General features: G+C 41.1%; 116 protein-coding genes (2 of these 116 running past the window's edge). 115 read left to right on the top strand and 1 reads right to left on the bottom strand.

Annotated elements, in window-relative coordinates; genetic code table 11:
* The 4 genes in view from ACQKFO_RS06985 to pyrE are tightly spaced (each overlapping or abutting the next) and all read left to right on the top strand, a layout consistent with a single transcriptional unit that may run on beyond the window.
* Window positions 1-179, top strand: partial view of a dihydroorotate dehydrogenase electron transfer subunit gene (locus ACQKFO_RS06985; protein ID WP_427597597.1) — the final stretch only. 595 nt of this gene lie to the left of the window's left edge; only the last 179 of its 774 coding nucleotides appear in the window; the start codon falls outside the window, past its left edge; the stop codon is at window positions 177-179.
* The gene (locus tag ACQKFO_RS06980; protein ID WP_427597596.1) at window positions 176-1,117 is read left to right on the top strand and encodes a dihydroorotate dehydrogenase; all 942 of its coding nucleotides are present in this window, start codon (window positions 176-178) and stop codon (window positions 1,115-1,117) included. Before ACQKFO_RS06985 ends, ACQKFO_RS06980 begins: the two co-directional genes overlap by 4 nt.
* On the top strand, window positions 1,089-1,796 hold the full coding sequence (pyrF, locus tag ACQKFO_RS06975; RefSeq protein WP_427597595.1) for an orotidine-5'-phosphate decarboxylase: 708 nt from the start codon (window positions 1,089-1,091) through the stop codon (window positions 1,794-1,796). The genes ACQKFO_RS06980 and pyrF overlap by 29 nt, the downstream gene beginning before the upstream one ends.
* A complete protein-coding gene (pyrE, locus tag ACQKFO_RS06970; protein WP_427597593.1) occupies window positions 1,797-2,420 on the top strand; it encodes an orotate phosphoribosyltransferase in 624 nt (207 codons plus the stop codon).
* Between the two features lie 102 nt (window positions 2,421-2,522).
* On the opposite strand, the gene ACQKFO_RS06965 is transcribed toward pyrE, so the two are convergent.
* Window positions 2,523-4,226, bottom strand: a complete 1,704-nt coding sequence (locus tag ACQKFO_RS06965; protein ID WP_427597591.1) for an Rqc2 family fibronectin-binding protein — start codon at window positions 4,224-4,226, stop codon at window positions 2,523-2,525.
* Between the two features lie 212 nt (window positions 4,227-4,438).
* On the opposite strand from ACQKFO_RS06965, the gene ACQKFO_RS06960 reads away from it, so the two are divergent.
* The 111 genes from ACQKFO_RS06960 to ACQKFO_RS06410 form a co-directional block, all read left to right on the top strand.
* Window positions 4,439-7,120 carry a cation-translocating P-type ATPase gene (locus ACQKFO_RS06960; protein ID WP_427597590.1) on the top strand — a complete coding sequence of 894 codons (2,682 nt, stop codon included), beginning with the start codon at window positions 4,439-4,441 and terminating at the stop codon, window positions 7,118-7,120.
* A 124-nt stretch (window positions 7,121-7,244) separates the two neighbouring features.
* Window positions 7,245-8,120, top strand: a complete 876-nt coding sequence (locus ACQKFO_RS06955; RefSeq protein WP_427597812.1) for a YicC/YloC family endoribonuclease — start codon at window positions 7,245-7,247, stop codon at window positions 8,118-8,120.
* A 56-nt stretch (window positions 8,121-8,176) separates the two neighbouring features.
* Window positions 8,177-8,449, top strand: a complete 273-nt coding sequence (gene remA, locus ACQKFO_RS06950) for an extracellular matrix/biofilm regulator RemA (protein WP_044337446.1) — start codon at window positions 8,177-8,179, stop codon at window positions 8,447-8,449.
* Complete coding sequence (gmk, locus tag ACQKFO_RS06945) at window positions 8,450-9,064, top strand: guanylate kinase (RefSeq protein WP_427597589.1); 615 nt, start codon at window positions 8,450-8,452, stop codon at window positions 9,062-9,064.
* Window positions 9,065-9,286 carry a DNA-directed RNA polymerase subunit omega gene (gene rpoZ / locus ACQKFO_RS06940; protein WP_113968268.1) on the top strand — a complete coding sequence of 74 codons (222 nt, stop codon included), beginning with the start codon at window positions 9,065-9,067 and terminating at the stop codon, window positions 9,284-9,286.
* A gap of 137 nt (window positions 9,287-9,423) precedes the next feature.
* The gene (gene coaBC, locus ACQKFO_RS06935) at window positions 9,424-10,653 is read left to right on the top strand and encodes a bifunctional phosphopantothenoylcysteine decarboxylase/phosphopantothenate--cysteine ligase CoaBC (protein WP_427597588.1); all 1,230 of its coding nucleotides are present in this window, start codon (window positions 9,424-9,426) and stop codon (window positions 10,651-10,653) included.
* Complete coding sequence (gene priA / locus ACQKFO_RS06930) at window positions 10,640-13,063, top strand: primosomal protein N' (protein WP_427597587.1); 2,424 nt, start codon at window positions 10,640-10,642, stop codon at window positions 13,061-13,063. Before coaBC ends, priA begins: the two co-directional genes overlap by 14 nt.
* A gap of 32 nt (window positions 13,064-13,095) precedes the next feature.
* Window positions 13,096-13,578, top strand: a complete 483-nt coding sequence (gene def, locus ACQKFO_RS06925; protein ID WP_427597586.1) for a peptide deformylase — start codon at window positions 13,096-13,098, stop codon at window positions 13,576-13,578.
* On the top strand, window positions 13,578-14,531 hold the full coding sequence (fmt, locus tag ACQKFO_RS06920; RefSeq protein ID WP_427597585.1) for a methionyl-tRNA formyltransferase: 954 nt from the start codon (window positions 13,578-13,580) through the stop codon (window positions 14,529-14,531). The genes def and fmt overlap by 1 nt, the downstream gene beginning before the upstream one ends.
* Complete coding sequence (gene rsmB / locus ACQKFO_RS06915) at window positions 14,524-15,858, top strand: 16S rRNA (cytosine(967)-C(5))-methyltransferase RsmB (protein WP_427597584.1); 1,335 nt, start codon at window positions 14,524-14,526, stop codon at window positions 15,856-15,858. Before fmt ends, rsmB begins: the two co-directional genes overlap by 8 nt.
* Before the next feature lie 317 nt (window positions 15,859-16,175).
* Window positions 16,176-16,925 (top strand): Stp1/IreP family PP2C-type Ser/Thr phosphatase, encoded by a 750-nt coding sequence (locus ACQKFO_RS06910; protein ID WP_427597583.1) that lies wholly within the window; start codon window positions 16,176-16,178, stop codon window positions 16,923-16,925.
* 4 nt (window positions 16,926-16,929) lie between these two features.
* Complete coding sequence (gene pknB, locus ACQKFO_RS06905) at window positions 16,930-18,954, top strand: Stk1 family PASTA domain-containing Ser/Thr kinase (RefSeq protein ID WP_427597582.1); 2,025 nt, start codon at window positions 16,930-16,932, stop codon at window positions 18,952-18,954.
* A 141-nt stretch (window positions 18,955-19,095) separates the two neighbouring features.
* Window positions 19,096-19,977, top strand: a complete 882-nt coding sequence (gene rsgA, locus ACQKFO_RS06900; protein WP_427597580.1) for a ribosome small subunit-dependent GTPase A — start codon at window positions 19,096-19,098, stop codon at window positions 19,975-19,977.
* Between the two features lie 2 nt (window positions 19,978-19,979).
* Complete coding sequence (gene rpe / locus ACQKFO_RS06895; protein WP_427597579.1) at window positions 19,980-20,630, top strand: ribulose-phosphate 3-epimerase; 651 nt, start codon at window positions 19,980-19,982, stop codon at window positions 20,628-20,630.
* 59 nt (window positions 20,631-20,689) lie between these two features.
* Window positions 20,690-21,337: a thiamine diphosphokinase gene (locus ACQKFO_RS06890; protein ID WP_427597577.1), complete on the top strand. Its 648-nt coding sequence runs from the start codon at window positions 20,690-20,692 to the stop codon at window positions 21,335-21,337.
* Window positions 21,338-21,450: 113 nt separating this feature from the next.
* A complete protein-coding gene (gene spoVM / locus ACQKFO_RS06885) occupies window positions 21,451-21,531 on the top strand; it encodes a stage V sporulation protein SpoVM (protein WP_032088878.1) in 81 nt (26 codons plus the stop codon).
* 468 nt (window positions 21,532-21,999) lie between these two features.
* A complete protein-coding gene (gene rpmB, locus ACQKFO_RS06880) occupies window positions 22,000-22,188 on the top strand; it encodes a 50S ribosomal protein L28 (RefSeq protein WP_034755741.1) in 189 nt (62 codons plus the stop codon).
* A gap of 320 nt (window positions 22,189-22,508) precedes the next feature.
* On the top strand, window positions 22,509-22,871 hold the full coding sequence (locus tag ACQKFO_RS06875) for an Asp23/Gls24 family envelope stress response protein (RefSeq protein WP_034755738.1): 363 nt from the start codon (window positions 22,509-22,511) through the stop codon (window positions 22,869-22,871).
* 15 nt (window positions 22,872-22,886) lie between these two features.
* A complete protein-coding gene (locus ACQKFO_RS06870) occupies window positions 22,887-24,551 on the top strand; it encodes a DAK2 domain-containing protein (protein ID WP_427597575.1) in 1,665 nt (554 codons plus the stop codon).
* 97 nt (window positions 24,552-24,648) lie between these two features.
* Window positions 24,649-25,311, top strand: coding sequence for an L-serine ammonia-lyase, iron-sulfur-dependent subunit beta (gene sdaAB, locus ACQKFO_RS06865; RefSeq protein ID WP_427597574.1), 663 nt, complete (start codon window positions 24,649-24,651; stop codon window positions 25,309-25,311).
* 49 nt (window positions 25,312-25,360) lie between these two features.
* Window positions 25,361-26,254, top strand: coding sequence for an L-serine ammonia-lyase, iron-sulfur-dependent, subunit alpha (gene sdaAA, locus ACQKFO_RS06860; protein WP_427597573.1), 894 nt, complete (start codon window positions 25,361-25,363; stop codon window positions 26,252-26,254).
* Complete coding sequence (gene recG, locus ACQKFO_RS06855) at window positions 26,241-28,292, top strand: ATP-dependent DNA helicase RecG (protein WP_427597572.1); 2,052 nt, start codon at window positions 26,241-26,243, stop codon at window positions 28,290-28,292. The genes sdaAA and recG overlap by 14 nt, the downstream gene beginning before the upstream one ends.
* A 92-nt stretch (window positions 28,293-28,384) precedes the next feature.
* On the top strand, window positions 28,385-28,966 hold the full coding sequence (gene fapR, locus ACQKFO_RS06850) for a transcription factor FapR (protein WP_148968708.1): 582 nt from the start codon (window positions 28,385-28,387) through the stop codon (window positions 28,964-28,966).
* On the top strand, window positions 28,967-29,956 hold the full coding sequence (gene plsX, locus ACQKFO_RS06845) for a phosphate acyltransferase PlsX (RefSeq protein ID WP_427597571.1): 990 nt from the start codon (window positions 28,967-28,969) through the stop codon (window positions 29,954-29,956). It begins immediately after the preceding gene.
* A gap of 1 nt (window position 29,957) precedes the next feature.
* A complete protein-coding gene (gene fabD, locus ACQKFO_RS06840; protein WP_427597569.1) occupies window positions 29,958-30,902 on the top strand; it encodes an ACP S-malonyltransferase in 945 nt (314 codons plus the stop codon).
* Window positions 30,903-31,646 (top strand): 3-oxoacyl-[acyl-carrier-protein] reductase, encoded by a 744-nt coding sequence (gene fabG, locus ACQKFO_RS06835; protein WP_427597568.1) that lies wholly within the window; start codon window positions 30,903-30,905, stop codon window positions 31,644-31,646.
* A 93-nt stretch (window positions 31,647-31,739) separates the two neighbouring features.
* Window positions 31,740-31,973 carry an acyl carrier protein gene (acpP, locus tag ACQKFO_RS06830; protein ID WP_113968250.1) on the top strand — a complete coding sequence of 78 codons (234 nt, stop codon included), beginning with the start codon at window positions 31,740-31,742 and terminating at the stop codon, window positions 31,971-31,973.
* A gap of 193 nt (window positions 31,974-32,166) precedes the next feature.
* Window positions 32,167-32,913, top strand: coding sequence for a ribonuclease III (rnc, locus tag ACQKFO_RS06825; protein WP_427597567.1), 747 nt, complete (start codon window positions 32,167-32,169; stop codon window positions 32,911-32,913).
* 11 nt (window positions 32,914-32,924) lie between these two features.
* A complete protein-coding gene (gene smc / locus ACQKFO_RS06820; RefSeq protein ID WP_427597566.1) occupies window positions 32,925-36,491 on the top strand; it encodes a chromosome segregation protein SMC in 3,567 nt (1,188 codons plus the stop codon).
* Between the two features lie 18 nt (window positions 36,492-36,509).
* The gene (ftsY, locus tag ACQKFO_RS06815) at window positions 36,510-37,499 is read left to right on the top strand and encodes a signal recognition particle-docking protein FtsY (protein WP_427597564.1); all 990 of its coding nucleotides are present in this window, start codon (window positions 36,510-36,512) and stop codon (window positions 37,497-37,499) included.
* A 183-nt stretch (window positions 37,500-37,682) separates the two neighbouring features.
* Complete coding sequence (locus ACQKFO_RS06810) at window positions 37,683-38,015, top strand: putative DNA-binding protein (protein WP_427597562.1); 333 nt, start codon at window positions 37,683-37,685, stop codon at window positions 38,013-38,015.
* A gap of 12 nt (window positions 38,016-38,027) precedes the next feature.
* Entirely contained in the window at window positions 38,028-39,371 is a 1,344-nt protein-coding gene (ffh, locus tag ACQKFO_RS06805) for a signal recognition particle protein (RefSeq protein ID WP_427597561.1), read from the top strand.
* Between the two features lie 118 nt (window positions 39,372-39,489).
* On the top strand, window positions 39,490-39,762 hold the full coding sequence (gene rpsP / locus ACQKFO_RS06800; RefSeq protein ID WP_032088859.1) for a 30S ribosomal protein S16: 273 nt from the start codon (window positions 39,490-39,492) through the stop codon (window positions 39,760-39,762).
* A gap of 12 nt (window positions 39,763-39,774) precedes the next feature.
* Window positions 39,775-40,008 carry a KH domain-containing protein gene (locus tag ACQKFO_RS06795; protein WP_113968243.1) on the top strand — a complete coding sequence of 78 codons (234 nt, stop codon included), beginning with the start codon at window positions 39,775-39,777 and terminating at the stop codon, window positions 40,006-40,008.
* A gap of 239 nt (window positions 40,009-40,247) precedes the next feature.
* Window positions 40,248-40,634, top strand: coding sequence for a YlqD family protein (locus ACQKFO_RS06790; RefSeq protein ID WP_427597560.1), 387 nt, complete (start codon window positions 40,248-40,250; stop codon window positions 40,632-40,634).
* Window positions 40,635-40,651: 17 nt separating this feature from the next.
* Entirely contained in the window at window positions 40,652-41,170 is a 519-nt protein-coding gene (rimM, locus tag ACQKFO_RS06785; protein WP_148968718.1) for a ribosome maturation factor RimM, read from the top strand.
* On the top strand, window positions 41,170-41,904 hold the full coding sequence (gene trmD, locus ACQKFO_RS06780; protein ID WP_427597811.1) for a tRNA (guanosine(37)-N1)-methyltransferase TrmD: 735 nt from the start codon (window positions 41,170-41,172) through the stop codon (window positions 41,902-41,904). The genes rimM and trmD overlap by 1 nt, the downstream gene beginning before the upstream one ends.
* Before the next feature lie 136 nt (window positions 41,905-42,040).
* Window positions 42,041-42,385 carry a 50S ribosomal protein L19 gene (rplS, locus tag ACQKFO_RS06775; RefSeq protein ID WP_032088854.1) on the top strand — a complete coding sequence of 115 codons (345 nt, stop codon included), beginning with the start codon at window positions 42,041-42,043 and terminating at the stop codon, window positions 42,383-42,385.
* A gap of 180 nt (window positions 42,386-42,565) precedes the next feature.
* Window positions 42,566-43,105 carry a signal peptidase I gene (gene lepB / locus ACQKFO_RS06770; protein ID WP_148968720.1) on the top strand — a complete coding sequence of 180 codons (540 nt, stop codon included), beginning with the start codon at window positions 42,566-42,568 and terminating at the stop codon, window positions 43,103-43,105.
* A gap of 28 nt (window positions 43,106-43,133) precedes the next feature.
* Window positions 43,134-44,000, top strand: a complete 867-nt coding sequence (gene ylqF, locus ACQKFO_RS06765; RefSeq protein ID WP_148968721.1) for a ribosome biogenesis GTPase YlqF — start codon at window positions 43,134-43,136, stop codon at window positions 43,998-44,000.
* Window positions 44,001-44,100: 100 nt separating this feature from the next.
* Complete coding sequence (locus ACQKFO_RS06760; protein ID WP_427597810.1) at window positions 44,101-44,856, top strand: ribonuclease HII; 756 nt, start codon at window positions 44,101-44,103, stop codon at window positions 44,854-44,856.
* A gap of 67 nt (window positions 44,857-44,923) precedes the next feature.
* Window positions 44,924-46,744 (top strand): hypothetical protein, encoded by a 1,821-nt coding sequence (locus ACQKFO_RS06755; RefSeq protein ID WP_427597559.1) that lies wholly within the window; start codon window positions 44,924-44,926, stop codon window positions 46,742-46,744.
* Window positions 46,741-47,022, top strand: coding sequence for an EscU/YscU/HrcU family type III secretion system export apparatus switch protein (locus ACQKFO_RS06750; RefSeq protein ID WP_427597558.1), 282 nt, complete (start codon window positions 46,741-46,743; stop codon window positions 47,020-47,022). Before ACQKFO_RS06755 ends, ACQKFO_RS06750 begins: the two co-directional genes overlap by 4 nt.
* Before the next feature lie 253 nt (window positions 47,023-47,275).
* Window positions 47,276-48,436 carry an ADP-forming succinate--CoA ligase subunit beta gene (gene sucC, locus ACQKFO_RS06745; protein WP_427597556.1) on the top strand — a complete coding sequence of 387 codons (1,161 nt, stop codon included), beginning with the start codon at window positions 47,276-47,278 and terminating at the stop codon, window positions 48,434-48,436.
* Window positions 48,437-48,452: 16 nt separating this feature from the next.
* Complete coding sequence (gene sucD, locus ACQKFO_RS06740; RefSeq protein ID WP_044337414.1) at window positions 48,453-49,355, top strand: succinate--CoA ligase subunit alpha; 903 nt, start codon at window positions 48,453-48,455, stop codon at window positions 49,353-49,355.
* Window positions 49,356-49,442: 87 nt separating this feature from the next.
* Window positions 49,443-50,318, top strand: a complete 876-nt coding sequence (gene dprA / locus ACQKFO_RS06735; RefSeq protein WP_427597554.1) for a DNA-processing protein DprA — start codon at window positions 49,443-49,445, stop codon at window positions 50,316-50,318.
* A gap of 300 nt (window positions 50,319-50,618) precedes the next feature.
* Window positions 50,619-52,694: a type I DNA topoisomerase gene (gene topA / locus ACQKFO_RS06730; RefSeq protein WP_427597553.1), complete on the top strand. Its 2,076-nt coding sequence runs from the start codon at window positions 50,619-50,621 to the stop codon at window positions 52,692-52,694.
* A 243-nt stretch (window positions 52,695-52,937) separates the two neighbouring features.
* Window positions 52,938-54,236: an FADH(2)-oxidizing methylenetetrahydrofolate--tRNA-(uracil(54)-C(5))-methyltransferase TrmFO gene (gene trmFO / locus ACQKFO_RS06725; protein WP_427597551.1), complete on the top strand. Its 1,299-nt coding sequence runs from the start codon at window positions 52,938-52,940 to the stop codon at window positions 54,234-54,236.
* Between the two features lie 61 nt (window positions 54,237-54,297).
* Window positions 54,298-55,197: a tyrosine recombinase XerC gene (gene xerC, locus ACQKFO_RS06720; protein WP_427597549.1), complete on the top strand. Its 900-nt coding sequence runs from the start codon at window positions 54,298-54,300 to the stop codon at window positions 55,195-55,197.
* Window positions 55,198-55,216: 19 nt separating this feature from the next.
* The gene (gene hslV, locus ACQKFO_RS06715) at window positions 55,217-55,759 is read left to right on the top strand and encodes an ATP-dependent protease subunit HslV (protein ID WP_324748084.1); all 543 of its coding nucleotides are present in this window, start codon (window positions 55,217-55,219) and stop codon (window positions 55,757-55,759) included.
* 69 nt (window positions 55,760-55,828) lie between these two features.
* The gene (hslU, locus tag ACQKFO_RS06710) at window positions 55,829-57,241 is read left to right on the top strand and encodes an HslU--HslV peptidase ATPase subunit (RefSeq protein WP_427597809.1); all 1,413 of its coding nucleotides are present in this window, start codon (window positions 55,829-55,831) and stop codon (window positions 57,239-57,241) included.
* Between the two features lie 96 nt (window positions 57,242-57,337).
* Window positions 57,338-58,117, top strand: coding sequence for a GTP-sensing pleiotropic transcriptional regulator CodY (codY, locus tag ACQKFO_RS06705; RefSeq protein ID WP_148968731.1), 780 nt, complete (start codon window positions 57,338-57,340; stop codon window positions 58,115-58,117).
* A gap of 761 nt (window positions 58,118-58,878) precedes the next feature.
* The gene (gene flgB, locus ACQKFO_RS06700) at window positions 58,879-59,268 is read left to right on the top strand and encodes a flagellar basal body rod protein FlgB (protein WP_427597548.1); all 390 of its coding nucleotides are present in this window, start codon (window positions 58,879-58,881) and stop codon (window positions 59,266-59,268) included.
* A 2-nt stretch (window positions 59,269-59,270) separates the two neighbouring features.
* The gene (gene flgC, locus ACQKFO_RS06695; RefSeq protein ID WP_427597547.1) at window positions 59,271-59,732 is read left to right on the top strand and encodes a flagellar basal body rod protein FlgC; all 462 of its coding nucleotides are present in this window, start codon (window positions 59,271-59,273) and stop codon (window positions 59,730-59,732) included.
* A gap of 17 nt (window positions 59,733-59,749) precedes the next feature.
* On the top strand, window positions 59,750-60,055 hold the full coding sequence (gene fliE / locus ACQKFO_RS06690) for a flagellar hook-basal body complex protein FliE (protein WP_427597546.1): 306 nt from the start codon (window positions 59,750-59,752) through the stop codon (window positions 60,053-60,055).
* A gap of 33 nt (window positions 60,056-60,088) precedes the next feature.
* On the top strand, window positions 60,089-61,687 hold the full coding sequence (fliF, locus tag ACQKFO_RS06685) for a flagellar basal-body MS-ring/collar protein FliF (RefSeq protein ID WP_427597544.1): 1,599 nt from the start codon (window positions 60,089-60,091) through the stop codon (window positions 61,685-61,687).
* An 11-nt stretch (window positions 61,688-61,698) separates the two neighbouring features.
* On the top strand, window positions 61,699-62,712 hold the full coding sequence (gene fliG, locus ACQKFO_RS06680; RefSeq protein ID WP_427597543.1) for a flagellar motor switch protein FliG: 1,014 nt from the start codon (window positions 61,699-61,701) through the stop codon (window positions 62,710-62,712).
* Entirely contained in the window at window positions 62,705-63,481 is a 777-nt protein-coding gene (fliH, locus tag ACQKFO_RS06675) for a flagellar assembly protein FliH (RefSeq protein ID WP_427597542.1), read from the top strand. The genes fliG and fliH overlap by 8 nt, the downstream gene beginning before the upstream one ends.
* The gene (gene fliI / locus ACQKFO_RS06670) at window positions 63,478-64,797 is read left to right on the top strand and encodes a flagellar protein export ATPase FliI (protein ID WP_427597540.1); all 1,320 of its coding nucleotides are present in this window, start codon (window positions 63,478-63,480) and stop codon (window positions 64,795-64,797) included. Before fliH ends, fliI begins: the two co-directional genes overlap by 4 nt.
* A gap of 5 nt (window positions 64,798-64,802) precedes the next feature.
* Window positions 64,803-65,249 carry a flagellar export protein FliJ gene (fliJ, locus tag ACQKFO_RS06665; protein WP_427597538.1) on the top strand — a complete coding sequence of 149 codons (447 nt, stop codon included), beginning with the start codon at window positions 64,803-64,805 and terminating at the stop codon, window positions 65,247-65,249.
* Between the two features lie 4 nt (window positions 65,250-65,253).
* Window positions 65,254-65,844, top strand: coding sequence for a MotE family protein (locus ACQKFO_RS06660; RefSeq protein ID WP_427597537.1), 591 nt, complete (start codon window positions 65,254-65,256; stop codon window positions 65,842-65,844).
* 29 nt (window positions 65,845-65,873) lie between these two features.
* A complete protein-coding gene (locus ACQKFO_RS06655; RefSeq protein ID WP_427597536.1) occupies window positions 65,874-67,118 on the top strand; it encodes a flagellar hook-length control protein FliK in 1,245 nt (414 codons plus the stop codon).
* 8 nt (window positions 67,119-67,126) lie between these two features.
* Window positions 67,127-67,759, top strand: a complete 633-nt coding sequence (gene flgD / locus ACQKFO_RS06650) for a flagellar hook assembly protein FlgD (protein WP_427597535.1) — start codon at window positions 67,127-67,129, stop codon at window positions 67,757-67,759.
* Between the two features lie 12 nt (window positions 67,760-67,771).
* Window positions 67,772-68,158: a TIGR02530 family flagellar biosynthesis protein gene (locus ACQKFO_RS06645; RefSeq protein ID WP_427597534.1), complete on the top strand. Its 387-nt coding sequence runs from the start codon at window positions 67,772-67,774 to the stop codon at window positions 68,156-68,158.
* Between the two features lie 69 nt (window positions 68,159-68,227).
* Window positions 68,228-69,451, top strand: a complete 1,224-nt coding sequence (locus ACQKFO_RS06640) for a flagellar hook protein FlgE (RefSeq protein WP_427597533.1) — start codon at window positions 68,228-68,230, stop codon at window positions 69,449-69,451.
* A gap of 84 nt (window positions 69,452-69,535) precedes the next feature.
* Window positions 69,536-69,751 carry a flagellar FlbD family protein gene (locus ACQKFO_RS06635; RefSeq protein WP_427597808.1) on the top strand — a complete coding sequence of 72 codons (216 nt, stop codon included), beginning with the start codon at window positions 69,536-69,538 and terminating at the stop codon, window positions 69,749-69,751.
* Window positions 69,748-70,173, top strand: coding sequence for a flagellar basal body-associated protein FliL (gene fliL, locus ACQKFO_RS06630; protein WP_427597532.1), 426 nt, complete (start codon window positions 69,748-69,750; stop codon window positions 70,171-70,173). The genes ACQKFO_RS06635 and fliL overlap by 4 nt, the downstream gene beginning before the upstream one ends.
* A gap of 32 nt (window positions 70,174-70,205) precedes the next feature.
* The gene (fliM, locus tag ACQKFO_RS06625) at window positions 70,206-71,204 is read left to right on the top strand and encodes a flagellar motor switch protein FliM (protein ID WP_427597531.1); all 999 of its coding nucleotides are present in this window, start codon (window positions 70,206-70,208) and stop codon (window positions 71,202-71,204) included.
* Window positions 71,194-72,363 (top strand): flagellar motor switch phosphatase FliY, encoded by a 1,170-nt coding sequence (gene fliY, locus ACQKFO_RS06620; protein ID WP_427597530.1) that lies wholly within the window; start codon window positions 71,194-71,196, stop codon window positions 72,361-72,363. Before fliM ends, fliY begins: the two co-directional genes overlap by 11 nt.
* A 27-nt stretch (window positions 72,364-72,390) precedes the next feature.
* Window positions 72,391-72,753 (top strand): response regulator, encoded by a 363-nt coding sequence (locus ACQKFO_RS06615; RefSeq protein ID WP_427597529.1) that lies wholly within the window; start codon window positions 72,391-72,393, stop codon window positions 72,751-72,753.
* 24 nt (window positions 72,754-72,777) lie between these two features.
* Window positions 72,778-73,410 carry a flagellar biosynthetic protein FliO gene (locus ACQKFO_RS06610; RefSeq protein WP_427597528.1) on the top strand — a complete coding sequence of 211 codons (633 nt, stop codon included), beginning with the start codon at window positions 72,778-72,780 and terminating at the stop codon, window positions 73,408-73,410.
* Window positions 73,403-74,068, top strand: a complete 666-nt coding sequence (fliP, locus tag ACQKFO_RS06605) for a flagellar type III secretion system pore protein FliP (protein ID WP_427597527.1) — start codon at window positions 73,403-73,405, stop codon at window positions 74,066-74,068. Before ACQKFO_RS06610 ends, fliP begins: the two co-directional genes overlap by 8 nt.
* Window positions 74,069-74,082: 14 nt before the next feature.
* Entirely contained in the window at window positions 74,083-74,352 is a 270-nt protein-coding gene (fliQ, locus tag ACQKFO_RS06600; protein ID WP_044337389.1) for a flagellar biosynthesis protein FliQ, read from the top strand.
* A 4-nt stretch (window positions 74,353-74,356) separates the two neighbouring features.
* The gene (fliR, locus tag ACQKFO_RS06595) at window positions 74,357-75,133 is read left to right on the top strand and encodes a flagellar biosynthetic protein FliR (RefSeq protein ID WP_427597526.1); all 777 of its coding nucleotides are present in this window, start codon (window positions 74,357-74,359) and stop codon (window positions 75,131-75,133) included.
* A gap of 1 nt (window position 75,134) precedes the next feature.
* Window positions 75,135-76,217, top strand: coding sequence for a flagellar biosynthesis protein FlhB (flhB, locus tag ACQKFO_RS06590; protein ID WP_427597525.1), 1,083 nt, complete (start codon window positions 75,135-75,137; stop codon window positions 76,215-76,217).
* Window positions 76,218-76,235: 18 nt separating this feature from the next.
* Window positions 76,236-78,272, top strand: coding sequence for a flagellar biosynthesis protein FlhA (gene flhA / locus ACQKFO_RS06585; RefSeq protein ID WP_427597524.1), 2,037 nt, complete (start codon window positions 76,236-76,238; stop codon window positions 78,270-78,272).
* Window positions 78,269-79,426, top strand: coding sequence for a flagellar biosynthesis protein FlhF (gene flhF / locus ACQKFO_RS06580; RefSeq protein ID WP_427597523.1), 1,158 nt, complete (start codon window positions 78,269-78,271; stop codon window positions 79,424-79,426). The genes flhA and flhF overlap by 4 nt, the downstream gene beginning before the upstream one ends.
* On the top strand, window positions 79,407-80,279 hold the full coding sequence (locus ACQKFO_RS06575; protein WP_427597522.1) for a MinD/ParA family protein: 873 nt from the start codon (window positions 79,407-79,409) through the stop codon (window positions 80,277-80,279). Before flhF ends, ACQKFO_RS06575 begins: the two co-directional genes overlap by 20 nt.
* Window positions 80,276-81,349 carry a protein-glutamate methylesterase/protein-glutamine glutaminase gene (locus tag ACQKFO_RS06570; RefSeq protein WP_427597521.1) on the top strand — a complete coding sequence of 358 codons (1,074 nt, stop codon included), beginning with the start codon at window positions 80,276-80,278 and terminating at the stop codon, window positions 81,347-81,349. Before ACQKFO_RS06575 ends, ACQKFO_RS06570 begins: the two co-directional genes overlap by 4 nt.
* 15 nt (window positions 81,350-81,364) lie before the next feature.
* A complete protein-coding gene (locus ACQKFO_RS06565) occupies window positions 81,365-83,389 on the top strand; it encodes a chemotaxis protein CheW (protein WP_427597520.1) in 2,025 nt (674 codons plus the stop codon).
* 33 nt (window positions 83,390-83,422) lie between these two features.
* Window positions 83,423-83,848 carry a chemotaxis protein CheW gene (locus ACQKFO_RS06560; RefSeq protein WP_427597807.1) on the top strand — a complete coding sequence of 142 codons (426 nt, stop codon included), beginning with the start codon at window positions 83,423-83,425 and terminating at the stop codon, window positions 83,846-83,848.
* 15 nt (window positions 83,849-83,863) lie between these two features.
* A complete protein-coding gene (locus tag ACQKFO_RS06555) occupies window positions 83,864-84,499 on the top strand; it encodes a chemotaxis protein CheC (protein ID WP_427597519.1) in 636 nt (211 codons plus the stop codon).
* Window positions 84,496-84,993, top strand: a complete 498-nt coding sequence (locus ACQKFO_RS06550; protein ID WP_427597518.1) for a chemotaxis protein CheD — start codon at window positions 84,496-84,498, stop codon at window positions 84,991-84,993. The genes ACQKFO_RS06555 and ACQKFO_RS06550 overlap by 4 nt, the downstream gene beginning before the upstream one ends.
* A 109-nt stretch (window positions 84,994-85,102) precedes the next feature.
* Window positions 85,103-85,861, top strand: coding sequence for a FliA/WhiG family RNA polymerase sigma factor (locus ACQKFO_RS06545; protein WP_427597517.1), 759 nt, complete (start codon window positions 85,103-85,105; stop codon window positions 85,859-85,861).
* A gap of 137 nt (window positions 85,862-85,998) precedes the next feature.
* A complete protein-coding gene (locus ACQKFO_RS06540; RefSeq protein ID WP_427597516.1) occupies window positions 85,999-86,523 on the top strand; it encodes a DUF6115 domain-containing protein in 525 nt (174 codons plus the stop codon).
* A 158-nt stretch (window positions 86,524-86,681) separates the two neighbouring features.
* On the top strand, window positions 86,682-87,389 hold the full coding sequence (gene rpsB, locus ACQKFO_RS06535) for a 30S ribosomal protein S2 (RefSeq protein ID WP_044337376.1): 708 nt from the start codon (window positions 86,682-86,684) through the stop codon (window positions 87,387-87,389).
* 149 nt (window positions 87,390-87,538) lie between these two features.
* Window positions 87,539-88,420: a translation elongation factor Ts gene (tsf, locus tag ACQKFO_RS06530; RefSeq protein WP_427597515.1), complete on the top strand. Its 882-nt coding sequence runs from the start codon at window positions 87,539-87,541 to the stop codon at window positions 88,418-88,420.
* A gap of 82 nt (window positions 88,421-88,502) precedes the next feature.
* Entirely contained in the window at window positions 88,503-89,228 is a 726-nt protein-coding gene (gene pyrH / locus ACQKFO_RS06525) for a UMP kinase (protein WP_148968763.1), read from the top strand.
* The gene (gene frr, locus ACQKFO_RS06520; RefSeq protein ID WP_427597514.1) at window positions 89,228-89,785 is read left to right on the top strand and encodes a ribosome recycling factor; all 558 of its coding nucleotides are present in this window, start codon (window positions 89,228-89,230) and stop codon (window positions 89,783-89,785) included. The genes pyrH and frr overlap by 1 nt, the downstream gene beginning before the upstream one ends.
* 656 nt (window positions 89,786-90,441) lie before the next feature.
* Complete coding sequence (locus tag ACQKFO_RS06515; RefSeq protein WP_427597512.1) at window positions 90,442-91,233, top strand: isoprenyl transferase; 792 nt, start codon at window positions 90,442-90,444, stop codon at window positions 91,231-91,233.
* Window positions 91,233-92,018 (top strand): phosphatidate cytidylyltransferase, encoded by a 786-nt coding sequence (locus tag ACQKFO_RS06510; protein ID WP_148968766.1) that lies wholly within the window; start codon window positions 91,233-91,235, stop codon window positions 92,016-92,018. Before ACQKFO_RS06515 ends, ACQKFO_RS06510 begins: the two co-directional genes overlap by 1 nt.
* Before the next feature lie 34 nt (window positions 92,019-92,052).
* Window positions 92,053-93,195: a 1-deoxy-D-xylulose-5-phosphate reductoisomerase gene (dxr, locus tag ACQKFO_RS06505; RefSeq protein ID WP_427597806.1), complete on the top strand. Its 1,143-nt coding sequence runs from the start codon at window positions 92,053-92,055 to the stop codon at window positions 93,193-93,195.
* A 117-nt stretch (window positions 93,196-93,312) separates the two neighbouring features.
* Window positions 93,313-94,569, top strand: a complete 1,257-nt coding sequence (gene rseP / locus ACQKFO_RS06500; RefSeq protein WP_427597511.1) for an RIP metalloprotease RseP — start codon at window positions 93,313-93,315, stop codon at window positions 94,567-94,569.
* 147 nt (window positions 94,570-94,716) lie between these two features.
* Window positions 94,717-96,426 carry a proline--tRNA ligase gene (locus ACQKFO_RS06495; RefSeq protein WP_427597510.1) on the top strand — a complete coding sequence of 570 codons (1,710 nt, stop codon included), beginning with the start codon at window positions 94,717-94,719 and terminating at the stop codon, window positions 96,424-96,426.
* Window positions 96,427-96,519: 93 nt separating this feature from the next.
* On the top strand, window positions 96,520-100,839 hold the full coding sequence (locus ACQKFO_RS06490; RefSeq protein ID WP_427597509.1) for a PolC-type DNA polymerase III: 4,320 nt from the start codon (window positions 96,520-96,522) through the stop codon (window positions 100,837-100,839).
* Between the two features lie 186 nt (window positions 100,840-101,025).
* The gene (gene rimP / locus ACQKFO_RS06485; RefSeq protein ID WP_427597508.1) at window positions 101,026-101,496 is read left to right on the top strand and encodes a ribosome maturation factor RimP; all 471 of its coding nucleotides are present in this window, start codon (window positions 101,026-101,028) and stop codon (window positions 101,494-101,496) included.
* Window positions 101,497-101,531: 35 nt separating this feature from the next.
* Window positions 101,532-102,665, top strand: a complete 1,134-nt coding sequence (nusA, locus tag ACQKFO_RS06480; RefSeq protein WP_044337366.1) for a transcription termination factor NusA — start codon at window positions 101,532-101,534, stop codon at window positions 102,663-102,665.
* A 12-nt stretch (window positions 102,666-102,677) separates the two neighbouring features.
* Complete coding sequence (gene rnpM / locus ACQKFO_RS06475; protein WP_113968187.1) at window positions 102,678-102,947, top strand: RNase P modulator RnpM; 270 nt, start codon at window positions 102,678-102,680, stop codon at window positions 102,945-102,947.
* A 10-nt stretch (window positions 102,948-102,957) separates the two neighbouring features.
* A complete protein-coding gene (locus ACQKFO_RS06470; protein WP_149155540.1) occupies window positions 102,958-103,275 on the top strand; it encodes a YlxQ family RNA-binding protein in 318 nt (105 codons plus the stop codon).
* Window positions 103,276-103,279: 4 nt separating this feature from the next.
* Window positions 103,280-105,451: a translation initiation factor IF-2 gene (infB, locus tag ACQKFO_RS06465; protein ID WP_427597507.1), complete on the top strand. Its 2,172-nt coding sequence runs from the start codon at window positions 103,280-103,282 to the stop codon at window positions 105,449-105,451.
* Entirely contained in the window at window positions 105,448-105,726 is a 279-nt protein-coding gene (locus tag ACQKFO_RS06460) for a DUF503 domain-containing protein (protein ID WP_149155542.1), read from the top strand. Before infB ends, ACQKFO_RS06460 begins: the two co-directional genes overlap by 4 nt.
* Window positions 105,727-105,781: 55 nt before the next feature.
* The gene (gene rbfA, locus ACQKFO_RS06455) at window positions 105,782-106,150 is read left to right on the top strand and encodes a 30S ribosome-binding factor RbfA (RefSeq protein ID WP_148968773.1); all 369 of its coding nucleotides are present in this window, start codon (window positions 105,782-105,784) and stop codon (window positions 106,148-106,150) included.
* Between the two features lie 94 nt (window positions 106,151-106,244).
* Entirely contained in the window at window positions 106,245-107,153 is a 909-nt protein-coding gene (gene truB, locus ACQKFO_RS06450; RefSeq protein ID WP_427597506.1) for a tRNA pseudouridine(55) synthase TruB, read from the top strand.
* Window positions 107,154-107,171: 18 nt separating this feature from the next.
* Entirely contained in the window at window positions 107,172-108,116 is a 945-nt protein-coding gene (ribF, locus tag ACQKFO_RS06445; protein WP_427597505.1) for a bifunctional riboflavin kinase/FAD synthetase, read from the top strand.
* Window positions 108,117-108,251: 135 nt separating this feature from the next.
* Window positions 108,252-108,521, top strand: a complete 270-nt coding sequence (gene rpsO, locus ACQKFO_RS06440; protein WP_034760125.1) for a 30S ribosomal protein S15 — start codon at window positions 108,252-108,254, stop codon at window positions 108,519-108,521.
* Window positions 108,522-108,873: 352 nt separating this feature from the next.
* On the top strand, window positions 108,874-110,997 hold the full coding sequence (gene pnp, locus ACQKFO_RS06435) for a polyribonucleotide nucleotidyltransferase (RefSeq protein WP_427597504.1): 2,124 nt from the start codon (window positions 108,874-108,876) through the stop codon (window positions 110,995-110,997).
* 191 nt (window positions 110,998-111,188) lie between these two features.
* Window positions 111,189-112,193: a polysaccharide deacetylase family protein gene (locus ACQKFO_RS06430; RefSeq protein ID WP_427597503.1), complete on the top strand. Its 1,005-nt coding sequence runs from the start codon at window positions 111,189-111,191 to the stop codon at window positions 112,191-112,193.
* A gap of 28 nt (window positions 112,194-112,221) precedes the next feature.
* On the top strand, window positions 112,222-113,463 hold the full coding sequence (locus tag ACQKFO_RS06425; RefSeq protein WP_427597502.1) for a M16 family metallopeptidase: 1,242 nt from the start codon (window positions 112,222-112,224) through the stop codon (window positions 113,461-113,463).
* A 138-nt stretch (window positions 113,464-113,601) separates the two neighbouring features.
* Window positions 113,602-113,835, top strand: coding sequence for a YlmC/YmxH family sporulation protein (locus tag ACQKFO_RS06420; RefSeq protein ID WP_113968177.1), 234 nt, complete (start codon window positions 113,602-113,604; stop codon window positions 113,833-113,835).
* Window positions 113,836-114,149: 314 nt separating this feature from the next.
* Complete coding sequence (dpaA, locus tag ACQKFO_RS06415) at window positions 114,150-115,052, top strand: dipicolinic acid synthetase subunit A (protein ID WP_427597501.1); 903 nt, start codon at window positions 114,150-114,152, stop codon at window positions 115,050-115,052.
* On the top strand, window positions 115,049-115,343 hold the 5' portion of the coding sequence (locus tag ACQKFO_RS06410) for a dipicolinate synthase subunit B (RefSeq protein ID WP_427597500.1). Its footprint extends 299 nt past the window's final position; 295 of the gene's 594 nt are visible here — the first part of the coding sequence; its start codon is at window positions 115,049-115,051; its stop codon lies beyond the right edge, outside the window. Before dpaA ends, ACQKFO_RS06410 begins: the two co-directional genes overlap by 4 nt.

Below are 115,343 nucleotides of genomic sequence, written 5' to 3'. Positions count from 1 at the left end.
CACTTCAATCCCAATTGGGTGACAGACGCGGATTCGTTTCTTTAGAAGAGCGAATGGGATGCGGAATCGGCGCTTGCTTCGCTTGTGTTTGTCACAAACAGGATGATCCACAAGGGTCAAGCTACGTGAAAGTTTGCAGTGACGGACCTGTATTTCCAGTAGGGGTGGTGCTTTTATGAAATCATTAAAAATCGAATTACCGGGATTATCATTAAAAAACCCGGTCATGCCGGCATCAGGCTGCTTTGGCTTTGGTCGTGAATACAGTCAATTCTATGATTTAAGCGAGCTCGGGGCTATCATGATCAAAGCGACGACGGAAGAAGCGCGTTTTGGAAATCCGACCCCACGCGTTGCAGAAACGAATGCAGGGATGCTCAACGCAATAGGATTACAAAATCCCGGACTCACAGGGGTGATGGAAAACGAACTTCCATGGCTCTCCAAGTACGATGTACCGATCATAGCTAATGTGGCGGGGTCTCAGATGGAGGATTACGTGGAAGTGGCAAGAGTCATCTCAACCGCCAAAAACGTTAAGGCCCTTGAATTGAATATCTCCTGTCCAAATGTAAAAACAGGGGGAATTGCCTTTGGTACCATCCCCGAAGTGGCAAAAGAATTGACCGAGAGAGTAAAAGAAGTCTCGCAGGTCCCGTTATATGTTAAGTTATCACCGAATGTCTCCAATATTGTCGACATGGCCAAGGCTGTTGAGGCAGGGGGGGCAGACGGCCTGACAATGATCAATACACTCCTTGGGATGAGGCTGGATATGAAGACAGGAAAGCCGATCCTGGCAAATAAGACAGGGGGATTGTCCGGACCAGCCATTAAACCAGTCGCGATCCGCATGATTTATGAAGTAAGTCAACAGGTGGACCTTCCGATTATCGGAATGGGGGGCATACAAACTGCTGAGGATGTGATTGAATATTTTTACGCAGGGGCAAGTGCCATCGCCGTCGGAACAGCAAACTTCGTGGATCCATTCGTGTGTCAACGGATCATTAAAGATTTACCGCCATTACTTGATGAACTGGGAGTGGAGCATATATCCCAATTGACCGGAAGGAGCTGGGGGAAACATGAATCAAAAACCGTTTATAGCTCTTGATTTCCCAACATGGGAGAAGACATCATTCTTCTTAGATCAATTTTCAGAGAGTTTAAATGTAAAAGTCGGCATGGAGCTATACCTTCAAAATGGACCGGTTATCATCGAAAAGATCTTAAATAAAAATCATCGTATTTTCCTGGACTTGAAGCTACATGACATTCCCAATACAGTATACGGCGCCATGAAGGGACTTGCCGGATTCGACCTTGACCTGATCAATGTGCATGCTGCAGGTGGCGGTATGATGATGGAAAGGGCGTTAGAGGGTTTACATGCCGGCACGCCTGCTAATCATTCACGCCCAAAATTGATTGCCGTCACTCAATTAACCTCAACAACGGAAGAACAAATGCAGGAAGAGCAACTAATACCTAAAACGATCAATGAGTCTGTCTTACATTATGCAACACTCGCAAAAATGGCTGGCCTTGATGGAGTGGTATGTTCTCCTCACGAATCCTCTCTAATAAAAGAACATTGTGGTGAAGATTTTATTCGGGTCACTCCGGGGATCAGGTTGGCAGATGATCAAAAAGGAGACCAAAAAAGAGTCACCACACCATATATGGCAAAAGAAATGGGGTCTTCCTATATTGTCGTGGGAAGAAGTATTACAGGAACGAGTAACCCGGTTGAAACATATGAACGAATCGTACATGAATGGGAGGGCCTCTAAATGAAACAAGAAATCGCCAAAAAATTATTAGACATCGAAGCCGTATTTTTAAACCCGTCGGAGCCATTTACATGGTCATCGGGAATAAAGTCCCCAATCTACTGTGATAATCGACTGACCTTATCTTATCCTGCTGTGCGGGATGAAATATCTACGGGTCTTGTCGAGATTATTAAAGATCAGTTCCCCGATGTGGAAGTCATTGCAGGGACTGCAACAGCTGGAATTCCGCATGCTGCATGGGTAAGTGAAAAACTGAACCTGCCAATGTGTTATGTTCGCTCGAAAGCGAAAGCTCACGGAAAAGGAAAGCAAATTGAAGGGAAAGCTGCTCCTGGTCAAAAAGTGGTCGTAGTTGAAGATCTCATCTCGACAGGCGGAAGCTGTATCACAGCTGTGAACGCCTTAAGAGAAGCGGGCTGCAACGTATTAGGGGTGGCTGCCATTTTCACCTACGAGTTAGAGAAAGGGAAAAGCATGCTTGAAGATCACGACATTAAAGCATATGCTCTATCCGATTACACAAGCTTATTGGATGTAGCGCTTCAAAACTCGATCATTCGGGAAGAAGAACTGGAACAATTGAAGCTTTGGAGTGAAAATCCGGAGAAATGGGGCAGTTAAGGTGGAAAGCAACTCTTTTGTGAGTTGCTTTTAGTTTTTTTATGAGGGGAAATCAAAAGCACTCCCACCCTTTTCAGACTGGAAGTGCTTCTTTAATAAATATCAATTCTTCAGCGAACGGACCAAATCCAAATCAGGTGTCACATACACCGTTTGCTGTCCTTCGTAAATGACAAAGCCGGGCTTGGCTCCTTTTGGTTTCTTTACCTGTTTGACTTCAGTGAAATCAACAGGCACCGAGCTTGATTCCCTTGCTTTACTAAAGTAGGCAGCAATTTTAGCTGCTTCCTTAATCGTCTCCTCGGAAGGGTCTGGACTCTTGATTACAACGTGGGAGCCTGGAATATCTTTCGTATGAAGCCATATATCCTCTTTACCTGCGACTTTGTTGGTTAAATAATCATTTTGTTTATTGTTTTTTCCGACCAGGATTTGTGTTCCGTCGCTGGAAGTGTAGTTTTCCAGAACAGGTTTCACATGGGCCTTTTTCTTTTTCGTTTGTTTACGGACCCTCAGGTAGCCTTCTTCTTCCAGTTCTTCTCTTATTTCTTCAACGTCTTTTGTTGAGGCCGATTCTAATTGTTGAAGTAATTGTTCTAAGTAGACAATCTCTTCGTCGGCTTTTTCAATTTGCTCATGAACGATTTTTACTGCATTCTTTGCTTTTTGATAGCGTGAAAAATAGTTTTGGGCATTTTCTGATGGAGACTTTTGCGGGTTGAGGGGGATGATGATACTTTCCCCGTTTTCATCATAATAATTTACCACGCTAACCTCAGTCATTCCTCGTTCAACCGCATATAAATTAGACGTAAGGAGTTCACCAAGCAATTGATACCGATCTGCCTGCTGGGCATCCTCCAGCGTCTTTTTTAATTTTTCAATTTTATTTACATTTTTATCCCGTTCGTTTCGGATGAAACGTTCCAAGTCGTTTCCTTGTTGCTTCACCCGGTCCCGTGCAGCCTTCTGATAGAAGAAACGGTCCAATAATTCACTTAACGAAGGAAAGCTTTGTTTCTCTCCTTTCAGATGTTCAAGATCCATCCAGTAAAACGTTTCTTTCTCGCCGCTAATGAGGGTTGGTGTAGTGTCATTAGATTTAGCATACTGAATCAATTTTAAGAATGATTCAGAAATCGTAGACTGGTTACCAATTCCTGCACGGTGAACAACCTCTTTTGCATAAAGAGGAGAAATGCCTGCAAAAGCTTGGACAATCTGCTTATCCAGTTTGCCGGAGTTAAAGTCCAGTGCTCTCAGCACATCTTCACTGGTAGCAATAAGTGGATTATTTTTATCTTGTTGAGGTGGTAAAACATACGGATGACCAGGCAAAACTGTACGGTGTGTATTCATACTTGGTGAAATATGTTTGATACTATCCAGAATCATATTTCGTTCTTTGTCAACTAGAATGATGTTACTATGGCGTCCCATTACTTCGATGATCAATTGTTTGTACGAAATATCGCCGATTTCATTTCTGCCCTTCACTTCAATTATGATCATCCGATCCAGTTCAACCTGTTTGATACCCTCTACAATATATCCTTCCAGATGCTTTCGCAGGAGCATACAGAACATGGGAGGGACAGAAGGATTTTCATAGTTTTCTTTTGTAATTTGTACCCTTGAATAACTTGGGTGGGCGGATAGTAAAACTTTATGATTTTTTCCGTTCGCCCGGATGATCATGATGATTTCATTTTTATAAGGTTGATGTATTTTGTTAATGCGTCCATTCAATAAGTTCTCATTCAATTCTTTCGTCATGCTTCTAGTAAATAATCCATCAAATGACATATATAACATCCTTTGCTTTAAACGATTTCGGTGTATTTTAAATCTGCCAGGCTTGATCTTGGTATCTCTGTATCAAATGTAACCGATTTTACCCCTCTCACAGGTAAAATGCAAAACATACGTAAATCATATCATTTTTTAGGACGAGTCTGAATAAGAATGCTAAGAGAAGGACAACTTTTCGTATCGTAGGAGGAGAGTGACATGGTTGCATGAAATTTCATGAGATGAGACAAGAGGACATAGAGCAGTCATTAAATACCAATTATCAAGAGGGTCTTTCAACGGATGACGTAGAAAAGAGACGGAAACAATTTGGGTACAATCAATTGGAGGAGGCTGAGAAGCAGTCAGCTTTGTTATTATTTTTCAGTCAATTTAAGGACTTTATGGTTCTTGTGTTATTGGCAGCCACACTCATTTCAGGATTACTGGGAGAATACATCGATGCGATTGCCATCATAGCCATTGTGTTAATAAACGGATTTTTAGGTTTTTTTCAAGAACGTAAAGCTGAGAGGTCCCTACAGGCATTAAAGGAACTTTCGGCACCTCAGGTTTCGGTGTTGAGAGATGGTAAGTGGGTGAAAGTTGTTTCTAAAGAGGTCATTATCGGTGATATCATCCGCTTTGGAAGCGGTGATCGGATCGGGGCAGATGTGCGCCTCATTGAAACGAACAATCTGGAAATAGAAGAATCTGCTTTAACAGGGGAATCTGTACCTGTCGCAAAATCGACGAACCCCGTCAATGGTGAAAATATGAGTCTCGGAGACTTAGAGAATATGGCTTTTATGGGGACGATGGTCACTAGGGGGAATGGTATTGGGGTCGTTACTTCGATCGGAATGAAGACAGCCATGGGTCAAATCGCTGATATGATTCAAAAAGCTGAAACGATGATAACCCCACTTCAAAGAAAACTTGAAGAATTAGGGAAAATACTGATATCGGTTGCCCTCGTATTAACGGCGTTGGTCGTAGGAATCGGTGTGATACAGGGTCACGATATGTACACTATGTTCTTAGCTGGGGTTTCTTTGGCAGTTGCGGCCATTCCAGAAGGTCTACCTGCTATTGTAACCGTTGCCCTTTCCCTCGGCGTTCAGCGAATGATCAAGAAGAAAGCGATCGTCCGAAAGCTGCCGGCTGTTGAAACATTAGGCTGTGCATCGGTTATTTGCTCAGATAAAACAGGAACTCTGACTCAAAATAAAATGACGGTAACACACCTCTGGAGTGGAGGCAGGACGTGGACGGTAACAGGGACCGGATATGAACCGGATGGCCAATTTTACAGCGGAGAACAGAGGGTAACACCTCACAGTGAGAATGCCCTTCAACAATTATTAACTTTTGGTATGCTATGCAATCATGCGGAACTCGTAACACGTGAAGAAAACTTTGTGGTTGATGGGGATCCTACAGAAGGGGCTCTTCTTGTGGCGGGATTGAAAGCTGGATTAAGCCGGGAATCCCTGCAGAAGAAGTTTACGATTGTCAAAGAATTCCCCTTTGATTCCACAAGAAAGATGATGAGTATCATCGTTGTCGACCAAAACGGGAAACACTTCTCTGTAACGAAAGGTGCTCCTGACGTTTTAGTCGGCAAAAGCGAATCCATCTTGTGGGAAGGAAGACTTCAATATAAATCAACTGAAATATTCCAAAAAGTTGAAGAGGCAATCAGTGAAATGTCGTCCAATGCTCTCCGGAACATTGCGATTGCTTATAAACCCCTAAATGAAAGATCCATCGAAGGGATTAAGGAAAATGACATTGAAGAAGGGGTAACCTTCATTGGCTTACAAGGTATGATTGATCCTCCCAGACCTGAAGTGAAGCAGGCAGTGAAAGAGTGTCGTGCAGCCGGGATTAAGACGGTGATGATTACAGGTGATCATATTCTAACGGCTAAAGCGATTGCCAAACAACTCGGAATCTTAAAAAACAAAGATCGCGTTCTGGATGGAAAAGCGTTGAATCAAATGGAAGTGCATGAACTGGAAGAAATCGTCGAAGAAGTTTCGGTTTTCGCACGTGTTTCTCCTGAGCATAAATTAAAAATCGTCAAAGCCCTGCAAAACAGGGGACATGTGGTGGCGATGACCGGAGATGGAGTAAATGATGCTCCGGCAATAAAATCTTCGGATATTGGAGTAGCTATGGGCATTACCGGGACAGATGTAGCCAAAGAATCTTCCTCACTTGTCCTATTGGATGATAACTTTGCAACGATAAAATCAGCAATCCAGGAAGGCAGAAACATCTATGAAAATATCAGAAAGTTTATTCGGTATCTGCTGGCATCGAATGTAGGGGAAATTCTCGTTATGCTATTTGCCATGCTCCTGGCCCTTCCACTTCCATTGGTGCCGATTCAGATTCTTTGGGTGAACCTTGTGACAGATGGGCTTCCTGCCATGGCACTTGGTCTTGATAAACCGGAAGATGATGTCATGAAGAGAAAACCAAGGCATCCAAAAGAAGGCGTGTTTGCCAGAGGATTAGGCTGGAAGGTAGTTTCAAGGGGGTTCTTAATCGGAGGTGTCACTCTACTTGCATTCATGTTGTCGTATAAGACTCACCCCGATCACTTGGCGTATGCCCAAACCGTTGCCTTTGCTACATTGGTTATGGCACAACTCATTCATGTTTTTGACTGTCGAAGTGAAGTTTCTGTCTTTTCAAGAAATCCCTTCGGAAACATGTATCTAGTGTGGGCCGTGTTATCTTCACTCGTTTTGATGCTTCTCGTGATATACATCCCATCCTTGCAGCCGATCTTCCATACAGTACCGATCGTGTTAAAGGACTGGTTCTTGATCATTGGTTTAAGCTCGGTTCCAACGTTTTTACTGGCAGGGTCATTTTTTGCAAGAAAAAAACAGTGAAATGTGGTATAATCCAAAAGGTAATAGAGAATATCCTCTATTACCTTTTTTATATAGTGAGAGTGCAAGCATGAAATCAGTTGATCTACATACGAATATCGTCAAAAGATTGGATGTGATCGTAATGGTTGTCAGTATGACAGGCTTTGGAAGAAGCAAAGTAGACTCTGAACAACATTCTGTAACGGTTGAAATGAAATCCGTAAATCACAGGTTTAGTGAATGTTTCATAAGGATGCCCCGACAATTAATGAAACTTGAGGATAAAATTAAAAAACAAGTATCCCAGTCCATTAAGAGAGGGAAAGTTGATATTTTCATCACCATTACCGGTGATGGCCTAGTACATAAAAATCTACATATTGACTGGAAGCTCATTCAAGATTATTATCAGTTAGTAAATAAAGTGAAAGAAACCTTCTCCCTAAAAGATGAACTGCAATTATCCCACCTCTTAAATAGAGAAGAGTTTGTGATGATCGAAGAAATGGAAGAGGAAAACGAAGAGCTTGAACAATTGGTGTTAAAAGCTGTAGAACAAGCGGCGAATGAACTTAGGCAAATGCGTGAAAAAGAAGGAGAGCTCCTTAAGAAAGATTTTCTAACTCATCTCAATTATTTTGAGACCAAGATTGGCGAACTTACCGATCATGCTCCTGAACTGGTCGATCAGTATAGAGAACGGTTAAGAAAAAGGATTCTTGAATACAATGAAACTTCCTTCGATGAAAGTCGTTTGCTCACTGAAGTTGCCATTTTTGCTGATAAATCGGATATTACCGAGGAACTGACGAGATTAGAAAGTCATATTCAGTACTTTCATTCCTCATTGACCGGTGAAGGACCTGTAGGCAGGAAGCTGGATTTCATGATTCAGGAAATGAACCGGGAAGTGAACACGATTGGTTCGAAAGCAAACGATTCCTTCATTGCCACGATTGTTGTGGAACTGAAATCAACACTGGAGAAGCTAAGGGAACAAGTGCAAAATGTAGAATAAGAAGTTTAGTTTCCTGTCATTCCGGCGAAACTAAACTATTGATTAGGAGGAGCGTTATGTCGATTAAGCTCATCAATATAGGATTTGGAAACATTGTTTCAGCTAACCGGATCATCTCAATTGTAAGCCCCGAATCAGCACCGATCAAACGCCTGATTCAAGATGCAAGAGACCGGGGAACACTCGTTGATGCTACATACGGAAGAAGAACAAGGGCGGTTATTATTACGGATAGCGATCACGTTATTCTTTCAGCTGTTCAACCCGAAACCGTTGCTCATCGTTTAACTGATAAAGAGGATATAGTAGAAGAAGGGCAGGGTAAATAAATGAAAGAAAAAGGATTGCTGATCGTTCTTTCCGGACCTTCAGGTGTAGGAAAAGGAACCGTTCGTAAAGCGATTTTTTCCCAAGAAGATACTAAGTTTGAATATTCCATCTCCATGACCACTCGTAACCCCCGTGAAGGAGAAGTGGATGGTGTAGATTATTTCTTTAAATCAAGAGAAGAGTTTGAAGTACTTATAGAAGAAGGCAAACTGCTGGAGTATGCAGAGTTCGTTGGAAACTATTATGGGACTCCTGTTGATTACGTTCGAGAAACCCTTGATGCAGGAAGAGATGTTTTTCTTGAAATTGAAGTACAAGGTGCACAGCAGGTCAGGGATAAATTCCCTGAAGGTTTATTTATCTTCCTGGCACCCCCTAGTCTTTCTGAACTTCAGAATCGCCTCGTAACAAGAGGAACCGAAACGGATGATTTGATCCAGGGTAGAATGAATACTGCAAGAAAAGAAATTGAAATGATGAATCTGTATGATTACATTGTTGAAAATGATCAAATAGAACATGCGGTAGGTAAGATTAAATCCATTGTTCAAGCAGAACATTGCAAACGGGAAAGAGTGCAACAACGATACTTAAATATGCTGGAGGTTGAATAAATGTTAAACCCATCCATTGATTCATTAATGAAGAAAATCGATTCGAAATATTCGTTAGTCAGTATTGCTGCTAAGAGAGCAAGAAACCTGCAAGATACCGGGGATTACCGATTGAACCAATATGAGTCTCATAAGTTTGTAGGAAAAGCTCTTGAAGAAATTCAGGCCGGTCAATTATCTATGAAAGAAAGAGATGCCAAAGCGGTTTATGCTGATGAATAAGCGTCATCATGTTTAATGAAAAACTCTAGGGGGGTTGACTCGAAAGATTTCAAGATCTTTCGGGACAACCCTATTTTCTTTTTCTATCAATATCCTTCATAATAAAGGAAGGATAAAGTGTAATGGGGGAAAGCAGAATGATCAAGGGGAAAAAAATACTGTTATGTGTATCTGGTGGAATTGCTGTATATAAAGCGGCTGCTTTAACGAGTAAGCTGGTCCAAAGCGGTGCTGATGTGAAGGTCATCATGACAGAATCAGCACGAAAATTTGTGGCTCCACTTACTTTTCAGGCATTATCCCGTCATGATGTATACTGGGATACCTTTGATGAAAAGGATTCGTCGAAGATTGCTCATATTGACTTAGCTGACTGGGCAGATCTTGTACTGGTTGCACCAGCCACTGCGAACATCATTGGGAAGCTCGCGAACGGAATTGCAGATGACATGATTTCTACAACCATTTTGGCAACGACAGCGAAAGTATGGATTGCCCCAGCCATGAATGTACATATGTATGATCACCCGGCGGTGAAGCGGAATATTGATACCCTTTTTGAGTTTGGCTACCGATTTGTCGAACCAAGTGAAGGGTATTTAGCTTGTGGATACGTTGGAAAAGGAAGATTAGAAGAACCTGAGAAAGTAGTGGAACTGGTTGATCGCTATTTTTCTAATCTTGATAGCGAAGGTAAGATGTTACAGGGGAAAAAAGTCGTCATAACTGCCGGACCGACAAGGGAAATGGTCGATCCCGTTCGTTTCTTCTCCAACCGCTCAACAGGAAAGATGGGCTACGCCCTTGCAGAGGCGGCCGTGTCTCTTGGGGCAGAGGTCGTCTTGATTTCCGGACCGTCTCAATTACCCGTTCCAAGTGGGGTTGAATTTGTCTCCGTAACAAGTGCCGAAGACATGTACAATGCTGTGCATGAAGCGTTTACAACAGCGGATATAGTTGTGAAGAGCGCTGCAGTCGCTGATTATCGTCCGAAAGAAATCTTCGAGGATAAGTTGAAGAAAAAAGATGGTAATCTAGTGATTGAATTTGAACGTACAAAGGATATATTAATGAGTCTTGGTGAGCGCAAGAAACATCAGTATCTAATCGGATTTGCGGCCGAAACAACAAACGTTAACGAGTATGCGAAAGCAAAGCTTGAGAAAAAACGGGCAAACATGATCGTTGCAAATAATGTAAAAGAAACAGGATCAGGGTTTGGAACGGACACGAACAAAGTATCGATTGTAACGAGCGATGGTGACATTCGAGAGCTGCCATTATTGTCAAAGGTAGAGGTAGCGAAAGAAATCTATAAAGAAGCGATCCAGCAGATGAAGAAGGGTGCCTCACATGAACGTAGCTAGTGTCATCGTGGATGTTCCTGCCATGCAGACGGATCGAACCTACGACTATAGTATTCCGGCTGAATGGAGGGGCAGCATCGTTCCCGGCATGAGAGTCATTGTTCCTTTTGGACCAAGGAAAATCCAAGGCTTTGTCATTGAATTAAAAGAAAAAGGCGAAGTCTCTAAACTGAAATCGATTGTTGAGCCGATGGACCTTGTACCGGTCCTGAATAAAGAACTACTAACATTGGGGAACTGGCTTACAGAGAAGACCCTTTGCTTTAAAATCTCAGCATTTCAAGCGATGCTACCGGCAGCCATGAAAGCGAAGTATGAAAAATTATTCCGACTCGAGGGGGATAAGAGTCCGGGTGAACTTCATCCTTCGCTTCAACACTTCTTTCAGAATGGAAAGGAAGTGTCCTGGAAAGCGATTGAAGAAAACGGCCTGCTCCCTCTCGTCCATAAAGAGGTAAAACAAGGTTCAGTTGAAGTGATTTACAGAGTGAAAGCGAAGGGGAATAAAAAAACGGTCCGAAAACTGTATCTAAATGTACCTGACAATGATTTAGAAGAAGTGAAGAACAGTCTGCCACCTCAAGCAAGTAAGCAGAAACAAATTATAGAATACATGAGTGACACTGCTCCTGGTGGGGACGGGATCCTTGCCGCAACCCTACTTGAAGAGTTGGCGACTACCTCATCTACCGTTAAATCGCTGGTCAATAAAGGGGTTCTGATTGAGAAAAGTGTTGAAATGTATCGTGATCCCTTTGAAAACAGGACGTTCGAGAAGACCTCACCGCTTTCATTAACGGCTCAACAGGACCAGGCGATTTGTCCTATACTGAACACCATCGATAAAGAAAATCATCACACATTCCTTCTTTACGGAGTGACAGGGAGTGGTAAAACGGAAATCTATCTTCAATCCATTCAACGGGTCTTGGAAGAAGGTAAGGAAGCGATTGTATTAGTCCCTGAAATCTCGCTTACTCCCCAAATGGTTCACAGGTTCAAGGGCCGGTTCGGAAATGATGTAGCTGTTCTCCATAGCGGTTTGTCAGTTGGTGAAAAGTATGATGAATGGAGAAAGATTCAGCGCAAGGAAGTAAAAGTGGTGGTCGGTGCCCGCTCAGCTGTTTTTGCTCCATTTGAGAATATCGGGATCATCATAATTGATGAAGAGCATGAAACAAGTTATAAGCAAGAAGAAAATCCTCGTTATCATGCCAGGGACGTAGCCATTTATAGAGGGGAATACCATCAATGCCCTGTCATTCTGGGCAGCGCCACACCCTCTTTAGAATCCTTTGCTCGAGCATCAAAAGGTGTATATGGGCTCCTCACGCTGGATAAACGGATGAATGATGGACCACTTCCTTCGGTTGATATTGTGGATATGAGAGAGGAACTTAGGAAGGGGAACCGTTCCATGTTCTCAACTGAACTTTTCGAAAAGCTTCAGGACCGAATTGAGAAAAGAGAGCAAACCGTTCTATTCCTGAATAGAAGAGGACATTCATCATTCATCATGTGCAGGGATTGCGGCTTTGTCCTTCAATGTCCAAACTGCGATATCTCTTTGACCTACCATCGCTTTTCAAACGGCATGAAATGTCATTACTGTGGCTACGAAGAAGGAGTTCCCACTACTTGCCCTGAGTGTACGAGTGAGCATATCCGTTATTTTGGGACAGGAACTCAAAAAGTAGAGGAAGAATTGACGAAGCTTATCCCCGAGGCCAGGATCATTCGCATGGATGTGGACACGACCTCGCGAAAAGGGTCACATGAAAAGCTATTGACAGCCTTTGGAGAGGGGAAAGCAGATATACTCCTCGGCACACAAATGATTGCCAAGGGTCTGGATTTTCCGAATATCACTCTCGTCGGGGTACTCAGTGCCGATACGATGCTTCATCTACCGGACTTCAGAGCTGCGGAGAAGACGTTTCAATTACTTACTCAAGTAAGCGGACGTGCAGGCAGGCATACTCTGCCGGGAGAAGTAGTGATTCAAACGTATACACCGGAGCACTATTCAATCGAGTTAGCGTCTAATCATGATTACAACCGTTTTTATCAACAGGAAATGATGATGAGGAAAATGGGCTCCTACCCTCCCTTTTACTACATCACCCTCGTCACATTAAGTCATGAAGATTTGATGAAAGTGGTGGATATTGCAGAGAAAATGACGCAATATATCCGTTCAAAGCTATCCGAAACAACGATCATTCTTGGACCCGTGGCGTCACCTATCCCCAGGATAAAGAATAGATATCGGTATCAATGTTTGATAAAATACAAGCGGGAACCAAATCTTGGTACTACGTTGAAAACAGTATTAGATCAGTATCAGCAGCAATATGCGTCTCAAGGGTTAACAATCTCCATAGATGTGAACCCTTATATGATGATGTAACTATATTTTTTATGGAAAAATGGAGGAGACTTATGGCAATACTTCCAATTGTAATGCACCCTGATCCAATCTTAGAAAAAGAATGTGAGAAGGTAACGGCATTTGATAAGAAATTAAAAAAATTATTGGCAAATATGTATGACACTATGCTTGAAGCGGATGGTGTTGGCCTGGCAGCTCCTCAAGTAGGAGTCGACCTTCAGGTGGCAGTGGTGGATATCGGGGATGATACGGGTACGATCGAGCTTATCAATCCGGAAATCATCGAGGCGGAAGGATCTCAAACCGACCTTGAAGGGTGCCTGAGCTTCCCGGGGTTATATGGGGAAGTGACCCGTCCTTATTCCGTCAAGGTCAGAACGTTTGACCGAAAAGGAAGAATGATTGAAATTCAAGCCCAGGACTTTTTAGCCAGAGCGATTCAACACGAAATTGATCATCTACACGGTGTTCTATTTACCTCAAAAGTAGAAAAATATGTGACAGAAGAAGAATTAGAAGGGTATGAAGCTTAATGACGAAAGTAATATTCATGGGAACGCCTGACTTCTCCGTTCCTGTTCTTCAATCTTTATTAGACGAAAATTATGATGTGATCGCGGTCGTGACACAGCCGGATCGCCCAGTGGGTAGAAAAAGGATTCTCACGCCTCCACCTGTAAAGGTAGCAGCTGAAAAGAATGGGATTCCAGTCTATCAACCAGAGAAAATTAAGGATGAAAATGAGTTAAACAAAGTGCTTGCATTAGAGCCTGACCTTATCGTAACGGCCGCTTTCGGACAAATTCTTCCCAACTCATTACTGGAAGCACCTCAGTATGGTTGCATCAATGTTCACGCCTCTTTACTTCCTGAACTTAGAGGGGGAGCACCCATTCATTATTCCATTCTCCAAGGAAAAGAAAAAACGGGCATCACCATTATGTATATGGTCGAAAAGCTGGATGCAGGGGATATTATTAGTCAAGTGGAAGTGGATATTGAAGAACGTGATCATGTCGGAACCCTCCACGATAAATTAAGCGTTGCAGGTGCAGCGTTACTCATTGAAACCGTGCCCAAATTATTAGCAGGGGACATAGCCCCGGTCAAACAGGATGATTCAAAAGCGACGTTTGCACGAAACATCAAACGTGAACAAGAAAAAATTGACTGGACGAAAGGTGGAGAAGAAATCTACAACCATATTAGAGGACTTCACCCGTGGCCGGTTGCATTCACCACTTTAGAAGATTCTGTGATCAAAGTTTGGTGGGGAGAAAAAGTCAGCGGAACGTCTGCTGCTGTTCCTGGAGAAATCATGAAGATTGAAGAGGATGGATTCGTTGTTTCCACAGGCACTTCAGTAGGAATAAAAATAACCGATTTACAGCCTTCGGGGAAAAAGAGAATGAGTGCAAAGGATTATCTGCGTGGAGCAGGCTCTCACCTGAAAGCAGGAATGATGTTAGGAGAAAATAATGAGTAATCGAAATAAAACCGTCCGTGAAGCAGCACTCGATGTCATTGAAGCGGTAGAAAAAAATCAATCGTATAGTAATTTATTACTCAATTCTGTGATTGAAAAAAATCAGCTGCCAAGTAAGGATATTGGGTTATTAACGGAACTGACATATGGAACCATTCAAAGAAAAATGACGTTGGATTTCTATTTAGCTCCATTTCTTAAAGGGAAGCTGGATGAGTGGGTTCGTCATCTATTGCGTTTATCCCTCTATCAGCTTGTGTATTTAGATCGAATTCCTGACCGTGCTGTTTTCTATGAAGCTGTAGAAATTGCTAAGAAGAGAGGGCATAAAGGCATTTCAGGTTTGGTGAATGGGGTCTTGCGTTCTGTACAAAGGAAAGGGCTTCCTTCCCTTGAGACTATTAAAGATCCAATCGAGCGGGTGGCCATCGAAACGAGTCATCCTTATTGGCTTGTGAAGAGATGGGAAGAGCAATTTGGCCTTGAGAAAACGAAAGAAATGTGTGAAACCAATTTAATCGCACCAAAACAAACCGCACGGGTGAACACAACCAGGATCGCTCGAGAAGAGCTCATCCAATTCTTGACGGACAATGGAAATGAAGTGAAAGAAAGCCCGATTGTTCCGGAAGCGATTCAGTCACTTCGAGGGAATCTGGCCAAAACAGATGAATATCGTAACGGTCAATTCACCATCCAGGATGAAAGCTCAATGCTTGTCTCCTATGCTTTAAAGCTTGAACTCGGGATGAAAGTGTTAGATGCATGCGCAGCCCCAGGCGGGAAAACGACTCACATAGCAGAAAAACTATCAGGAACCGGAGAAGTCCATGCATTGGACTTACACAAGCATAAGGTCAAATTAATTGACGAAAATGCCACTCGTCTTGGATTAAACAATGTAAAGACTGCAACCCTTGATAGTCGAAAAGCAGGAGAGAAGTTTGAAAAAGAAAGCTTCGATCGCATCCTGGTGGATGCCCCATGTTCTGGATTAGGTGTATTAAGAAGAAAACCGGATATTAAATATGCTAAAAAAGAATCGGATCTTCAATCACTGCAAAAGATTCAGTTGGACATCCTTTCAGCCGTTGCACCATTGTTAAAAAAAGATGGATTATTGGTTTATAGCACTTGTACTGTTGACCAAAATGAGAATGAAGGTACTGTGTCGGCTTTCTTAAGTGATCATCCAGAATTCGCTCCTCAGCCATTAGATGAACTTCCGGATTCCATCACACCGTTTATTAGAGAAAATCAATTACAAGTATTTCCTCAGGATTTTGGCGGGGATGGATTCTTTATTTCTTGCTTTAGAAAAAAATAAGTCGAAAATGCTCAAATATCGAAAGTAAAGCAGGAAAATTCACCAGAAAAGTCGTAAAAGTACAATAGCCCTTAATGAATCTTTGATTATCCATTACTTTGTAATCATATGTTTATTTTATCAACAGTGATAAAAGCTGAAAATATTCTCGCTTTTCATTATCAACCTATTCAGCTCACCATCAGGACTTATGGCAAGCTGAACGTATTTAACGAAGATAATCAAAGTGAATTCATTTTTTGAACTAAAGTTGCACCCTACTATGAGTATAAGGAGCTACTTGCAACAGGTGCCGAAGAAGAGACGAGGTGACATAAGTGAAAACTGTATATTTTACGGACAAAGGGAAAGTGCGTCAACTAAATGAAGATAGTGCTGGCGTATTCGTGAATCATCATGGCGATCATTTAGCTGTTGTAGCAGATGGAATGGGCGGTCACAGAGCTGGAGACGTTGCCAGCGAGCTTACCATCTCCATGTTAAAGGACTTATGGGAGAAAACAGAGAAATTTCACACTGCTGATGAAGCCGAAAATTGGTTAAAATCAACTATTAACGAAGTAAACAAAGAAGTATATACTTATTCTCAATCTAATCCAGAGTGTGAAGGGATGGGGACGACTCTGGTTGGAGCCATTTGTACCTCCTTGTTTGCAACCATTGTCAATATTGGTGACAGCAGAGGATATATACTGAACGAAAATGGTTTTCATCAGTTAACAGAAGACCATACACTTGTGAATGAATTAGTCAGAAGCGGTGAAATTTCAAAAGAAGATGCAGAGCATCATCCAAGAAAAAACGTGATACTTAGAGCGATAGGTACGGAAGCTTCAATTACGATGGATATTAAAACGATAATGTTTGAAGAAGAAGACGTTATTTTATTGTGTTCAGACGGTCTTTCTAATAAAGTCTCCCAAAAAGAAATGAAAGAGATATTGGTTCAGGACCACTCCCTGGAGAATAAAGGAGAGTCACTTGTTCATTTAGCCAATGAATATGGCGGTGAAGATAATATTACCGTAGTAATTGTAGAGTTTGCCGCTGAAACGGAAAGCGGGTGATAACATGATGGAAGGAAAGCGCATCAGTGGGCGTTACAGAATCATTAAACTAATCGGCGGCGGAGGAATGGCCAACGTTTATTTAGCTCACGATGTGATTTTGGATCGTGAAGTGGCTATTAAAATGCTCCGGATCGATTTTGCCAATGAAGAGGAATTCATTAAAAGATTCCAACGGGAAGCTCAATCTGCTACTAGCTTGACTCATCCTAACATTGTGAGTATATACGATGTAGGAGAAGAAGATGATTTATACTATATTGTCATGGAATATGTCCATGGTATGACCTTAAAGCAATACATACAGCAACATTCACCAGTTCATGTAGACAAAGCGATCGATATTATGAAACAGTTAACCTTAGCAATGTCTCATGCTCATCAGAATCATATTGTACACCGGGATATTAAACCCCATAATATCCTTCTTGATGAAGAAGGAAATGTGAAGATAACGGATTTCGGGATCGCGATGGCTCTTAGTGCCACTTCGATCACCCAGACCAATTCAGTCCTGGGATCGGTCCATTACCTTTCTCCTGAACAGGCGAGGGGCGGAATGGCTACGAAAAAATCTGATATTTATTCACTGGGAATCGTCATGTTTGAATTGTTAACGGGCAGATTGCCTTTCTCTGGAGAATCAGCGGTCTCGATTGCCTTAAAGCACTTGCAATCGGAAACACCATCTTTAAAAAGGTGGAATCCTGATATTCCCCAGAGCGTTGAAAATATCGTATTAAAAGCAACGGCCAAGGATCCATTCAGACGGTATGAGAGCCTGGAGGAAATGGATGAAGACCTGTTTTCGGCACTTGACCCTGATCGGATGAATGAGCCTAAATTTGCCGTTCCCCTTGATGACGAAGCAACAAAAGCGATACCTGTCATTACTGATCAAAAGGCGTATTCGAATCTTGATGATACGATTGTTCACCATCAAGCTGAAACAGACAAACTTCAAACCAAGCCGACACTTCCTGTTCAAGAGGGGAAGAAGAAAGGCAAGAAGAAAAACAAGAAAAGTGATCCTAAGAAAAAGGGTAAAAAGAAGTGGCCGATATTCATTATTAGTTTATTCTTTTTGCTCATTCTTTTAGGGATTGCTGCTGTTACTTTCGTTCCTGAACTGCTGGGGCCGAAGGAAATCCAGGTACCGGATGTGACGGATAAAGATACTACTGAAGCCGTTTCAACCATTGTATCCGAGGGGTTTGTCGTTGGAGAAACAAAAAAACAATCCCATGAATCGATTCCTGAAGGTTATGTAATCAAGACAAACCCGAAGGCAGGACGGATGGCGAATGAAGGATCGGCTATCGATATCTATGTTAGTACAGGAAAAGAAAAAGTGGAAGTCGAGGACTATGTCGGAAAGGGTTTTGAAGAAGTGTCCTCCGAACTTGAAGAAAAAGGGTTCACTGTAGAGAAAGAAGAAGAATTCAATGAATCTGAACCTGCTGGAACAATCACCGACCAGGACCCATCTCCTGGAGTAGAAGTCGTGGCAGAAGAAACGACGATTACTTTTACAGTTAGTAAGGGAACTGAGAAGTTTGATTTGGAAAGCTTGGAAGGTTTTGATCAAACTGCACTTGATAAATATGAAGCTTCGAATGAGATAAATATCATTGTACAGAGCGAAGAATTTTCAGATGAGGTTGAAGAAGGTAGAGTTATTTCTCATAAGCCGGTTGCAAGTACTCCGATTAGTAAGGGTGAGGATGTTTACGTTATTATGTCTAAGGGTCCTGAGCCACCTAAGGAACTCCCTACGAAGGAAGAAACAGTAAAGGTAACAGTTCCTTATACGAAAAATGATGGTACCCCTCAACCAGTGGAAATCCTGATTAAGGACAAGGATAGTACTTTTGAAGATAGTGAACCGGATCAGATCGATGGTATTACGAAGGATACGGAGTTCACACTTACCTTTACATTGGATGAAGGTACGGTGGGGGAATATAAAATATTAAGAGACGGTCAAGAGTATAAAACAGGCACTGTCGAGTATCCTAAAGATGAATAAATGACAATTGACAAAGGGCTGTACCCGGGTTTTTAATGAACCTGACGGGACAGTCCTCTTGTTTTCATTTATAATAGTAGTGATACATAAAACAAATGACTTAATTATTCTTTATAAAATATTCTGAATAGGAGGTTTCGAATGCCTGAAGGAAAAATCGTTAAAGCATTAAGTGGATTTTACTATGTGCTTTCAGAAGGAAGCGTTACACAATGTCGGGGCAGAGGTAATTTCCGTATAAATAAAATAACACCCCTGGTGGGTGATTATGTTGAATTTCAAGCGGAGAACAAAACGGATGGATACATCCTGAAGGTCCATGACCGTAAGAATGAGTTAGTACGTCCCCCGATTGCCAATGTCGATCAAGCGATACTGGTCTTCTCTGCAAGCGAACCGGATTTTAGTCCTGCATTACTTGACCGCTTTCTTGTGTTGGTAGAGAGTAAAGAAATAGAACCGCTTATTTGTGTAACCAAGATGGACTTACTTACATCTGATCAAACAGACAAGATTGAACGATTTGTAAAGGATTACCGCTCATTCGGTTATGAAGTCCTGATGACGTCTTCAAAAACCGAGCATGGCGTAGAGGAATTAACTCCGTATTTACGTGATAAAATTTCTGTCTTTGCAGGGCAGTCCGGAGTAGGGAAATCATCTTTGCTTAATGCCTTGAAACCTGAACTTGAATTAAAGACTGCCATGATCTCATCTCATTTAGGACGGGGGAAACATACGACACGTCACGTGGAACTGATTGATATTGAAGATGGGTTAGTAGCTGATACCCCCGGGTTTAGTTCATTGGAGTTTTCAGAGCTTGAAATTGAAGAGTTGCCTCAATGTTTCCCTGAAATGGTTGAAGTTTCAGAGGAGTGTAAATTCAGGGGCTGCCTCCATATCAATGAGCCGAAATGTGCCGTTAAAGCTGCCGTTGAAGCAGGCGAAATCCCTACTTACCGTTATGATCACTACCTAACGTTCCACAAAGAAATAAAAGATAGAAAGCCGAGGTACTAAACATGAAAATCGCACCTTCCATTCTGTCTGCAAATTTTGCAGAGTTAGGGAATGAAATTAAAGATGTTGAAAAAGGGGGAGCCGACTATATCCATGTGGATGTGATGGATGGTCACTTCGTTCCGAATATCACATTGGGTCCAATGATCGTGAAAGCCGTCAGACCGTTAACAACGTTACCACTGGATGTTCATCTTATGATTGAAAATCCAGGTCAATATATTGAAGCTTTTGCAGATGCGGGAGCTGACTATATTACCGTCCATGTAGAAGCAGATCCCCATTTGCACAGAACGATCCAGATGATCAAAAGCAAAGGGGTTAAAGCGGGAGTCGTCCTAAACCCCGGGACTCCGGCAGAAATGATCAAGCCAGTTTTGCAAGATGTCGATATGGTTCTGTTAATGACAGTGAATCCTGGATTTGGTGGTCAATCGTTTATTCCGTCTGTCGTTCCGAAGATCAAACAGATTCGTGAATGGGCGAATGAAGTAAACCCTGCACTTGAAATAGAAGTTGATGGTGGCATTAACCCTGAAACGGCAGCCATATGTGCTGAGGCAGGAGCTGATGTGTTTGTAGCTGGTTCTGCCATCTACAACCGCAGCGATCGAGGGGCGGCAATCGAAGAATTAAAGAGATCTCTTGTATAAGAGACGACAGGGCTGATCCTTTTGGGTCAGTCCATTTTTGTAGAAAAGGAGTGGAGATAATGATAATCAATATAGTAGCAGGTGGTCCAGGAAGATATATCCCTGAATTGAAGGAGTACGACGGGGAAGTAGTGAAGTGGATAGGGGTGGACCGTGGGGTTTATACACTATTGGAACAGTCCATGGAACCATGGGTAGCGTTTGGGGATTTTGATTCAGTTACCGATGAAGAATGGCATCTGATTCAAGAAAAAGTCCAGGAAGTCAATCGCTTTAAGCCTGAAAAGGATGAAACGGATCTCGAACTTGCCCTTAACTGGGCAATTGATCAGAATCCAGACAATATTAACATTTTTGGTGCGACTGGAGGACGCCTTGATCACTTCATGGGAAACCTACAATTACTCATGATGCCAAGCCTGGTTGAAAAGGATATCCATGTGGAAATCATCGATGTGCAAAATCGAATATACCTCGCTACAGCAGGGGGACATTCCGTGGAGAAAAACAAGGATTTACACTATATTTCTTTTGTTCCCGTCACCGATTTTGTTGAGGATATCACCCTCTCAGGCTTTAAATATCCATTAAAAAAACGGAATATTTTCAGAGGTTCCACACTATGTATTAGTAATGAACTTATACAATCATCTGGTACTTTTTCCTTTTCAAATGGCATATTAATGGTGATAAGAAGCAGTGATTAAAGCTTCTAAAAACCAGGCAGAAAAGAAGACGTACTTAACTGAGACTGCTTGAATAGACTGAACTGTTGTCAATCGAAACATTACGTTCTTTAGATTGTGGGGAGGGACTAAAAATGCGCTTTTATACAATTAAATTACCAAAATTCTTGGGTGGACTTGTGAGGGCGATGTTAGGAACGTTTAAAAAAGAATAAATGGTCTGTTGGAGATGGCTATTGCCATCTTCTTTTTTGTTAGCAAGCCGCCTCCGCTTTTCTATATGTCCAGCTCCGGCGGCTAGTCCCTCGAGGTCATAAGCTAAATTGACCAAAAAGGCAAAAAGCCGCCTTTCTGGTTAGTTCGCCTTATGCTTGTCGCCTCAGGGCGAGCCCCTTACGCTTTTCTGCGATGTCCAGCTCCAGGGGCTTGATGCTCGAGGTCATAAGTCAAACCTGCCAAAAAGGCAAAGAGCGCCTTTCCGGCAGGTTCGCCTTATGCTTGTCGCCTCTGGGCGAGCCGCCTCCGCTTTTCGGGGTGTAAAGTATTTTTTCTTGAAAGGTTTTAATTGTAGTATTGCATTATAGAAAGTTGTGTGATAAATTATTAAAGTATCTTTATGATAATAAGCGAAATGTGGAACTGAAATTAACTTCAGCTTCTTGTTAGTGAGGAGGGAATATATTATGGCAAAACAATGCGTAGTAACAGGCCGTAAAGCTAGCTCAGGTAACGCTCGCTCTCACGCAATGAATGCGAACAAGCGTACTTGGGGTGCAAACCTGCAAAAAGTTCGAATTCTTGTAGACGGAAAGCCTAAGAAAGTATGGGTTTCTGCAAGAGCGTTGAAATCTGGTAAAGTTGAACGCGTATAATACTTAAAACGAGAAGACGTCTAGTTTCTAGGCGTCTTTTTTCTATCTTTTGCTAAGTGGACAACGTGATCTGATAGAAACATAAAAAATCAGGGCATTTCTGGATTAAGTATCTGGAACATGAACAATCCATTCTCTAAAATACGATTATCATCACTCAGTTCACCTGAAGTATAAATGATTAATCTTTGCTTATTAAGGAAAAAATAGAGATCATGACCCAACAAATCACATAGAGATAATAGTTTAGCTTTCAAAAACAGCATACTTATAGTAAAATGTTTTTAGCCAAGCATGTAATTAAAGGGGGAAAACATTCCATGTCCATCGAATTGAAAACGCAGTACGGACAAATTGATATTACGAATGATGTCATTGCAATGATTGCTGGAGGTGCAGCGGTGGATTGCTACGGAATTGTTGGAATGGCTTCAAAGAACCAAATTAAAGACGGTTTCACAGATATCTTACGTAAGGAAAATTTCACTCGCGGAGTGATCGTTCGTCAAGATGAAGAGGAAGTACATATTGATATGTATATTATTGTGAGTTATGGTACAAAAATTTCTGAGATTGCTCATAATGTACAATCCAAGGTTAAATATACTCTTGATAAGACCGTCGGCTTGGCGGTAGATTCAGTAAATATTTTTGTGCAGGGGGTTCGTGTCACGAACCCGTAGTGAGGAGGAAGATTCGTGTCGATTACATCTTTGGAAGGAAAACGTTTTGCTGAAATGGTGATACAAGGTGCCACCCGATTATCTGCCCATGCGCAGCTGGTTGACGCGCTGAACGTTTTTCCTGTTCCTGATGGTGATACTGGAACAAATATGAATTTATCCATGACTTCTGGTGCGAAGGAAGTTCAAAACCATATTCAAGGCCATATTGGAAATGTGGCTGCCGCTCTTTCAAAAGGGCTATTGATGGGAGCAAGAGGTAACTCAGGTGTTATCTTATCCCAATTGTTCAGAGGCTTTGGTAAAGCGATTGAAGGGAAAGAATCCTTATCAAGTGCAGAATTTGCCAATGCACTTCAAACAGGTGTAGAAACGGCTTATAAAGCGGTAATGAAACCTGTTGAAGGAACGATTCTAACGGTTGCGAAAGATGCTGCCAGAAAAGGTGTTTCTGTAGCTGAAACAGAAAATGATTTCGTAAAGCTAATGCAGGCAATCGTCGATGAGGCACAGGCTTCGTTAAATCGTACACCTGATTTACTTCCTGTTCTAAAGGAAGTGGGAGTGGTTGATAGTGGTGGTCAAGGACTACTATTCGTATATGAAGGATTTTTAGCTGAGCTAAAGGGAGAAAAGGTTTCCAATCAAGCTTCGTTACCGTCCATGAATGATCTCGTGAGTGCTGAGCATCATAAAACAGCTCAGGATTTCATGAGTACGGAGGATATTGAGTTTGGCTATTGCACTGAATTCATGGTTAGATTTGAACAAGACAAACAATCATTTGACGAAGAAGATTTCCGGCAGGATTTAAGCGGATTCGGTGATTCCCTGCTTGTCATAAGTGACGATGAATTAGCTAAAGTACATATCCATTCTGAACAACCGGGTGATGTATTGACGTATGGTCATAAATACGGAAGTCTCATCAATATCAAGATTGAAAACATGAGACAACAGCACAGCAGCATCGTTGGTGAAACAAAGCCGGTGAATTCTCAAACTCCTGCTGCACCAAAAGAAGTTGACTTTGCCATTGTTACGGTTGCTATGGGTGAAGGGATTTCCGAGTTATTCAAAAGCATCGGTGCTACCGCTGTGATTGAAGGTGGTCAAACGATGAATCCAAGTACGGAGGATATCGTAAAAGCTGTTGAAGAAGTGAATGCGAAGAAAGTCATTATCATGCCAAATAATAAAAATATTATTATGGCAGCAGATCAAGCGGCAGAAGTTCTTGAAATGGAAGTAGCCGTTGTCCCAACGAAGACAGTGCCTCAAGGAATGGCTGCATTACTTGCTTTTAATCCATCAGCCTCTGTTGAAGACAACAAGCAGTTAATGACTGAAGCTTCAAAGCAGGTCAAAACGGGTCAAATCACGTTTGCTGTAAGAGATACGAATATTGACGGTGTTGCGATCGCTAAAGATGACTTTATGGGAATCGCAGAAGGTAAGATTGTTATTTCTGATCATGACCGTCAAAAGTCGGCGCAAAGCTTATTAGAGAAAATGCTAGATGAAGACTCCGAAATTTTAACCATTCTATATGGTGAAGATGTAACAGAAGAGGACGTGCATTCATTAAAAGAGTATGTAGAAGAGCATTATGAAGATGTAGAAGTGGAAGTTCATAATGGTAAACAACCACTTTACTCCTATATATTCTCAGTTGAATAAGGAATAAAGGAAGGGGGGCAGCTCTATATGGAGTTTGTCCCCTTCAATTATGTTAGAATGGTTATATAGTTAGGATGTTAAGTGAGGGGGAAAAGTCATGAAATACAAAAGTGTATTTGATATTATCGGTCCTGTTATGATTGGTCCATCAAGCTCACATACGGCTGGTGCTGCCAGAATAGGAAGAGTGGCGAGAAACCTGTTTCGCAGGGAACCGAAATGGGCGACGATATCCTTTTATGGATCATTTGCAAAAACGTACAAGGGTCATGGAACAGACGTTGCCATTGTAGGTGGAATCCTCGATTATGATACATATGATGAACGAATTATCGAATCAATCAATGTAGCAAGGCAAAAGGGAATAAAGATCAAGTTTCAAGAGGAAGATGCCATTACGGATCATCCGAATACTGCTCGTATCCGGATGGGCGATGACAAAGGAGAAATCGAATTAGTGGGTATCTCCATTGGTGGAGGAAAAGTTGAAATTATCGAACTTAACGGATTTGAACTCAAACTGTCAGGTCATCATCCTGCTATACTGGTCGTTCATGACGACCGCTTTGGGGCGATTGCATCTGTATCCAATGTCATTGCCAAACATCAATTGAACATCGGTCATATGGATGTTTCGCGTAAAGAAAAGGGTCAGATGGCATTGATGACAATAGAAGTGGATCAGCCGATTGATGAAGCTGTCATCAATGAACTGACGTCTCTGCCCAATATTACTCAAGTTACCCGGATTTCCGATTAATCAATTACTATAATGATAGCGTTTACATTCAGGCGAGGAGGTCATTTTTATGTTTCGAAATGTAGCAGAGTTAGTAGAACTAGCTGAAAGTCAAAATAAGAAAATTTCTGATATTATGATTGAACAGGAAATAGAATTTACAGGTAAATCCTTTGAAGAAGTCTACAGTCAAATGGAGAGAAATCTTGAAGTGATGGAACAGGCTGTAGCCAGAGGGCTGGAAGGTGTGAAATCACATTCAGGTTTAACAGGCGGGGATGCTGTGCTTTTACAAAAGTATATTGAAAAAGGCAACTCACTTTGTGGGGACACCATCCTGGATGCAGTAAGTAAAGCGGTAGCAACCAATGAAGTGAATGCTGCAATGGGGACGATATGTGCGACGCCAACTGCAGGGTCTGCAGGAGTTGTTCCGGGAACATTGTTCGCTGTTAAAAATAAGCTGAATCCTACTAAAGATGAAATGATCCGCTTCTTGTTTGCGTCTGGAGCGTTTGGGTTTGTTGTAGCGAATAACGCTTCCATCTCAGGTGCAGCGGGTGGATGTCAGGCTGAGGTTGGATCTGCGAGTGGGATGGCAGCAGCAGCAATAGTTGAGATGGCCGGGGGAACACCCAGCCAATCGGCTGAAGCCATGGCGATTACCTTAAAGAATATGTTAGGGCTTGTGTGTGACCCGGTTGCGGGACTCGTTGAGGTACCCTGTGTGAAGCGGAATGCAATGGGAGCGGCCAATGCGATGGTTGCAGCGGATATGGCACTTGCAGGCATAACGAGTCGTATTCCGTGTGATGAAGTGATTGACGCCATGTACAAAATCGGTCAAACAATGCCGGTGGCTCTCCGTGAGACGGCTCAAGGAGGATTGGCTGCCACCCCTACAGGCAGGGAGCTTGAAGCGAAAATCTTTGGGGTTTCCCTGAATAAACGTGAAGACTCATAATGAAGGACTAACGATCCAGGACATCAAGGGGATTGGTGAAGAAACAGCTGTACAGCTGAATGCAATGGGGGTTTATTCTGTTCTGGATTTGTTAGAATACCTGCCTTACAGGTACGAGGATTACAGGCTTCGAGATTTGGAGGAAGTCGCCCATGATGAGCGTGTCACAGTGGAAGGGAAGGTCCATTCAGAACCTGCATTAATGTATTATGGGAGGAAAAAATCCCGTTTAACCCTGCGGATTTTGGTTGGGAGGAATTTAATTCAGGCCGTATTTTTTAATCAGCCGTATTTAAAGAAGAAAATAAACCTTCACGATACGGTGACAGTGACAGGGAAATGGGATAAAAATAGGCAAATCATAACGGTTCAGTATTTTCAGTCTGGCCCCCACGGGAAACAGGGGGACTTTGAACCTGTTTATTCATTAAAAGGCTCTATTAAAAATAACACACTTAGAAAATTCATTAAAAAGGCTTTTCAGGACTACAGTTATTTGCTGACGGAGAACCTGCCTCATCATCTAATGGAGAAATATAAGCTGGCAAGTCGAAACGATGCTCTTTATCATCTTCATTTTCCAGATTCAACTGAAGACATGAAGCAGGCAAGAAGACGCTTTGTTTATGAAGAGTTTTTGTTGTTTCAACTGAAAATGCAGGCACTTAGGAAATTTGAAAAAGAACATTCGTCTGGAGTGCAGCAGCATTATGATTTAGATAAGGTCAAAGCGTTTGTTGACTCTTTGCCGTTTCCTTTAACTGATGCACAAAAGCGTGTGGTAAATGAAATTTCAGCAGATATGAAGTCCCCTTATCGCATGAACCGCCTTTTACAGGGCGATGTTGGTTCCGGGAAGACAGTCGTATCGGCAATTGCATTATACTCCAGTGTAACCGCAGGATATCAAGGGGCTTTAATGGTTCCTACAGAAATTCTGGCAGAACAGCACGCAAACTCTCTGAGTGAATTGTTGGAACCTGTGGGCCTTTCTGTTGCCCTGTTAACAAGCTCGGTAAAAGGAAAAAGAAGAAGGCTGTTATTAGAAAAATTAAAAGACGGAGAAATTGATATCCTTATTGGAACACATGCGCTTATTCAGGAGGATGTTCAATTTAAGCATTTAGGACTCGTTGTTACCGATGAACAGCATCGCTTTGGGGTGAATCAAAGACGTGTACTCAGAGAAAAAGGGGAAAGTCCTGATGTATTGTTTATGACAGCGACTCCGATTCCACGGACGCTTGCCATTACGGTGTTTGGTGAAATGGATGTAAGTATAATCGACCAAATGCCAGCAGGAAGAAAGGCGATTGAAACTTATTGGGCTAAAGCGGATATGCTATCAAGGGTGCTTTCGTTCATGGACAAGGAGTTAGACCAAGGCAGGCAGGCCTATGTGATATGTCCCCTGATTGAAGAGTCGGACAAACTGGATGTTCAAAATGCAATAGATGTTTACAATCAATTGCTGCTTTACTTTGAAGGACGTTACAACGTCGGATTGATGCATGGAAGGCTTCACCCCGATGAAAAGGATGAAGTGATGAGGGAATTTAGTGCAAATCATCTTCAAGTACTTGTATCCACAACAGTAGTTGAAGTAGGTGTGAATGTTCCAAACGCTACTTTCATGCTGATTTATGATGCCGAGCGCTTTGGGTTGTCTCAGCTTCATCAATTAAGGGGAAGGGTTGGACGCGGCGAACATCAATCCTATTGCATTCTTCTTGCCGAACCGAAAACCGAGGTTGGAAAAGAACGAATGAAGATCATGACTGAAACCAATGATGGGTTTGTTCTTAGTGAAAAAGATCTTGAACTAAGGGGTCCGGGGGATTTCTTTGGAAGAAAGCAGAGTGGACTACCTGAGTTTAAAGTGGCAGATATGGTGCATGACTACCGTGCGTTGGAAGTTGCGAGAGATGATGCTGCAGGCTTAATTCAATCCGATCAGTTTTGGAAGGATCCCGAATATGAACCTCTCAGGAAGTGTTTATCCGCTTCGGGCATATTAGAGGGTGAAAAGCTAGACTAGACAGGCAGATTGTGAGATTCTTTCTTGCAATCTGCTTTTTTTGATTATATACTACTATTAGTACCTAGTACTAATACTGGACGGTGTTGAAATTGAGACTTTCAAAGAAGGAAAGACAGGGAAACCTTACGGACACAATAAAGGAAAATCCTTTCATAACAGATGAAGAATTAGCTGAACGTTTTCGAGTAAGTGTGCAGACAATCAGGTTGGATCGTATGGAATTATCGATCCCTGAACTTCGTGAACGTATTAAATATGTCGCAGAGAAATCATTTGAAGATGAAGTGAAATCATTACCTATTGAAGAAATTATTGGAGAGATTATTGATATAGAGTTAGATCAGAGTGCGATTTCCATATTTGACGTGAAACAAGAGCATGTTTTCGTTCGGAATGGGATAGCGAGGGGGCATCATTTATTTGCTCAAGCGAATTCTCTCGCTGTTGCCGTAATTAATGATGATCTAGCGTTAACAGCAAAGTCAACGATCCGATTTACCCGACCTGTAAAGGAAGGTGAGCGTGTTGTTGCGAAAGCGAAAGTGATACATATGAAAGATCAAAAGGATCGAACAACTGTAGAAGTTCAAAGTGTAGTCGGTGGCGAACTCGTTTTCACAGGTGAATTTGAGATGTATCGCTCTAAAAAATCTGCAAAGGATGAGGCGTAGATGAAGTTAGCCGTAGATGCAATGGGCGGAGATCATGCTCCTAAAGAAATAGTTCTTGGTGTAAAACGGGCATTAAGTGAATTTAATGATATAGAAGTGATTTTATACGGAGATGAAAATCAGATCAAACAGTACATCACACCAGTTGATCGATTGACAATCGTTCATACGGATGAAGTGATCGAGGCGACAGACGAACCTGTAAGAGCCGTCAAACGCAAGAAGAATGCATCGATGGTTCTGATGGCACAATCGGTCAATAATGGAGAAGCGGATGCGTGTATTTCTGCAGGGAATACAGGTGCCCTTATGACAGCTGGATTGTTCATTGTAGGCAGAATTGATGGAATTGAACGACCTGCCTTGGCACCTACGCTTCCGACATTGGATGGCAAGGGGTTTCTTATGCTCGATTTAGGTGCAAATGTCGATGCCAAGCCTGAACACCTGTTGCAATATGCCATCATGGGGAGTATATATGCCGAGAAAGTAAGAGGTATCAACAATCCTCGCGTAGGTTTATTGAACATCGGTACCGAAGAAAAAAAGGGGAACGAATTAACCAAGAGGACATTCCAATTATTGAAAGAGGCTCCTATTCATTTTATTGGAAATGTAGAGTCCAGAGACTTACTTGAAGGTCCTGCGGATGTCGTCGTAACCGACGGGTTCACCGGGAATATGGTATTGAAGACGATTGAGGGAACGGCTCTTTCTGTTTTCTCTATGCTTAAAAAGACATTCACAGCTTCAACAAAAAATAAATTGGCTGCAGGATTAGTGAAAAATGATTTAAAGCAAATGAAAAATATGCTCGATTATACAGAGTATGGGGGCGCGGGCTTATTCGGTCTGAAGGCACCGGTGATTAAAGCCCATGGCTCTTCAAATGAAGTTGCCCTATATAATGCCATGAGACAAGCCAGGGAAATGGTGAAACACAAAGTCTCCAATACGATTAAAGATGCTATCAAGGGGAGTGAAGAATAACATGAGTAAAATTGCGTTCATTTTTCCCGGACAAGGTTCTCAAACTGTAGGAATGGGAAAAGAATTAGCTGACAAATATCCTGAAGTACAAGCATATTTCACTAAAGCGGATGAAAGATTGGAATCGGAATTAACAAGTGTTATATTTGATGGACCGCAAGAAGAGCTTACTCAAACGACAAATGCTCAGCCAGCTCTATTAACAACGAGCATCGCGATTTTGGATCGTTTAAGAACAGAAGGCATTACAGCAGATTATACGGCCGGACATAGTTTAGGTGAATATTCCGCACTGGTAGCTGCTGGTGCTCTTCGCTTTGAAGATGCGGTGTATGCTGTTCGTAAAAGAGGGGAATTCATGGAAGAAGCGGTTCCAAGTGGAGAAGGCACGATGGCTGCTGTTCTGGGTATGGCAAGAGAGCCGCTAAAAGAGGTTACAGATCTTGTAACTGAAGAGGGGCATCCAGTAGGGCTTGCGAACTTAAATTGTCCTGGTCAAATTGTGATTTCAGGTACGGTGAAAGGAGTGGAACTTGCTTCTGAGAAAGCCAAAGAAGCTGGAGCGAAAAGGGTCATCCCACTTCAAGTAAGTGGTCCATTCCATTCCCAATTAATGAAACCTGCTGCAGATCAGTTTGTTTCGATTTTGGATTCTATTACGATTGAAGATGCAGCTGTACCGGTCATCGCGAATGTGACGGCAGAACCTGTGACCAATCGCGAAGAAATCAAGCGTTTATTAATCGAACAATTATACTCACCTGTTCAATGGGAAGATACTGTCGAGAAATTGCTTGAATTAGATGTGGATACGTTCATTGAAGTTGGACCTGGTAAAGTACTTTCAGGTCTAGTGAAGAAAGTGAATAGACGGGTGAAAACGTATGCTGTTCAAGATGAAGCATCGTTGGTACAAACCATCCAAGCGTTAAAGGAGGAAGCGTAAATGAATTTAGAAGGTAAAGTTGCCCTTGTAACGGGAGCATCCCGGGGAATCGGAAGGGAAATTGCTCTTGAGCTTGCCCGTGAAGGCTGTAATGTAGCCGTTAACTATTCTGGCAGTGAAGCGAAGGCTAATGAAGTCGTCGATGAGATTAAAGGTTTAGGCAGGGAAGCCATTGCCATACAATGTAATGTATCAGATAGTGATGCTGTTCAGGAAATGGTGAAGGAAACGATTGGCCAGTTCGGTTCAGTGGACATTCTTGTTAATAATGCTGGGATCACGAAAGATAATTTATTAATGAGAATGAAAGAAGCAGAATGGGATGATGTCATCAACATCAATCTTAAAGGCGTCTTCCTTTGCACCAAGGCCGTTACACGCCAAATGATGAAGCAAAGAAGCGGTCGAATCATCAATATTTCCTCGATTGTCGGTGTGAGTGGAAACCCTGGACAGGCAAACTATGTGGCAGCCAAATCTGGTGTGATCGGATTAACGAAAACAACAGCCAAAGAATTGGCACCCCGAGGCATCACGGTAAATGCAATCGCTCCAGGTTTCATTTCCACGGATATGACGGATCAGCTTCCGGAAGATGTACGTAATGAAATGTTAAAGCAAATTCCTTTAAGCCGCTTTGGTGATCCTCAGGATATTGCGAAGGTAGTAACGTTCGTTGCATCTGAATCAGCTTCTTATATGACAGGGCAAACGCTCCATATAGATGGTGGAATGGTCATGTAACGTCAAAAAATAATAAATTATTAATTGTTTTCGTGGATACTCTTTTCATTAGAGGTCAAAATGCTCTATAATACTTGAGGGGAGGTGACAAAAATGGCAGAAGTATTAGATCGTGTAACAAAAATTATCGTAGATCGTTTAGGTGTGGATGAATCTCAAGTAACTCTTGAAGCTTCTTTCAAAGAAGATCTAGGAGCTGACTCCCTTGATGTAGTTGAGCTGGTTATGGAACTTGAAGATGAATTTGACATGGAAATCTCTGACGATGATGCTGAAAAAATCGGCACAGTAGGTGATGCTGTGAACTACATAAAAGCAAAAGCTTAATCGTTAGATTGAATTAAAAGATAAGCGATCGCTGATCTTTCATTCAAAACCATTCAAAACTTGGTAGAGGTCTCACTTCTACCAAGTTTATTTGTGTTCTAACATGTGCAAGAAACTTTTGCGTAATTGCTTTTTTTAGCATAAACTTGATTAGTAGAAAAAAGAGAACATATAGAGCAAGGTGGAGTGCCTTATGCGGAAGCAAAGTAGAAACAAAGGAATATCCAGACATAAAAATGATAGTAAGTTTAAAACGTTTCAAGATGAAATCGGTATTCAATTTACTGATGAAAAACTACTTAAACAAGCTTTTACTCATTCATCCTATGTGAATGAGCATCGTCGTAAGCCTTATGAAGACAACGAACGCTTAGAATTTCTTGGGGATGCCGTTTTGGAATTAACCGTTTCTCAATTTCTTTTCAAGAAGTATCCAATGATGAGTGAGGGTGAACTTACGAAATTAAGGGCAGCCATAGTATGTGAGCCATCCCTGGTTAAGTTCTCGATTGAAATGAATTTCGGTGAACTCATCTTACTTGGTAAAGGTGAAGAAATGACGGGCGGGCGGGAAAGACCAGCATTACTCGCAGATGTCTTCGAGGCGTTTATCGGAGCGGTATATTTGGATCAAGGGTTAGAAAAAGTGATATCAATCCTTGAAAAAGTTGTCTATCCAAAAATCAACGTCGGTGCTTTTTCTCATGTGATGGATTATAAGAGTCAGTTACAAGAGCTGGTCCAACGAGGCAGTGCAGGGATGATTGAATACAGCATCCTTGAAGAAAGCGGGCCTGCCCATAACCGGCAGTTTATTTCCCGAGTCAGTTTAAATGATGAAGAATTAGGCATTGGAAAAGGCCGATCTAAGAAGGAAGCTGAACAACAAGCCGCACAGAAGGCACTTGAGAAGCTAAAACAAAAGCTAGACGCTAAATAGGGGGAAAGAAGATGTTCCTCAAACAACTAGAAGTAATGGGGTTTAAATCTTTTGCAGAAAGAATATCCGTGGAGTTTGTCCCGGGTGTTACAGCTGTTGTGGGACCAAACGGCAGTGGGAAGAGCAATATTATAGACGCGATTCGCTGGGTACTCGGTGAGCAATCGGCCAAAAGTCTGCGCGGATCAAAAATGGAAGATGTTATATTTGCCGGGAGTGATTCTAGAAAAGCCCTTAACATAGCAGAGGTAACCCTTGTCTTGGATAATGAAGACGGTACCCTTCCGATCGATTATAGTGAAATCAGTGTTACAAGACGAGTGTATCGCTCTGGAGATAGTGAGTATTTGCTTAATAAGCAACCTTGCCGATTGAAGGACATCATTGAGTTGTTTATGGATTCAGGCTTAGGGAAAGAAGCGTTCTCCATCATCAGTCAGGGAAAAGTGGAGGAAATCCTGAATAGTAAGCCTGAAGAACGAAGAACCATTTTTGAAGAGGCAGCCGGGGTATTAAAGTATAAAACACGCAAGAAAAAGGCGGAAAATAAGTTATTTGAAACACAGGAAAATCTTAATCGTGTGAATGACATTCTCCATGAGTTAGAAGGGCAGGTAGAACCCCTTAAAATTCAAGCTTCGATGGCTCGTGATTATTTGGAGAAAAAAGAAGAGTTGGAGAAGTTCGAAGTCGCATTGACGGTCTATGATATTGAGGATTTACATAAGCAGTGGGAAAGGCTTAGTGAAGAATTTGAACATCATGGAAAAGAAGAACTGGCACTTTCCACGCGAATACAAAAAAAAGAAGCTGTTCTGACCCAAACCCGTGATAAAATTGCAGCTCTTGATGAGTCGATTTCAAATCTTCAGGAAGTGCTCTTGGCTACAAGTGAAGAATTGGAGAAACTTGAAGGTAGGAAGCAAGTATTAGTGGAACGGAAGAAAAATTCGTCTTCCAACGAAACTCAATTAAAACAGTCGATAGAAGAAGCAGAAGAACAAATTCAACAGCTGACTTCTGAAAAAGAAAAAGCAGAAATGGAATTCAAGACTATCGATTCAGACGTTAAGGAACTAAAAGGGCTGCTCATAACGAAACAAAATCAGTTTAAGCATTACAATGAAAATATTGAAGATGTAATAGAATCTTTCAAAAGTGATTACATTGAAAAGCTGAATCAGCAGGCGTCAGCAAAAAATGAAATTCAGTACCTTGAGCAGCAGCTGGAGCAGCAATCCAATCGAAGCGGCCGATTAGAAGCAGAAAATGAAAAGTACGTGATTCAGCGTGATGAATTGCATCTGAGTCACAAAGAACTTTCGAAAGTGCTTCAGGAGCAAAAAGAGGTAATCGATGAGCACATATTCTTCTATCGTGAGGAACAGCAAAAGCTAGAGTCGGTGAAGGCAAAATATGAAAAGCAAGAAAAAACCCTCTATCAAGCTTTCCAATTCCTGCAACAGGCGAAATCCCGGAAGGAAATGCTTGAGGAAATGGAGGAAGACTATACAGGTTTCTTCCAGGGTGTTAAAGAAGTCCTTAAGGAACGTGACGGTCAGTTAACCGGTATTCAAGGAGCGGTTGCGGAACTGATAACCGTACCTAAATCATATGAAACAGCTATGGATACAGCTTTGGCAGCCTCCATGCAGCATATCGTGGTTGATACTGAAGAAGATGGCCGAAAAGCCATTGCTTACTTAAAGAAAAACCAATACGGCCGTGCTACTTTCTTACCGATGAACGTGATTAAAGGGAAATCGATACCCGATAGTCAAAAAAATATGCTGAAGGGTCATTCTTCCTTTATAGGAGTTGGAACCGATCTCTTGAATTATGATCAGCGCTTCCAAATGGTGATTTCGAACCTGGTTGGAAATGTGATCATCACGAAGGATTTAAAGGGAGCAAATGAAATCGCCAAGCTTATACAATATCGCTACCGTCTAGTAACCCTGGACGGAGATGTGGTGAACCCCGGTGGGTCCATGTCCGGTGGTACGGTGAAGCAGAAGAAAAATTCGCTTCTCTCCAGGAAAGGTGAGCTTGAAGAAATGAAAGAAAAGCTTTCCACGATGGAAAGCCAGACTGAACAGCTTCAATCTCAAGTGAAATCACTGAAAGAAGAAAGCAGCTTCAGAGAGAAGAAGCTGGAGGAAATGAGAGTTAAGGGAGAGCGTTTGCGACTCAAGGAGCAAGAGCTTCTATCAAAGCTTCGTGAAAATGAATTATCCCAGCAGAATCTGGATGAAAGGCTTTCACTGTATGATTTAGAAAAAAAAGACTTTACGTCGGTAAAAGAGAAGCATGATTCCAGAACGGAAGAATTAAGAGCGTCTCTGGATGAAATAGGAGAAGATATTACAAGGCTCGATCAAAAGATTAGCGAGCTTACTCTCCAAAAGAATAGTGAACGAACGTCCAAGGATGCTTTATTGAATGAAATCAGTGATATAAAAGCAAATCTGGCCGCACGAAACGAGCAATTGGTTAACAGTCGTAATCAATTAATTCGTGTGCAGGAAACGATTGTCGATACAAACAAGCGAAAGGCGACTTTACAAGATGATTTGGAGTGGCTGCAGACTGAAATGAAGGATAATTTTTCAGGAGAAGAGCAGCTTGGGAAGAAGGCTGAAGAGTGTTCGATTCAAAAATCAGAAACTTCAAATTTGATTTCTATACGACGGGAAGAGCGCTTGAATCTTCAACATGCGGTTGAAGACGAGGAGCTCGAGTTGAAAGAATTAAAGCGTCAGCATAAAGGGTTGGTAGGAGCTTTAAGGGACGAGGAAGTGAAAATCAATCGTCTGGATGTTGAACTGGAAAATCGTCTTGATCATTTACGTGATGAGTATATGCTTTCGTTTGAAGCTGCTAAGTCAGACTACCCCTTAACGATTGAGGTCGAAGAAGCGAGAAAGAAAGTGAAACTTGTGAAATTGGCCTTGGAAGAACTAGGGACCGTTAATCTAGGTGCCATTGATGAATATGAACGAGTGAAGGAAAGATACGAGTTTTTAGTAGAGCAGAAAAATGATCTGACGGAGGCGAAGGACACTCTTTACTTGGTCATAAATGAGATGGACACAGAAATGATCAAACGCTTTGATCAAACCTTCACGGCTATTCAAGTGGAATTTGAAGGGGTATTCAGAGCGTTGTTTGGAGGTGGGAGAGCGCAGTTGAAGCTTACTGACCCTTCTGATCTTCTTCATACGGGGGTTGATATAGTAGCACAGCCTCCAGGGAAGAAGCTGCAGAACCTTGGGCTGATGTCCGGGGGGGAACGAGCCTTAACTGCTATTGCCCTGCTATTTTCAATCCTCAAGATCAGACCTGTACCATTCTGTATACTAGATGAAGTAGAGGCAGCTCTTGATGAAGCAAACGTACAGAGGTTCAGTCAATATTTAAAGAAATTCAGCGATGACACACAATTCATCGTCATTACCCATCGTAAAGGAACAATGGAAGAAGCTCACGTGTTGTATGGTGTAACGATGCAGGAATCCGGTGTGTCCAAATTAGTATCAGTCAGACTTCAAGAAACGAAGGAATTGTTAGAAACTTAATGAGTGGGGTGTGAAAGGTTGAGTTTTTTTAAGAAGCTTAAAGATAAATTTACACAATCGAGTGACAACGTATCAGAGAAATTTAAAGATGGACTAAGTAAAACGAGAAATAACTTTACAACAAAGGTCAATGACCTGGTTGCGAGATACCGCAAAGTGGATGAAGAATTCTTCGAAGAGCTGGAAGAAATCCTAATCGGAGCGGATGTTGGATTTGACACGGTCATGGAACTGATTGACGAACTAAAACTTGAAGTGAAGCGAAAGAATATTCAAGACACTGAAGATGTTCAATCAGTCATTTCAGAGAAGCTTGTTGAAATCTACCAAGGAGATCGTGATGAGGACAGCAGCCTGAACATTCAAGATAATCAGCTGACGGTTTTGCTGTTTGTCGGAGTGAACGGTGTCGGAAAGACGACGACCATTGGAAAGATGGCTCATATGTTCAAGGAACAAGGCAGGAATGTGGTACTTGCGGCAGGTGATACGTTCCGTGCAGGCGCAATCGAACAGCTTGAAGTATGGGGTGAGCGTGTAGGAGTTCCAGTCATTAAACAAGCTGCAGGAAGCGACCCGGCAGCGGTTATGTTTGATGCAGTTCAATCAGCAAAAGCCAAAAAAGCGGATATTCTTATTTGTGATACAGCAGGAAGATTACAAAATAAAGTGAATTTGATGAAAGAGCTTGAAAAAGTGAAGCGGGTGATCGAAAGAGAAGTTCCAGGAGCTCCTCATGAAGTATTACTCGTACTCGACGCGACCACAGGTCAAAATGCCATGGTACAAGCGAAAACCTTTAAAGAAGCAACAAATGTCTCAGGGATCGTCCTGACGAAGCTGGATGGTACAGCGAAGGGTGGTATTGTCCTTGCAATCAGAAACGAGCTCGAAATCCCTGTGAAATATGTAGGTCTGGGAGAAAAAATGGACGACCTCCAGCCGTTCGATGCTGAAAAATATGTATACGGCTTATTCTCAAACCTGGTCGATAATGAAGAAGAATAGATTTTAGAATCGGTAGGGTAGCCTGATGGAAGACTTTAAGAAGTCGTCTTGCAGGTTACTCTTCTTTTGTGTGGAGAGTTGGAGATTTTCTCTATGGAAAATCCATAAGTATCCTTGACAAACACCCGTAAACACTGTATTCTTCATATGTAAAGGTTTTTCACTTAACAAGGAGGGATATCCGTGCTGGAGAAAACGACCAGAATGAATTATCTCTACGATTTTTATCAATCTTTGTTAACTCCTAAGCAGAGAAGCTATATGTCCCTTTATTATCTGGATGATTTCTCTTTAGGGGAAATTGCTGAAGAGTATAATGTTAGTCGACAAGCAGTGTATGATAACATTAAACGAACAGAGGCCATGATCGAGGAGTACGAAGAAAAGCTTTTATTATTTAAAAAATTTCAAGAACGCAACGAGATTCTTGATCAACTCAGACAAAAAATAGGAGAATCATCAATCGATTCTTCCCATTGTTTAAAACTCATTGATGATCTTGAAATATTGGATTAGGAGGCGGCATGAATGGCATTTGAAGGATTAGCCGACCGACTGCAAGGTACAATACAAAAAATCCGTGGAAAAGGAAAGATTTCAGAAGCGGATGTTAAAGAGATGATGCGTGAAGTTCGTCTTGCTCTTTTGGAAGCAGACGTTAATTTTAAAGTGGTGAAGCAATTCGTCAAGAAAGTAAGTGAACGGGCTGTCGGACAAGAAGTCATGAAGAGCCTTACACCGGGACAACAGGTCATTAAAGTTGTCCAGGAAGAGCTTACAAATTTGATGGGTGGCGAACAAAGTCAGATTGCCGTCGCTAAACGTCCTCCAACTGTCATTATGATGGTTGGTTTACAAGGTGCAGGTAAAACGACGACCACTGGAAAGCTTGCAAACCTGCTTCGAAAGAAACATAACCGCAAACCACTATTGGTGGCTGCTGATATTTACCGTCCCGCTGCCATCAAGCAGTTAGAAACCATCGGGAAGCAATTAAGCTTACCTGTGTTTTCACTGGGAGATCAGGTGAGTCCTGTTGAGATTGCGAAAAAGGCCATCGAAAAGGCAAAAGAAGAACATCACGATTATGTTCTGATTGATACAGCAGGTCGACTTCACATTGATGAAAACCTGATGGGAGAGTTAAAAGAAATTAAAGAACTCTCAAATCCAGATGAGATATTCCTCGTAGTGGATGCCATGACAGGTCAAGATGCGGTAAATGTTGCGCAAAGCTTTAATGAAAACCTTGGCATATCGGGTGTTGTACTGACAAAACTTGATGGTGATACACGAGGCGGGGCCGCACTATCAATCCGTTCCGTCACTGACAAACCAATTAAATTTGTTGGGATGGGTGAAAAGATGGATGCGTTAGAAGCATTCCATCCTGAGCGCATGGCATCTCGAATCCTTGGTATGGGAGATGTTCTTTCCCTTATTGAGAAAGCTCAGGCCAATGTTGATGAAGAAAAGGCCAAAGAACTTGAACAAAAAATGCGTACAATGTCTTTCACTTTTGATGATTTCCTGGAGCAATTAGGTCAAGTTAGGCAAATGGGCCCGCTTGATGAGTTGCTGAAAATGATGCCTGGAGCAAACAAAATGAAGGGCTTGGATAAGATTCAAGTCGATGATAAGCAGATCAGTCATGTTGAGGCAATCATTCAATCGATGACGAAAGATGAGAAAATTCATCCGGAAACCATCAATGCTTCGCGTCGTAAAAGAATTGCGAAAGGGAGCGGAACATCCATTCAAGAGGTGAACCGACTTCTCAAACAATTCGAGGACATGAAGAAAATGATGAAACAAATGAGTGGTATGCAAGGAAAAGGTAAGAAAAAAGGGATGAAATTCCCATTTATGTAAGCAATTCGTTCAACTTTTCATAAGAAAAATTGAACTGTTAAGAAAAAACACTTTACAAACAAAATACACATTTGATATTATACTAACTTGTGTGAAACTATTCGGAGGTGCTTTAATTATGGCAGTAAAAATCAGATTAAAACGTATGGGAGCAAAAAAATCTCCTTTCTATCGTATCGTAGTTGCAGATTCTCGTTCACCACGTGATGGACGTCAAATCGAAACAGTTGGAACTTACAACCCGGTTGCTAAACCAGCTGAAGTGAAAATCGATGAAGAGTTGGCTCTTAAATGGTTATCTAATGGTGCTAAACCATCTGACACAGTTCGTAACCTATTCTCAAAACAAGGCATTATGGAAAAATTCCACAATGCTAAAAACAGCAAGTAATCGATTAGATCGATGAAAGATCTTATTCTAACGATTGTGAAACCCTTAGTTGACCATCCGGACTCGGTCCACATCGAAACTGATGAGGGAACGAACGGCATAACCTACAAGTTATCTGTGCATCCTGAAGACATGGGGAAGGTCATTGGGAAACAAGGGAGAGTAGCTAAATCGATTCGAACTGTGGTATACGCTGCAGCAGGATCTTCACAACAGAAGAAAATCTTCTTAGAGATAGTGGAGTAAGGAAGCCAACATTTGGCTCTTTGCACGAAAGGGTCCTATGACCTTGAACACCGACTCTATTGAATCAGGGGACTGACCCACAAAGGTTACTATATAGCCTTAAGACGTCAGTCTCCTTTTTCATAGGCTCATGCTGCATTATTTAAGGAAAGACCTGCACAATCCAACACTCCCCCAAGAGAACACCCTAAGGATTTAGTACGACAGTGTGGGGTGAATAGAAGGAGGAGGAAGAACTTTTGAATGTTATACATACGATTACGGTTAAACAGGTGTTAACAGAAAAGAGTAAGGATCTGTTAATGAAACGATATGAAAATCAAAAGTTTCATTTAGCTAAGGAAAGCGATCAGTTACAGTTCGAAATGAAAAAGATTGAACGTGGTAAGAAATATCCGTCCCATAAATTAAATCAGCACTTTGAAAGAGAATTGAACGAGCGGGCTGAAAAGATCAAGCTTTTGGATTTCCAAATCGAGCAGTTAAATATCCTTCCAATTGGAAGCGAGCTAAAGGAAAAGGAAGTCCAGGGTATGATTGACATACAAGTTGGTGACAATTGGGAAGAAGAAGCACTTTCTAAGACAATTATAATTGAAGATGGTATTGTGAAAGAAATTCGTTGATGCAAGAGGTGAAAGCGATGGAAAAGTGGTTTAATGTAGGTAAGATTGTCAATACTCATGGAGTTAAAGGTGAATTAAAGATCGTTTCTACGACAGATTTTCCTGAGGAGCGATATCAAAAAGGGAACACACTATACTTGTTTCAAGGTAAAAACCAAGAACCGATCAGTCTCGTGATCAAATCTCATCGAAATCATAAGAGCTTTGATTTATTGACCTTCGAGGGGTATGAAAATATCAATGAGGTTGAGAAGTTTAAAGAAGGAATCCTGAAGGTACAGGAAGACCAATTGCAGGAACTCGAAGAAGGAGAATATTATTTCCACGAAATCGTTGGCTGTAAGGTCTTAACAACTGCCGGGGAAGAGCTTGGAACCATAACAGAGATTCTAAGCCCGGGAGCGAACGATGTTTGGGTTGTGAAGGGTCAAAGAGGGAAAGAGTACCTTATTCCTTACATAGAGGATATCGTGAAGACGATCGACATAGAGGAACAGCTTGTTACGATTGAACCGATGGAAGGCCTGTTGTCATGATGAGAATTGATGTTCTGTCTCTATTCCCATCTATGTTCGAGGGGATCTTTGGTGAATCGATTCTTAAGAAAGCATACGAAAAAGAAGCCGTAAGCTACAATGTGATTAACTTCAGGAAATACGCTGATAACAAACATAATCAAGTTGATGATTATCCTTACGGTGGAGGAGCCGGAATGGTATTAAAGCCACAGCCTATCTTTGATGCAGTCGATGCCTTAAAGAAAGAGCAACATTCAAAGCCCAGGGTCATCCTCATGTGTCCGCAAGGGGAACGCTATACACAGCAAAAGGCAGAGGAACTTGCTAAGGAAGACCACCTCGTGTTTATATGTGGTCATTATGAAGGCTACGATGAGCGGATCAGGGAGCATGTTGTAACGGACGAAATATCAATTGGAGACTATGTATTGACTGGTGGGGAACTTGGCGCCATGGTTGTCATCGATAGTGTAGTTCGCCTGCTTCCTGGAGTGCTTGGAAATGAAGATTCGCCTATTCAGGATTCGTTCTCATCAGGACTCCTTGAGCATCCCCATTATACCCGGCCATCGGACTTTAGGGGGATGAAGGTACCGGATGAGCTGATCTCAGGGAACCATCGTCTGATAGATGAATGGAGAGAGAAAGAAAGTCTGAAAAGAACCTTTGAAAGAAGACCGGATCTATTAGAAAGCTATTCACTCACAGATCGGCAAAAGGCCTGGATAGAGGATTGGAGAAAGTCTAAATAAGCTATTGCATCCTGGTTGCCTGTGTGATATTATATTCTTTGTGGCTTGAGGGGATATCCCCTGTTGTCATTGATCCCGATGTTCCGCTGCAATCTATCGCTTTTGTAAGAGCATCTGTTGGAAGGAGTTGAAAAAGATGCACAAATTAATCGAAGATATTACGAAAGAACAACTTCGCTCTGATCTACCATCTTTCCGTCCTGGTGATACAGTACGTGTACACGTTAACATCGTTGAGGGTACTCGTGAACGTATTCAGGTATACGAAGGAGTAGTAATCAAACGCCGCGGTGGCGGTATCAGCGAAACATTTACTGTTCGTAAAATTTCTTACGGTGTAGGTGTTGAGCGTACTTTCCCAGTACACACACCAAAAATCGCTAAATTAGAAGTTATTCGTCGCGGTAAAGTCCGTCGTGCGAAACTTTATTACCTGCGTAACCTGCGTGGTAAAGCGGCACGTATTAAAGAAATTCGATAAGAACGTAAGAAAAGGAGCTTGGAGACAAGCTCCTTTTCCTTATTTCACAAGATTTGTTGTGTAATAAATTCCGCGAAAGACGGACTGCCTATTTTAATGAAGCCACCTTTTTTTAATGAGAAATACAAGAATTTCTAGTAGAATAGAAAAAGATAGAAAAATACATTGGGTGGTGGAGATGTGGTTAAAGAGAAAAATGAGTGGTGGGAGTGGATGAAGGCACTGTTGATCGCAGTAGGATTAGCTGCAATTATCAGATTCTTTTTATTTGCACCCATTGTTGTCGATGGATTATCAATGATGCCTACTTTACATAATGGAGATCGAATGATTGTAAGTAAATTAGGGGAGCCGGAGCGATTTGATATCGTCGTTTTCCATGCACCTGAACAAAAAGACTATATTAAACGCGTCATCGGACTCCCGGGGGATAAAGTAGAGTACAAAAATGATACATTATATATTAATGGAAAAGCGTATGCTGAACCATACTTACAAGAGTACAAAGAACAATTAAATGATGGTGTGTTAACAGAAGATTTCACTTTAAATGATATCATTGAAAAAGGCACTGTTCCTGAAGGGGAAATCTTTGTGATGGGTGACAATCGCCGTTTCAGCAAAGATAGTCGTCACATCGGTACAGTTCCAATGGAAGAAGTCATTGGTGATACAAAAGTGATCTATTGGCCTGTTAAAGATATAGGTTTCGTGAAATAATAGAAAAAAGTTGTTTGGAGGTGGTCATATGACAATACAATGGTTCCCAGGGCATATGGCTAAAGCACGTAGACAAGTTACTGAGAAGTTAAAACTTGTAGACATTGTCATTGAATTAGTAGATGCTAGAATACCGTTATCGTCAAGAAATCCAATGATTGAAGAAATTATTGGACAAAAGCCGCGGCTTGTTTTGTTAAATAAAGCAGACATGGCAGATATAAATAGAACGAATCAATGGATTTCTTATTTTAAAGAGCAAGGAATAACAGCTCTTGCTGTAAATGCACAGGCTGGCAAAGGACTTCAAGTCATAGTTCAAGCCGCTAAAGAAATATTAAAAGAAAAGTTCGATCGCATGAAATCACGAGGAATGAGACCTCGTGCCATAAGAGCCATGATTGTAGGTATTCCTAACGTAGGAAAATCCACATTAATCAATCGCCTGGCTAAGAAAAACATAGCGAAAACAGGAAATACTCCTGGAGTGACAAAAGCCCAGCAATGGATCAAAGTAGGAAAAGAGCTTGAACTGCTCGATACGCCGGGAATATTATGGCCGAAGTTTGAAGATCCGCAAGTTGGATATAAGCTGGCATTGACCGGTGCCATTAAAGATACCATCCTGAATTTACAGGATATCGCCGTTTATGGTTTGCGATTTCTTGAAGAGCACTATCCAGAGCGATTAGAAGAGCGCTACGGCCTCGAAGAAATACCTGAAGAAGTTGTGGATAGCTTCGATAAAATCGGAGCTAAAAGAGGCTGTCTGATGGCTGGTGGAGAAGTGAATTATGACAAGACATCTGAAATTATCGTACGTGACATTCGAAATGTACAATTAGGACCCATGACGTTTGACATCATTGGTGAGACTGAGCGGGAGAGCGAATAAAAAAGAGGCTGTAAAAAGAGGGGATCTCTTTTGCGCAGCCTCTTTATTTATGTGAAGTACATCCGATATAAATAGGAGGAGCAATGTGAATACAGTACATATGACCATTAAAGAAATAAGGGATATCATCAAGTCTGCTTGTGCTAATGATCCGATTCTTGAGGAATTGAAGAATGACGAAAGAATCGGTGTCCAAAAACTATTAAAACAGATTGAACGCGAGCAGATGAAACGAGAGAAGGAAAAAGAGGAATTTGCCATCCTTACTCATTATGAAAGAGAAATTCACCAGCAAGGATTCACCCTCATTGCAGGAATCGATGAAGTGGGTAGAGGTCCTTTAGCAGGTCCTGTGGTAGCGGCTGCCGTCATTCTGCCCCATGACTTCTATTTGGCGGGATTAAATGATAGCAAGAAGATAACAGAAGCCAGAAGAGAAGATTTCTATGCATACATCATGGAACACGCTATATCTGTTGGAGTAGGAATGGTACATGCGGATGAAATTGATTCCATAAATATTTATCAGGCTACAAAAAAGGCTATGAGTGAAGCGATCGTCAGCTTGCCGGTTCAACCTGAGTATTTACTGATCGATGCGATGAAAATTCAATCGCCCTTTCCGAGTCAGTCTATCATTAAAGGAGACTCGAAAAGTATATCCATTGCCGCAGCATCCATCATTGCCAAGGTAACACGTGACCGACTGATGAAGGAGTATGCCACCACCTATCCTGGATATGCGTTTGAGAAGAATGCAGGATATGGAACAAAGGATCACTTGGGCGGGCTGGAGAAATTAGGAGTGACGCCGATTCACCGAAAGAGCTTTGCACCTGTGAAGGAGCTGCTATAGATTAGCAGCCGGTTGGACTGTATAAATAATGAATAAATTATGATTCATATGAACGGGAGACACGGACATGAGCCATATTCATGGTATTAACAGTAACCAGCCCATTGATCAAAAGCCCTTTTCCATTCAAAGTGGAAAAGTCCTATTTATCAGCGTCCATAAGCTGTTAGGAGAGGGCAATGCATTGGTGTCAGCAAATGGTCAACGGTTTATTGCGAAAATTGAAGCGCCAATGGAAGCTGGAGAACGTTATTGGGTAGAAGTGAAACAATCTGAAAGTAGTGTGAATCTACATCTAATCCCGAAGCGTGGGCAAACTGGATTAGAAATTGGAAAGCATGCATCAGCAAATCTATTACAGCATTTTTCCATATCAACAAGCGGGAAAGAAATGAACGACTTTGTTATGGAGCTCATGAAAAAAAGCATTCCGATTCATAAAGAACTGCTATTATTCGGAGAGAAACATTTGAAAGGAAAAGATTCATCAGAAAATGTGAAAACCTTGGTTGAAATGGCTAAGAGGGACATGCCGCTTTCTGACAGGGTCTTTCTCTCGATGAGAGCGGGAAAATCAACAGGCAGCCTTTTATCCATGCTAAATGAGCTGGCTTCAAAGTTAAGGGGAACTGGAAGGGATACGGACATACTTCATTTACTTACTGGGATCCAGAAACCGTTGAATAGGCTGGCGTCAGAAAAATTTGTGATGAATGCACTATCCAGTTTAGTTGATTCTTCCAGAACCTTCTCAAATCGTTTAGGTCATTTCGATCTATTGAAATCACTAGGAGTCTTACCGAAAGAAATTCCCATGAATCAATGGAGGGAAGGGTTAAAGACAACGATTTTAGAAGAGGTGAAACAGTCTTCACAAGGGCAGTGGGAAAGAAAGATGGAGCTTCTAAGAACCAGATTGGCGGATATTCCAGGTGCAGCACCGCGACAGCTTCGAAATGATCTGGATCAGCTTCTATCTACTAATATCGGCAAGGGTCGGGAACCTCATAAACTATCTGGTACTCAAATCGATAAATGGATAAATATTTTATTGAATTCAGAGACCGTTCTTAACGAAAAAACGGACAAGCCTTCCCTCCTGGCAGCCAAAGAGCTCATGGGGGTGGTTGGGGAGAGAAAGTGGCGGTCCATTGAAATGAACTATATGAGGCTCTTTCAATCTTATGGAAGAGACGCACCTGCATCGAACATGGAACAGCTATTTCACAAACTTCACCTACAGATAGAACAAGAACTCACTCAGACGATCCGTGGAGAAGAACTGGCAAGGGTGTTGAAGAAAGTAATTGGAACGTTTGGAATTAACTTTGAAGCTCGGTTACAAAAAAACGGACAAGAGCTTCAGCATCATCCAACAATCAAGCAGCATCTCATTGGATTAAGTCAAAATCACCCGCTCGCAGATATTCGAATGCTTGCCGATGACCTTGTTCTCAAGATGAACCACCAAGTGCTTCAATCACAGGAGAGTTCTCCTTTTCTAACAATCGTACAACAATTCCCTTTTTCTCTATTTGGACAGAGCACCGATATCACCCTTCAATGGACAGGGAAAGAGAAAGAAAAAGGTGTGATAGATGGAGACTACTGCCGGGTTTTATTTTTATTAGAGCTGGATATCATGAAAGAGACATTAATCGATATGCAGGTTCAAAACCGAGTGGTCTCCTTGACTATCTGGAATGACCACCCAAACGCAGAGAGAATATCCAGATCATTTATTCCTGGATTAAAAGAAGGCCTGGAGAAGCTGGACTATCAATTATCCATGATAAAGGTGAAAGCTCCGGATAAGCAGGTTGAGCTTTCTGATAAAATCAATGCAGAACGTTTAAAAACGTTTTCGGGAGTTGATTTAAAGATATGAAAAACCCTCATGAGAGAAAAGAAGCGATTGCTTTAGGCTATAATCAAAGTAGTGAATCAGCTCCAAAGGTCCTTGCTAAAGGGAAGGGAATCATTGCTGAAAACATCTTGGCTCAAGCAAAAGACCATCATATACCGGTACAAGAAGACAAGAGCTTACTTTCTCTTCTTGGGAACCTGGATGTAGGAGAATCAATACCTGAAGAATTATATGGCGCTGTAGCGGAGGTTTTTGCTTTTATCTACCGATTAGATCGGGATATAGAGGGGAAGGGATAATTTCTTTCTAGTATACACCATGTCACTAAACGGCATGGCACGGATAAGAATAGTAAATTATATTTTTTAAGAATAATAATTTCAAGGATAATCCTTTCAAGAACAACGGAACATATGGAGTAATTCTACTATTATAAGTTCAGAATTTTAAAATTAATATAATATTTTTAGCATAATGGTAGACAGATATACTGTCATTTTATACAATGAAAGCGCAGTCTATTTTTTGAAGAGTTTGATAGGAGGATGGAAAATGAATATCCATGAATATCAAGGTAAAGAAATCCTCAGAAATTACGGGGTATCCGTACCGAATGGTAAAGTGGCCTTTACAGCTGAAGAAGCAGTAGAAGCGGCGAAGACATTAGATTCCAGCGTGTATGTAGTGAAAGCTCAAATCCATGCAGGTGGTCGAGGCAAAGCTGGCGGAGTTAAAATCGCTAAAAGCCTGGACGAAGTGCGTACATATGCAGATGAGTTAATCGGTAAAACTTTAGTGACTCACCAAACAGGTCCTGAAGGTAAGGAAGTAAAGCGCTTACTTATTGAAGAAGGCTGTGATATTAAGAAAGAATATTACGTAGGTCTGGTACTCGACCGCGCGACTTCCCAAGTTGTCCTGATGGCTTCTGAAGAAGGCGGAACAGAAATCGAAGAAGTAGCAGAAGCAACACCGGAAAAAATCTTTAAAGAGTATATTGATCCAGTTGTTGGATTAACAGGTTTCCAAGCGAGACGTATTGCATTCAATATCAATATTCCTCAAAAACTTGTTGGAAAAGCAGCTAAGTTCATGATGGGTCTTTACAACGTGTACGTCCAAAAGGATGCTTCTATTGTCGAAATCAATCCTTTAGTTGTTACAGGTGATGGAGACGTAATGGCATTGGATGCGAAGTTCAACTTCGATTCAAATGCATTATACCGTCAAAAAGATGTAATTGAATTACGAGATCTTGAAGAAGAAGATGCAAAAGAAATCGAAGCTTCAAAATATGACTTAAGCTACATTTCCCTGGACGGAAATATCGGTTGTATGGTAAATGGCGCTGGTCTTGCCATGGCAACGATGGACATCGTAAAGCATTACGGCGGAGATCCCGCTAACTTCCTTGACGTTGGGGGCGGTGCAACAGCAGAAAAGGTAACAGAAGCATTTAAAATCATTCTTTCTGATGAAAACGTTAAAGGTATTTTCGTCAATATCTTCGGTGGAATCATGAAATGTGATGTTATTGCGACAGGTGTTGTAGAAGCAGCTAAGCAAATCGGTCTACAAGTTCCACTTGTGGTTCGTCTTGAAGGTACAAATGTTGACTTAGGGAAAGAAATCCTTAATAAATCAGGATTGAATATCATTGCAGCTGAATCTATGGCGGACGGCGCACAAAAAATCGTTGAGCAAGTAGGCTGAGAAAGGCGGGGGACTAATGAGCGTATTTATTAATAAAGATACCAAGGTTGTTGTACAAGGGATTACAGGATCAACAGCTCTTTTCCATACGAAGCAAATGCTTGAATACGGTACACAAATCGTAGCAGGTGTAACACCTGGAAAGGGCGGAACTGAGGTTGAAGGCGTACCTGTTTTCAATACAGTTGAAGAAGCAAAGAAAGCAACTGGCGTAAATGCATCCGTCATTTATGTTCCTGCTCCGTTTGCAGCAGATGCAATCATGGAAGCGGTAGATGCCGAGCTTGATTTGGCAATCTGTATTACAGAACATATCCCGGTATTGGATATGGTGAAGGTAAAGCGTTATATGGAAGGCAAGAAAACACGCCTTGTAGGACCGAACTGTCCAGGAGTCATCACTCCTGAAGAGTGTAAAATCGGGATCATGCCTGGTTACATCCATACGAAAGGCCATGTAGGGGTTGTTTCACGCTCTGGTACACTTACGTATGAAGCAGTTCACCAACTTTCACAAGCAGGAATCGGTCAGTCAACGGCAGTCGGTATCGGTGGAGACCCTGTGAACGGAACAGACTTTATCGATGTATTGAAAGCATTCAATGAAGATGAAGATACGTATGCCGTCATCATGATCGGTGAAATCGGCGGTACTGCTGAAGAAGAAGCTGCTGAATGGGTTAAAGCCAACATGACTAAACCTGTAGTAGGATTCATTGGAGGACGTACAGCACCTCCAGGAAAACGTATGGGCCATGCAGGTGCGATCATTTCAGGCGGTAAAGGAACAGCTGATGAGAAGATTCGCGTTATGAATGAATGCGGAATTCAAGTTGCTCCTACACCTTCAGATATGGGCGAAACATTAATAAAGGTCCTTAAAGAAGAAGGAATCTTAGATAAATGTAAAACTCATTAATCATGTATTGAGACTGATGGCATTCAAGCCATCAGTCTCAGTTTTATATTATCAATTAAACCATATTCAATATTCAGGAGGTAATAAATGAAAGAACTTCGTCATATTCTATTTCACATTCATCATTGTCGGGGAATTGGATTGAAAGGAACAAAAAGATTACTAGAATCGCTCCAGAAAATACACTCTATCTTTGATTTATCCCCTTCCACGCTTCAACAGATAACCCTTTCTACCAATGCCAATTCAGAACTCTTCTATAGAGATCTTCATTCATTTAATTCAGAACGATACAAAAAGCTTTATTCGGAAAATGATATAGACTGGATCACACTTATGGACGAAGACTACCCTGCTCTGCTAAGAAACGTATATGATCCCCCCTTTCTTCTCTTCTTAAAAGGAAACAGGAATCTCCTTCATGCTCAAAAGAAATTGGCTATTATCGGTTCGAGAAATGCTACCACTTATACTGATGAAATTCTTCGCGATATGATTCCACAGCTGGTGAAGAAAGAGGTAGTCATTGTAAGTGGCCTGGCGCAAGGTGCCGATACGGTGGCTCATAACAAAACGATTCAATCAGAAGGTCAAACGATAGGTGTCCTTGGTGGAGGTTTTAACCACATTTATCCGAAGCAAAATGAAGGACTGGCCCGTTATATGATGAAGCACCAGCTTCTCTTATCTGAATATCCCCCATATATTAAACCTGAAAAATGGCAATTCCCTTTTAGAAACAGGATCATTAGCGGTCTTTCCGATGCAGTACTTGTTACGGAAGCAAGAAAAAAGAGCGGGACATTCATCACGGCTGATTCTGCTTTGAATGAAGGACGGGAAGTATTATGCATACCGGGCTCCATATATGAACCATTGGCAGAAGGAACCAACAGCCTAATCCAGGAAGGTGCAAGAATGGTCTTATCTATAGAAGATATTTTTTCAGAACTGGGAGTATAAAGTGGGGAAAAATGATATAGAATCTTAAAATATACTAGGATTTTCCCCATGAAAGATTGAATAATTACAAGTTATTTATACAAAATGGTTGCAATTATTGTGAAACTGTTATACATTTTGCAACAGGTATCTAAAACTATATATAAGAGAAATACATCGTTAGAAGTAGTGATTATCTACACTGATATCAATTCTATACCTATGTGAATGAAAGTGTAAACGTTTCCGTTTCACTTGAATCATAAACATTCCAAGGTGCTAAAAACAGTGATTATTTCCCTCTTTAAGGAGGCTTATTGGATGGCAGATTATTTAGTAATAGTAGAGTCGCCGGCAAAGGCGAAAACAATTGAGCGTTATTTAGGAAAAAAATATAAGGTCAGGGCTTCAATGGGCCACGTCAGAGACTTACCGAAAAGTCAAATGGGCGTAGATGTAGAAAACGAATTTGAACCTAAGTATATAACGATACGCGGTAAAGGCCCTGTATTAAAAGAATTGAAAACCGCAGCAAAAAAAGTCAAAAAAATCTTTCTCGCGGCTGACCCCGACAGAGAAGGAGAAGCCATTGCCTGGCATTTGGCACACAGCCTTGACATGGACACCACTTCCGAATGTCGTGTGGTCTTTAATGAGATCACGAAGGATGCGATTAAAGAGTCTTTTAAGCATCCACGCGCGATCAATATGGATTTAGTCGATGCTCAGCAGGCACGCAGGATTTTAGATCGATTAGTGGGTTACAACATCAGCCCGCTCCTCTGGAAGAAAGTTAAAAAAGGTCTGAGTGCAGGGAGGGTCCAATCCGTCGCACTAAGATTAATTATTGACCGGGAAAATGAAATCAAAAGCTTTACTCCAGAAGAGTACTGGTCAATAGAAGCTGAATTCACAAAAGGGAACGATACATTCCAGGCATCGTTTTACGGAATGGATGGTAAGAAGGTTGAACTGAAGACAGAAGAAGATGTGAAAGAAGTGCTTGGTAAAGTAAAAGGGAAGTCCTTTGAAATTAACAAAGTTACAAAAAAGGAAAGAAAACGGAATCCTGCTCCGCCTTTTACAACTTCTTCACTACAACAGGAAGCAGCGAGAAAGTTAAACTTCCGTGCAAAGAAAACCATGATGCTTGCCCAACAATTATATGAAGGAATTGAGATGGGGAAAGAAGGCACGGTTGGTTTCATTACTTATATGAGAACTGACTCGACTCGTATTTCTGAAGTGGCTCAAAAAGAAGCGAACGAGTACATCGTTAATAAATATGGGAATGACTTCGTTAAGCAGTCTGAGCGTAAAGAGAAAAAACAACAAAAATCTCAAGATGCCCACGAAGCCGTACGTCCAACAAGTACATTAAGGGATCCGGCTTCAGTGAAAGAATATCTTTCAAGAGATCAATACAGACTTTATAAATTGATTTGGGAACGATTTGTCGCAAGTGAAATGTCCCCGGCAATTATGGATACGATGAGTGTTGATATTGTAAATGGTTCCGTCATGTTTAGAGCAACCGGCTCTAAAGTGAAGTTTCCAGGCTTTATGAAAGTGTACGTAGAAGGATCTGATGACCAGAAAGAAGAAAAAGACAACCTGCTGCCAGCTTTGGAAGAAAACGATAAAGTGAAAAGTGAAAACATCGATCCAAATCAGCATTTCACGCAACCACCACCAAGGTATACAGAAGCAAGGCTCGTCAAGACGCTGGAAGAACTGGGTATTGGCCGACCTTCCACATATGCTCCGACTCTTGATACAATTCAACGAAGAGGCTATGTAACACTGGATAATAAGCGTTTCATTCCGACTGAACTGGGGGAAATCGTCTTAGAACTGGTGAGAGAGTTCTTCCCGGATATCATTGACGTCGAGTTTACGGCAAACATGGAGCGCAGCCTGGATGATATTGAAGACGGCAATGTGAAGTGGGAAAGAATCATTGATCGTTTTTATCAGGATTTTGAAAAACATTTAGAAAAAGCGGAAAATGAGATGGAAAAAATCGAAATCCGCGATGAACCTGCCGGTGAAGATTGTGAAGAATGCGGACATCCAATGGTATTTAAAATGGGTCGATATGGAAAGTTCATGGCATGCAGTAACTTTCCTGACTGCAGAAATACTAAGCCGATCGTCAAGGAAATCGGTGTAAAATGTCCAAAATGTGATAAAGGCAATATCATCGAACGAAAAAGCAAGAAAAAGCGTATTTTCTACGGTTGTGACCAATATCCTGAATGTGACTTTTTATCATGGGATAAGCCGATTGAACGTAAATGTCCGAAGTGTTCAGAATTACTTGTAGAGAAAAAGCTTAAAAAAGGTAATCAAATTCAATGTACGAATTGTGACTATAAAGAAGAACCTCAGAAATAGTGTGAGCTTCCTATTCCTCTGATCAATAAAAAAGATTGATTGTTGAACAATGAACTTATACAATGTAACAAGGGACTGTCCCAACAGGTGATTTCTCTATTATCTGTTGGGTCAGCCTTTTTCTGTTTGCATTTAGTCAGTAGGACAAATTCTCAATATGCTTTTGTCTTTTTTAGCTTTGTGCATTGGTGTACAATACAATTTGGTTAAGATGAAGGATCGATTTACAGGAGGTTTATATAGATGCCAGTAAATGTTATTGGAGCTGGGTTAGCGGGAAGTGAAGCCGCTTGGCAGATTGCGAAGAGGGGAATGAAGGTTAACCTTTTTGAAATGAGGCCGGTACGTCAAACGCCTGCCCATCATACAGATAAATTTGCAGAGCTTGTTTGCAGTAATTCGCTTAGAGCGAATACATTAACCAATGCTGTTGGTGTATTAAAAGAGGAAATGCGACATTTGGATTCCGTCATCCTGTCAGCAGCCGATGACTGTTCCGTTCCTGCAGGAGGAGCATTGGCCGTGGACCGTCACGAATTTGCAGCCCATGTCACAGACAAAGTGAAGAATCACCCGAATGTCACGGTATATAATGAAGAGGTTAGGGATTTACCCGAAGGGATCTCCATTATAGCAACAGGACCACTTACAAGTGAGAGTCTTTCAGAGAAAATCAGAAAAGTAACGGGAGAAGAACATCTATATTTCTACGACGCAGCCGCCCCGATCATTGAGAAAGATTCCATTGATATGGACAAAGTATATTTGAAATCAAGGTATGACAAAGGGGAAGCGGCATACTTAAATTGCCCGATGACAGAAAGTGAGTTCAATCGTTTCTACGAAGCCCTTATTTCAGCTGAAACGGTGCCTTTAAAAGAATTTGAAAAAGAAATATTCTTTGAAGGCTGTATGCCGATAGAAGTGATGGCATCCAGAGGGAAGAAAACCATGTTATTTGGTCCTTTAAAACCGGTGGGATTAGAAGACCCTAAAACAGGTAAACGACCATATGCTGTTGTCCAATTAAGACAAGATGATGCAGCAGGAACACTCTATAATATTGTGGGCTTCCAAACACATTTAAAGTGGGGACCACAAAAAGAAGTGCTTCAATTAATTCCTGGACTTGAGAATGCGGAGATTGTCCGTTTTGGGGTGATGCACAGAAATACCTTCATCAACTCTCCCAATGTTCTTATGGATACCTATCAACTTAAAGAAAATGAGAACCTGTTTTTTGCCGGGCAAATGACCGGAGTGGAAGGTTATGTGGAATCTGCTGCCAGCGGGCTGATCGCAGGAATCAATGCAGCGAAATTGGCTATAGGTGAATCACCCGTGGTATTCCCTCATGAAACAGTGATTGGAAGTATGGCAAGATATATTACGACGGCCAACAAGATCAACTTCCAACCGATGAATGCTAATTTCGGTCTACTTCCTGATTTGCCCAAAAAGGTCAAAGGTAAAAAAGAGCGTAATGAGCAACATGCCAATCGGGCCTTAGAAACAATTCAGAACTTTGTGAAAAAAGTGTAAAATTCATTGCAAGGGCAGCTGGGTTGTGTTACTATTTAGTAGCCCTTGTGAGGTGTTAAAAATGAAAAATCAATTATATGAACAATTAAAATCCTTTACTGAATATATACAAATAGAAAAGCACTATTCTGCTCACACTTTTGAACAATATCGTCATGATATTGAAGAGTTCTACGTATTTATGAAAGAACAAGGTTTAAGTTCATTAAAAGATGTCGAGTATTCTGATGCGAGACTTTTTTTAACTAAGCTGCATGAACATGGTTTATTGAGATCTTCCATTTCAAGGAAGGTATCCAGTTTAAGAAGTTTTTATCGTTACTTAAATCGGGAAAAGCAGCTCACCGATAATCCCTTTTCCTTTGTGAATCTTCCTAAAAAAGAACAGCGATTGCCTAAATTTTTTTATGAGGAAGAAATACAAGCATTGTTAGAAGCATGCGGAGGAGACAAGCCATTAGACATACGCAACCGGGCCATCTTTGAACTTCTTTATGCGACCGGTATTCGCGTAAGTGAATGCACAGGCATACAACTGAAGGACGTAGATTTAGGGCTTTCCACAATCCTTGTTAAAGGTAAGGGTAACAAAGAGAGATATGTACCATTTGGAAGCTTTGCCCACGATGCTATAGAACGATACATAACAGAGTCCCGGCCTAAGTTGATGAAGAATCAAACTCATACCCAATTGTTGGTCAATCATCGTGGCGGAGCATTAACCCAAAGAGGGATACGTCTTATCTTAAATAAGATTATCGAGAATGCCTCCTTGACCGGAAAAATCCATCCCCATATGTTAAGACATACATTCGCCACGCATTTACTTAATAATGGTGCCGATTTAAGGACGGTTCAGGAACTACTTGGACACTCACAGTTATCATCAACTCAAGTATATACTCATGTATCGAAGGATCAGTTGAGAAAAACATATTTGGCACATCATCCACGTGCTTAGAAGAGTTGGAGGTCAGGATATGGAACAATTCCACGCAACCACTATTTTTGCCGTACAGCATAAAGGCAAATGTGCGATGTCCGGGGACGGACAGGTGACATTTGGTAATACAGTTGTGATGAAGCATACAGCAAAAAAAGTACGGAAGCTATTTAATGGTAAAGTATTAGCCGGTTTTGCCGGGTCTGTTGCCGACGCATTCACATTATCAGAAAAATTCGAAGGGAAACTTCAGGAATTTAATGGGAATCTCCCGAGAGCAGCTGTTGAATTAGCGAAAGAGTGGAGAAGCGACAAGGTATTAAGAAAGCTTGAGGCGATGTTGATTGTAATGGATGAAAATCACTTGCTGCTAATCTCCGGGACTGGTGAAGTGATTGAACCGGACGATGGAATTTTAGCCATTGGATCAGGTGGTAATTATGCATTATCTGCGGGGAGAGCGTTAAAACAATACGCAGGTGACCATTTATCTGCAAGGGAAATCGCTCAGTCTTCCTTACAAATTGCTGCTGATATATGTGTATATACAAATAACCAAATTATTGTTGAAGAGCTGTAAACATTAATCATCAGGTTGAAATTTTTATATTCTTTTACACTATAGGGAAAGTAAGGAGTGTGCCATTTGATGAAGAGTACTGATCACTTAACTCCAAGGCAAATTGTTGAACGTCTCGATCAATATATTGTAGGACAGAAAGATGCAAAGAGAGCGGTCGCTGTTGCATTGCGAAATCGATATCGCCGTAGCCTTCTTTCTGATGTATTAAAGGATGAAGTGATTCCAAAGAACATTTTAATGATGGGACCAACCGGGGTCGGGAAAACAGAGATTGCCAGAAGGATTGCTAAGCTTGTCAGAGCTCCTTTTGTAAAAGTAGAGGCAACTAAGTTTACTGAAGTCGGCTACGTTGGACGCGATGTGGAATCAATGGTGAGGGATTTAGTTGAAACCTCTGTCCGCCTGGTGAAAGAGGAGAAAATGGTAGGGGTGCGTGAAAGAGCAGCTGAAAATGCTAACCGCCGCTTAGTGGAACTTGTTGTACCATCTAAGAAAAAGTCCACTTCTTACAAAAACCCATTTGAAATGATCTTTGGTGGTAATCAGACTCAGGGCACCTCGGAGGAAGAGGAAGAAAAGCAAGAAGAGATTTCCCTTCAAGAGCAAAGGCGCAGAGTGGAAACAAGGCTTCAAAATGGTGAACTCGAAGAGGAGTTCATCACGATTGAAGTAGAAGAACAGCAGCCCTCCATGTTCGATATGCTTCAAGGCTCCGGTATGGAACAAATGGGCATGAATATGCAGGATGCTATGAGCAACTTTATGCCAAAGAAAAAGAAAAAACGTAAATTAAAGGTGAAAGAAGCAAGAGTCGTTCTTACAAATGAGGAAGCTCAAAAGCTTATTGATATGGATGAAGTAACCCAGGAGGCAATCGTGCGTGCAGAACAATCAGGAATCATCTTTATCGATGAGATTGATAAAATAGCAAGCAAGAGCTCTGGCCAATCTTCAGCGGATGTTTCGAGAGAAGGGGTTCAGCGAGATATCCTTCCTATTGTAGAAGGATCTACGATTGTCACAAAGCATGGTTCAGTGAAAACAGATCACGTCCTTTTCATTGCCGCAGGTGCCTTTCACATGAGTAAACCTTCCGATCTTATTCCGGAATTACAAGGACGTTTTCCAATCAGAGTGGAACTTCAGAAGCTATCTACAGAAGACTTTGTGCGTATACTCGTTGAACCTGATAACGCAATCATCAAACAATATATTGCTTTAATGGAAACAGAAGGTATACAAATTGAATTTTCTGACGATGCTATTCGTAGACTTGCTGAAATTGCTTATGATGTAAACCAGAACACGGATAATATAGGAGCGAGAAGACTTCATACCATTATGGAAAAACTTCTCGAGGACCTTTCCTTTGAAGCTCCGGATATTACATTGAAAACAGTTAATATCACACCTAAGTACGTGGATGATAAATTAGGGGCCATAGCTAAGAATAAGGATCTGAGTCAGTTTATTCTATAAGTTTTCACCTTCGTTCTATTGGGTAAAGATAGATGAATCAATTAGAATACAAAATTTAATAATAGATACACTTAAGTTGTAGTAGGAGGAAATGTAATGAATTTATTAGGTAAAACAAGAACCATTAATGCTATGCTGCAAAAAGCAGCGGGTAAACCAGTTAACTTTAAAGAAATGTCAGAAACACTTAGCAAGGTTATTGAAGCAAATGTATTCGTTGTAAGTCGCCGAGGGAAATTACTTGGCTACGCCATTAATCAGCAAATTGAAAATGAGCGAATGAAACAAATGCTTGCTGATCGTCAATTCCCTGAGGAGTATACTCAGAACCTGTTTAATGTACAAGAAACTTCTCCAAACCTGGATGTTAACAGTGAATATACTGCTTTCCCTGTTGAAAATAGAGAATTCTTCAAAAATGGTCTAACGACAATCGTTCCTATTATTGGTGGAGGTGAAAGACTGGGTACATTAATTCTTGCCCGTCTTGAAGCAAGCTTCGAAGATGATGATCTGATCATGGGTGAATACGGTGCAACTGTAGTAGGAATGGAAATTCTTCGTGAAAAAGCAGAAGAAATTGAAGTTGAGGCCAGAAGCAAGGCTGTCGTGCAAATGGCGATCAGTTCTTTATCTTACAGTGAGCTTGAAGCGATTGAGCATATCTTTGAAGAGTTAAATGGTAATGAAGGTCTTTTGGTTGCTTCTAAAATTGCCGATAGAGTGGGAATTACCCGTTCAGTAATCGTCAATGCCCTTCGCAAATTAGAAAGTGCGGGAGTAATTGAGTCTCGTTCCCTGGGAATGAAAGGTACTTACATTAAAGTATTAAACAATAAATTCTTAGTTGAGTTAGATAAGCTTCGCACTAACTAATCCAATGAAAAGCTGTTCCCTGTTATATGGGGAACAGCTTTTTTATTTGGTTACCATACAACTTGCTTGTGAAGGCATCCTCCGCTTTTGTGTCATCCAGCTCCGGGGCTTAGAGTAGAGGCTCGAGGTCATAAGTCAAGATCACCAAAAAGGCAAAGAGCGTCTCTCCGGTGATGTTGGCTTATGCTTGTCGCCTCTTTTCAAAGCCCCTCCGCTTTAGTAGTACAAATGGGCGGAAATGTCTGATTGTTTAGGGAAAATAAGTCGAATGAACTATTGGTAATCTTTCGTAAAGTATTGTCATATATGGCACGAATAGTACAATAAAGTTACAACAATGTTACGACTAATTTCGACAGTTTGATAAATTCTGATGACAGAGTGAGTAATTGGATGATATTCACCTCTTGGAAGGTGATATTTTCGTATGTAAAAGAGTGTTATAAGGTGAATAAACCATCTTGAACGCATTAACCTTAGATTTCATTCATATGAAAGCGAACCGGACAATTATATGTATGTGTAACATATATGTAACAATGCTAAGAAAATTCACAATAAATTGGTAAAATATCCTTGGGAATTTAAGGGTTAATTATAGATTAAAAGTCACAAATTCTTTGAATTTCGCCCTCATTCTTGAAAATTTACGGAATATTCATAGACACTAATCTTGCTAAACATTACAATAAATACTGTTGCATGCTAAATTTGTAAAAAATAGTAGTATCTTGTCAAAAAAACGGATAGAGGTGCCTAAAGTGAAATTATTTTCCAACACTTTCACAACTCTGGAAAGAGGACTGAATTACGCCTCGTTAAATCAAAAAGTGATTTCTCAAAATATCGCCAATGTCGACACTCCAAATTATAAAGCAAAAGAAGTAGAATTTAAGGCAATGTTAGACCAGTCAGTTCAACAACTTGATGCAAAAAAAACCGATCAACGACATTTCACCTTTCACTCAAGTAGTCAACATCCAGCAGTTAAAACAAAAACAGCTTTTCAATATAATCACAATGGAAATGGTGTGGATTTAGATCAGGAAATGTCAGAAATGGCTTCGAATCAAATCTATTTTAATGCATTAACAGATCGAATAAATGGTAAGTTTAATAGTCTTAAAACGGTTGTAAGGGGTGGTAAATAATCATGGCGATATTTACAAGTATGAATACAACAGCATCTGCCCTTACTTCCCAACGATTAAGAATGGATGTCATTTCATCAAACATGGCCAATGCAGACACCACAAGAGGAGAAATGGTTGGAGGAGAATGGCAGCCATATAAAAGAAAATCCGTTGTGATGGCACCAAAGGACAATCAATTTTCATCATTTTTAAATAAAGCCATGAACACAAGGGACAATCAAAATGTTGGAAGCGGAGTAAAGGTTTCCAGAATCGAAGAAGACGACGAAACACCATTTAAAATGGTGTACGATCCAGAACATCCAGATGCTAATGGCGAGGGGTATGTACAGCTTCCCAATGTTGATCCATTAAGAGAAATGGTTGACCTCATATCGGCCACTCGCTCATATGAAGCAAACGTAACCGTATTTAATGCGAATAAAGCGATGTTAATGAAATCATTGGAAATCGGTAAATAGAAAGAGGTTATAGTTCTATGGCAATACATAATATAGGTTCGATTAATCCTGGGGTTATTAGTCCGTCAATTGCAAAAAAAAATGTATCGCCTTCAGAAGCGACGGAGAATTTCAGTCAGTTACTTAAACAGTCCATCGCCGAAGTGAATTCTATGCAAGTTCAATCGGATCAAATGACCGGGAAGCTTGTACGGGGAGAAAATGTTGATCTTCATCAAGTGATGATTGCCTCACAAAAGGCAAGTATCACATTACAAACGACCATGGAAGTGCGTAACAAAGTAGTAGAAGCTTACCAAGAAATAATGAGAATGCCAATGTAGTAGACTCATTCAGTCATGTACCGGAGGATTGTAATGAATGAATCGTTTAAGAAATATACAGAACAGATAAAGTCTTATTGGGCAAGCAGAACAAAAAAACAGAAAATAGGTATGGGAGCAACCTTTCTGATTACAGTCATTCTGATTAGTGCTGTGAGCTTCTTTGCAACTAGAACCACTCTTGTTCCCTTATACAGTAATTTATCTCCTTCAGAAACCGGAACGATAAAAGAAAATCTAGATGGTAGAGGAATCCCATCGGAGATATCCGATGGTGGATCAACCATCATGGTTCCTAAAGAACAAGTAGATACATTGAAGGTTGAATTGGCTGCAGAAGGAATTCCTAACTCGGGAAGTATTGATTACTCCTTTTTTAGTCAAAATGCCGGGTTTGGTATGACTGATAATGAATTTAATGTGTTGAAGCTGGATGCGATGCAAACAGAACTTGCTCAACTCATGAAAGGAATCGAAGGAGTACAGGACGCTAAAGTAATGATCAATCTTCCAGAAAAGCAGGTATTCTTAAATGATGACATCCAACAAGCATCAGCTTCGATTGTATTAAATACAAATCCTGGTTTCACATTTGATCAAAAGCAGATTAAATCACTTTACCATCTGGTATCCAAAAGTGTTCCTGATCTCCCTACAGAGAATATCGTCATCATGAATCAATTTTTTGAGTATTTTGACTTGGAATCTCAAAATAATTCCATGGGCGGAGGCAACTTTGTTCAACAAATGGATGTCAAAAAAGAAATCGAACGTGATATACAACGTCAAGTTCAGAATATGTTAGGGACATTGATTGGATTTAACAAAGTAGTTGTATCGGTTACAACTGATATAGACTTTACCCAGGAAAACCGTGAAGAAAACCTGGTTACACCAGTGGATGAAGAAAATATGGAAGGAATAGCCGTAAGCGCACAGCGTATAACTGAAACCTTTTCTGGAGAAGGGGCAAATCCGGGTGGGACACCTGGAGCAGGTGATTCTGGTGAGCCAACGAATACAGGGGATACTTATGGTTCCGGTTCAGAATCAAACGGTGATTATGAAAGAATGGAGGAAACGATTAACAATGAAGTCAATCGTATCCGTAAAGAAGTAGTTGAGAGTCCTTATAAAATAAGGGACCTTGGGATACAGGTTATGGTGGAACCGCCAAATCCTGAAGAGATTAATTCCCTGCCCCAAGACAGGGTGGATGATATCCGTCAAGTATTATCGACCATTGTACGAACTTCCATAGATAAGGAAGCCAACCCTGAATTGACAGACGAAGCAATAGAAGACAAAGTGATCGTCTCGGTCCAACCATTCAATGGGAAAGTCGATATGGCATCTGAAGAGAAATCTGTTCTCCCTTGGTGGACCTATGTGGTCGGTGGAATACTTCTAATTGTCATTCTACTGCTGGTGTTTTTCCTGATTCGCTCTAGAAAGAATGAAAAAATGGAAGAAATGGCCTACGAAGAAACAAGGGAGCCAGTACACATACCGGAAATTGAGCCTAAAGAAGAAACAGAAGGAACGATTCGCCGGAAACAACTTGAAAAAATGGCCAAAGAAAAGCCTGAAGAATTTGCAAAATTATTACGGACCTGGTTATCAGAGGATTAGGAGGGATGAATGTGGTTAGAAGAGAAAAAGGTTTAACGGGAAAACAGAAAGCAGCCATCCTCCTGATCTCTCTCGGTCCTGATGTATCCGCATCAGTATACAAGCATTTGTCAGAAGAAGAAATCGAGAAGTTAACGTTAGAGATATCCGGAGTCAAAAAGGTGGAGACTGAAGCGAAAGAGGATATCTTAGAAGAATTTCACCATATCGCCATTGCTCAAGATTATATCTCCCAGGGCGGGATTGGTTATGCCAAAACAGTGTTAGAAAAAGCACTCGGATCAGAACAAGCATTGGCAATCATTAACCGACTGACAACATCTTTACAAGTAAAGCCTTTTGACTTTGCACGGAGAGCCGATGCTGCTCAAATTCTCAACTTTATTCAAAACGAACACCCTCAAACCATTGCATTAATTCTATCTTATCTGGAACCACAGCAAGCAGGCCAAATACTTTCTGAACTTCCTCAAGAAGTTCAAGCAGATATTGCCAGGAGAATAGCGATCATGGATGGAACTTCGCCGGAAGTGATAAGTGAAGTGGAAGCTATCCTTGAAAGAAAGCTCTCGGCTACTGTGACCCAGGATTATACGCAGACAGGTGGAGTTGAAGCGGTAGTGGAAGTGCTGAACGGGGTAGATCGTTCTACAGAGAAGACCATTCTGGATGCATTAGAAATACAAGACCCTGAATTAGCTGAGGAAATCAAGAAGAGAATGTTTGTGTTTGAAGACATTGTCACCCTTGATGGACGTTCCATCCAACGCGTCATTCGCGATTGTGATAACGAAGATCTGCTCCTGTCCCTCAAAGTTTCAAGTGATGAGGTGAAAGAAGTGGTGTTTAGAAACATGTCTAATCGCATGGTGGAAACCCTTAAAGAAGAAATGGAATTCATGGGGCCGGTTCGATTACGGGATGTGGAAGAAGCTCAGTCACGGATTGTAGCTGTGATAAGAAGGTTAGAGGATTCCGGTGAAATCATCATAGCCCGTGGTGGAGGAGACGATATTATTGTCTAGAATCATTAAATCCTCCATTGCTCGAAGCGTTGATGAAAATAAGAGACTGATATCCCTAAAAAGAGTGAAAACACAGGAAGAATTCAAGCAACATGAATACAACGACTTAGAAATGAACAGAGCGGCAGAGGTAAATCACATTATAGATGAAGCGAATGATAAAGCTGCTCGAATAATCGAAGAAGCGAAAGAGATGACTTTCCATGCTCAAAGTCAAATTGACCTTGAGAAAGAAAAGTGGCTTATAGAGCGCGAGCGACTCATGCAGGAAGCCTATAATGCCGGATTTGTTCAAGGTGAAGAAGAGGGTAGAAACAAAGGTTATCAAGAATATCAACAACGATTGACGGAAGCCAATGAAATGACCGAGAGAAATAAACAACAGTATCAAGACTATATACAAAATGCAGAGAAAGTCATAGTCAGTTTAGGTATTACATGTGCTGAGAAGATCATGAATCGAAAACTCCAGGAAGAACCCGATCATTTCTTTTCGATCGTGGAACGGGGATTAAAGGAGGTAAGGGATCTGCCTCATATTCAAATTCATGTTAATCCCTCCAAGCATAAGCTTTTAGTTGAAAACAAAAAGGAGCTTGAAGTCATGTTCCCCACTGATGTTCAGTGCTTTATTTATGCAAATGATGATCTTCAACCTGAGGAATGTTATATAGAAACCAATCAGGGACGTGTCATTGTGAGCGTGGACTCCCAATTGAGAGAGTTAAAGCAGAAGCTTCTTCATTTTCTGGAAGGTGACGTAGAATGAAAGCAGCAGATCTAATTCACCATATCCCCCAAATTCCAACTTTCAAAAAGTTTGGAAAGGTAAAGAGGGTTGTCGGATTAATGATTGAATCTCAAGGACCTGAAAGTTCAGTAGGTGAAGTCTGTCATATTCATATTTTCTCCCGGGGCAAACAAAAAGTGATTCTGGCAGAAGTGGTAGGGTTTAATGATGATTTAGTGATCCTCATGCCTTATACCAATATGCAGGATATTTCTCCCGGCAGTTTAGTAGAAGGCACGTCAAAGTCATTAGAAATCAAAATTGGACCATCCTTAATAGGGAAGGTGATTGATTCCCTGGGACATCCACTCGATGGAAGTCACTTACCGAATGGATTAAGCACGACATATACAGAACAAGATCCTCCCAATCCTTTATCAAGGCCGCCCATCAACGAAAAAATGGAGGTTGGTGTAAAAGCGATCGACAGCATGCTGACTGTAGGCAAAGGACAAAGGGTCGGTATCTTCGCTGGAAGTGGTGTTGGAAAAAGCACACTGCTTGGAATGATTGCCCGAAACACGAAAGCGGATTTAAATGTCATTGCGTTAATTGGTGAGAGGGGCAGGGAAGTAAGGGAATTTATTGAAAGAGATTTAGGAGAAGAAGGATTAAAGCGAACCATTGTAGTGGCAGCCACTTCAGATCAACCTGCACTAATGAGGATTAAAGGAGCCTTTACAGCTACTGCCATTGCGGAATATTTTCGAGATAAAGGAATGAACGTCATGCTCATGATGGATTCCGCGACACGGGTAGCGATGGCTCAGAGGGAAATCGGATTGGCGGTCGGTGAACCACCGACCACTAAAGGATACACGCCATCTGTATTTGCTATTTTACCAAAACTATTAGAAAGAACAGGAACAAATGTACTCGGGAGCATTACAGCATTTTACACCGTGTTGGTAGATGGTGATGATTTAAATGAGCCTATTTCTGACACGGTCAGGGGGATACTGGATGGTCATATTGTACTTGACCGTCAAATTGCAAATAGAGGACAATATCCGGCTATCAACATTTTAAAAAGTGTGAGCAGGTTAATGAATCATCTGGCATCCCTGGACCATTTACATGCCGCTACGAGAATAAGAGAGTTATTAAGTACTTATATAAACTCTGAGGATCTTATCCAAATTGGTGCTTATAAAAAGGGTACATCCCGTGAAGTTGATGAAGCCATCCAATACTATCCAGGTATCATATCCTTCTTGAAACAGGGTGTATACGAACAGGTTTCTCTCCCTGCAAGTGTTGATGAACTTATAAAGCTATCGGAAAAAGGTGGATGAATCGAGTGAGTTATCAATACAGGTTTCAGCGTATTTTAACATTAAAGGAAAAAGAAAAAGATGAAGTGCAGGAAATGTACAGGGGTTCCATTGAAAAGTTTGAAAAAGTAGCCGAAAAGCTTTATGAGTTTCTGAAAAAGAAAGAAACTCTCGAGCTGCATCAAGAAACCAAGTTGCAAAATGGTTTATCTGTACAACATATTCGTCATCATCAACAGTTCATCACCAATCTGGAAAGAACCATTTCTTATTACCAGGACCTGGTGATACAAGCAAGGAACCGGATGAACTGGTGTGAAGAAAAACTTGTAGATATGAACGTAGAAGTAAAGAAATACGAAAAGATGAAAGAGAACGATCTCCATCGCTTTTTACAAACGAATCAACAATTGGAAAACAAACAATTAGATGAAGTATCAGTCGTTCAATATATGAAAAGGGGAGTCAGGTGATTTCATGGCAAAGGTGATCGAAGAGGAAAGCAAAGAGCATTCCGGTCGTTTGCAAAAAATTGTGTTTATCATCTTCATTCCTCTCTTGTTTACTATAACCTTCGCTCTCGTAATCATGACAGCTGCAGGAATCAATGTATTTGAAAAAGCACAGTCATTAAGCTCGGATATTCCTTTTCTGGCTAAAATCCTTCCTTCAAATGAAGCCCGGGAAACAGACGAATTACATGAGCGAATGGTCTCACTTCAAGCTTCAATCGAAGATCAAGAGGCGAAAATTGCCCAGCTTCAAAATGAAGTAGATAAAAAAGATAGTGATAATGAACAACTGCAAGCAACCATTCAACAGCAAAAAGAAGAGCTTGAAGAGTTACGGCAGATTGGTGAAGAAAACAAACGGGCCTTTAAAGAGGTAGTCAATACATTTGAATCTATGTCAGCAAAGAGTGCTGCCCCTGTTCTGATGAACATGGATGACGATGAGGCAATGAAGATTCTATCAAATATCAAACCTGATACTTTAGCAGATATTTTAGAAAAAATGCCTCCGGAAGATGCTGCAATATACACGGAGATGCTCTCTACGGTGGAATGATAGGCTAGGTTTTGAGAGGAGGTGAAAAAGTGGAAATCGGAATAGGTACCCAATCTCCCAACTCTCCCATAGGGATGAGAAAGGAATCAACGCTTTCCAAGAAAGAAATGGATGGGTTTTCGAAACTTTTAGGATTTGTATCGAATCAAGTTGTTGAAAGGGAAGAAGTAAAACAGTCTGAGTCACTATCTCTACTTGTTAGCCTGACAGGCATCTTACGCGCAACAGAGCTTGATGAAGTTGGACTATCAAGCGGTCAATTAGAAGACTTATCCCGATTAAAGGAACTTGACTATGAACAAATCGCTGAAATAGTCGGTGTGGATAAAGAAACGGTCAATGCACTTTTTTCTGATCTTCAATCTGCTCTTATTGGCACTGAGCAATCCTCGCCCTCATCAGGGGAAATTCTGGAGGATCTTCATGAAATCCTGCTGGGAACGATGCAGCTGCTGCAATCCGCATTAAAAAATGAGGTGGGGGGCTTAAGTGGAAAAGGACCAATAGAAGATGTAACCCGACTTGTAAAGGTCATTGAACTTTTGGCAGCTAACCGTGACTTACTTGTGGTGGAAGCATCAAAAGCGTCCGAGCTAAAAGACATGATGAAGATGGTTCAAGCGGGAGTAGATGCATCCCTGGCCAGGGAGTTTATTCAGGGTAAGGATTGGTCCCGGGTATTAAATGATGCATTTCAACGCCAGGCACCTGTACAAACTCAGGAAAAGCAGTCTCCAACAGAAGGGGGCACAGTGGAGAAGAAAAACATTCAACCGATTCAGGCAAACCACATACACTTTGTTCTTCCGAAAACAGAATCCGTTTCTATTACTCTCTCATCAGGAAATCGATCTCTTCAATATGAACAATTTGTAAAAGAATTTCAGAATGCCCTAAGTAGATCTCAAATGCTGTCACAGCCGAACGTGAGTAAGCTGTTAATCAAGCTGTATCCAGAGCAACTGGGCTCATTAAGAATCGAACTTTTACAACAAAACGGAGTGATGACCGCGAAAATATTAGCTTCAACGGCAACTGCGAAAGAACTGCTTGATTCTCAAATTCAAGGATTAAAGCATGCGTTTACATCACAGAACCTCCAAGTAGAGAAGATTGAAATTTCACAAGCATTAACAGATGCAGAGCGGCAATCCAAAGGGCAGTCACAACAACAGTCCTCACAACAGCAAAAGCAGGATCAGCCACATGGAGGAAGCCAGGAAGAAGAAAGAACTCAATCCTTTAAGGATTATCTCGTAAATACCGAAATATAGGTGATAATATGACGAAAATCGATCCGAGCTTACTATATTCCACCGTCCAAACAAAACAGCGTGAAGGTGGAAAGGATATTATGGGAAAGGATGACTTCCTGAAAATCCTGATGACACAATTACAGAATCAAGACCCGTTAAATCCTATGCAGGACAAAGACTTCATCGCACAAATGGCAACCTTTTCATCATTAGAGCAGATGACGAATCTGACGAAAACAATGGAGAAATTTGTGGATAACCAAAGTCAATCACAATTGATCTCTTACAATCAGTTTGTTGGTAAACAAGTGACGTGGCATAAAATCATGGAATCAGAAGCGGGCGATGCACCCGAAATACAAGAAGGTCAGGGATTCGTAAAAGGAGTCCGCTTTAAAGGTGACTCTGTTGAATTCATCATGGAGGACGGAACAATCCTGACTCCCGGTAATATTTCACAAGTGAATACGACGGATACCCCGGAGGCTTCTCTCGTCAATGCATCATTATTAATAGGAAAGAGTGTAACATGGAACAGTGAAGATGGAGAGATGAGAGGAATCGTTCAATCCGTTTCAAAGAAAGATTCACTCATTTGGTTTCATACAGAAGCAGGTGACAAAATCGCCAGTGATAAATTAATCAAAATTGAATCTTAGGGGGTGGATTGTATGGAAAAGACATTCTTTCATCGTTCACCACAACCTCTTGTACCAATTAATAAGACGAAAGCAATTAGTAAACCTTCAAGTGCATCGTCATTTGCTGACCAATTAGATAAGGCAATTCAACATGTACCTCATATACAGATTAGCAAACATGCAAAGGTAAGGATGGAACAACGGGGGATTTCTATTTCTCCACAAACATGGGAGAAGATAGGGGAGAAAATAAATGAAGCAAAAACGAAGGGTGTCGGGGATTCGCTGGTGATTCTGAACGACGCTGCGTTAATCGTAAGTGCAAAAAACAAAACGGTGATTACAGCTTTAGACCGTGACGAAGCCCATTCACAGATTTTCACCAACATCAATGGGACGATATTAATAGACTCATAGGCTGGACCTTTTATGGAGGCCTGTAGCTGTGGACTGATTGAAGCAGCTAATACGAAAGGGGAAAAATTCATGCTACGTTCAATGTATTCGGGTATCAGTGGAATGAAAAACTTTCAAACAAAACTGGATGTAATCGGAAATAATATTGCAAATGTAAATACGTACGGCTATAAAAAAGGGCGTGTCACATTCCAGGATTTAATGAATCAAACGGTTTCTGGTGCAAGTAGAGCAACTGAAAACCGCGGTGGTCAAAATGCAAAGCAAGTAGGACTTGGAGCATCTCTATCGTCCATTGATACGATTCAAACTCAAGGAAGTCTGCAGACAACAGGCAGATCACTGGATGTAGCCATCTCGGGTGACGGATTTTTTGTTGTAAGACAAGGAAATAACGAAATGTTCACCCGTGCCGGAAACTTTTATTTAGATTCAAACGGAAACCTTGTAACAGGTCAGGGAAATCTTGTACAGGGGTATCCGGTCAACGGTGACGGTGTAGTCAATCAGAGTGGTGCGACTGATATCAAAATTGATACCAATACCACAATGGCACCACAGGCTACTGGCAATGCGACATATAATGGGAACTTAAAGTCCAGTGCCGTCGATGGTACTGTCGTTGAGCTTGAAACGAGAGTGAAGGACTCACTGGGTAAAGATATTAGCATTAAGTTGGTAATGGAGAAATCTGGTCAAAACGAATGGGACGTTACAATATCCAGTCTGACTGATGACGTTACAGTCAGTAATGGTCAAGATTCCGTTTTAAATTTTGACGAAGAAGGTAAATTAACTTCTCAAGTGCCTTTCCCTATAACATTAAATAATGAAACTGGAGCAAATCCTACCCAAACGATCGATCTGGATTTCTCCAAAATCACTCAGTTCGATAGCTCATCCTCCGCTAATGTAGATACTGTTGACGGTAACTCAGAAGGGTACCTTGAAAGCTTCAACATAGGTTCTTCCGGTGAAGTGAACGGAGTGTTTTCCAATGGGGAAGTGAGAGTATTAAGTCAATTGGCATTGGCGACTTTTTCAAATCCGGGTGGTTTGACGAAAGCCGGCAATAATCTGTTCCAGGCTTCAAATAACTCAGGTCTTCCGAATCAGGGATTAGCTGGAGAGGGAAGAGGTGCACTTCAGTCCGGTGCCCTTGAAATGTCCAACGTAGACCTATCCGAAGAATTCACTGAAATGATCACGGCTCAGCGTGGTTTCCAGGCAAATACACGTATCATCACAACGTCGGATGAAATCTTACAAGAGCTTGTAAACTTGAAACGTTAATTCGTTAAAAAGGGAGGAAGGGACTGACATCTTAAAGGTTTTACATTAGGTTGAATCGGGGGATGGATGTCGGTCCTGAAATTTATGATTACGTTAACCAGACTGAATGGAAAGTCGTTTACGTTGAATGCTTTATACATAGAAACAGTAGAAGCGTTTCCGGACACTACGATTCTATTAACAAATGGCAGACGATATGTTGTGAAGGAAACAGTGGACGAGGTTGACTCCCTTACACTTTCTTTCTTTCAAAAAGCAAATTTACTCAGCCTGCCCCATGAGGGAGGGAGTATCAGTTGAAGAGTAAAGCCCTGACAATCATGATGATCTTGTTGGTTACGATTACCCTTGTCGGAGTGATTGCGTTAGTTGTCATTCTGAAGTTTTCAGGAGATGAAGAAACGAAAGAGCCTTCCATTGAAGAAGTGATCGAAAATTCGGTGGACATACCTGAAACGACAACCAATTTAATGAGTAATGATTTCATTCGTATTTCCTTTAAGATTCAAACGGATAGTAAAAAAGCAAAAAGTGAGTTGGAAAAGAGAGATTTTCAAGTGAATAACATCATCATAGAAGAGCTTTCAGAATTGAAAGCAGAAGAACTGCAAGGGAAAAAAGGGAAAGAAATGATTGAAACGAAGGTTAAAGACAAGATAAACTCCCTTATGCAAGAAGGAATGGTAGAAAAAGTCTATATCACCTCTATGATGATTCAATAAGAAAGCTATTACGAGTGTTTGGAGGTGAAGTGGTGGCGAGTGAAATATTATCTCAGAGTGAAATCGATGCTCTCTTGTCAGCTCTCAATACAGGAGAGATGAGCGCAGATGATTTCAAAAAAGAAGAAGAAGAGAAAAAAGTGAAAGTGTATGATTTCAAGAGAGCTTTACGGTTTTCTAAAGATCAAATCCGAAGTTTAACGAGAATACATGAAAACTTCGCCCGTATCTTGACTACATATTTCTCTGCTCAATTAAGAACTTATGTTCAAATAAATGTTGCTTCTGCCGACCAAATTCCATACGAAGAATTTATCCGTTCCGTCCCGAAAATGACCATCTTGAACGTATATGAATTACCTCCATTGGATGGAAGGATCCTTATGGAAATCAATCCGAATATTGCTTATTCGATGATGGATCGGGTGATGGGTGGAAGGGGAGTCAGTGTTAACAAAGTAGAGAATTTAACCGAAATTGAAACGAGGATCATGAGTCAGCTCTTCGAAAAGGCGTTTGAGAATCTAAGGGAAGCCTGGAGCACTGTGGCTGATGTAGATCCGCTCTTTGCGGAGTTCGAAGTGAACCCGCAATTTCTTCAGATGGTGTCACCAAATGAAACGGTTGTGGTTATTTCGTTAAACACAACGATTGGTGAAACAAGTGGAATGATTAACATCTGCATTCCACACGTCGTACTGGAGCCGATTCTACCGAAATTGTCAGGAAGCTATTGGATGGAAAGTAAACGAAAAGAGAGTAAGCCGGAAGAAACGGCACATCTTGAAAGAAGAATCAAGAAAGCGCAAGTGCCAATTATAGCTGAATTAGGACGTTCTGATATTTCAATTGAAGAGTTCCTAATGCTGGATATTGGTGATGTAATCGAAATGAACACCCGGATCGATGATCCATTAACGATCAGAGTGGGTGAGATTCCTAAATTTACAGCTCAGCCAGGGAAGTCAAATAAGAAACTGGCTGTACAAATTTTAGATTCGTTGAAGGGGGGAGACGACGATGATGAGTGATGATATGTTATCACAAGATGAAATTGATGCGTTGCTCCGTGGGTCTGCAGAGCCTGAAGAGGAAACAGAAGAGCGCAAAGAGATAAATAGTAATGATTACATTAGTTCTATGGAAGAGGATGCTTTAGGTGAAATCGGGAACATCTCCTTCGGGAGTTCTGCAACGGCTTTATCCACTTTGCTCAATCAGAAGGTTGAGATTACGACCCCTAAAGTAACGATCATTGATAAAAATTATTTAGAAGAGGAATTTCCACATCCGTATGTCGCCATTCAAGTTCAATATACTGAAGGATTTTCAGGAGTGAACCTGCTGGTGATCAAACAATCAGATGCATCCATCATCGCTGACTTGATGCTTGGAGGAGACGGAAGGAACCCATCCGGTGATTTGGGGGAAATTCAGCTTAGTGCCGTTCAAGAGGCAATGAATCAAATGATGGGTTCTGCTGCAACATCCATGTCTACGGTTTTTAGTAAGAAAGTGGATATTTCACCACCATCCATCGATTTAATGTACATACCTCAAGGAGAGGGAGGAGAAAACCTTCCTGATCAAGATCTATTAGTAAAAGTATCATTCTCATTGAAAATCGGAGATCTCATTGATTCGAGCATCATGCAGCTCTTGCCCTTAAGTTTTGCCAAGAGTCTTGTGGATGAATTAATGAATGGTGGAGCTTCTGAAGAAGTTGCCGCAGCGGTTACACCGAGCGTGGAACCCCCTGCTCCTCAACCAGAGCCTGATTATAGCGGTATGTATGAGGAACCAGTCCGTAACTCCCACCAGCAAGCATCTCCTCAGCACCTGGGGGGACAAGGGGTGCATGGAGAAACCGTAAATGTACAACCGGCTACGTTTAGTAATTTTGAGCAGACAACATTGGGACAACAGGAAACAAAAAACTTGAATATGCTACTGGACATTCCGTTGCAGGTCACGGTAGAGCTCGGAAGGACGAACCGATCTGTCAGGGACATACTTGAGTTATCGTCCGGTTCCATAATAGAGCTTGATAAATTAGCGGGAGAACCGGTTGATATCCTTGTAAACAGTCAATTGATGGCTAAAGGAGAAGTAGTAGTGATAGATGAGAACTTTGGTGTCAGAATTACGGACATTGTAAGTCAAAGTGATCGTATTAAAAAACTTAAATAACCTAGACGATGATGGAGGATGACGATAATGGCTAATAAAATTCTAATTGTAGATGATGCGGCTTTTATGAGAATGATGATTAAAGATATTTTAACAAAAAACGGGTTTGATGTAGTAGGAGAGGCAGCCGATGGAAGTCAAGCTGTAGATAAATACAAGGAACTGAAACCTGACCTTGTCACTATGGATATTACGATGCCTGAAAAAGATGGTATTGCAGCTTTAAAGGAAATCAAAGCAGTCGACGCCAGTGCGAAAATTATTATGTGCTCTGCAATGGGGCAACAAGCAATGGTGATTGATGCCATACAAGCGGGTGCAAAGGATTTTATCGTTAAACCTTTCCAGGCCGATCGTGTAATCGAAGCCATTCAAAAAGCTCTAAGCTAACAGATTAGTAAGAAGGTGCATGTATTGAAGAAGATTCAAATTCTAGTGAGTCTCATTGTTATTATCATTACTGCAAATGCTGTGAATTTAACAGCATTTGCAGAAGTGAATAATGTCAAGGACTGCATAGAACATCCAGAGAAATGCAATGAACAGCAAAATAATGAGGCTGACACCTCTGGCGCTGCTACCTCGGTTACTTTTTTGGATTATCTTAAAATGATCGTTGCTCTCATCTTTGTAGTTGCGCTCATCTATTTTTTATTGAAATTTATCAATCAAAAAGGAAGATCCTTTCAACAAACGAAATTAATTAATCATTTAGGTGGAACGCCTCTCGGGGGAAATCGTTCTGTCCAAATTGTTAAGGTAGGCAAACAAGTACTAGTACTCGGTGTAGCGGAAGATATTCAATTATTGAAAGAGATTCAGGATGAAAAAGAGAAAGAAGAGATACTATCCTTTTATCAGGACGCTCAATTCCCTGATGCCAAAACAGCCGTTTCCAGTTGGTTAACAAAGGTAAAAAGTCCTTCTCAATCATCTGACACAAGCTCATTTCAATCACAGTTGAAATCACAGCTGGAGGAAATGAAAAAGGGAAGAGAGAAGATGTTTAAGGATTTTAAGAATAAGGAGAATCATTCTGATGAATGAATTCATGGAGTTTTTTAATAGTAGTTCTGCAGATAATGTATCGACAAGTGTCAAGCTGCTATTACTATTTACCGTCCTTTCCCTGGCACCAAGTATACTGATTTTAATGACATCTTTTACCCGGATCATGATCGTCCTATCCTTTGTCAGGACTTCTCTTGCCACACAGCAAATGCCACCGAATCAGGTATTGATTGGAATTTCTTTATTTCTTACGTTTTTTATCATGGCTCCAACTTTTCAAGAGGTAAACGATGAAGCATTGACTCCTCTTTTTAACGAAGAGATTAATCTTGAAGAAGCTTACGACAAGGCTTCGATCCCGTTTAAAGAATTTATGAGTAAGCACACAAGACAAAAGGATTTAGAGTTGTTTTTACAATATTCCGGGGCTGATCGACCCGAATCTGTGGAAGACATTCCTCTTACATCCTTAGTGCCGGCATTTGCGTTAAGTGAAATTAAGACGGCTTTTCAAATAGGATTTATGATCTTTATTCCTTTCTTAGTCATCGACATGGTGGTAGCGAGTGTCTTGATGTCCATGGGGATGATGATGCTCCCTCCTGTTATGATTTCATTGCCCTTCAAGATTTTACTGTTTGTGTTAGTGGATGGCTGGTATTTAGTAATAAAATCTCTTTTACAAAGTTTTTAAGTAGGTGAGTTTCAATGAATGCTGAATCTGTTATCGCGATAGCGGAGCGTGGAATATATGTAACCCTCATCGTTTCCGGTCCATTACTGCTGTTAGCCCTTGTAGTAGGATTGATCGTCAGTATTTTTCAAGCAACAACACAAATACAGGAACAAACTCTTGCGTTTATTCCTAAAATCGTGGCGGTCTTGATCGGGATTGTTTTCTTTGGACCTTGGATGTTAACGAAGCTTGTGACGTATACCTCACAAATCTTCTCAGATTTAACAAGGTTCGTAGGGTAAGGGAATGGAAGAGCTTGTACCCATTCTATCGGTATACTTACTAGTGTTTGTAAGGGTTTCGGCTTTTTTTGTTACGATGCCCCTTTTTTCATACCGTAACATACCTGCACAACATCGGATCGCTTTCTCGGTGGTACTCTCCTGGGTCATGTACTATACGATTGAATCTACGGCATTTGAAATCAACGGCCACTATTTTTTGTTGATCATGAAGGAAGCCATGATCGGTCTTCTCATCGGCTTTGTTGCATATATGATCGTGACGGCCATTCAGATAGCCGGGGGGTTTATAGATTTTCAAATGGGGTTTGCCATAGCCAATGTGATCGATCCCCAAACAGGAGCACAAAGTCCCTTGATGGGTCAATATCTATATACATTTGCGCTTCTTCTATTGCTTGCTCTTGATGGTCATCATCTGCTCCTGGATGGGATTTTTTATAGTTATCAGCTGATCCCGATTGATAGTCCATGGATTCCTTTTGGAGATGAGAGATTAATTGACTATGTTATGACTTCTTTTAACTCAATGTTCGTCATTGCTTTTCAAATGTCGGTTCCTGTTGTCGCAACGTTGTTCCTTGTAGATGTGGCCTTGGGGATTGTGGCTCGTACTGTACCTCAGTTAAACGTCTTCGTCGTAGGGTTTCCTATCAAGATTGCCGTTGCATTTATCGTGTTGTTCATTGTAATGGGAGTGATGTTTGCTGTCATGCAGCAGTTATTTGAAATGATGTTCGTAACCATGAGAGATTTAATGAAAATTATTGGAGGCACATAATTTGCAGTGGCTATCATTAGACCTACAGTTTTTCAGTGGGGAAAAGACGGAGAAAGCAACTCCGAAAAAAAGGGATGACGCGCGGAAAAAAGGACAAACAGCAAAAAGCCAGGATGTGAATACAGCAATCATCCTTCTAGCCGTTTTTTTGTTCCTTACGTTCAGTGCTTCATACATTGGGAATATTGTTTTCGATCTCTTTAATCAAACCTTTCAGGAATACATGCTGATGGAGCTGACAGAGAATACAGTTCAAGTCATAACCATGGATATTATGAAAGAGCTTGCATTGCTCCTCGGACCGATTATGATAGTGGCCTTACTTGCAGGATTGTTTTCGAATTATATTCAAGTAGGAGTCATGTTTACAACTAAACCGCTGGAGCCGAAGCTTGAAAAAATTGATCCGATTAAAGGGTTCAAGCGTATCTTTTCTTTAAGAGCTATCGTTGAACTATTAAAATCCATATTGAAAATTTCCTTTGTTGGGGCAATCACCTTTGTCATTCTCTGGATGAATATTGAACAAGTGTTGAGCTTATCGTTTAAATCAGTGGGGGATTCATTAGCAACGATGGCGAGCTTAACTGTACAAATGGGAATCGCCGCTTCACTTGCGCTACTATTCTTATCTCTATTCGATTTTCTTTATCAGAAATATGATTTTGAAAAAAACATTCGAATGTCAAAGCAGGATCTTAAAGATGAACATAAAAACATCGAGGGTGATCCACTGATTAAATCCAAAATCAAGCAGAGACAGCGTGAAATGGCCATGAGACGCATGATGCAGGAAGTTCCGGAAGCGGATGTCGTGATTACAAACCCCACTCACTTTGCCATTGCTCTTAAATACGATGAGAATAAAATGGATGCGCCTTATGTAGTGGCAAAAGGCGTTGATTATCTAGCACAGAAGATTAAATATATCGCCAATGAAAACGATGTGGTTATGGTGGAAAATCGTCCTTTAGCACGTTCCCTATATGATTCGGCTGAAATAGGCGATGCAGTACCTGAAGAATTTTTCAAAGCAGTTGCAGAAATTTTAGCTTATGTTTACCGAATAAAAAATCAAATGTAAGCAGTTAGGAGAGAAACAATGTCAGCAAGAGATTTATCCGTACTAGCCAGTGTCATATTAATCGTTGCCATGCTTATCATCCCGTTCCCATCCTGGTTATTAAGCTTATTGATCATCGTTAATATTTCACTTGCACTCCTTGTACTCCTAACCTCGATGAATATGAATGAACCATTGCAATTTTCTATATTTCCTTCCCTATTGTTATTGTTAACACTTTTTCGATTAGGTCTAAATGTTTCCACAACGAGATCAATCCTTAGTAAGGGTGAAGCAGGGGACGTTGTGGAAACCTTTGGAACATTCGTTGTAGGGGGAAATATTCTCGTCGGTCTCGTAGTATTCATCATTCTCATCGTGATCCAATTTATTGTCATAACAAAGGGATCTGAGCGTGTGTCCGAGGTGGCGGCAAGGTTTACACTTGACGCCATGCCTGGTAAGCAGATGAGTATTGATGCCGATTTGAATGCCGGGATGATTTCTGAGCACGATGCCAGAAATCGTCGGGAAAAAGTAGGTCGGGAAGCAGATTTCTACGGTGCCATGGACGGGGCATCCAAGTTTGTTAAGGGAGATGCCATAGCTGGAATTGTCATTGTCATGATCAATTTAATCTTCGGTATTATTATCGGCATGACACAACAAGGGCTGCCTATCGCCGAAGCGGCAACCCGTTATTCCTTACTGACAGTCGGGGACGGGATAGTCAGCCAGATTCCTGCCCTATTGATCTCAACAGCCACGGGCATCGTGGTGACAAGAGCAGCATCTGAAGGGAATCTGGGGCAGGATATCATGAATCAGCTACTGGCTTATCCTGCGATGCTGTATGTAGCTGCCTTCACGATCTTCATGCTGGGTGTAGCAACACCTATTAATGATATCTTAACTATCCCAGTGGCAGCACTATTAGGGATAGGAGCCTTCATGCTTTCAAGGTCACCGCAAGAAACGGAATCTGACATGATGGAAATGGAAGAAGAGGTAGAACAGGACGAAATGAAAAGTCCGGAGAGCGTCGTTAATTTATTGAATGTGGATCCGATTGAATTCGAGTTCGGCTATGGTCTGATACCCCTTGCCGATACGAATCAGGGAGGAGATCTCCTTGACAGGATTGTGATGATAAGACGCCAATTAGCTATAGAGCTGGGACTTGTCATACCTGTAGTAAGGATCCGGGACAATATTCAACTTCAACCTAACGAATATCGCTTGAAAATTAAAGGCAATGAAATGGCCCGGGGAGAGCTTTTGCTTGATCATTATTTAGCCATGAGTCCAGGAGTGGAGGATGATTCCATTGAGGGGATTGATACAATCGAGCCATCATTCGGTCTTCCGGCTAAATGGATTTCAGAAGAAACGAAAGAGCAGGCAGAAATATTCGGATACACGGTTGTGGATCCGCCGTCAGTGGTGTCGACCCACATAACCGAGATGATTAAAACAAATGCTCATGAACTTCTGGGCAGGCAGGAGACGAAACAGCTCATTGATCATCTGCAGGAATCCTACCCGATTTTAGTGGAAGAAGTGACACCGAATCCTTTAACAGTAGGTGAAGTACAAAAAGTATTGGCCAAGTTGTTAAAGGAAAATGTGTCTATCAGGAACTTGCCGATTATTTTCGAAACCCTGGCCGACTATGCCAAAATGAGTTCAGATACGGATCTTTTAGCAGAGTATGTCAGGCAATCATTGGCTAGACAAATTACCAGTCAATATGTTCAAGGAGACGATTCCTTAAAGGTTGTGACTATGTCAGGAAAGGTTGAAAAATTGATTGCCGACGCCATTCAACAAACTGAGCATGGAAATTATTTATCGATGGATCCAAACGATTCTCAAGGAATCCTGGAAGCAGTCGCATCTCAAGTGGAACAGTTGTCTCTAATGGAGGAGTCACCGATTATTCTGTGTTCCCCAGCTGTGAGAATGTACGTAAGGCAACTGACAGAAAGGTACTTCCCTCAAGTACCGATCATTTCATATAACGAATTAGAAGCAAATGTAGAAGTACAAAGTTTAGGGGTGGTGAATGTCGGATGAAAGTAAAGAAATATGTAGCACCTTCCATGAATGAGGCAATGAAAAAGGTCAGAGCTGAATTAGGGGATGATGCCGTCATCCTAAACTCTAAAGTGGCGTTTACGGGAGGTTTCATGGGGTTATTCAAAAAGAAAATGATTGAAGTCATTGCTGCCATCGATCCAGAGGTTGAGAGTGAAAAGATTGAGATGAGTAGATTGAATGTGGCATCTGCCCAAACCCCTCCTCCTTCTCCACCCGAAAAAAAATACGAAGTTCCTAATAAATCGGTAGAGTCAGAATTAAAAGAACTTAAACAAATGATTTCTACGATTAAATCAAAGAATCAATTCGAGAAATTCACTGAAGATGTGCAACAAATCTTACTATTTCTCAAAAATCATGACATTAGAGACACAACCCTCTTCCGATTGGGGGACTATCTTGAAGAGAGGATCAAAAGTGGTTTTCTTCCAGCTGACAATCGAAATGAATGGGCTAAACAGGAGGTCAAATATTTTCTGGAGGGTCTTCTGAAAGGAATTCCTTTGGGTGGTATGAGTTACAAAAAGAAATACATTAACGTGATAGGGCCAACCGGTGTGGGAAAAACAACTACTTTAGCGAAAATGGCGGCTGAAGCAGTGATTGAGAAACGGATGAAAATAGCATTCATCACGACAGATACGTATCGTATTGCAGCGATTGAGCAATTAAAGACGTACGCAGGTCTGTTGAATGTTCCGGTTGAAGTAGTCTATAAAATAGGGGACTTTAAAAAAGCAATCGATAAATTCCAGGACTACGATCATGTTTTCATTGATACTGCAGGCAGGAATTTCAGAGAAAAGAAATATGTAGAGGATTTAAGGGGAATTATTGACTTCGACCACCACATGGAGACGTTCCTGGTTCTTTCGCTGACGAGCAAGGAGAGGGATATGAAGGAAATCATTTCACAGTTTTCTTCTATTGACATTGATCGCTTTATTTTCACGAAACTGGATGAAACATCCAGTTACGGTTCTATGATCAATATGATGACAGAGGGGAAGATCGGTGCATCTTATGTAACGATCGGTCAGGATGTACCGGAGGATATTACCGAGGTGGATGTTGAAGAAATAGGTCATTTACTAATGAAAGGATTTCGATATGAAAGATCAAGCATATAACCTAAGGAGGAAAATGCTCATTGGCGACTATTCTCCCGCTAAAACGATTGCAGTAGTAAGCGGGAAGGGTGGGGTTGGAAAATCAAATATCTCCACTAACCTTTCCGTTTTGCTTGGTAAAGAAAATAAGAAAGTGTTATTAATTGACCTGGATATCGGAATGGGAAATATTCATATTTTACTAGGTAGTCATCATTCCTACTCAATCATGGATTATATTGAGGAAAAAGAACTAGATATCGACACGATTATATGTGAGAATGTTCATGGTATCTCTTACATAAGTGGGGGAAATGGCCTGAAAAATATAGTGGAGTGGAATGAGAAGCAGATAGAACGGTTCTTTGAAGTAATGGAGCATGCAGTTAAAAAGTATGATTACATACTTTTTGATATGGGTGCAGGAGCTACGAAAGAGACGTTGGATTTTCTCTTGGCAATGGACGAAATCATTGTTGTCACGACACCTGAGCCTACCTCGATTACTGATGCCTACTCGATGATGAAATATATATATTTGAGGGATCAAGAGAAACAGTTCTATCTGATATGTAATCGGGCAGAATTCAAGAAGGAAGGTCTTGAAACGATTACGAGATTACAAGAAACGGTGAGGAAATTCCTCCATAAAGAGATTGTTTCTTTAGGAGTCTTACCTGAAGATTCAACTGTAAGGAAGGCGGTCATTCATCAAACACCCATAGTCGTCGGATACCCTGCTTCGGCCATGACTTTAAGTCTGCGTACGATGTTGCATCATTTTGTCGGTGCACCCTATCGACCAGTGAAGAAACAGGCAGGCTTTTTAAAGAGTATGAGAAATCTATTTTTGGGAGGTAAAATTCCTGAATGAAAAAAGTTCTAGTTGTAGATGATTCAGCATTTATGAGAAAACTTATTGGTGATTTTCTAACAGCCTCCGAACAGCTAGAAGTGATAGGAATTGCTAGAAATGGTGAAGACGCGATCTCTAAAATCAAAAAACTCTGTCCAGACGTCGTGACCCTTGACGTGGAAATGCCAAAGATGAATGGTATAGAAGCCTTAAAGAGAATCATGGTGGAATGCCCGGTACCTGTCGTGATGCTCTCATCTACAACGAAAGAGGGGGCGGAGGAGACTGTCAAAGCCATGGAGCTTGGAGCTGTTGATTTTATCGCGAAACCTTCAGGGACCATTTCATTGGACCTTCATAAAGTCCAAGATGAAATGGTTGAGAAAGTGCTTTCTGCAAGCAAGGTGAACATGACGAAAATAACCAGCACTTTTCGAAAAACGACATATTCGAGTGAACCTGCTAATGAAGGTGTACCAACGTTACCTTCTGAACATAAATGGACCCGGGATTCACCGAAATTGATCCTTATAGGAACATCAACAGGAGGTCCACGCGCTTTACAAAAGGTGTTGACAGAATTATCTCCTCAACTGGATGCACCAGTGGTCGTGGTGCAGCACATGCCACCCGGCTTTACCAACTCACTGGCCAAACGGTTAGATAGTCAATCCGCCATTAAAGTGAAGGAAGCAGAGCATGAAGAGATCCTCCAAAAAGGAACAGCATATATAGCACCGGGTGGTTTTCATACAACGGTGGTCGAGCATGGAGCACATTTAGCCTTTGGACTATCAAAGGAAGAAGCTCCACGGAATGGTCACAGACCTTCAGTAGACATATTGTTCGAATCCGCAAGCCTGCTTCGAAATTATGGCAAAATAGCTGTCATTATGACGGGGATGGGCTCCGATGGCTCTGAAGGATTAATCAAGCTTAAAGAAACAAGCGAAGTGAGAGCCATTGCAGAATCAAAAGAGACTTGTATTGTGTTTGGAATGCCGAAATCGGCTATCGCTACAAATTTAGTGGATAGCGTGGAACATATCGAGGATATTTCTCAATCTATTATGAAGTACATGTTGTAGAGAGGTGTGGAGCACATGGAATTGAGTCAATATTTAGAAGTTTTTATAGAAGAGAGTAAGGAAAATCTACAAACCTGTAATGAGCAATTACTGGAATTGGAGAAGAATCCTGAAAACCTGGCGATTGTTAATGAAATTTTTCGTTCAGCTCACACGTTAAAAGGAATGTCTGCAACGATGGGGTACGAAGATTTAGCAAACCTTACCCATAAAATGGAGAATGTTCTGGATGCTATACGTAATGAAAAAATTAAAGTGACACCCGAAATATTGGATGTAGTGTTTAAATCCGTTGACGACCTGGAAGCAATGGTGTTTTCTATCGCGGACGGCGGAGATGGAAAACGTGATGTGACGGAAGTTGTCAACCTTCTCCAAGCAATTGAAAAAGGTGAAAATTTACAATCCGCAAGTAATGAAGCTGCCGCAACCATAGCCCCTGAAATACATACATTGTCCATGAAGTACGAAGCATTTGAACAGACCGTTATTCAGCAATCCTACGAGCAGGGATTCCGTTGCTTTGAAATTACCGTTTCCTTGCGGGAAGATTGTCTGTTGAAAGCAGCAAGGGTATTTATGGTTTTCGAAGTGCTGGAAAAACTCGGAGAAGTCATTAAGTCTTTCCCTACTGTAGACCAGCTGGAAGAAGAACAGTTCGATCATTCCTTTGTTATAGCAGTTGTGTCAAAAGAGGATGCTAGTGAAATAGAAAAGAGTATTCGTAACGTCTCTGAGGTAGAAGATGTCACATTAATGGAACTGACCTTACATCATATTCACAACAATGAAGTGAGTGGATCGGAGGAGCAGTCAGGTGAAGTTGTTGTAAAAGAACGGGAAGACACGATGACTAAAGAAACCAATACAACATCAAGACAATCGAATCCTTCGAGCAAAACGATACGTGTAAACATTGAGCGCCTGGATGTACTTATGAACCTTTTTGAAGAACTTATCATTGATAGAGGCAGGTTGGAACAGATCTCAAAGGATTTAAAAAATCCGGAATTAAATGAAACGGTTGAAAGAATGACACGGATTTCCGGAGACCTACAAAGCATCATCCTCACTATGCGGATGGTTCCTGTAGAAACGGTATTTAACCGCTTTCCCCGCATGGTAAGACAGCTTGCAAGAGATTTAAATAAGAAAATTGAATTAGAAATCATAGGGGCAGAAACAGAACTTGATCGGACGGTGATCGATGAAATCGGAGATCCACTCGTCCACTTAATTCGAAATGCCCTGGATCACGGAATTGAAATGCCTGAGGTTCGCTCGAAAAATGGTAAGCCGGAACAAGGGACGGTCAAACTGAAAGCTTATCATAGCGGAAATCATGTATTTATTGAACTTGAAGATGATGGTGCAGGTATTAATAAACAGCGGGTGATGGAGAAAGCGATACAAAAGGGAATTGTATCAGAAGAAGTGGCACAAACCTTATCCGACAGACAAATATATGAACTTATCCTGGCGTCAGGATTTTCAACAGCTGATCAAATCTCAGATATCTCTGGCAGAGGTGTTGGATTGGATGTAGTTAAAGCGACGATTGAGTCATTAGGTGGTTCCATTACAATCGACTCCAGTGCAGGTCAAGGATCATTGTTTTCTATACAATTGCCATTAACCTTATCGATTATTTCTGTCATGCTTGTTGAGATTGAAGATGAGAAATACGCAATCCCGCTTTCTTCCATTATCGAGACGGCCATAGTCAAAAAAGAAGAGATCATGAATGCGCATAATCAAAGAGTGATAGATTTCAGAGGCAAGGTGGTTCCGTTGTTATTCCTGGAGGATGTATTCGAAATTCCTAAAGATTCAAAAGATGAAGAGTTTTATTCTGTCGTGGTTGTAAGGAAAGGAGAAAAAATGGCAGGGTTAGTAGTAGATTCATTTATTGGTCAACAGGAAATCGTCCTAAAATCTTTAGGGAATTATCTTAATGATGTATTTGCCATTTCAGGTGCAACCATATTGGGTGATGGGCAGGTAGCGCTGATTGTTGATTGCAATGCATTGATTAAATAGGAGGTAAGGGAAATGAGTGTAGTGTCAGAGACGATGGAAGACCTAAAGCTTATCGTATTTCAATTGGTGGATAAGGAATATGCCATTCCTGTCGATCAGGTCCGATCAATTGAGAAGCTACAGCATATTACGAGAGTGCCAAGAACGCCTTCCTATGTTAAGGGTGTAATAAATTTACGTGGTGTCGTAACCCCCATCATCGATTTAAGAAGCCGGTTCGATTTATCCTCTTCTGAGCCAACCGAGAGCACCCGTGTGATTATCGTAGGTTTAGAGGATAAAGAAGTTGGATTGATCGTTGATGCAGCAAATGATGTGTTGGATGTAGAGAGAGAAATGATTGAACCTTCACCGGAAGTTGTCGGGGTAGTAGAAGCGGAGTACATTGGTGGAGTAGTAAAGCAAAATAAACGATTATTGATTCTACTTCATTTAGACAAAGTACTGCAATCCATCTAAGGAGAACGGATACGAATGGGTTATGAGAAGAAAATATCGTCAATGCACTTAGATATTTTGAAAGAAATCGGAAATATTGGAGCAGGGCATGCAGCAACTGCCCTCTCTACTCTTCTTGATAAGAAGATTGACATGAAGGTACCCAGTGTCCAGGTTGTTACCTTCGATGAAATGATGGACATGGCAGGAGGACCGGATAATGTAGTCGTAAGTGTGTTCTTAAGAATTGAAGGGGATGCACCGGGAAGTATGTTCTTTTTATTACCTCTTGAACAAGCTTCTACTTATATTCGATCAATGATACAGGATCGTTCTTTTTCCTTTAGTGAACCACCGTATTCAGATTTAGGTTTATCAGCCATGCAGGAGTTAGGGAATATTCTCTCAGGTTCTTATTTATCTTCCTTATCCGACTTTACGAGTCTTAAACTATTACCTTCTGTTCCCGCTTTATCTGTAGATATGGCTGGTGCCATCATCGGTTTCGGCTTGCTGGAAATCTCTCAGGTAAGTGATTATGCCATCGTCATAGATACAGCATTGAAAGAAGAAGAGTTAGAGGAATCAGAAAGTGTGAAAGGTCACTTTTTCCTCTTACCGGATCCCGATTCATTTGAAATCATCTTCCAATCCCTTGGTGTGAAGCTATGATTGTTATGAGTACAGTGGTAAGGGTGGGTATTGCAGATATGAATATCGTTAGTAAGGGAAGTTCAATTCGCACATCGGGCTTAGGTTCTTGCATTGGGGTGGTATTATACGATGAGCTTATCAAGTTGGCCGGTATGGTCCACATCATGCTCCCTCATTCATCATTAGGGAAGGAGCCATCCATGAACTTAGCTAAATATGCAGACACTGGAATAGATGAACTCATCCGACAACTTGGAGAACGGGGTGCGAAAGTTGAGAGACTTAAGTGCAAAATGGCGGGCGGTGCACAAATGTTTCAATTCAAATCAAAAAGCGATGTGATGAGAATAGGCCCAAGGAATGCTGAAGCGGTTAAAGAGGCTCTCTTGAGGCATCGCGTGCCAATTGTAGCAGAAGATTTGGGTGGTAATAAAGGGAGAACCATTGAATTCTTCACGTCGACCGGTGTCCTTCAAGTTCGGACGGTAAATGAAGGAACCAGAGAATTATGAGTTAATGAAAAGTTCCAAGGAGGAAAGATTTACTCTTGTTCTCATACCATGGAGTTTTATACCTTAATGCAGATTTCAAGGAAGAAAATAGTAAGCAAGGAGGATTCTTATGTCTCAGCAACCCCCTCGAATAGATGAACAACTATATTGGGAGAAATGGATTAACTGTCGTGATACCCAGGCAGGTGACATGTTAGTGAAGAAATATATGCCCCTTGTGTCGTATCATGTTCAGAGAATTTCCGTTGGGCTGCCAAGAAACGTCTCGAGAGAAGATATAAAAAGTCTTGGGTTGATGGGTTTACTGGATGCACTTCAGAAGTTTGATCCAACAAGAGATTTAAAGTTCGATACATATGCTTCGTTCAGAGTCCGGGGAGCCATTCTCGATGGACTGAGAAAAGAAGACTGGCTACCACGATCAACAAGAGACAGGGCGAAAAAAATCGAAGCCAAAACAGTAGAGCTGGAACAAATTTTATTACGCCACGTGACCGCCGAGGAGGTAGCTGCCTCATTAGAGATGGCTCCTGAGGAAGTATATCAAACCACCAATGAACATTTCTTTGCCAATGTCCTTTCCATGGATGAGCAACTAACCGATGAAGATCATGAATCTCAAAGCTATTCGATTAAAGATGATAAGACGATCACACCTGAGGAAGAAGTGCTGAAAGGTGAAAAGGTAACAGAGTTAGAGAAAACGATTCTAACACTTTCTGATAAAGAACAGCTTGTGTTAAGTTTATTTTATAAAGAGGAATTGACTTTGACGGAAATCGGGGAAGTCATGAAACTGTCAACCTCACGGATTTCACAAATACATTCCAAGGCCATTTTTAAACTGCGCAATTTATTAGGCTCTTGAACCAACTCTATTGATTAACGGTGCGCACCATGACAAACCATAGATATTGATGGACTGTTCCGATGAAATACCGTTAATGGAGCAGTCTTTTTATGTGCTGAGGAAAGACTAAAATCAAACTAAATTAAGGTGATGACATGGTAACATTCCTGCTTTTTATATCTTTTCTTCTTAATATCGTATCCTTGCTTGCGATCGTCCTTTTATTCTCAAGGCAAAATCGTTTTCTTAACATGGAGAAAGAACAAAAGAAAATGATTATGGAATTAGAAGAAGTCATTTCTACTTATCTGATAGAAATGAAAGAAGAGAATGAAGAGTTCATTAGGGCTTTTAATCATCAAGTTAAAAGTCAAACACATACCACTGACAAAACGGACGATGAGAATGAAACCGGTTCCCCGCTTCACACCAATCCCAAGTGGCCAGGAGCAGGATATAAGCAAGCTTCAAAGGCCTATCAGCAAACACCAACACCACAAATGGGATCTGTCGAAAAAAAGTTGGAAGTGAAACCAACAGTAAAAACCAACGAAGATCCTCTCATCCAACAGGTTCTCTCACTTAAAAAAGAAGGGAAGAGCATCGAGGAAATAGCTCAAACTGTCGGAAAAGGAAAAACGGAAATTGAACTCCTGCTGAAATTCCGTCAAATTATGTAGGAATGTCTTGATTGGTTGGAATAGGTATGCTATAGTATTCATGGTGTGATTACACACGTTTCTCGATTGAGGTAGATGGTGCTATTCAAATGAATAGTTTCTACTACAAGATGACGGAAACGGAGGAGAATACAAAAACCATTTAGGAGGAAACACACATGTCAGTAATTTCTATGAAACAATTGCTAGAAGCTGGTGTACATTTCGGACACCAAACTCGCCGTTGGAACCCAAAGATGAAGAGATACATCTTCACTGAGCGTAACGGTATCTACATCATCGACCTTCAAAAAACAGTAAAAAAGGTTGAAGAAGCGTACAACTTCGTGAAAGAATTAGCTGGTAACGGCGGTAAAGTTCTTTTCGTTGGTACAAAAAAACAAGCACAAGAGTCTGTTAAAGAAGAAGCAGAACGTGCTGGTATGTACTACATCAACCAACGTTGGTTAGGTGGAACACTTACTAACTTCGAAACAATCCAAAAGCGTATTTCCCGTCTTAAAGAAATTGAAAAAATGGAAGAAGACGGAACATTTGAAGTGCTACCTAAGAAAGAAGTAGTACAACTTAAAAAAGAACATGAGCGCTTAGTGAAATTCTTAGGCGGAATCAAAGATATGAACACGCTACCTGATGCATTATTCATCATCGACCCTCGTAAAGAGCGTATTGCTGTAGCTGAAGCTCGTAAACTTCATATCCCTATCGTGGGTATTGTTGATACAAACTGTGATCCGGATGAAATCGATGTTGTCATTCCTGCGAATGACGATGCAATCCGTGCAGTTAAGCTTCTTACAGGTAAAATGGCAGATGCTATTTTAGAAGCTAAGCAAGGTGAAGAAGCAGCTGTAGCAGCTGAGTAATGAATGGAAGGTGATAAGAGGGCTTACCCTTATCACCTTTTTTTAAAGAGTATTCACATCTACTGTACTCAAATTGAGATACGGTACATTTTTGACTATCACCCATGGGTGATATAGTCTACATAGTTAAACTAAGGAGGAAACCCACTATGGCAATCACTGCACAAATGGTTAAAGAACTTCGTGAAAAAACTGGCGCTGGAATGATGGATTGTAAAAAAGCGTTAACAGAAACTGACGGAGATATGGACAAAGCAATTGACTTCTTACGCGAAAAAGGAATTGCAAAAGCAGCTAAAAAAGCTGATCGTATTGCAGCTGAAGGTACTACTTACATTGCAAGCGAAGGGAATACTGCTATCATTTTCGAAGTGAACGCAGAAACTGATTTCGTTGCGAAGAACGAAAACTTCCAAAGTCTTGTTAAAGAATTAGCTGATCACTTATTAGCTAACAAACCGGCTTCAGTTGAAGTTGCTCTAGAGCAAAAAATGGCGAATGGTTCAACTGTAAGTGAATTCATCAATGCCGCTATCGCTAAAATCGGAGAAAAGATCACTCTTCGTCGTTTTGAAATCCGTACTAAAGGTGATAACGCTGCTTTCGGTGAATACCTGCACATGGGTGGCCGTATTGCTGTTCTTACAGTAGTCGAAGGCACTACTGATGCCAATGTAGCGAAAGATGTTGCTATGCATGCTGCGGCACTAAATCCTAAGTATGTATCCCGTGACCAGGTTTCTGCTGAAGAAGTAGAACGTGAGCGTGAAGTACTTAAGCAACAAGCATTAAACGAAGGAAAGCCTGAAAACATCGTAGAGAAAATGGTTGAAGGCCGCCTTGGAAAATACTTCGAGGATATCTGTATCCTGGATCAAACATTCGTTAAGAATCCAGATCAAAAGGTACGTCAATACCTTGAAGCGAATAAAGCTACTTTAACTGATTTCATCCGTTACGAAGTAGGGGAAGGTCTTGAAAAACGTCAAGACAACTTCGCTGAAGAGGTTATGAGTCAAGTTAAGAAATAATAAAAGCTAAACAATTCTTAGTAGGGAACACTTAGCGTGTTCCCTATTTTTCAAGAAAAATTCTATTTTTATGGAGGTTCCCATGAGCGTTCCTAAATACAAACGTGTCGTTCTGAAACTTAGTGGAGAAGCATTAGCAGGTGATGATGGCTTCGGAATAAACCCTTCTGTCATTAAAAATGTAGCAGAAGAAGTAAAAGAAATTGCTGAACTTGATGTTGAAGTTGCAGTTGTCGTTGGCGGTGGTAATATCTGGCGTGGTAAGATAGGTAGTGAGATGGGAATGGATCGTGCATCTGCTGACTATATGGGGATGCTGGCTACCGTTATGAATTCTTTGGCTCTTCAAGACAGCCTTGAGCAAATTGGCATCGAAACCAGAGTTCAAACGTCAATTGATATGCGTCAAGTGGCAGAGCCTTATATCAGACGCAGAGCGATCCGTCACTTAGAGAAGAAACGTGTTGTGATTTTTGCAGCAGGTACTGGAAATCCTTACTTCTCAACCGACACTACTGCGGCACTTAGAGCAGCTGAAATCGAAGCAGAAGTCATCCTGATGGCTAAAAACAACGTAGATGGTGTATATTCAGCAGATCCTAAGAAGGACGAGACGGCTGTTAAATATGAAGAACTTTCCTATTTAGATGTTCTGAAAGAAGGTTTGGCTGTAATGGATTCAACAGCTTCTTCTCTTTGTATGGACAATGATATTCCGCTTATTGTATTCTCTATTATGGAGGATGGGAATATTAAGAGAGCCATCACAGGTGAGAATATAGGTACAATCGTTAGGGGGAAAGCATAATGCCAAATACGATCATAACAAACGCAAAAGAAAGAATGACAAAAGCTATTCAAACGTTTTCTCGTGAGTTAGCAAGTATCCGTGCAGGAAGAGCAAACGCATCTCTACTTGATAAGATTACAGTTGATTACTATGGTGCACCAACACCTGTTAACCAATTAGCAGGTATTTCAATTCCGGAGGCTCGTATGTTAGTCATCCAGCCTTATGATAAATCAGCTTTAGGTGATATTGAAAAGGCGATATTGAAATCAGACTTGGGAATTACACCTACAAGCGACGGGAACATTATCCGCATCGTTGTTCCTGCGTTAACGGAAGAACGTCGTAAAGAACTTGTAAAGCTTGTGAAAAAAGAAGCTGAAGATGCAAAAGTTGCGATCCGTAATATTCGTCGTGATGCAAATGATGATCTTAAGAAGAAAGAGAAAAGTGGGGACATTACAGAAGATGACCTTCGAGGATACTCTGATGATGTTCAGAAAGCAACAGATGAAAGCATTGTCAAGATTGATGCTATTGCAAAAGATAAAGAACAAGAAATGTTAGAAGTATAATTAATCATATTCTAATCCCAAGGGACTGACCTATAAGTGAACTCATATTCCTTATGGGCCGGTCCTTTTGTTTTTGCTTGTTTAGAGTGTTTATGATAGCCCGCTTCTCCATTTCTCTGATTGAGTGATTATTTGTTTGGCTCTTTTCGCAAGATTGTTGTTTTCTAGCATAGAATCTGCCAGGGATCTGTCAACCAGCTTATGCTGGATGGTGTGGGGAACTGCTCCGCTTGCAGCTAGCGTTCGGCAGAGCCTCCTCAGCTTAGCAAAAGGAAGATCAATCTCTACTTACCTTAAATGAGATTGTTTGCTAAAGTTCTTTTTTAATTTTTTTCTATTAAGGATACATGCTAAGAAAGTTGATTGGAGCGGAAGGAGGCTCGACTCCTGCGGGAATGGCTGGACAGGTGAGACCCCGGAGGCTCACCGCCAGCCCCGCGGAAAGCGAGCATCCTGGAGCGGAAATCAACTATTACTTTTTCCTCTACAATAGCAACAAACTATACGAAAAGAGCCTTTCGTTTTAAGAGGAAACATCGTTTAACGTTCAAAATACATATATGAATGTACATAATCTATTTTCTTAAAGATATCTTCCTTATTTTTTGATATGATAGTAAAGGTAAATATTTTTTGGATTGTTGGTGGAGGATTTTATGCTAAACAAGCTTAAGCAATGGAAAAGACAGCAAACTTCCGAAGAAGTGGATGATCGATTTCAAGAATTAGTAAAACACCCGATTCCGGGTCATATAGCTATTATTATGGATGGTAATGGACGGTGGGCAAAAAAAAGAGCCTTACCTAGAGTCGCAGGACATCATGAAGGCATGAAATGTGTTAGAAGAATAACGAAATTGGCAAACGAATTAGGTGTAGAAGCTTTAACTCTCTATGCTTTTTCGACTGAAAATTGGAAACGTCCAAAAATGGAAGTTGAGTTTCTTATGAAGTTGCCGGAAGAATTTTTAGGAACCTTTTTACCTGAGTTAGTAGAAGAAAACGTTCAGGTGAAGATGATGGGTTCTCCTGAAGCCTTGCCGAACCATACCAAGAGAGCCGTCACCAAGGCGATGGAAGCTACGGAGAATAATGACGGTCTGATATTAAACTTTGCTTTAAATTATGGCAGCCGCTCAGAAATTATTGATTCTATGAAGCATGTCTTAAAAGATGTTCAGAATGGAATACTAGATGAGAACCAATTGAATGAAGAAGTGTTTTCAAGTTACTTGATGACGAAAGATTTAAAAGATCCAGACCTGCTTATTCGAACGAGTGGAGAAATCCGCTTAAGTAACTTTATGCTTTGGCAATTAGCTTATACAGAGTTCTTTTTTACAGACGTACTGTGGCCGGATTTTGGCAAGGAACATTTAATAGAAGCAATTGAAGCATATCAAGGTCGTTCAAGAAGATTTGGTGGGTTACAAAGCGAGGAATCCTAATGAAACAAAGAATTATTACAGCAGTGATAGCTGCAGCGATATTTTTGCCAATCATCATTTTTGGTGAAACACCATTTATTATTTTAATGTATCTTATTGCATCCATCAGTTTATATGAAGCACTAAAGATGAGAGGGCAATGGATTTTCACCATTCCCGGGTTACTATCTTTGGCCCTGTTGTGGGTATTTTTGATACCAACCGATGCTATCGGGATTTTAGCAGACTTTGGCTATTCCAAGATCGAAATGGCTTTTCTTGCCGTGCTGCTCTTTTTAACATATACAGTAGCAACTAAGAACCGTTATACATTCGATGATGTGTCTTTTGCTCTGTTAAGCATTTTATATGTAGGAATTGGTTTCTATTACTTTATGGAGATCCGTTTGGATGAAGGAGTACAGTTTGTTTTCTACGCTTTATTTATCATATGGGCAACAGACTCAGGAGCTTATTTCATCGGGAGAGCAATGGGGAAAAAGAAGCTATGGCCTCAAATCAGCCCGAATAAAACCATCGAAGGTTTTGTGGGCGGGATTATTTGTGCCATTGTAGTTGGAGTTATCATGACGTTTTTCACTGATCTTGATATGTCCATTCCAAAACTAATAATCGTGACTGCAATTCTATCCGTCTTTGGACAAGTTGGAGACCTGGTCGAATCAGCTTTGAAAAGGCATTACAAAGTAAAAGATTCCGGGCATTTATTACCGGGTCATGGTGGGATGCTGGATCGTTTTGATAGTTTGTTATTTGTGTTTCCCCTTCTTCATTTTCTTTTATAAAAGTAGAAGGCTTCTAGCGGGAGGAGTGTAGTTGTTGAAAAAGATTAGCTTATTGGGAGCTACCGGTTCTATTGGGACACAGACCCTTGATGTAATCCGTGAGCATCCTGAAGAATTTAAACTGACAGCTATGTCTGTTGGCAGAAATATAGAAGAAGCTAGAAAAATGATTCTGGAATTCAGTCCTCAATTGATTTCTGTTCAACGAAAAGAGGATGCGGAATTACTAAAGAAAGAAATGTCATCTTCTTTAAAGGTTCTTTACGAGGAAGAAGGCTTGGTGGAGGTGGCTTGTCATCAGGATGCGGACGTACTCGTTAACGCAGTTCTGGGAAGCGTCGGACTTCACCCTACCTTACAAGCCATAGAGGCAGGGAAAATGATTGCGATTGCCAATAAGGAAACGCTTGTAACAGCTGGACATCTGGTGATGGAGGCTGCCCGGAAAAAGAATTCCATTTTACTGCCGGTTGATAGTGAGCATTCTGCCATATTCCAAGCGTTGCAGGGAGAGCAAGAGAAAAATATTGAAAAACTGATCATTACTGCATCCGGAGGCAGCTTCAGAGACCGGACGAGAGAAGAATTAGACGGTGTCACAGTAACAGAAGCCCTGAATCACCCGAACTGGTCAATGGGAGCAAAGATTACCATCGACTCTGCTTCAATGATGAACAAAGGGTTAGAGGTCATCGAAGCACATTGGTTATTTGATATTCCTTATGACCAAATTGAGGTGGTGCAGCATAGAGAGAGCATTATCCACTCTATGATTCAATTCCACGATTCTTCTGTAATGGCTCAATTAGGTACGCCTGATATGCGTGTTCCGATTCAATATGCTTTAACCTATCCGGACAGACTTATCAGACCAGGTAAGAGATTGGATTTAGTCGAAATGGGTAAGCTTCATTTTGAAGAGATGGATTTAAATCGTTTCCGCTGTCTTGCTTTTGCCTATGAAGCAGGTCGGATCGGTGGCAGTATGACGACGGTACTGAATGCTGCAAATGAAGCGGCAGTTTCCATGTTCCTGGAAAAAAAGATATCTTTCTTGGACATTGAAGCTTATATTGAAAAGGCTATGTCTACTCATCAAGTGGTACATAGACCGGATCTTGAAACCATACATGAGATTGATCAACAGACTCGACAACTTGTTTCAAGCTGGTTGTAGAGTACTTGGGCATGTTTCCATGTCATGTAACGTAGTATGATAGTGGACATGTTTCGTACGCTTACTTCAAACATTTAGATCTGTTACCAACAGGTTATAAAAAAGGTGGTTTTTTATTTGCAAACGGTGATTGCCTTTGTTGTTATTTTTGGAGCTTTAGTATTTTTTCACGAGCTTGGACATTTAATTTTCGCGAAGCGTGCAGGCATTTTATGCCGTGAATTCGCAATAGGGTTTGGTCCTAAAGTGTTTTCATATAAAAAGGATGAAACAACCTATACAATTCGCTTATTGCCTCTTGGAGGCTTTGTCCGAATGGCCGGGGAAGATCCGGAAATGGTTGAATTAAAGGCCGGGCATCGGGTTGGTCTTGTACTCGATCAGGATGAAAAAATAAAAAAAATTGTCTTAAACAACAAAGATCGCTATCCGAACATTCGTGTCATTGAGGTAGAAGAAGCGGATTTAGAGCACAGGTTGCATATTCGTGGATACGAAGAAGACGAGGAGGAACTGAAAACCTTTTTGATCTCCAGGGACGCCGTATTCATTGAAGATGGTGTCGAGACACAAATCGCTCCATGGGATCGTCAATTTGCATCTAAGTCACTACCCCAACGGGCGATGGCCATTTTTGCGGGTCCGCTATTCAACTTTATTTTAGCCTTCTTCATTTTCATTCTTGTAGGCTTATTACAAGGGGTTCCTACGAATGATCCCGTTCTTGGTGAACTCACAGAAGATGGGGCAGCAAAAGAAGCTGGCCTTCAGAAAAATGACGTGATTTTAAGTATAGACGGTAAAGAGATTTTGACATGGGATGATATTGTCACCATCATACAGAAGCACCCAGGGGATGAGCTGCGGTTTAATGTTGATCGTAACGGCTCAAACACTGAGATTTCGGTCACTCCAAAACCTCAAGAGATAGAAGGGGAAGAAATAGGGATCATTGGTGTTCATAGTCCTGTTGAAAAGTCGCCTCTCAAAGTGGTGACCAATAGTGCACAGCAAACCTATGAATGGACCAAAATGATTTTTGTTCTTTTAGGAAAGCTTGTGTCCGGTGAGTTCTCAATCGATGCATTATCTGGGCCGGTTGGAATCTATCAGTCAACGGATGTTGTTGCTAAATCGGGTATATTCTATCTAATGAGATGGGCTGCCATCCTTAGTATCAACCTGGGAATCATGAACCTTCTGCCAATTCCTGCCCTTGACGGAGGCAGACTCCTGTTCTTCGCAGTAGAAGCGGTAAGAGGGAAACCGGTGGATCGTCAAATGGAAGGAATGGTCCATTTTGTCGGATTTGCCCTTCTCATGGTTCTCATGCTCGTTGTTACATGGAACGACATTCAAAGATTTTTCTTATAAAATATGATGCATGTATCATGAACAGGCAGTTTCTCCCTCCAGAATCAAAAAATGAGGGTGTTACTGCCTGTTGATTTAAGATAAAATAGTGAGAAGGAAATTCCCACACTACATAAATAATATATATGGTAACTGAGGTGCTAATAGATGAAGCAACGTAATACATTCATCCCTACTTTAAGAGAAACACCGGCTGATGCAGAAATCAAGAGTCATCAGCTTCTCTTGAGAGCAGGATTCATAAGACAAAATGCAAGTGGTATTTATAGTTTTTTGCCATTAGGAAATAAAGTATTAAAGAAAGTGGAAGAGATTGTTCGTGAAGAATTAGATGCAGCAGGTGCTGTTGAAATGCTCATGCCTGCCCTGCAACCTTCCGAACTCTGGAAAGAATCGGGACGCTGGGGAACATATGGCCCTGAATTAATGAGAATGCATGATCGCCATGATCGTGAATTTGCCCTCGGAGCAACACATGAGGAAGTGATTACAAGTTTAGTAAGGGACGAAATTAAATCATATAAACGTCTACCCCTCACGATGTATCAAATTCAAACTAAATTCCGTGATGAAAAGCGTCCACGTTTTGGACTCCTTAGAGGAAGGGAATTCATTATGAAGGATGCCTATTCATTCCATTCTTCTTCTGAAAGCCTGGATCAAACCTACGATGCATTATTTCAGGCGTATTCAAATATATTCAGCCGATGCGGGCTGAATTTCAGAGCAGTTATCGCTGACTCTGGAGCGATGGGCGGTAAGGATACACATGAATTTATGGTGTTATCTGAAGTCGGCGAAGATACGATTGCATACTCCGATCAATCCGATTATGCAGCGAATATCGAAATGGCTGAAGTAGTGGATTCCTATACCCAATCGGCTGAAGAGATGCTTGAATTAAAAAAAATATCAACGCCAGAGAGTAAATCGATTGAAGAAGTTTCCTCTTTTCTTTCTATTGAGAAAGATCAATGTGTGAAATCACTACTATTTAAAGTAGATGATGATCATGTACTGGTATTATCCCGTGGTGATCACGAAATCAACGATATCAAAGTGAAGAACCTTCTAAATGCAGGTGTAGTTGAATTGGCATCAGCCGAAGAAACGAAAGCGCTCATCGGATGTGAAATCGGATCAATTGGCCCTTGTTCATTAGATAAAGGCGTTAAAATTATTGCTGATCATGCAGTTAAATACATTAGAAATGGTGTAGCCGGAGCAAACGAAGCAGGATACCATTTCACAAACGTGAACCCTGAACGTGATTTTGAGGTTTCTCGATACGCAGATCTTCGCTTCATTCAGGAAGGTGACACTTCTCCTGACGGAAATGGTACGATTGTTTTCGCAAAAGGAATCGAAGTGGGACATGTTTTCAAACTGGGGACAAGATATTCTGACGCACTAGGCAGCTCATTCTTAGATGAAAATGGACGATCGCAGTCGATCATCATGGGTTGTTACGGAATAGGTGTCTCTCGTACCCTTGCGGCAGTTGCAGAGCAATTTAATGATGATAATGGTCTGGTTTGGCCAACGAATCTTTCACCATATGACCTTCACTTAATCCCAATCAATATGAAGGATGAAGCACAGGCTAACCTTGCAAGCGAACTATATGACACATTTAAAGAAAATCGTTATGATGTATTAATGGATGACCGGGCTGAGCGTCCGGGTGTTAAATTCGCCGACTCAGATCTGATTGGACTTCCAATTCGTATAACGGTCGGGAAAAAAGCAGGAGAAGGCATCGTTGAAGTGAAAGTAAGAAGCACAGGTGAGATGCTGGAAGTGCATAAGGACGAGCTTCTACCAAAACTGCAAGAACTATACAAGACTCTTTCTTAAATAGAAAAGGGCTCGACTTTAAAGGAGGCAATCCTTAGCTGTCAGCCCTTTTTCTACTGTAAATAACACGATTAGAAATGGGGGAGAAGGATCATGGAAGAAAAGCCCCTGGGCAAAAGAGAGAGGTTTCAACTGTTGCTAAAGCAATTAGGGTTAACAGAGGATGCCTTTGTAAAATACTTTCAAAACGCTGAAATTGAAAAACTAGCGGTGTTTCGCAAGGAGAAGAAATGGCATTTTTACTTTACATTCGAAGAAATCATTCCGTGTAATGTATGGAGTAAATTTTCAATCGCACTGCAAACATCCTTTAAACATATTGCAAACGTCGGATTTACGATAAGAGTGGTGAATACTCAAATATCAGACCAACACATATTAGATTATTGGCAGGACTGTGTAAAAGAAATTCAAGGTATTTCACCGCCATTATTAAAATTATTAAATACTCAAAAGCCGAAAATCAACGGAAATAAAATCATTGTGTTTGCTTCCAATGATACAGAAGCAACACAATTAAAAAGAAAATACGGTGAAATGATCACCTCTACTTTCGAGAACTTTGGCTTTCCTAAATTAGTATTGGATGCAGAGGTAAGTCAAGTAGAGGAACAAAGCAATGAGTATGAGAAGTTTTTGGAAGAAAAGCTTAAAGAAGATCAAGAGAGAGCCAAACAAGCTCTCATTGAAATGGAAAAGGCTGAAAAAGAGGGAGCAAGTGATGCACCCAGCGGTCCATTCATGCTCGGTCTTACGATTAAAGACGATGCTGACTTCCGGAAGATTGAAGAGATTTATGACGAAGAACGACGGATCGCGATTGAAGGATATGTTTTCGATTGTGAAACACGTGAATTACGCAGCGGTCGTACTTTGTTAACATTTAAAGTAACAGACTACTCAAGTTCGATCCTGGTCAAAATGTTCTCGAGGGACAAAGAGGACGCTGCAATCATGAACAATATGAAAAAAGGAATGTGGGTCCGCTGTCGTGGAAGTATTCAAAATGATACATTCGTACGTGACCTGGTGATGATCGCCAACGATGTGAATGAAATCAAACCGGTTCTGAGATTGGATACTGCACCTGCTGATGAAAAAAGGGTGGAGCTTCACATGCATACTCCAATGAGTCAGATGGATGCCGTTTCTTCAGTGGCAAGTCTTGTTGCCCAAGCAAAAAAATGGGGGCATAAAGCGGTTGCAATAACGGACCATGCCGTTGCACAATCCTTCCCGGAAGCCTACAGCGCAAGCAAGAAAAATGATATTAAACTTCTCTATGGTGTGGAAGCCAATCTTGTTGATGATGGGGTTCCAATCGCCTATAACGACCGGGATCTTCCTTTAGAAGATAGTACTTTTATTGTCTTTGATGTTGAAACAACCGGACTTTCGGCCGTTTACGACACCATCATTGAACTCGCTGCGGTGAAAATCAAAGATGGTGAGGTCATCGATAAATTCGAATCGTTTGCCAACCCTCATCATCCTTTATCCGCTACAACCATTGAATTAACGGGTATTACCGATGATATGGTGCAAACGGCACCTGAAATAAACGATGTTCTTCACGACTATCATAAATGGGCAGGAGAAGATATATTAGTTGCACATAATGCTTCCTTTGATATGGGTTTCCTAAATGCAGGGTATCAAAAAGCAGGGCTGCCTAAAGCGACTAACCCTGTCATCGATACGCTGGAGCTTGCAAGACTCCTGTATCCTCAATTCAAGAATCATCGTTTAAATACGTTAGCCAAGAAATTTGATATTGAACTTACCCAGCATCACCGAGCGATCTATGATGCAGAAACAACTGGATACCTGTTATTGAAAATGCTTAAGGATTCCGTTGAAAAAGGAATCACCAATCATAATCAATTCAATGATTACATGGGGAAAGGTGATGCTTACAAACGGTCAAGACCTTATCACTGTACACTGATTGCCCAAACAGAAGAAGGCTTAAAGAACCTTTATAAACTAGTATCCATTTCTCACATGAATTATTTTTTCCGTGTTCCGCGAATTCCACGCTCACAGCTCCAAAAGTATCGAACGGGAATTCTCGTAGGTTCAGGCTGTGACAAAGGAGAAGTGTTTGAAGGGATGATGCAAAAAGGGAAAGAAGAAGTTGAGGAAACTGCTCAATTCTATGATTACCTGGAAGTTCATCCCAAAGAAGTCTATCAACATTTAATCGAGTTGGATTTGGTACAAAGCGAGAAAAACCTTGAAGATATCATTAAAAACATTGTAGAGCTTGGTAAGAAATTGGATAAGCCGGTAGTGGCTACCGGTAACGTTCATTACTTAAATGAAAACGATAAGATTTACCGGAAAATTCTCGTTGGCTCTCAAGGCGGTGCGAATCCTTTGAATCGACACGAACTTCCTGATGTTCATTTTAGAACAACGAATGAGATGCAGGATGCATTCTCTTTCTTAGGAAAAGAAACAGCGAAAGAAATTGTTGTGGATAACTCCAACAAAATAGCAGACCTTGTTGAAGTAATTAAACCGATCAGAGATGATCTGTATACGCCTAAAATTGAAGGCGCTGATGAAGAAATGCGTCGGATGAGTTATGCCATGGCGAAAAGCATTTACGGGGAAGAGCTTCCTGAAATTGTAGAGGCAAGGCTTGAAAAGGAATTAAAGAGTATTATCGGCCATGGATTCGCAGTCATCTATTTAATCTCACATAAGCTGGTAAAAAAGTCATTGGATGATGGGTATCTGGTAGGATCCCGTGGATCAGTAGGGTCCTCTTTTGTTGCGACAATGACAGAAATAACGGAAGTAAATCCTTTACCTCCTCACTATGTATGTCCATCTTGCAAGAAATCCGAGTTCTTTGATGATGGATCGGTAGGATCGGGGTTTGATCTGCCCAATAAAGATTGTCCCGATTGTGGTATTCCATATAAGAAGGATGGTCATGATATTCCGTTTGAAACATTCCTTGGATTCAAAGGAGACAAAGTTCCCGATATCGATTTGAACTTCTCGGGTGAATATCAGCCTAATGCCCATAACTATACGAAGGTTCTGTTCGGTGAAGATAATGTATATCGGGCAGGTACAATTGGTACGGTGGCGGAAAAGACCGCATACGGGTATGTAAAAGGATACGCCAATGATCATCAGCTGCAAATCCGCGGAGCAGAAATCGATCGATTGGTAAGTGGATGTACCGGAGTGAAAAGAACAACCGGACAGCATCCTGGAGGGATCATCGTAGTACCTGATTATATGGATATCTACGATTTCTCACCAATTCAATTTCCTGCTGATGATTCAGGTTCGGAATGGAAAACGACACATTTTGATTTCCATTCCATTCATGACAATCTTTTGAAGCTTGATATTCTCGGTCATGATGATCCAACCGTCATTCGTATGCTTCAGGATTTATCAGGTGTCGATCCGAAGACGATTCCGACAGATGACCCAGAAGTGATGAAAATTTTCAGTGGGACGGAGCCTCTTGGAGTGACAGCGGAACAAATCATGTGTAAGACCGGGACGCTTGGAATTCCTGAATTCGGAACACGATTTGTTCGACAAATGCTTGAGGATACAAAACCGACGACATTTTCTGAGCTTGTTCAAATATCGGGACTTTCACACGGTACTGATGTATGGCTTGGCAATGCACAAGAGCTTATTCATAATAATATTTGTAATCTGAGCGAAGTAATTGGATGTCGTGATGATATTATGGTTTATCTCATCTATCAAGGACTCGAGCCTTCACTTGCCTTTAAGATCATGGAATTTGTACGTAAAGGTAAGGGACTGCAGGATGAATGGGTAGAAGAGATGAAAAAGAATGGGGTACCGGACTGGTATATTGATTCTTGTCTGAAGATCAAATATATGTTCCCGAAAGCCCATGCGGCTGCCTATGTATTAATGGCTGTTCGTATTGCTTACTTTAAAGTGCATCATGCTCTCTTGTACTATGCTGCTTACTTCACCGTTCGTGCAGAGGATTTCGATATCGAAGCCATGGTGAGGGGGTCACAAGCTGTCAGGGCCAAGATAGAAGAAATCAATAGCAAAGGCCTGGATGCATCTCCAAAAGAAAAGAACACGTTAACAGTACTGGAGTTGGCCCTTGAGATGTGTGAACGGGGATACAAGTTCCAAAAGGTAGATCTTTATCGTTCACAAGCGGCTGAATTTGTTATAGATGGAGATTCATTGATTCCACCGTTCAACTCGATTCCCGGGCTTGGGACGAATGCGGCTATCAATATTGTGAATGCAAGACAGAATGGGGAGTTTCTCTCTAAAGAAGATCTTCAACAAAGAGGACGCGTCTCCAAGACAATCATCGAGTACCTGGACAATCACGGCTGTTTGGAAGCCTTGCCGGATAAGAACCAATTATCCCTATTCTAAGCTGATACCATGGGAATTGTTTGCATAAAAATGTTGATTATGGTATATTTTTATTGGAAATACTAAAGATAGCTCTAAAGGTAGAAGAGTGGGGTCGCACCCCACTCTTTCGTTATTACATGGAGATTTTTTGAACTATCATTTCTAGTCTTGGTGCAAGATTTTCATATAGACCAGGAGGTAAGTATGAGCAAAATAACAACACTTGTAGAAGAACTTGTTACACCAATCTTAGACGACATGTCATTAGAACTCATCGACATGGAATATGTAAAAGAGGGATCCAATTGGTTTCTTCGCGTATTTATCGACAAAGATTCAGGTGTTGACATTGAAGAATGCGGAATAGTAAGTGAAAGACTTAGTGAGAAGTTAGATGAAATTGACCCAATTCCTCATAATTACTTTTTAGAAGTTTCTTCACCGGGAGCTGAACGTCCTTTAAAGAAAGAAAAGGACTTTGAGAAAGCCATCGGCAAAAACGTTTATGTGAAAACATATGAACCGCTGAACGGTGAAAAAGCCTTCGAAGGCACACTTCTTTCCTATACTTCAGACCAATTATCATTAGAAGTAACCATTAAGACTCGAAAAAAGAAGGTTGAAATTCCAACAGATAAGATAGCGATCGCACGATTGGCTGTTACATTTTCATAGGAACTAACCGCACTATAAAGGGGGATGAAACCACCATGAGCACTCAGTTATTAGATGCTCTTACTGTTTTAGAGAAAGAGAAAGGCATTGCAAGAGATGTCATCATTGAAGCAATTGAAGCTGCACTTGTGTCGGCTTACAAACGAAATTTTAACCAAGCACAAAATGTCCGTGTAGACCTTAACCTTGAAACGGGTACGATGAGAGTTTTCGCTCGTAAGGAAGTTGTAGACGAAGTATTTGATTCCCGTCTTGAGATTTCTGTCGAAGACGCCGGGGAAATCAATCCTAGCTACGAGGTTGGAGACGTTGTTGAGTTGGAAGTTACACCAAAGGACTTTGGACGTATCGCTGCCCAAACGGCTAAACAGGTCGTTACCCAACGAGTAAGAGAAGCTGAAAGAGGAATTATCTATTCCGAATTTGTGGATCGCGAAGAAGATATCATGACAGGTATCGTCCAACGTCAGGACAATCGCTTTATCTATGTGGCACTAGGCAAGATTGAGGCGCTTTTACCAGTGAGCGAGCAGATGCCCAATGAAACATATAAACCTCATGATCGCATAAAAGTGTTTATTACAAAGGTTGAGAAGACGACAAAAGGTCCTCAAATCTTTGTTTCAAGAACACATCCTGGATTACTGAAGCGGTTATTTGAAATCGAAGTTCCTGAAATCTTTGATGGAACTGTAGAAATCAAATCTGTTGCACGTGAGGCCGGAGATCGCTCTAAAATCTCTGTTCATGCAGAAAATTCCGAGGTGGATCCCGTTGGGGCATGTGTAGGAACCAAGGGTGCACGTGTACAGGCAATTGTAAACGAATTAAAAGGTGAAAAAATTGACATTGTCCAATGGTCTGAAGATCCTGTAACATTCGTAGCCAATGCATTAAGTCCATCGAAAGTGCTGGATGTACAGGTGAATGAAGATGATAAAGCGACAAGAGTAGTTGTTCCGGATTATCAACTTTCACTTGCAATCGGTAAACGCGGTCAAAATGCCCGTCTTGCAGCCAAATTGACAAACTGGAAGATTGATATCAAGAGTGAAACAGACGCTCGTGAACTGGGATTGTATCCTCGAGAAGAGTCATTCCTTCCTCAAGATGAAGAGGAAGAATATGATAACGAGCCTTTAAATATTGATTTCGACAATCAAGATTAAGAGGTGAGTCAGATGAGTGTAAATAAGAAGATCCCATTGCGCAAATGTGTGGCAACGGGTGAGATGAAACCGAAGAAAGAAATGATACGGATTGTCCGCTCGAAAGAAGGGGAGGTTTCCATCGATCCCACCGGTAAGAAGTCAGGGCGTGGAGCTTATCTTTCCAAGGATAAAGACATCATTTTACAAGCTAAAAAGAAAAATACATTAGCCAATCAATTACAAGCGAAAATAGATGAATCTCTTTACGATGAATTGATTAGCCTTGTGGAGAAGGAGTAACGTTTAGCGTATGAATCAAAATCGTTGGATGTCACTTTTAGGATTGGCAAATCGGGCACGTAAGATTATTTCAGGTGAAGAGCTTGTTATTAAAGAAGTTCGTAGTGGACGAGCAAAACTTGTCATTCTTTCCAAAGATGCTTCTGCTAATACGTACAAGAAAATCACGGACAAATGTAAATCCTACAATGTCCCGGTTAGTTTAGTGGATAGCAGAAATGATTTAGGACAGGCCATTGGAAAAGAAGCCAGGGTTGTGGTGGCTATAATGGAAGCAGGCTTTGCCGGGAAATTATCCGAACTGCTCGATGAATCTCAGTGGGGGTGAACATATGAGCAAGATGCGTGTTTATGAATATGCAAAAAAATACAATGTTTCAAGCAAAGATGTTATCGGAAAATTAAAGCAACTTAATATTGAGGTATCAAACCATATGGCAACTATAGAAGACGACGCAGTAACAAAATTAGACGCGATGTACAAAGGGGATTCAGGCAGTCAGAAAACAAGCCAAAAGGATTCCAAGGCAAATGCATCAAAGACAGAAGAAGCTCCTAACAAGGAAAAAGTAAAATCAGCACCGAAAAGTCGTGAAGGAAAAAAACACGAACAACAGCACCAATCAAAGGAGAAGAAGGTCTTCAATAATAATAATAACAACAACAAAAACAAAAATAACAAACAAAACAGGCAAAATAAAAATTTCAAACAGGCTCCCCAGCAACAACAGCCTGCCAAGAAAAAAGAACTACCTTCAAAAATTACGTTCTCAGAGTCATTGACAGTTTCAGAGCTTGCGAAAAAGCTTCACAAAGAGCCATCTGAAATCATTAAAAAGCTATTCATGCTTGGTGTCATGGCAACAATCAACCAAGAGTTGGACAAAGATTCGATTGAACTGATTGCAGGAGAATATGGAGTCGAAGTAGAGGAAGAGATCAAAGTAGATGCCACAGATCTTGAAGTATACTTCACTGAAGATACACAAGAGCAAGTAGAAGAGCGTCCTTCTGTTGTAACAATCATGGGTCACGTTGACCATGGTAAAACGACTCTGCTTGATTCCATCCGTAACACGAAAGTAACGGCAGGAGAAGCAGGAGGAATCACTCAGCATATCGGTGCTTATCAAGTAGAAGTGGATGAAAAGAAGATCACCTTCCTTGATACTCCTGGACATGCTGCCTTCACAACGATGCGTGCCCGCGGTGCTCAAGTAACGGATATTGCGATCATTGTTGTTGCTGCTGATGATGGTGTCATGCCTCAAACAGTTGAAGCAATCAACCATGCGAAAGCGGCCGAAGTTCCAATTATCATTGCCGTCAATAAAATGGACAAAGAAGCTGCGAATCCAGATCGTGTAATGCAAGAGCTGACGGAATACGAACTGGTTCCTGAAGCGTGGGGTGGAGACACTATCTTCGTACCACTATCCGCATTATCAGGAGAAGGTATTGATAATTTACTTGAAATGATCGTTCTTGTCAGTGAAGTGGAAGAGCTTAAAGCAAATCCAAATCGCCTCGCTCAAGGTACGGTAATTGAAGCACAATTAGACAAAGGACGAGGTTCTGTAGCCACTTTACTTGTTCAAAATGGAACATTGAAAGTTGGAGACCCTATCGTAGTAGGAAATACATTCGGTCGTGTTCGTGCAATGGTCAATGATCTTGGTCGCCGTGTGAAAGAAGCAGGTCCATCGGCTCCTGTTGAAATCACAGGTTTAAATGATGTTCCTCAAGCCGGGGATCGTTTCGTTGTATTTGATGACGAGAAAACGGCTCGTTCCGTTGGTGAAGCCCGTGCTTCTCAAGCTCTCCAAGCACAAAGGGGAGAGAAGTCGAAGGTAAGCCTTGAGAATCTGTTTGAACAAATGAAACAAGGTGAAATGAAGGACTTGAACCTTGTTCTTAAAGCGGACGTTCAAGGTTCAGTGGAAGCTCTTGCGGCTTCATTGCTGAAAATTGAAGTTGAAGGTGTAAATATTCGTATCATCCATACAGGTGTAGGAGCGATTAATGAATCGGATATTACACTGGCAGCAGCGTCCAACGCCATTGTCATAGGCTTTAATGTTCGCCCTGATGTAAATGCGAAACGTACGGCTGATGCTGAAGGAGTAGAAATTCGATTACACCGTATTATCTATAAGGTAATGGAGGAAATCGAAGCTGCTATGAAAGGGATGCTGGACCCTGAATTCGAAGAAAAAATCATCGGTCAAGCAGAAGTTCGTCAAACATTTAAAGTGTCTAAAGTCGGTACAATTGCGGGAAGCTATGTAACAGAAGGTAAAATTTCTCGCGATAGCGGTGTTCGTCTGATACGTGATGGAATTGTTATCTTTGAAGGTGAACTGGATGCCCTTAAACGCTTTAAGGATGATGCGAAAGACGTAGCCAAAGGTTACGAATGTGGTATTACGATTAAGAACTTTAACGATGTGAAAGAAGGCGACGTAATCGAAGCCTTCATCATGGAGGAAATTACACGTAAATGATCACATATGTTGAATGTGAGTGCATGATTTATGATTCTCACTCTTTAAAAGAAAAGCGGGCGGTCCTGCAGAGGGTCTTGTCACGCCTCAAACAAAAATTTAATGTTTCTGTCTCTGAAATCGGACACCAGGATGTATGGCAACGAACCAGGATTGCCATCGTCACCGTCGCTTCTTCTAAAGGAGCAAGTGAAAGAGAAATTGAGCATGCATTGAAATTCATTGATTCTTTTCCGGAGTGGGAGAGACTGGAGACCCAAATCGAGTCGTTATAGAGAGTGGCTTATGTTCAAACATATAACCATTAACGATATATAAGAGGTGATATTGATGAGCCATCGTGCGAATCGTGTTAGCGAGCAAATGAAGAAAGAGCTCAGCGATATTATCGGACGAAAAATAAAGGACCCACGCATTGGCTTTGTGACAGTTACAGATGTGCAGGTAACTGGTGATTTACAACAGGCAAAAGTGTATATTACCGTTCTGGGTGGAGAAGACCAAAGAGAAAACACGCTTAAAGGTCTGGCGAAGGCAAAAGGGTTCATCCGTTCTGAAGTAGGACAGCGAATCCGTCTGCGTAAAACACCTGAAATTATTTTTGAGTTTGATGAATCGATTGATTATGGTAATCATATTGAAACTTTATTAAGAAAAGTTCAAGATGAACCAGAAGAGTCTAAAGACACTGAAGAGTAACAAGAAAGGGCTGATCCGGAGGGAATTCCAATGGATTAGTCCTTTTGTTTTATAATTGTTTTATTAAAGAATGAACATTAGTGGAGGTATTAAGATGAATGGAATCCTGCCCCTATGGAAGCCCCGTGGCATGACGTCACATGATTGTGTATTTAAATTAAGGAAGCTCCTTAGAACGAAGAAGGTTGGTCATACGGGCACACTTGATCCGGAAGTATCTGGTGTGCTTCCGATTTGTATTGGAAGAGCTACGAAGATAGCTGAGTACATTACAGCGTCGGGAAAAACCTATGAAGGGGAAGTCACACTCGGTTTCTCGACTACGACAGAAGATGCTTGGGGTGAACTTGTTGTAGAGAAGACGGTGGACCGTACGATTACCAGAGCAGAGGTTGAGGAGATTCTCAGGAGTTTAACCGGCGATATAACGCAAACCCCTCCAATGTATTCAGCGGTAAAAGTCAACGGTAAACGGTTGTATGAGTATGCAAGACAAGGGATTGAAATTGATAGGCCATCAAGGACGGTTCGTATCCATAAGCTTCAATTACTGGAGGATTGGGACGAGTTAGACAGTAAGCATCCGGCTTTCTCATTTGAAGTAGCTTGCGGCAAGGGGACATATGTAAGAACCCTTGCAGTTGAAATTGGAAATAGACTTGGATATCCAGCTCATATGTCCGCCCTTACGCGTACGAAATCAGCGAATTTTAGGAAAGAGGACTGTTTTACCTTAGAAGACGTAAAAGAGTTTGTTGAAAATGAAAACCAAGAGGGGCTTCTTCTCCCGTTGGAAATGGGGCTTTCTCATTTGCCGAAAATGGCAATTAGTGATACATTAGCAGAGAAAGTGAAGAACGGAGCACGCTTAGAAGAGCCTGAAGGCTGGCCGGAAACGGGAGAAGTAGTGATGGAGTACCAGGGCAAGGTCATTGCCATTTATCGCCGTCATCCGGACAAACCTGGGATTATCAAGCCTGTTAAGGTGCTTTTCAACGACTAGTGAAAAAGGTGAAATACTGTGAAAGTAATAACTGTACATCATCCCCATTCAATTAGTAAGAATGAATTTCCTCCCCTTGTGTTGGCTCTTGGATACTTCGATGGAGTACATAGAGGACATCAAAGGGTCATTACGACAGCCGTAAAAAAAGCTAAGGAACTTAATATGTGTAGTGCGGTCATGACATTTGATCCCCATCCTTCAGTTGTATTGGGTCATAAACACAAGCATATTCACTACATAACTCCTCTGGAAGATAAGAAAGAAATCATAGAGGAACTGGGCGTGGATTATTTATTTATTGTCCGTTTCACATCAGAATTTGCAAGTCTGATCCCTCAGGACTTCGTTGATCAATATATGATCGGTCTCAATGCACTGCATGTAGTCGCAGGCTTCGATTACTCATATGGACGTTTAGGAAAAGGGACGATGGAGACACTTCCATTCCATTCACGTGATATGTTTACTTCTACTACTATTTCGAAGCTTACAGACGATGACTCCAAAGTAAGTTCAACGGCCATAAGAAAATGCCTTAAAGAAGGCGATGTAAAGAAGGTTCGTCAGCTCCTGGGCAGGCCGTTTAAAATGAAAGGGACAGTCATACATGGTGATAAGAGAGGTAGAAAAATTGGTTTTCCTACTGCCAATGTTGAGTTGACCTACGACTATCTTACACCTAAAGTGGGAGTGTATGCCGTTAGACTGAAAATACATGACAAATGGTTCGATGGTGTATGTAATATCGGTTATAAGCCTACTTTTAAAAATCCAGATGAATACTCTCTATCAATCGAAGTTCATATTTTTGATTTTCATGCGTCAATATATGGCGAAGAAGTGTATATCGAATGGTATGAAAGAATTAGGGATGAACAGAAGTTTTCGGGGATAGAGGAATTAATCTCGCAAATTCAGAAAGATAAAGACAAAGCAATACACTACTTTTCGGAAATTTGAGGTTTATACTTGATTTTTGTTGAAAAGAGTAGTATTCTAAATAGCGTATGAAATGAACCTTTGCTTGGCATCACGATTCACCAACGGCTGCTCAGTAACAGGGGATTTGAAAGAAATTAATAGGAGGTGAAAAGGATGGCTATCACTAAAGAGCGTAAAAACGAACTTATCAGTGAATACAAAGTACATGAGAACGATACTGGATCTCCAGAAGTTCAAATTGCTGTCCTAACTGAAGAAATTAACAACCTGAACGATCACTTACGCGTTCACAAGAAAGACCACCACTCTCGTCGCGGTCTTCTAAAAATGGTAGGTCACCGTCGTAATCTATTATCTTACCTACGTAAGAAAGATGTACAACGCTACCGTGAGTTAATCAACAAATTAGGTTTACGTCGATAAACAGACAAAGGAAGCGGGATTATGTCCCGCTTTTTCTTTAGTTTTGATAAGTGGGAATCTTTGTATGATCCCCCACTTATTTTTAAATTTTTTTATCACGAAAAGTATTCAATTATATAGTTTTTGTCTAAAATACATAATATGTACATAAAAGTTAGTTAAGTCCTTAATGCGAGTAAATAGAACTTTCCATTGAGAGAACGTACTATATTTACATAGTTCCTTATGTTATTCACCCATGCGAATATAACGGCACAAATGTGCATGATATAGATTAGTTTATTTACAATATTTATCCGGGTTAGGTACAGGCCGAACCTTTTAGTGATATATAAAGAGAGGGGCACACTTTATGGAACAAACTAAACAAACCTTTTCCATTGAATGGGCAGGAAGAGAATTAACGGTCGAAGTAGGCCAATTTGCCAAACAAGCCAATGGAGCGGTAATGGTACGCTACGGAGATACTGCGGTATTAAGTAGTGCAACAGCTTCAAAAGAGCCAAAACCACTGGATTTCTTCCCACTAACTGTAAATTATGAAGAAAGATTATATGCTGTTGGTAAAATACCAGGAGGATTTATTAAACGTGAAGGTCGTCCGAGTGAAAAAGCGATTCTTGCAAGCCGTTTAATCGACCGCCCTATCCGTCCATTGTTCGCAGATGGATTCCGTAATGAGGTACAAGTAATCAGTATAGTGATGAGTGTAGACCAAAACTGTTCATCTGAAATGGCAGCTATGTTCGGATCTTCACTAGCACTATCTGTTTCTGATATCCCATTTGAGGGTCCGATTGCCGGCGTTATTGTTGGTCTGATTGATGGTGAATTTATTATTAACCCTTCAGTTGAGCAGCTGGAGAGAAGTGAGATTCATTTATCAGTAGCTGGTACCAAAGATGCCATCAACATGGTTGAAGCAGGCGCAGATGAAGTACCGGAAGAGACAATGCTTGAGGCAATCATGTTTGGTCATGAAGAAATAAAGCGTTTAGTCGCTTTCCAAGAGGAAATTGTTGCTAAAGTCGGTAAAGAGAAATCAGAAATTCAACTTGTTGAACTTGATCAAGCTGTTGAAGCAGAGGTTCGTTCTTTATGTGAAAGTGAACTAATCCCTGCGATTCAAGTTCAAGAAAAACATGCTCGTGAAGAAGCCATTAAAGCAGTAAAGAAAAAAGTGATGGCTGTTTATGAAGAAGAGAAAGAAGCCGATGAAGCTACACTGAAGCAAGTGAAAAAAGTATTAGACAAGCTTGTGAAAAATGAAGTTCGTCGCTTGATTACTGAAGATAAAGTCCGCCCTGATGGTCGTAAAGTCGATGAAATACGTCCACTTTCTTCCGAGGTTGGTTTATTACCAAGAACACATGGTTCAGGACTGTTCACACGTGGACAAACCCAAGCACTAAGCATTTGTACATTAGGGGCTTTAGGTGATGTTCAAGTTCTTGATGGTCTAGGAATTGAAGAATCAAAACGATTCATGCATCATTATAATTTCCCTCAATTCAGTGTAGGGGAAACGGGCCCGATCAGAGGACCTGGTCGTCGTGAAATCGGACATGGAGCACTAGGGGAAAAAGCATTGGATCCCATTATTCCAAACGAGAAAGACTTCCCGTATACAATCCGTCTTGTTTCTGAAGTACTTGAATCAAATGGTTCAACTTCCCAAGCAAGTATATGTGCAAGTACCCTGGCGATGATGGATGCCGGTGTTCCTATTAAAGCACCTGTAGCAGGGATCGCCATGGGTCTGATCAAATCTGGTGAAAACTATTCCATCTTAACAGATATTCAAGGAATGGAAGATCACCTGGGTGACATGGACTTTAAAGTAGCAGGGACTTCTAAAGGTGTAACTGCTCTTCAAATGGATATTAAGATTGATGGGCTATCCCGAGAAATTCTTGAAGAAGCACTTCAACAAGCTAAAAAAGGAAGAATGCAGATCCTTGATAGCATGTTAGCAACAATCGGTGAAGCAAGAACAAGCCTTTCTCAATATGCACCTAAAATCTTAACTATGCATATTAATCCTGATAAGATCCGTGATGTTATTGGACCAAGTGGTAAACAAATCAATAAAATCATCGACGAAACAGGCGTTAAGATTGATATTGAGCAGGACGGAACGATCTTCATCTCCTCTACTGATGAAGAGATGAACAAAGTTGCTAAGAAAACAATTGAAGATATCGTTAGAGAAGTTGAAGCTGGACAAATGTATCTGGGGAAAGTAAAACGAATTGAAAAATTCGGAGCATTTGTAGAAATCTTCAGTGGTAAAGATGGCCTGGTCCACATTTCTGAAATTGCAGAAGAACGAATTCGCAAAGTAGAAGATGTAGTGGCTATAGGCGATGAGATCCTTGTTAAGGTTCTTGACATCGATAACCAGGGTAGAGTCAACTTGTCCAGAAAAGCAGTTCTTAAAGAGCAGCGTGAAAAAGAAGAACAAAACCAAGCATAATCTTTTTAGATTGGCAGGCTGTCCTGTAAGGAGCAAACTCTCCTGCGGGGCGGCTTTTTTTATCTGTGGAGTTCTCATTCAGGACTGAAGAAGTAGAATTGGCTTGTCGCCTCTGGAGCATTGCTCGTCCGCTTTTGTTCTACCTTTTCCTTTTCCTTCATATGTTTTTAGGAGAAGGAAGGTGGACAGGTATGGAAAGAAATTACTTGATTGGAATTAGTCTAATTGCTATTCTGACTTTAGTTGTCGTTGAAAATCCGTTATCAGATCAGTATGTGACAGGACTAAAACAAGAATCGTTAGAAGTGAATGGAGTTAGCCAACCAATTGATCTAACTCGAAAAATAAAAGAAGAAGCAAAATTGAGGGAAGTCCCTGCTCAAGATGCTGTAATAGATACAGTTTGGAAAGCTACACCAGGATATAATGGTTTAAAAGTGGATGTAGAAGCGTCTCTTCAAAATATGAAAAAAGAAAAATCATTCGATGAAGATAAATTGATCTACAAGCAAGTCACTCCTGATACGCACTTACCTGATTTACCTGCTTCCCCTGTTTACCGGGGGAATCCCGATAAACCAATGGTCTCCTTTATTATCAATGTAGCATGGGGAAATGAATACATTCCGGATATGCTTGCAACTTTGAAAAAACACCAAGTATATGCTACGTTCTTTTTAGAGGGGAGATGGGTGAAAAATAACCCGGACTTAGCGAAGATGATCGTGGACGCAGGACATGAAGTGGGAAATCATTCATATTCTCACCCTGATATGAAAACATTGGAGTCAGCCAAAGTAAGAGAAGAATTGAAAAAAACGAATGAAATAATTGAAGTGACCACAGGGGAAAAAGTAAAGTGGTTTGCTCCACCAAGCGGCAGCTACCGGGAGGAAGTCATAACTATTGCAGACGACATGCACATGAGAACGATTATGTGGAGTGTGGATACGATTGATTGGCAAAAACCACAACCAAGCGTGTTAATCGAGCGAGTAATGAGAAAGATGCACAAGGGAGCAATTGTACTGATGCATCCGACAGCTTCAACAGCCAATTCGTTAAGCATGTTGATTCTTCAAATAAAAGAAAAAAATTTAAGGCTTGGTACGATCTCAAGCTTGGTTAAAGAAGAGAGAATCGTAGAAGACGTCGATAATTCGTCTAAACAGGGAAATAGTAATAAGAAGCAGTAAGTTTGCATCATGAATAGGAGGAAATTTCTTGATAAAGAAATATACATGCCAAAACGGACTAAGAATCGTGCTGGAGGAAATACCTCACGTACGTTCTGTAGCGATCGGGGTCTGGATTGGAACCGGCTCACGCAATGAAACAGAACAAAATAACGGAATATCCCACTTCTTGGAACATATGTTTTTCAAAGGAACAAAAACGAAAACGGCCCGTGAAATAGCAGAGTCATTTGACAGCATCGGCGGACAGGTCAATGCATTTACTTCAAAGGAATATACCTGCTATTATGCAAAAGTATTGGACAATCATGCGGATTATGCATTACATACACTTTCTGATATGTTCTTTAACTCTACCTACGTAGAAGAAGAATTAAATAAAGAAAAAAATGTAGTGTATGAAGAGATTAAAATGTATGAAGATACCCCTGATGATATCGTCCATGACTTACTAAGCAAGGCAATCTATGAAGAGCATCCCCTTGGCTATCCGATTCTGGGAACGGAAGAAACACTTAACTCATTCAATCAAGCCAAATTGAAAGAGTACATGCATGACATGTACACTCCGGATCAAGTAGTGGTTTCTGTAGCAGGAAATGTGGATGAAACATTCATCAAAGAAGTCGAGAAGCTATTCGGATCTTATGAAGGTGGTAAAGGACCAGAGGACCGTGTGAAGCCTGCCTTTCATAATAATAAGCTTGCGCGGAAAAAAGATACAGAACAAGCCCATTTATGTTTAGGATTTGACGGCCTGCAAATAGGGCATCCAGACATCTATAACCTGATTGTATTAAACAATGTATTAGGTGGCAGTATGTCATCCCGTCTGTTTCAGGAGGTTCGAGAGCAAAGAGGACTTGCTTACTCCGTATTTTCATATCACTCCGCTTATGAAGATAGTGGAATGGTAACCATCTATGGAGGGACAGGGGCCAATCAGTTAGATCAATTATTCGATACAATCGACAGTACCCTGCGAGCCTTAAAAGCTGATGGTATAACCTCTAAAGAATTACTTAACAGCAAAGAGCAATTAAAGGGTAACCTTATGCTCAGTTTAGAAAGCACCAATAGCCGCATGAGTCGTAATGGGAAAAATGAGCTGCTTCTAAAACGCCACCGAACGCTGGATGAGATTGTCGAAGAAATCGACGGTGTTACGATGGACAAAGTAAATAAGTTAGCCCTTGACATCTTTAAAGATGATTATGCAATATCCCTCATCAGTCCGGAGGGGAATCTCCCTCAAAATATGAAGAAATAACAGGAAAAAGCAGACTGCTTAAGTCTGCTTTTTTTGTATGAATCATCACATTGGATGGAAATAACGAAGAATTTCTTCTAAAAAAAGTGGACAGTGTATACATTGTAATACAGAGCTTCTTTTAAGGAGGAAACCTTCATGAGATTAAGCGAGTTAAGCGGAAAAGAAATAGTCGATTACAAAAAAGCAGAACGACTTGGTATTCTAGGGCAAACTGATCTTGAATTCAATGATAAGTCAGGAAGCATTAATGCGCTTATCATACCGACGGGTAAATGGCTGCGAAAACAAGGTGGGGAAATAAGGGTACCATGGCATCAGATCAGAACAATCGGAGCTGATATGATCATTCTGGAAGTATCGAATGAATAAAGAAATAGATAGTCTATTGAAACGGGGAAACCCCGTTTTTTTATTTGGCCATTATTAAAATAATCAGGCTTTCTCCAAAATGATGGAAGGAGTCAGTGTAATAGGAAGATACATATTGTACCACTCGTATAAAACCTGTTTACAATCATTATCCCAACCTGACCTGTAACAACAGCTACATTACAGAAGCAATCCCATATTCTAAACAGTCTCTTCCTGCTTTTCTTCTCACCCATTAGGTATGTGCAACATACACTGTTGAAGTGAAAAGGGATTTAGAATAGCGATTATGTAAAAAGTAGGTGAAATCAGTGATGCTGACCGGAATGCAGATCGCAGTTCTAGGCGGAGATGCTCGTCAACTTGAGATTATTCGGAAGCTTACTGAGTTGGATGCAAAGATCTCACTCGTAGGTTTTGAACAACTAGATCATGCCTTTACAGGGGCTACGAAAGAGAAACTCGATGAAGTGGACTTTTCAATTATTGATGCCATAATCTTACCTGTACCCGGCACGAATCTACAAGGCGAAATTGATACGATTTTCTCCAATGAGAAAATCGTTTTAACAGAAGAAGTTGTGTCTCAGACGCCAGAGCACTGTACGATCTATTCAGGAATTAGTAATAAGTATTTGGATGAAATAATGTCTTCAACGAATCGGAAACTTGTTCAGTTGTTTGAGAGAGACGATGTTGCCATTTATAATTCTATTCCTACTGTAGAGGGAACGATTATGATGGCTATTCAACATACAGACTTTACGATTCATGGATCTACGATTGTCATATTGGGTCTGGGTAGGGTAGGTATGAGTGTAGCTAGAACGTTTCATCATTTAGGCGGAAAGGTGAAGGTTGGCGCTCGGAAAAGTGAGCATCTGGCGAGGGTGACTGAAATGGGCTTAGAGCCATTCCACTTAGATAACTTAGAAAAAGAGGTTGAGAATTGTGATATATGTATTAACACAATTCCAGTGCATATAGTGAAGGCTGCTGTGATAGCCAAAATGCCAGCTCATACATTAATCATCGATTTGGCTTCAAAGCCTGGAGGTACAGATTTTCGTTATGCAGAAAAACGGGGAATAAAAGCATTGTTAGCCCCCGGATTGCCTGGGATCGTGGCACCTAAGACAGCTGGCCAGATACTGGCGAATGTACTTTGTCAATTGTTAGAGGAAGATCTTGATTTAGGAAAGGAGAGTTCATCATGAGTGTGAAAGGAAAACGAATCGGGTTTGGTCTGACAGGTTCTCATTGTACGTATGATGCCGTATTCCCGGAAATCGAACGATTAGTGAATAACGGTGCAGAAGTGATGCCGATAGTAACTTCAACTGTTATGAATACGGAAACGAGATTCGGTAAAGGAGAAGACTGGATTAAGCGAATTGAAGACGTTACAGGTCATAGGGTAATCGATTCAATCGTTAAGGCAGAACCACTAGGTCCTAAAATTCCATTGGATTGTATGGTGATCGCTCCCCTTACAGGAAATTCAATGA

The sequence above is a fragment of the Rossellomorea sp. NPDC071047 genome (assembly GCF_050270195.1).
Taxonomy (GTDB): Bacteria; Bacillota; Bacilli; order Bacillales; family Bacillaceae_B; genus Rossellomorea.
The sequence above is the reverse complement of the archived record's forward strand: the minus strand, read 5'-3'. Positions and strand labels throughout refer to the sequence as shown.

Bases quoted from the DNA above. Each gene is read 5' to 3' on its own strand.
- ACQKFO_RS06980 (WP_427597596.1), top strand. From the start codon at position 176: ATGAAATCATTAAAAATCGAATTACCGGGATTATCATTAAAAAACCCG.
- pyrF (WP_427597595.1), top strand. From the start codon at position 1,089: ATGAATCAAAAACCGTTTATAGCTCTTGATTTCCCAACATGGGAGAAG.
- pyrE (WP_427597593.1), top strand. From the start codon at position 1,797: ATGAAACAAGAAATCGCCAAAAAATTATTAGACATCGAAGCCGTATTT.
- ACQKFO_RS06965 (WP_427597591.1), bottom strand. From the start codon at position 4,226: ATGTCATTTGATGGATTATTTACTAGAAGCATGACGAAAGAATTGAAT.
- ACQKFO_RS06960 (WP_427597590.1), top strand. From the start codon at position 4,439: ATGAAATTTCATGAGATGAGACAAGAGGACATAGAGCAGTCATTAAAT.
- ACQKFO_RS06955 (WP_427597812.1), top strand. From the start codon at position 7,245: ATGGTTGTCAGTATGACAGGCTTTGGAAGAAGCAAAGTAGACTCTGAA.
- remA (WP_044337446.1), top strand. From the start codon at position 8,177: ATGTCGATTAAGCTCATCAATATAGGATTTGGAAACATTGTTTCAGCT.
- gmk (WP_427597589.1), top strand. From the start codon at position 8,450: ATGAAAGAAAAAGGATTGCTGATCGTTCTTTCCGGACCTTCAGGTGTA.
- rpoZ (WP_113968268.1), top strand. From the start codon at position 9,065: ATGTTAAACCCATCCATTGATTCATTAATGAAGAAAATCGATTCGAAA.
- coaBC (WP_427597588.1), top strand. From the start codon at position 9,424: ATGATCAAGGGGAAAAAAATACTGTTATGTGTATCTGGTGGAATTGCT.
- priA (WP_427597587.1), top strand. From the start codon at position 10,640: ATGAACGTAGCTAGTGTCATCGTGGATGTTCCTGCCATGCAGACGGAT.
- def (WP_427597586.1), top strand. From the start codon at position 13,096: ATGGCAATACTTCCAATTGTAATGCACCCTGATCCAATCTTAGAAAAA.
- fmt (WP_427597585.1), top strand. From the start codon at position 13,578: ATGACGAAAGTAATATTCATGGGAACGCCTGACTTCTCCGTTCCTGTT.
- rsmB (WP_427597584.1), top strand. From the start codon at position 14,524: ATGAGTAATCGAAATAAAACCGTCCGTGAAGCAGCACTCGATGTCATT.
- pknB (WP_427597582.1), top strand. From the start codon at position 16,930: ATGATGGAAGGAAAGCGCATCAGTGGGCGTTACAGAATCATTAAACTA.
- rsgA (WP_427597580.1), top strand. From the start codon at position 19,096: ATGCCTGAAGGAAAAATCGTTAAAGCATTAAGTGGATTTTACTATGTG.
- rpe (WP_427597579.1), top strand. From the start codon at position 19,980: ATGAAAATCGCACCTTCCATTCTGTCTGCAAATTTTGCAGAGTTAGGG.
- ACQKFO_RS06890 (WP_427597577.1), top strand. From the start codon at position 20,690: ATGATAATCAATATAGTAGCAGGTGGTCCAGGAAGATATATCCCTGAA.
- spoVM (WP_032088878.1), top strand. From the start codon at position 21,451: ATGCGCTTTTATACAATTAAATTACCAAAATTCTTGGGTGGACTTGTG.
- rpmB (WP_034755741.1), top strand. From the start codon at position 22,000: ATGGCAAAACAATGCGTAGTAACAGGCCGTAAAGCTAGCTCAGGTAAC.
- ACQKFO_RS06875 (WP_034755738.1), top strand. From the start codon at position 22,509: ATGTCCATCGAATTGAAAACGCAGTACGGACAAATTGATATTACGAAT.
- sdaAB (WP_427597574.1), top strand. From the start codon at position 24,649: ATGAAATACAAAAGTGTATTTGATATTATCGGTCCTGTTATGATTGGT.
- sdaAA (WP_427597573.1), top strand. From the start codon at position 25,361: ATGTTTCGAAATGTAGCAGAGTTAGTAGAACTAGCTGAAAGTCAAAAT.
- plsX (WP_427597571.1), top strand. From the start codon at position 28,967: ATGAAGTTAGCCGTAGATGCAATGGGCGGAGATCATGCTCCTAAAGAA.
- fabD (WP_427597569.1), top strand. From the start codon at position 29,958: ATGAGTAAAATTGCGTTCATTTTTCCCGGACAAGGTTCTCAAACTGTA.
- fabG (WP_427597568.1), top strand. From the start codon at position 30,903: ATGAATTTAGAAGGTAAAGTTGCCCTTGTAACGGGAGCATCCCGGGGA.
- acpP (WP_113968250.1), top strand. From the start codon at position 31,740: ATGGCAGAAGTATTAGATCGTGTAACAAAAATTATCGTAGATCGTTTA.
- rnc (WP_427597567.1), top strand. From the start codon at position 32,167: ATGCGGAAGCAAAGTAGAAACAAAGGAATATCCAGACATAAAAATGAT.
- smc (WP_427597566.1), top strand. From the start codon at position 32,925: ATGTTCCTCAAACAACTAGAAGTAATGGGGTTTAAATCTTTTGCAGAA.
- ffh (WP_427597561.1), top strand. From the start codon at position 38,028: ATGGCATTTGAAGGATTAGCCGACCGACTGCAAGGTACAATACAAAAA.
- rpsP (WP_032088859.1), top strand. From the start codon at position 39,490: ATGGCAGTAAAAATCAGATTAAAACGTATGGGAGCAAAAAAATCTCCT.
- ACQKFO_RS06795 (WP_113968243.1), top strand. From the start codon at position 39,775: ATGAAAGATCTTATTCTAACGATTGTGAAACCCTTAGTTGACCATCCG.
- rimM (WP_148968718.1), top strand. From the start codon at position 40,652: ATGGAAAAGTGGTTTAATGTAGGTAAGATTGTCAATACTCATGGAGTT.
- trmD (WP_427597811.1), top strand. From the start codon at position 41,170: ATGAGAATTGATGTTCTGTCTCTATTCCCATCTATGTTCGAGGGGATC.
- rplS (WP_032088854.1), top strand. From the start codon at position 42,041: ATGCACAAATTAATCGAAGATATTACGAAAGAACAACTTCGCTCTGAT.
- ylqF (WP_148968721.1), top strand. From the start codon at position 43,134: ATGACAATACAATGGTTCCCAGGGCATATGGCTAAAGCACGTAGACAA.
- ACQKFO_RS06760 (WP_427597810.1), top strand. From the start codon at position 44,101: ATGACCATTAAAGAAATAAGGGATATCATCAAGTCTGCTTGTGCTAAT.
- ACQKFO_RS06755 (WP_427597559.1), top strand. From the start codon at position 44,924: ATGAGCCATATTCATGGTATTAACAGTAACCAGCCCATTGATCAAAAG.
- ACQKFO_RS06750 (WP_427597558.1), top strand. From the start codon at position 46,741: ATGAAAAACCCTCATGAGAGAAAAGAAGCGATTGCTTTAGGCTATAAT.
- sucC (WP_427597556.1), top strand. From the start codon at position 47,276: ATGAATATCCATGAATATCAAGGTAAAGAAATCCTCAGAAATTACGGG.
- sucD (WP_044337414.1), top strand. From the start codon at position 48,453: ATGAGCGTATTTATTAATAAAGATACCAAGGTTGTTGTACAAGGGATT.
- dprA (WP_427597554.1), top strand. From the start codon at position 49,443: ATGAAAGAACTTCGTCATATTCTATTTCACATTCATCATTGTCGGGGA.
- topA (WP_427597553.1), top strand. From the start codon at position 50,619: ATGGCAGATTATTTAGTAATAGTAGAGTCGCCGGCAAAGGCGAAAACA.
- trmFO (WP_427597551.1), top strand. From the start codon at position 52,938: ATGCCAGTAAATGTTATTGGAGCTGGGTTAGCGGGAAGTGAAGCCGCT.
- xerC (WP_427597549.1), top strand. From the start codon at position 54,298: ATGAAAAATCAATTATATGAACAATTAAAATCCTTTACTGAATATATA.
- hslV (WP_324748084.1), top strand. From the start codon at position 55,217: ATGGAACAATTCCACGCAACCACTATTTTTGCCGTACAGCATAAAGGC.
- hslU (WP_427597809.1), top strand. From the start codon at position 55,829: ATGAAGAGTACTGATCACTTAACTCCAAGGCAAATTGTTGAACGTCTC.
- codY (WP_148968731.1), top strand. From the start codon at position 57,338: ATGAATTTATTAGGTAAAACAAGAACCATTAATGCTATGCTGCAAAAA.
- flgC (WP_427597547.1), top strand. From the start codon at position 59,271: ATGGCGATATTTACAAGTATGAATACAACAGCATCTGCCCTTACTTCC.
- fliE (WP_427597546.1), top strand. From the start codon at position 59,750: ATGGCAATACATAATATAGGTTCGATTAATCCTGGGGTTATTAGTCCG.
- fliF (WP_427597544.1), top strand. From the start codon at position 60,089: ATGAATGAATCGTTTAAGAAATATACAGAACAGATAAAGTCTTATTGG.
- fliI (WP_427597540.1), top strand. From the start codon at position 63,478: ATGAAAGCAGCAGATCTAATTCACCATATCCCCCAAATTCCAACTTTC.
- ACQKFO_RS06660 (WP_427597537.1), top strand. From the start codon at position 65,254: ATGGCAAAGGTGATCGAAGAGGAAAGCAAAGAGCATTCCGGTCGTTTG.
- flgD (WP_427597535.1), top strand. From the start codon at position 67,127: ATGACGAAAATCGATCCGAGCTTACTATATTCCACCGTCCAAACAAAA.
- ACQKFO_RS06645 (WP_427597534.1), top strand. From the start codon at position 67,772: ATGGAAAAGACATTCTTTCATCGTTCACCACAACCTCTTGTACCAATT.
- ACQKFO_RS06640 (WP_427597533.1), top strand. From the start codon at position 68,228: ATGCTACGTTCAATGTATTCGGGTATCAGTGGAATGAAAAACTTTCAA.
- ACQKFO_RS06635 (WP_427597808.1), top strand. From the start codon at position 69,536: ATGATTACGTTAACCAGACTGAATGGAAAGTCGTTTACGTTGAATGCT.
- fliY (WP_427597530.1), top strand. From the start codon at position 71,194: ATGATGAGTGATGATATGTTATCACAAGATGAAATTGATGCGTTGCTC.
- ACQKFO_RS06615 (WP_427597529.1), top strand. From the start codon at position 72,391: ATGGCTAATAAAATTCTAATTGTAGATGATGCGGCTTTTATGAGAATG.
- fliP (WP_427597527.1), top strand. From the start codon at position 73,403: ATGAATGAATTCATGGAGTTTTTTAATAGTAGTTCTGCAGATAATGTA.
- fliQ (WP_044337389.1), top strand. From the start codon at position 74,083: ATGAATGCTGAATCTGTTATCGCGATAGCGGAGCGTGGAATATATGTA.
- fliR (WP_427597526.1), top strand. From the start codon at position 74,357: ATGGAAGAGCTTGTACCCATTCTATCGGTATACTTACTAGTGTTTGTA.
- flhA (WP_427597524.1), top strand. From the start codon at position 76,236: ATGTCAGCAAGAGATTTATCCGTACTAGCCAGTGTCATATTAATCGTT.
- flhF (WP_427597523.1), top strand. From the start codon at position 78,269: ATGAAAGTAAAGAAATATGTAGCACCTTCCATGAATGAGGCAATGAAA.
- ACQKFO_RS06575 (WP_427597522.1), top strand. From the start codon at position 79,407: ATGAAAGATCAAGCATATAACCTAAGGAGGAAAATGCTCATTGGCGAC.
- ACQKFO_RS06570 (WP_427597521.1), top strand. From the start codon at position 80,276: ATGAAAAAAGTTCTAGTTGTAGATGATTCAGCATTTATGAGAAAACTT.
- ACQKFO_RS06565 (WP_427597520.1), top strand. From the start codon at position 81,365: ATGGAATTGAGTCAATATTTAGAAGTTTTTATAGAAGAGAGTAAGGAA.
- ACQKFO_RS06560 (WP_427597807.1), top strand. From the start codon at position 83,423: ATGGAAGACCTAAAGCTTATCGTATTTCAATTGGTGGATAAGGAATAT.
- ACQKFO_RS06555 (WP_427597519.1), top strand. From the start codon at position 83,864: ATGGGTTATGAGAAGAAAATATCGTCAATGCACTTAGATATTTTGAAA.
- ACQKFO_RS06550 (WP_427597518.1), top strand. From the start codon at position 84,496: ATGATTGTTATGAGTACAGTGGTAAGGGTGGGTATTGCAGATATGAAT.
- ACQKFO_RS06545 (WP_427597517.1), top strand. From the start codon at position 85,103: ATGTCTCAGCAACCCCCTCGAATAGATGAACAACTATATTGGGAGAAA.
- ACQKFO_RS06540 (WP_427597516.1), top strand. From the start codon at position 85,999: ATGGTAACATTCCTGCTTTTTATATCTTTTCTTCTTAATATCGTATCC.
- rpsB (WP_044337376.1), top strand. From the start codon at position 86,682: ATGTCAGTAATTTCTATGAAACAATTGCTAGAAGCTGGTGTACATTTC.
- tsf (WP_427597515.1), top strand. From the start codon at position 87,539: ATGGCAATCACTGCACAAATGGTTAAAGAACTTCGTGAAAAAACTGGC.
- pyrH (WP_148968763.1), top strand. From the start codon at position 88,503: ATGAGCGTTCCTAAATACAAACGTGTCGTTCTGAAACTTAGTGGAGAA.
- frr (WP_427597514.1), top strand. From the start codon at position 89,228: ATGCCAAATACGATCATAACAAACGCAAAAGAAAGAATGACAAAAGCT.
- ACQKFO_RS06515 (WP_427597512.1), top strand. From the start codon at position 90,442: ATGCTAAACAAGCTTAAGCAATGGAAAAGACAGCAAACTTCCGAAGAA.
- ACQKFO_RS06510 (WP_148968766.1), top strand. From the start codon at position 91,233: ATGAAACAAAGAATTATTACAGCAGTGATAGCTGCAGCGATATTTTTG.
- ACQKFO_RS06495 (WP_427597510.1), top strand. From the start codon at position 94,717: ATGAAGCAACGTAATACATTCATCCCTACTTTAAGAGAAACACCGGCT.
- ACQKFO_RS06490 (WP_427597509.1), top strand. From the start codon at position 96,520: ATGGAAGAAAAGCCCCTGGGCAAAAGAGAGAGGTTTCAACTGTTGCTA.
- rimP (WP_427597508.1), top strand. From the start codon at position 101,026: ATGAGCAAAATAACAACACTTGTAGAAGAACTTGTTACACCAATCTTA.
- nusA (WP_044337366.1), top strand. From the start codon at position 101,532: ATGAGCACTCAGTTATTAGATGCTCTTACTGTTTTAGAGAAAGAGAAA.
- rnpM (WP_113968187.1), top strand. From the start codon at position 102,678: ATGAGTGTAAATAAGAAGATCCCATTGCGCAAATGTGTGGCAACGGGT.
- ACQKFO_RS06470 (WP_149155540.1), top strand. From the start codon at position 102,958: ATGAATCAAAATCGTTGGATGTCACTTTTAGGATTGGCAAATCGGGCA.
- infB (WP_427597507.1), top strand. From the start codon at position 103,280: ATGAGCAAGATGCGTGTTTATGAATATGCAAAAAAATACAATGTTTCA.
- ACQKFO_RS06460 (WP_149155542.1), top strand. From the start codon at position 105,448: ATGATCACATATGTTGAATGTGAGTGCATGATTTATGATTCTCACTCT.
- rbfA (WP_148968773.1), top strand. From the start codon at position 105,782: ATGAGCCATCGTGCGAATCGTGTTAGCGAGCAAATGAAGAAAGAGCTC.
- truB (WP_427597506.1), top strand. From the start codon at position 106,245: ATGAATGGAATCCTGCCCCTATGGAAGCCCCGTGGCATGACGTCACAT.
- rpsO (WP_034760125.1), top strand. From the start codon at position 108,252: ATGGCTATCACTAAAGAGCGTAAAAACGAACTTATCAGTGAATACAAA.
- pnp (WP_427597504.1), top strand. From the start codon at position 108,874: ATGGAACAAACTAAACAAACCTTTTCCATTGAATGGGCAGGAAGAGAA.
- ACQKFO_RS06430 (WP_427597503.1), top strand. From the start codon at position 111,189: ATGGAAAGAAATTACTTGATTGGAATTAGTCTAATTGCTATTCTGACT.
- ACQKFO_RS06420 (WP_113968177.1), top strand. From the start codon at position 113,602: ATGAGATTAAGCGAGTTAAGCGGAAAAGAAATAGTCGATTACAAAAAA.
- dpaA (WP_427597501.1), top strand. From the start codon at position 114,150: ATGCTGACCGGAATGCAGATCGCAGTTCTAGGCGGAGATGCTCGTCAA.